The organism is Thalassotalea algicola (assembly GCF_012932965.1).
Lineage (GTDB): Bacteria > Pseudomonadota > Gammaproteobacteria > Enterobacterales > Alteromonadaceae > Thalassotalea_F > Thalassotalea_F algicola.
Window position 1 is genome coordinate 358,462 of sequence record NZ_JABBXH010000002.1, and the last position, 100,111, is coordinate 458,572.

Annotated in this window: 97 protein-coding genes, 5 tRNA genes and 1 other RNA gene (1 of these 103 cut by a window edge); 51 read left to right on the forward strand and 52 right to left on the reverse strand. The window is 38.6% G+C overall.

Annotated features, from left to right (window positions below; genetic code table 11):
* On the forward strand, nt 1–1,300 hold the end of the coding sequence (locus HII17_RS06235) for an efflux RND transporter permease subunit (protein ID WP_169074490.1). Its footprint begins 1,826 nt before the window's first position; only the last 1,300 of its 3,126 coding nucleotides appear in the window; its start codon lies beyond the left edge, outside the window; the stop codon is at nt 1,298–1,300.
* 3 nt (nt 1,301–1,303) lie between these two features.
* On the opposite strand, the gene HII17_RS06240 is transcribed toward HII17_RS06235, so the two are convergent.
* From HII17_RS06240 to HII17_RS06250, 3 genes are all read right to left on the reverse strand, one after another.
* A complete protein-coding gene (locus HII17_RS06240; RefSeq protein ID WP_169074491.1) occupies nt 1,304–2,011 on the reverse strand; it encodes a substrate-binding periplasmic protein in 708 nt (235 codons plus the stop codon).
* Between the two features lie 179 nt (nt 2,012–2,190).
* The gene (locus HII17_RS06245; protein ID WP_169074492.1) at nt 2,191–3,144 is read right to left on the reverse strand and encodes an alpha/beta fold hydrolase; all 954 of its coding nucleotides are present in this window, start codon (nt 3,142–3,144) and stop codon (nt 2,191–2,193) included.
* A 99-nt stretch (nt 3,145–3,243) separates the two neighbouring features.
* Entirely contained in the window at nt 3,244–4,155 is a 912-nt protein-coding gene (locus HII17_RS06250; protein ID WP_169074493.1) for a LysR family transcriptional regulator, read from the reverse strand.
* Nucleotides 4,156–4,285: 130 nt separating this feature from the next.
* On the opposite strand from HII17_RS06250, the gene HII17_RS06255 reads away from it, so the two are divergent.
* Together HII17_RS06255 and HII17_RS06260 are read left to right on the forward strand one after the other, a co-directional pair.
* Complete coding sequence (locus HII17_RS06255) at nt 4,286–5,077, forward strand: SDR family NAD(P)-dependent oxidoreductase (RefSeq protein WP_169074494.1); 792 nt, start codon at nt 4,286–4,288, stop codon at nt 5,075–5,077.
* Nucleotides 5,078–5,323: 246 nt separating this feature from the next.
* Nucleotides 5,324–8,437, forward strand: a complete 3,114-nt coding sequence (locus HII17_RS06260) for a beta-galactosidase (protein WP_169074495.1) — start codon at nt 5,324–5,326, stop codon at nt 8,435–8,437.
* 83 nt (nt 8,438–8,520) lie between these two features.
* On the opposite strand, the gene rssA is transcribed toward HII17_RS06260, so the two are convergent.
* Together rssA and HII17_RS06270 are read right to left on the reverse strand one after the other, a co-directional pair.
* The gene (gene rssA, locus HII17_RS06265) at nt 8,521–9,447 is read right to left on the reverse strand and encodes a patatin-like phospholipase RssA (RefSeq protein ID WP_169074940.1); all 927 of its coding nucleotides are present in this window, start codon (nt 9,445–9,447) and stop codon (nt 8,521–8,523) included.
* Between the two features lie 72 nt (nt 9,448–9,519).
* Nucleotides 9,520–9,969, reverse strand: coding sequence for an Lrp/AsnC family transcriptional regulator (locus tag HII17_RS06270; protein ID WP_169074496.1), 450 nt, complete (start codon nt 9,967–9,969; stop codon nt 9,520–9,522).
* A 107-nt stretch (nt 9,970–10,076) separates the two neighbouring features.
* Between HII17_RS06270 and HII17_RS06275 the strand changes: the two genes are divergently transcribed.
* From HII17_RS06275 to HII17_RS06285, 3 genes are all read left to right on the forward strand, one after another.
* Nucleotides 10,077–10,667 carry a LysE family translocator gene (locus HII17_RS06275; protein WP_169074497.1) on the forward strand — a complete coding sequence of 197 codons (591 nt, stop codon included), beginning with the start codon at nt 10,077–10,079 and terminating at the stop codon, nt 10,665–10,667.
* Between the two features lie 155 nt (nt 10,668–10,822).
* Nucleotides 10,823–11,647, forward strand: coding sequence for an SDR family oxidoreductase (locus tag HII17_RS06280; RefSeq protein WP_169074498.1), 825 nt, complete (start codon nt 10,823–10,825; stop codon nt 11,645–11,647).
* Nucleotides 11,648–11,732: 85 nt separating this feature from the next.
* Complete coding sequence (locus HII17_RS06285; RefSeq protein WP_169074941.1) at nt 11,733–12,260, forward strand: DUF3750 domain-containing protein; 528 nt, start codon at nt 11,733–11,735, stop codon at nt 12,258–12,260.
* Between the two features lie 6 nt (nt 12,261–12,266).
* On the opposite strand, the gene HII17_RS06290 is transcribed toward HII17_RS06285, so the two are convergent.
* Nucleotides 12,267–12,992, reverse strand: coding sequence for a pseudouridine synthase (locus tag HII17_RS06290; RefSeq protein ID WP_169074499.1), 726 nt, complete (start codon nt 12,990–12,992; stop codon nt 12,267–12,269).
* Nucleotides 12,993–13,000: 8 nt separating this feature from the next.
* Nucleotides 13,001–14,212: a serine hydrolase domain-containing protein gene (locus tag HII17_RS06295; RefSeq protein ID WP_169074500.1), complete on the reverse strand. Its 1,212-nt coding sequence runs from the start codon at nt 14,210–14,212 to the stop codon at nt 13,001–13,003.
* A gap of 341 nt (nt 14,213–14,553) precedes the next feature.
* Between HII17_RS06295 and HII17_RS06300 the strand changes: the two genes are divergently transcribed.
* From HII17_RS06300 to HII17_RS06310, 3 genes are all read left to right on the forward strand, one after another.
* A complete protein-coding gene (locus HII17_RS06300) occupies nt 14,554–15,534 on the forward strand; it encodes a helix-turn-helix domain-containing protein (protein WP_169074501.1) in 981 nt (326 codons plus the stop codon).
* A 163-nt stretch (nt 15,535–15,697) separates the two neighbouring features.
* Entirely contained in the window at nt 15,698–16,450 is a 753-nt protein-coding gene (locus tag HII17_RS06305) for a sporulation protein (RefSeq protein ID WP_169074502.1), read from the forward strand.
* 308 nt (nt 16,451–16,758) lie between these two features.
* On the forward strand, nt 16,759–17,292 hold the full coding sequence (locus tag HII17_RS06310) for an SRPBCC family protein (protein WP_169074503.1): 534 nt from the start codon (nt 16,759–16,761) through the stop codon (nt 17,290–17,292).
* A gap of 66 nt (nt 17,293–17,358) precedes the next feature.
* On the opposite strand, the gene HII17_RS06315 is transcribed toward HII17_RS06310, so the two are convergent.
* Complete coding sequence (locus HII17_RS06315; protein ID WP_169074504.1) at nt 17,359–18,417, reverse strand: amidohydrolase family protein; 1,059 nt, start codon at nt 18,415–18,417, stop codon at nt 17,359–17,361.
* 145 nt (nt 18,418–18,562) lie between these two features.
* On the opposite strand from HII17_RS06315, the gene efpL reads away from it, so the two are divergent.
* The 5 genes from efpL (at nt 18,563) to HII17_RS06340 (ending at nt 22,880) form a co-directional block, all read left to right on the forward strand.
* Nucleotides 18,563–19,135, forward strand: coding sequence for an elongation factor P-like protein EfpL (gene efpL, locus HII17_RS06320; protein ID WP_169074505.1), 573 nt, complete (start codon nt 18,563–18,565; stop codon nt 19,133–19,135).
* A 442-nt stretch (nt 19,136–19,577) separates the two neighbouring features.
* Nucleotides 19,578–20,459, forward strand: a complete 882-nt coding sequence (locus HII17_RS06325) for a MipA/OmpV family protein (protein ID WP_169074506.1) — start codon at nt 19,578–19,580, stop codon at nt 20,457–20,459.
* A 10-nt stretch (nt 20,460–20,469) separates the two neighbouring features.
* Nucleotides 20,470–20,871: a DUF3019 domain-containing protein gene (locus HII17_RS06330; protein WP_169074507.1), complete on the forward strand. Its 402-nt coding sequence runs from the start codon at nt 20,470–20,472 to the stop codon at nt 20,869–20,871.
* A gap of 5 nt (nt 20,872–20,876) precedes the next feature.
* Nucleotides 20,877–21,602 (forward strand): response regulator transcription factor, encoded by a 726-nt coding sequence (locus tag HII17_RS06335; RefSeq protein ID WP_169074508.1) that lies wholly within the window; start codon nt 20,877–20,879, stop codon nt 21,600–21,602.
* Nucleotides 21,603–22,880 carry a sensor histidine kinase gene (locus HII17_RS06340; protein ID WP_169074509.1) on the forward strand — a complete coding sequence of 426 codons (1,278 nt, stop codon included), beginning with the start codon at nt 21,603–21,605 and terminating at the stop codon, nt 22,878–22,880.
* 12 nt (nt 22,881–22,892) lie between these two features.
* On the opposite strand, the gene HII17_RS06345 is transcribed toward HII17_RS06340, so the two are convergent.
* Entirely contained in the window at nt 22,893–23,705 is an 813-nt protein-coding gene (locus HII17_RS06345; RefSeq protein ID WP_169074510.1) for a hypothetical protein, read from the reverse strand.
* A gap of 226 nt (nt 23,706–23,931) precedes the next feature.
* Between HII17_RS06345 and HII17_RS06350 the strand changes: the two genes are divergently transcribed.
* Entirely contained in the window at nt 23,932–24,849 is a 918-nt protein-coding gene (locus tag HII17_RS06350) for a M14 family metallopeptidase (protein ID WP_169074511.1), read from the forward strand.
* A gap of 82 nt (nt 24,850–24,931) precedes the next feature.
* On the opposite strand, the gene HII17_RS06355 is transcribed toward HII17_RS06350, so the two are convergent.
* Nucleotides 24,932–25,756 (reverse strand): DUF2306 domain-containing protein, encoded by an 825-nt coding sequence (locus tag HII17_RS06355; RefSeq protein ID WP_169074512.1) that lies wholly within the window; start codon nt 25,754–25,756, stop codon nt 24,932–24,934.
* A gap of 238 nt (nt 25,757–25,994) precedes the next feature.
* Here HII17_RS06355 and HII17_RS06360 point away from each other — a divergent pair, with 238 nt between their 5' ends.
* Nucleotides 25,995–27,152, forward strand: coding sequence for an HDOD domain-containing protein (locus HII17_RS06360; RefSeq protein WP_169074513.1), 1,158 nt, complete (start codon nt 25,995–25,997; stop codon nt 27,150–27,152).
* Nucleotides 27,153–27,190: 38 nt separating this feature from the next.
* Here HII17_RS06360 and HII17_RS06365 read toward each other — a convergent pair whose 3' ends face one another.
* From HII17_RS06365 to HII17_RS06375, 3 genes are all read right to left on the reverse strand, one after another.
* Nucleotides 27,191–28,507, reverse strand: a complete 1,317-nt coding sequence (locus HII17_RS06365) for a DUF2252 family protein (protein ID WP_169074514.1) — start codon at nt 28,505–28,507, stop codon at nt 27,191–27,193.
* Nucleotides 28,508–28,536: 29 nt separating this feature from the next.
* Nucleotides 28,537–29,322 carry an MBL fold metallo-hydrolase gene (locus HII17_RS06370; RefSeq protein ID WP_169074515.1) on the reverse strand — a complete coding sequence of 262 codons (786 nt, stop codon included), beginning with the start codon at nt 29,320–29,322 and terminating at the stop codon, nt 28,537–28,539.
* An 80-nt stretch (nt 29,323–29,402) separates the two neighbouring features.
* Nucleotides 29,403–29,687, reverse strand: coding sequence for a MazG nucleotide pyrophosphohydrolase domain-containing protein (locus tag HII17_RS06375; RefSeq protein ID WP_169074516.1), 285 nt, complete (start codon nt 29,685–29,687; stop codon nt 29,403–29,405).
* A gap of 70 nt (nt 29,688–29,757) precedes the next feature.
* Between HII17_RS06375 and HII17_RS06380 the strand changes: the two genes are divergently transcribed.
* The 5 genes from HII17_RS06380 to HII17_RS06400 all read left to right on the forward strand — a co-directional run bounded on the left by HII17_RS06380 (nt 29,758) and on the right by HII17_RS06400 (nt 32,054).
* Nucleotides 29,758–29,964: a DUF3565 domain-containing protein gene (locus HII17_RS06380; RefSeq protein ID WP_169074517.1), complete on the forward strand. Its 207-nt coding sequence runs from the start codon at nt 29,758–29,760 to the stop codon at nt 29,962–29,964.
* A 26-nt stretch (nt 29,965–29,990) separates the two neighbouring features.
* Nucleotides 29,991–30,251 (forward strand): DUF5062 family protein, encoded by a 261-nt coding sequence (locus tag HII17_RS06385; protein ID WP_169074518.1) that lies wholly within the window; start codon nt 29,991–29,993, stop codon nt 30,249–30,251.
* 6 nt (nt 30,252–30,257) lie between these two features.
* Nucleotides 30,258–30,944, forward strand: coding sequence for a DUF2817 domain-containing protein (locus HII17_RS06390; RefSeq protein ID WP_211185276.1), 687 nt, complete (start codon nt 30,258–30,260; stop codon nt 30,942–30,944).
* A 136-nt stretch (nt 30,945–31,080) separates the two neighbouring features.
* Nucleotides 31,081–31,722: a LiaF domain-containing protein gene (locus HII17_RS06395; protein WP_169074519.1), complete on the forward strand. Its 642-nt coding sequence runs from the start codon at nt 31,081–31,083 to the stop codon at nt 31,720–31,722.
* 125 nt (nt 31,723–31,847) lie between these two features.
* On the forward strand, nt 31,848–32,054 hold the full coding sequence (locus HII17_RS06400; protein WP_169074520.1) for a hypothetical protein: 207 nt from the start codon (nt 31,848–31,850) through the stop codon (nt 32,052–32,054).
* A gap of 1 nt (nt 32,055) precedes the next feature.
* Here the strand turns inward: HII17_RS06400 and HII17_RS06405 are convergent, their stop codons facing one another.
* Nucleotides 32,056–32,955, reverse strand: coding sequence for a LysR family transcriptional regulator ArgP (locus tag HII17_RS06405; RefSeq protein WP_211185277.1), 900 nt, complete (start codon nt 32,953–32,955; stop codon nt 32,056–32,058).
* Nucleotides 32,956–33,075: 120 nt separating this feature from the next.
* Here HII17_RS06405 and HII17_RS06410 point away from each other — a divergent pair, with 120 nt between their 5' ends.
* Nucleotides 33,076–33,690 carry a LysE/ArgO family amino acid transporter gene (locus HII17_RS06410; protein WP_169074521.1) on the forward strand — a complete coding sequence of 205 codons (615 nt, stop codon included), beginning with the start codon at nt 33,076–33,078 and terminating at the stop codon, nt 33,688–33,690.
* Nucleotides 33,691–33,747: 57 nt separating this feature from the next.
* On the opposite strand, the gene HII17_RS06415 is transcribed toward HII17_RS06410, so the two are convergent.
* Nucleotides 33,748–34,203, reverse strand: coding sequence for an Hsp20 family protein (locus HII17_RS06415; RefSeq protein WP_169074522.1), 456 nt, complete (start codon nt 34,201–34,203; stop codon nt 33,748–33,750).
* 299 nt (nt 34,204–34,502) lie between these two features.
* Complete coding sequence (gene tpx / locus HII17_RS06420; protein ID WP_169074523.1) at nt 34,503–35,165, reverse strand: thiol peroxidase; 663 nt, start codon at nt 35,163–35,165, stop codon at nt 34,503–34,505.
* Nucleotides 35,166–35,345: 180 nt separating this feature from the next.
* On the opposite strand from tpx, the gene HII17_RS06425 reads away from it, so the two are divergent.
* Complete coding sequence (locus HII17_RS06425; RefSeq protein WP_169074524.1) at nt 35,346–36,440, forward strand: response regulator; 1,095 nt, start codon at nt 35,346–35,348, stop codon at nt 36,438–36,440.
* A 2-nt stretch (nt 36,441–36,442) separates the two neighbouring features.
* The gene (locus HII17_RS06430) at nt 36,443–37,405 is read left to right on the forward strand and encodes a sensor domain-containing diguanylate cyclase (protein ID WP_169074525.1); all 963 of its coding nucleotides are present in this window, start codon (nt 36,443–36,445) and stop codon (nt 37,403–37,405) included.
* Nucleotides 37,406–37,456: 51 nt separating this feature from the next.
* Here HII17_RS06430 and HII17_RS06435 read toward each other — a convergent pair whose 3' ends face one another.
* From HII17_RS06435 to HII17_RS06470, 8 genes are all read right to left on the reverse strand, one after another.
* Nucleotides 37,457–39,100 carry an amidohydrolase gene (locus HII17_RS06435; protein ID WP_169074526.1) on the reverse strand — a complete coding sequence of 548 codons (1,644 nt, stop codon included), beginning with the start codon at nt 39,098–39,100 and terminating at the stop codon, nt 37,457–37,459.
* Between the two features lie 57 nt (nt 39,101–39,157).
* On the reverse strand, nt 39,158–40,708 hold the full coding sequence (lnt, locus tag HII17_RS06440) for an apolipoprotein N-acyltransferase (protein WP_169074527.1): 1,551 nt from the start codon (nt 40,706–40,708) through the stop codon (nt 39,158–39,160).
* A 5-nt stretch (nt 40,709–40,713) separates the two neighbouring features.
* Nucleotides 40,714–41,592 carry an HlyC/CorC family transporter gene (locus HII17_RS06445; RefSeq protein ID WP_169074528.1) on the reverse strand — a complete coding sequence of 293 codons (879 nt, stop codon included), beginning with the start codon at nt 41,590–41,592 and terminating at the stop codon, nt 40,714–40,716.
* Between the two features lie 19 nt (nt 41,593–41,611).
* Nucleotides 41,612–42,061 carry an rRNA maturation RNase YbeY gene (ybeY, locus tag HII17_RS06450; protein WP_169074529.1) on the reverse strand — a complete coding sequence of 150 codons (450 nt, stop codon included), beginning with the start codon at nt 42,059–42,061 and terminating at the stop codon, nt 41,612–41,614.
* Nucleotides 42,048–43,115 (reverse strand): PhoH family protein, encoded by a 1,068-nt coding sequence (locus HII17_RS06455; protein WP_169074530.1) that lies wholly within the window; start codon nt 43,113–43,115, stop codon nt 42,048–42,050. The genes ybeY and HII17_RS06455 overlap by 14 nt, the downstream gene beginning before the upstream one ends.
* A 24-nt stretch (nt 43,116–43,139) precedes the next feature.
* Nucleotides 43,140–44,594, reverse strand: a complete 1,455-nt coding sequence (miaB, locus tag HII17_RS06460; protein ID WP_169074531.1) for a tRNA (N6-isopentenyl adenosine(37)-C2)-methylthiotransferase MiaB — start codon at nt 44,592–44,594, stop codon at nt 43,140–43,142.
* Between the two features lie 187 nt (nt 44,595–44,781).
* A complete protein-coding gene (locus HII17_RS06465; RefSeq protein WP_169074532.1) occupies nt 44,782–47,517 on the reverse strand; it encodes a ligand-binding sensor domain-containing protein in 2,736 nt (911 codons plus the stop codon).
* A 22-nt stretch (nt 47,518–47,539) separates the two neighbouring features.
* Nucleotides 47,540–47,986: a hypothetical protein gene (locus tag HII17_RS06470; protein ID WP_169074533.1), complete on the reverse strand. Its 447-nt coding sequence runs from the start codon at nt 47,984–47,986 to the stop codon at nt 47,540–47,542.
* 159 nt (nt 47,987–48,145) lie between these two features.
* Between HII17_RS06470 and HII17_RS06475 the strand changes: the two genes are divergently transcribed.
* Complete coding sequence (locus tag HII17_RS06475) at nt 48,146–49,312, forward strand: FAD-dependent oxidoreductase (protein WP_169074534.1); 1,167 nt, start codon at nt 48,146–48,148, stop codon at nt 49,310–49,312.
* Nucleotides 49,313–49,644: 332 nt separating this feature from the next.
* Here HII17_RS06475 and HII17_RS06480 read toward each other — a convergent pair.
* The 10 genes from HII17_RS06480 to HII17_RS06525 form a co-directional block, all read right to left on the reverse strand.
* Nucleotides 49,645–49,729 (reverse strand) — tRNA-Leu (locus HII17_RS06480).
* Nucleotides 49,730–49,957: 228 nt separating this feature from the next.
* Nucleotides 49,958–50,032 (reverse strand) — tRNA-Gln (locus HII17_RS06485).
* A gap of 71 nt (nt 50,033–50,103) precedes the next feature.
* Nucleotides 50,104–50,178: transfer RNA gene (locus HII17_RS06490), tRNA-Gln, on the reverse strand.
* Nucleotides 50,179–50,216: 38 nt separating this feature from the next.
* Nucleotides 50,217–50,301, reverse strand: a tRNA-Leu gene (locus tag HII17_RS06495).
* Nucleotides 50,302–50,309: 8 nt separating this feature from the next.
* Nucleotides 50,310–50,386: transfer RNA gene (locus HII17_RS06500), tRNA-Met, on the reverse strand.
* Between the two features lie 202 nt (nt 50,387–50,588).
* On the reverse strand, nt 50,589–50,942 hold the full coding sequence (locus tag HII17_RS06505; RefSeq protein WP_169074535.1) for a DUF3718 domain-containing protein: 354 nt from the start codon (nt 50,940–50,942) through the stop codon (nt 50,589–50,591).
* Between the two features lie 140 nt (nt 50,943–51,082).
* The gene (ychF, locus tag HII17_RS06510; protein WP_169074536.1) at nt 51,083–52,174 is read right to left on the reverse strand and encodes a redox-regulated ATPase YchF; all 1,092 of its coding nucleotides are present in this window, start codon (nt 52,172–52,174) and stop codon (nt 51,083–51,085) included.
* 46 nt (nt 52,175–52,220) lie between these two features.
* The gene (gene pth, locus HII17_RS06515; RefSeq protein ID WP_169074537.1) at nt 52,221–52,805 is read right to left on the reverse strand and encodes an aminoacyl-tRNA hydrolase; all 585 of its coding nucleotides are present in this window, start codon (nt 52,803–52,805) and stop codon (nt 52,221–52,223) included.
* Nucleotides 52,806–52,823: 18 nt separating this feature from the next.
* Nucleotides 52,824–53,444 carry a 50S ribosomal protein L25/general stress protein Ctc gene (locus HII17_RS06520; protein WP_169074538.1) on the reverse strand — a complete coding sequence of 207 codons (621 nt, stop codon included), beginning with the start codon at nt 53,442–53,444 and terminating at the stop codon, nt 52,824–52,826.
* A 178-nt stretch (nt 53,445–53,622) separates the two neighbouring features.
* Nucleotides 53,623–54,774: an iron-containing alcohol dehydrogenase gene (locus HII17_RS06525; RefSeq protein ID WP_169074539.1), complete on the reverse strand. Its 1,152-nt coding sequence runs from the start codon at nt 54,772–54,774 to the stop codon at nt 53,623–53,625.
* Nucleotides 54,775–54,925: 151 nt separating this feature from the next.
* Between HII17_RS06525 and HII17_RS06530 the strand changes: the two genes are divergently transcribed.
* Nucleotides 54,926–55,186 (forward strand): hypothetical protein, encoded by a 261-nt coding sequence (locus HII17_RS06530; RefSeq protein ID WP_169074540.1) that lies wholly within the window; start codon nt 54,926–54,928, stop codon nt 55,184–55,186.
* An 18-nt stretch (nt 55,187–55,204) separates the two neighbouring features.
* Nucleotides 55,205–56,014 carry a substrate-binding periplasmic protein gene (locus tag HII17_RS06535; RefSeq protein ID WP_169074541.1) on the forward strand — a complete coding sequence of 270 codons (810 nt, stop codon included), beginning with the start codon at nt 55,205–55,207 and terminating at the stop codon, nt 56,012–56,014.
* A 16-nt stretch (nt 56,015–56,030) separates the two neighbouring features.
* Here the strand turns inward: HII17_RS06535 and HII17_RS06540 are convergent, their stop codons facing one another.
* Nucleotides 56,031–57,089, reverse strand: a complete 1,059-nt coding sequence (locus tag HII17_RS06540) for a GGDEF domain-containing protein (protein ID WP_169074542.1) — start codon at nt 57,087–57,089, stop codon at nt 56,031–56,033.
* 150 nt (nt 57,090–57,239) lie between these two features.
* Here HII17_RS06540 and HII17_RS06545 point away from each other — a divergent pair, with 150 nt between their 5' ends.
* The gene (locus HII17_RS06545; RefSeq protein ID WP_169074543.1) at nt 57,240–58,676 is read left to right on the forward strand and encodes a GAF domain-containing sensor histidine kinase; all 1,437 of its coding nucleotides are present in this window, start codon (nt 57,240–57,242) and stop codon (nt 58,674–58,676) included.
* Between the two features lie 98 nt (nt 58,677–58,774).
* On the opposite strand, the gene HII17_RS06550 is transcribed toward HII17_RS06545, so the two are convergent.
* Both HII17_RS06550 and HII17_RS06555 read right to left on the reverse strand, forming a co-directional pair.
* Complete coding sequence (locus HII17_RS06550; RefSeq protein ID WP_169074544.1) at nt 58,775–59,260, reverse strand: hypothetical protein; 486 nt, start codon at nt 59,258–59,260, stop codon at nt 58,775–58,777.
* Nucleotides 59,261–59,339: 79 nt separating this feature from the next.
* Nucleotides 59,340–60,236 carry a choice-of-anchor H family protein gene (locus tag HII17_RS06555; RefSeq protein ID WP_169074545.1) on the reverse strand — a complete coding sequence of 299 codons (897 nt, stop codon included), beginning with the start codon at nt 60,234–60,236 and terminating at the stop codon, nt 59,340–59,342.
* A gap of 186 nt (nt 60,237–60,422) precedes the next feature.
* Here HII17_RS06555 and HII17_RS06560 point away from each other — a divergent pair, with 186 nt between their 5' ends.
* From HII17_RS06560 to HII17_RS06580, 5 genes are all read left to right on the forward strand, one after another.
* On the forward strand, nt 60,423–60,701 hold the full coding sequence (locus tag HII17_RS06560; RefSeq protein WP_169074546.1) for a PepSY domain-containing protein: 279 nt from the start codon (nt 60,423–60,425) through the stop codon (nt 60,699–60,701).
* A 6-nt stretch (nt 60,702–60,707) separates the two neighbouring features.
* Nucleotides 60,708–61,379, forward strand: coding sequence for a response regulator transcription factor (locus HII17_RS06565; protein WP_169074547.1), 672 nt, complete (start codon nt 60,708–60,710; stop codon nt 61,377–61,379).
* Nucleotides 61,372–62,721, forward strand: a complete 1,350-nt coding sequence (locus HII17_RS06570) for an ATP-binding protein (RefSeq protein WP_169074548.1) — start codon at nt 61,372–61,374, stop codon at nt 62,719–62,721. Before HII17_RS06565 ends, HII17_RS06570 begins: the two co-directional genes overlap by 8 nt.
* Before the next feature lie 71 nt (nt 62,722–62,792).
* Nucleotides 62,793–64,226: a DUF3300 domain-containing protein gene (locus HII17_RS06575; RefSeq protein ID WP_169074549.1), complete on the forward strand. Its 1,434-nt coding sequence runs from the start codon at nt 62,793–62,795 to the stop codon at nt 64,224–64,226.
* Between the two features lie 83 nt (nt 64,227–64,309).
* Nucleotides 64,310–65,128 carry a polyphosphate kinase 2 family protein gene (locus tag HII17_RS06580; protein ID WP_169074550.1) on the forward strand — a complete coding sequence of 273 codons (819 nt, stop codon included), beginning with the start codon at nt 64,310–64,312 and terminating at the stop codon, nt 65,126–65,128.
* Here the strand turns inward: HII17_RS06580 and HII17_RS06585 are convergent.
* The 6 genes from HII17_RS06585 to HII17_RS06610 form a co-directional block, all read right to left on the reverse strand.
* The gene (locus HII17_RS06585) at nt 65,120–65,845 is read right to left on the reverse strand and encodes a substrate-binding periplasmic protein (protein WP_169074551.1); all 726 of its coding nucleotides are present in this window, start codon (nt 65,843–65,845) and stop codon (nt 65,120–65,122) included. The genes HII17_RS06580 and HII17_RS06585 overlap by 9 nt on opposite strands.
* 3 nt (nt 65,846–65,848) lie before the next feature.
* Nucleotides 65,849–66,046, reverse strand: coding sequence for a hypothetical protein (locus HII17_RS06590; protein WP_169074552.1), 198 nt, complete (start codon nt 66,044–66,046; stop codon nt 65,849–65,851).
* Between the two features lie 2 nt (nt 66,047–66,048).
* Complete coding sequence (locus HII17_RS06595) at nt 66,049–66,291, reverse strand: hypothetical protein (RefSeq protein ID WP_169074553.1); 243 nt, start codon at nt 66,289–66,291, stop codon at nt 66,049–66,051.
* A gap of 140 nt (nt 66,292–66,431) precedes the next feature.
* The gene (locus tag HII17_RS06600; RefSeq protein ID WP_169074554.1) at nt 66,432–67,037 is read right to left on the reverse strand and encodes an MlaC/ttg2D family ABC transporter substrate-binding protein; all 606 of its coding nucleotides are present in this window, start codon (nt 67,035–67,037) and stop codon (nt 66,432–66,434) included.
* 89 nt (nt 67,038–67,126) lie between these two features.
* Nucleotides 67,127–67,714, reverse strand: a complete 588-nt coding sequence (locus HII17_RS06605; RefSeq protein ID WP_169074555.1) for a TetR/AcrR family transcriptional regulator — start codon at nt 67,712–67,714, stop codon at nt 67,127–67,129.
* Between the two features lie 307 nt (nt 67,715–68,021).
* Nucleotides 68,022–68,285, reverse strand: coding sequence for a hypothetical protein (locus HII17_RS06610; protein WP_169074556.1), 264 nt, complete (start codon nt 68,283–68,285; stop codon nt 68,022–68,024).
* Nucleotides 68,286–68,451: 166 nt separating this feature from the next.
* Between HII17_RS06610 and HII17_RS06615 the strand changes: the two genes are divergently transcribed.
* Both HII17_RS06615 and HII17_RS06620 read left to right on the forward strand, forming a co-directional pair.
* On the forward strand, nt 68,452–69,633 hold the full coding sequence (locus HII17_RS06615) for an efflux RND transporter periplasmic adaptor subunit (RefSeq protein ID WP_169074557.1): 1,182 nt from the start codon (nt 68,452–68,454) through the stop codon (nt 69,631–69,633).
* 9 nt (nt 69,634–69,642) lie between these two features.
* Nucleotides 69,643–72,741, forward strand: coding sequence for an efflux RND transporter permease subunit (locus tag HII17_RS06620; RefSeq protein ID WP_169074558.1), 3,099 nt, complete (start codon nt 69,643–69,645; stop codon nt 72,739–72,741).
* A 36-nt stretch (nt 72,742–72,777) separates the two neighbouring features.
* On the opposite strand, the gene prsT is transcribed toward HII17_RS06620, so the two are convergent.
* From prsT to smpB, 4 genes are all read right to left on the reverse strand, one after another.
* The gene (gene prsT / locus HII17_RS06625) at nt 72,778–75,534 is read right to left on the reverse strand and encodes an XrtA/PEP-CTERM system TPR-repeat protein PrsT (protein WP_169074559.1); all 2,757 of its coding nucleotides are present in this window, start codon (nt 75,532–75,534) and stop codon (nt 72,778–72,780) included.
* Between the two features lie 105 nt (nt 75,535–75,639).
* Nucleotides 75,640–76,524 carry an exosortase-dependent surface protein XDP1 gene (gene xdp1, locus HII17_RS06630; protein ID WP_169074560.1) on the reverse strand — a complete coding sequence of 295 codons (885 nt, stop codon included), beginning with the start codon at nt 76,522–76,524 and terminating at the stop codon, nt 75,640–75,642.
* 236 nt (nt 76,525–76,760) lie between these two features.
* Nucleotides 76,761–77,112: a transfer-messenger RNA gene (gene ssrA / locus HII17_RS06635) on the reverse strand.
* Nucleotides 77,113–77,193: 81 nt separating this feature from the next.
* The gene (gene smpB, locus HII17_RS06640) at nt 77,194–77,682 is read right to left on the reverse strand and encodes an SsrA-binding protein SmpB (protein WP_169074561.1); all 489 of its coding nucleotides are present in this window, start codon (nt 77,680–77,682) and stop codon (nt 77,194–77,196) included.
* Between the two features lie 139 nt (nt 77,683–77,821).
* Here smpB and HII17_RS06645 point away from each other — a divergent pair, with 139 nt between their 5' ends.
* The 3 genes from HII17_RS06645 to HII17_RS06655 are packed head-to-tail and all read left to right on the forward strand — an operon-like array spanning nt 77,822 to nt 79,317.
* Nucleotides 77,822–78,253, forward strand: a complete 432-nt coding sequence (locus tag HII17_RS06645) for a type II toxin-antitoxin system RatA family toxin (RefSeq protein WP_169074562.1) — start codon at nt 77,822–77,824, stop codon at nt 78,251–78,253.
* Entirely contained in the window at nt 78,254–78,604 is a 351-nt protein-coding gene (locus tag HII17_RS06650; RefSeq protein ID WP_169074563.1) for an RnfH family protein, read from the forward strand.
* 59 nt (nt 78,605–78,663) lie between these two features.
* Nucleotides 78,664–79,317 carry a glutathione S-transferase family protein gene (locus tag HII17_RS06655; protein WP_169074564.1) on the forward strand — a complete coding sequence of 218 codons (654 nt, stop codon included), beginning with the start codon at nt 78,664–78,666 and terminating at the stop codon, nt 79,315–79,317.
* Nucleotides 79,318–79,381: 64 nt separating this feature from the next.
* Here HII17_RS06655 and HII17_RS06660 read toward each other — a convergent pair whose 3' ends face one another.
* From HII17_RS06660 to nadK, 3 genes are all read right to left on the reverse strand, one after another.
* Nucleotides 79,382–79,729, reverse strand: a complete 348-nt coding sequence (locus HII17_RS06660; RefSeq protein ID WP_169074565.1) for an outer membrane protein assembly factor BamE — start codon at nt 79,727–79,729, stop codon at nt 79,382–79,384.
* A gap of 90 nt (nt 79,730–79,819) precedes the next feature.
* Nucleotides 79,820–81,484 carry a DNA repair protein RecN gene (recN, locus tag HII17_RS06665; RefSeq protein ID WP_169074944.1) on the reverse strand — a complete coding sequence of 555 codons (1,665 nt, stop codon included), beginning with the start codon at nt 81,482–81,484 and terminating at the stop codon, nt 79,820–79,822.
* 110 nt (nt 81,485–81,594) lie between these two features.
* The gene (nadK, locus tag HII17_RS06670) at nt 81,595–82,476 is read right to left on the reverse strand and encodes an NAD(+) kinase (protein WP_169074566.1); all 882 of its coding nucleotides are present in this window, start codon (nt 82,474–82,476) and stop codon (nt 81,595–81,597) included.
* 154 nt (nt 82,477–82,630) lie between these two features.
* Between nadK and grpE the strand changes: the two genes are divergently transcribed.
* The 5 genes from grpE to HII17_RS06695 all read left to right on the forward strand — a co-directional run bounded on the left by grpE (nt 82,631) and on the right by HII17_RS06695 (nt 88,485).
* Nucleotides 82,631–83,251 carry a nucleotide exchange factor GrpE gene (gene grpE, locus HII17_RS06675; RefSeq protein ID WP_169074567.1) on the forward strand — a complete coding sequence of 207 codons (621 nt, stop codon included), beginning with the start codon at nt 82,631–82,633 and terminating at the stop codon, nt 83,249–83,251.
* A 184-nt stretch (nt 83,252–83,435) separates the two neighbouring features.
* Nucleotides 83,436–85,367, forward strand: a complete 1,932-nt coding sequence (gene dnaK / locus HII17_RS06680) for a molecular chaperone DnaK (RefSeq protein WP_169074568.1) — start codon at nt 83,436–83,438, stop codon at nt 85,365–85,367.
* A gap of 308 nt (nt 85,368–85,675) precedes the next feature.
* Nucleotides 85,676–86,815 (forward strand): molecular chaperone DnaJ, encoded by a 1,140-nt coding sequence (gene dnaJ / locus HII17_RS06685; RefSeq protein ID WP_169074569.1) that lies wholly within the window; start codon nt 85,676–85,678, stop codon nt 86,813–86,815.
* A gap of 207 nt (nt 86,816–87,022) precedes the next feature.
* On the forward strand, nt 87,023–87,739 hold the full coding sequence (locus tag HII17_RS06690; RefSeq protein ID WP_169074570.1) for a hypothetical protein: 717 nt from the start codon (nt 87,023–87,025) through the stop codon (nt 87,737–87,739).
* A gap of 74 nt (nt 87,740–87,813) precedes the next feature.
* Nucleotides 87,814–88,485, forward strand: coding sequence for a hypothetical protein (locus tag HII17_RS06695; RefSeq protein ID WP_169074571.1), 672 nt, complete (start codon nt 87,814–87,816; stop codon nt 88,483–88,485).
* 58 nt (nt 88,486–88,543) lie between these two features.
* Here HII17_RS06695 and HII17_RS19195 read toward each other — a convergent pair whose 3' ends face one another.
* Complete coding sequence (locus tag HII17_RS19195; RefSeq protein WP_169074572.1) at nt 88,544–89,017, reverse strand: Lrp/AsnC family transcriptional regulator; 474 nt, start codon at nt 89,015–89,017, stop codon at nt 88,544–88,546.
* Between the two features lie 216 nt (nt 89,018–89,233).
* Here HII17_RS19195 and nhaA point away from each other — a divergent pair, with 216 nt between their 5' ends.
* From nhaA to HII17_RS06720, 4 genes are all read left to right on the forward strand, one after another.
* A complete protein-coding gene (gene nhaA / locus HII17_RS06705) occupies nt 89,234–90,409 on the forward strand; it encodes a Na+/H+ antiporter NhaA (RefSeq protein WP_169074573.1) in 1,176 nt (391 codons plus the stop codon).
* Nucleotides 90,410–90,512: 103 nt separating this feature from the next.
* Nucleotides 90,513–91,046, forward strand: a complete 534-nt coding sequence (locus tag HII17_RS06710) for an elongation factor P hydroxylase (RefSeq protein WP_169074574.1) — start codon at nt 90,513–90,515, stop codon at nt 91,044–91,046.
* Nucleotides 91,043–92,185: an ATP-NAD kinase family protein gene (locus HII17_RS06715; RefSeq protein WP_169074575.1), complete on the forward strand. Its 1,143-nt coding sequence runs from the start codon at nt 91,043–91,045 to the stop codon at nt 92,183–92,185. The genes HII17_RS06710 and HII17_RS06715 overlap by 4 nt, the downstream gene beginning before the upstream one ends.
* A 25-nt stretch (nt 92,186–92,210) precedes the next feature.
* Nucleotides 92,211–92,483 carry a YfcL family protein gene (locus HII17_RS06720; RefSeq protein ID WP_169074576.1) on the forward strand — a complete coding sequence of 91 codons (273 nt, stop codon included), beginning with the start codon at nt 92,211–92,213 and terminating at the stop codon, nt 92,481–92,483.
* 21 nt (nt 92,484–92,504) lie between these two features.
* Here HII17_RS06720 and mnmC read toward each other — a convergent pair whose 3' ends face one another.
* Nucleotides 92,505–94,499 carry a bifunctional tRNA (5-methylaminomethyl-2-thiouridine)(34)-methyltransferase MnmD/FAD-dependent 5-carboxymethylaminomethyl-2-thiouridine(34) oxidoreductase MnmC gene (mnmC, locus tag HII17_RS06725; protein ID WP_328824485.1) on the reverse strand — a complete coding sequence of 665 codons (1,995 nt, stop codon included), beginning with the start codon at nt 94,497–94,499 and terminating at the stop codon, nt 92,505–92,507.
* A 201-nt stretch (nt 94,500–94,700) separates the two neighbouring features.
* Between mnmC and fabB the strand changes: the two genes are divergently transcribed.
* From fabB to HII17_RS06745, 4 genes are all read left to right on the forward strand, one after another.
* Nucleotides 94,701–95,912, forward strand: coding sequence for a beta-ketoacyl-ACP synthase I (gene fabB / locus HII17_RS06730; protein ID WP_169074577.1), 1,212 nt, complete (start codon nt 94,701–94,703; stop codon nt 95,910–95,912).
* 102 nt (nt 95,913–96,014) lie between these two features.
* Nucleotides 96,015–97,163, forward strand: a complete 1,149-nt coding sequence (locus HII17_RS06735) for a 4-phosphoerythronate dehydrogenase (RefSeq protein ID WP_169074578.1) — start codon at nt 96,015–96,017, stop codon at nt 97,161–97,163.
* Between the two features lies 1 nt (nt 97,164).
* Nucleotides 97,165–98,184, forward strand: coding sequence for an aspartate-semialdehyde dehydrogenase (locus tag HII17_RS06740; RefSeq protein ID WP_169074579.1), 1,020 nt, complete (start codon nt 97,165–97,167; stop codon nt 98,182–98,184).
* A gap of 311 nt (nt 98,185–98,495) precedes the next feature.
* Nucleotides 98,496–100,111, forward strand: a 1,616-nt coding sequence (locus HII17_RS06745; protein ID WP_328824487.1) for a FimV/HubP family polar landmark protein, incomplete at its 3' end; no start/stop codon positions are given.

Genomic DNA, 100,111 nt, shown 5'->3' on the forward strand with positions numbered 1-100,111 from the left:
GTCTGTTTCTGTGGGGCGAATTTGGTTTTTAAGTGCACCTGTAGACCCAGATAACATCAATCAAATGATGAGCGCTATTACGACTAAGTTTAGAAACTACGAAGGAATGAGAGCATTTTCATCTCGAGGTTCCATTATCTCTAGCAATGATGGTGGGACGCGCGCGGTAGCAGTTGATATTGCAGGAAGTAATATTAACGAACTGTATAGTGCGGCGGAAGCAGTTTATCAAAATGCTAATAATTTCTTCAACGAGCCACAGATTAATTCTGAACCTAGATCGCTAACACTTGATCAACCACTGATTGAAATAAAACCGCGCTGGCAGCGTTTATCTGAGTTAGGCATTAACAATAATGATTTTGGCTACGCAGTTGCCGCGATGAGTGATGGTGCTTACGTTGATGAATTTATTTTAAACGATGACAAGATCGATATTTTTATGTTCAGTGGTGCTGGCAACCGTCAAAACCTAGAAGCACTATCAGTTACACCTATCGTCACTCCTGAGGGAAAAATACTGCCTCTTCATGCGTTAGCTGATTTGGTTGAGAGTAAAAACAGTAATTCTGTTCGTCGTGTTGATGGTAACCGCACGGTGACGGTTTATATAATACCGCCACGAGATGTAGCGCTAGAAACTGCAGAACGTATCGTGCGAGAGCAAATGTTACCAAGTCTTTGGCGAGCAGGCGACATTGCTCAAGGGATTAAAGTGAGTATTAGTGGTGCTGCAGATCAATTAGAGGCGACCAAGTCATCACTATCTGGTAATTTTATTATCGCGCTGGTGCTTAGTTATTTATTGTTGGTGGCTATTTTTACCCATTGGCGTTACCCATTATTTATTTTAGCAACAGTGCCGCTTGGTATGGCAGGGGGCTTACTCGGATTGATCACAGTTAACGGTGTAAATACGTTGTTTGCATCTATGGGGATGGCAGCCTTTCATCAACCGTTTGACATGATAACGATGCTAGGATTTTTAATATTACTAGGTACAGTGGTTAACAACCCTATTTTAATTGTTGATCAAACTCGACGCTTTGTATTAGAGCAAGGTTTGCAAGTAAAAGAAGCCGTGTTACAAGCGGTATCAAAACGACTTAAACCTATTCTAATGTCTACCGCTACAACTATTTTTGGTTTGGCGCCATTAGTGTTGATCCCCGGTGAAGGAACGGAGCTTTACCGAGGTGTTGGTATTATTGTATTAAGCGGTATTTTGGTATCGACCTTGTTAAGTTTAACCTTTTTACCGGCATTGCTTGTAGCGGTGATTAACGATAAAAACGACTAGTTGCTAGTTAAAAGATTGCTCGAAGGCGTTGGTGGCAATAGACACTATTTCTTCTTGACTGAGGTTTAGCTTATTTTTCTTACTAAAACCAAAGTGTGTTTTATCTGTATCACTGTTTTGAAGGTTTAATTTAGTGATCTTAAGCTTTGCTTTTTTTATGTCGGTTAGTAAGCTATCAATCACATAAGGTGAAGTGATGATCATGTCGATACGATTTTTCAGCAACAGTTCTAGGCCGGTCCGAATCGTATGAATCGATACTTTATTGAGTGATTTGTCGTTATCAAACTTATTAAAGTAGGTTGTGCCCCGAGGAACACCAATTATCTTGCCTTGAAAGTCACCGTATTCTTCTATAAAAACATCTTTAGTTGAAATGACAATTCGTTCATCAGCAACTTTGAAAGGAGCGTAAAAAGCAAACTTTTCTCGCTCCTTGCTTCTATTTAAACCGGCAATCACATCTACTTCACCTGTTTTCAGGAGTGCTACACAGCGTGCAAAGTTTGGCGATTTAACAAATACAAGTTGCTTATTCAGTGCCGAAGCTAAAGTTTCTAAGGCAGATATATGCGTACCATAAGGCTTATCAGCTAAAATTTGATAGGGAGGGTGATCGTCAATGCATGCAACTAGGTCAGTACTTTTTGAATAAGTGCTGACGGAAAGAAAGCTAAGAGTTACTGCAATAATAAGCGATCTGATGTTCATTGCTACAACATAGCGAAAATGAACCTGCCTGTAAATAAAATGTAAACAATGGTGTAACTTTTAGTATACTCACTATGCATTATTACGGTCATAATTATCAATCGGAATTTATACCCCCTAAATACACATATGTGCTTTTACCGGTAAACCATAATTATTTACAAGTCACTCAATAAACGTCACTTCATAAATGTATCTAGATTGCCATTGACTTGTTTCTTCAATTTTTGAGCAGCCCTTTTTTGCTCTGACTTTAGGACATGTTTGCTTATCCATTTGACCCACTTTTTCATTAGTTCAGGTGGAAAGTCATGTCCTAACCCTTCAACAATTTTTAGTTTCGCTTTTTTTATTTGATGAGCCGTTTCTATACCTGCATTGACTGAAATAACAGGATCGTCAGTGCCATGTATGACCAAGGTCGGTGCTTTGATGTCTCTCATTAGTGCTCGGCGGGAGCCACTTGCTGTAATCGCAACCAGTTGTCGTTTGATGCCAGCTGGATTATATCCGCGCTCGATGCTTTTTTTAGCTAAGCGTCGCAAACGTTGTTCATCATTGGGGAAAGCTGGACTTTCGATTAACCGGTTTAATTTTATAGTGTAATTAATCGCAGCATTAGGAGTGTTTTGATTTGGGCGATGCGCTAATTTTAGCATAATGTTTAGGTTTGACTTTGACAGTTTTGGCATTGAAGTTGTTGACATAATAGAGGTTAAACTTGACACTTTTTTCTTGTATTTAGCTGCCAATATTTGAGCTATCATACCGCCCATTGAGGCACCAACTAAATGTGCTCTCTTTATTTTTAATACGGCCATAATTTCTAGTACATCATTAGCCATATCATCGAGCTTATAAGGAATGTTTGTTTTAAATGGTAGTTGGTTGCTTAGCCAGACTTTAAATATACTAGGAGGGTTAAGGTCGTCTAGTTGGCTAGAACGACCTGCATCTCGGTTATCAAAACGAATAACCCTAAAGCCTTTATCGACTAAACCGTAATAAAGTTCATCTGGCCAAATTGCCATATGAGCACCTAACCCCATAATTAGTATTATGGTCGGGGAAGATTTCTTGCCTTCATCTTGAAAGTTAATTGTAATGCCGTTAGAAAGCGTTACGTGTTGCATTTAATGATAAATAAATTAGTGATTGTTTAAGTATTCTATTACTAGTATTCAGTGCTGAGATGACATTTAAGTTACATCGAGATTAATAAAGCCGACTTTCTAAAACAAATAGCTGGGATCGCTTAAGCTGTTGTTCCAATATGGCCTATCGCCAAACCTTGCTACGCAAAAATCAATAAATGCTCTAACTTTGGGCGCTATTAGTCGTGAACTAGGATAGACGGCCCAAATGGCGGTATGAGAAGACAGTGGATGTGAAGGAAGTATTTGAACAAGCTCGCCACTTTTTAACTGCTTATAACAACACCAAATCGAACTGATGGTAATGCCTAAACCATCAGTAGCTGCTTGTCTTATTGCCTGACCATTATCTGCTTTAAAATGTCCTGATGTCTTTATGCTCTGTCCATCCTTAAATTGCCAATTTTCAAGGCCTACTAAGCTTAAACATTGGTGATTTGTTAAGTCTTGTGGCGTTTTTGGTGTGCCATAGTTTTCAAGGTAAGTAGGCGATGCAACTATGATTCGCTGATCATCTGCAAGTTTACGAGCAACAAAACTCGAGTCATTTAATGCCGCTATTCTTATGGCAACATCAAAGCCACCTTCGACCATATCTACAATAGTGTCGGATAATCTAAAATCGACTTCTAGTTCAGGGTATTGCGTTAAAAAGTCCGACAGTGCGGGTATAAGGTGTAAATGGGCAAATGAAGCTGAGGCTGCTACTCGCAACGTACCTTTAGGGGAGGCTTCTCCAGCGCCAACAGAAGCACGGGCTGCTTCAATGTGTTCTAGCACTTGCTCGGCATGAGGAAGAAATGACAACCCTTCTTCAGTTAGTGACACTTTTCTTGTTGTACGATGAATTAGACGAGCACCTAATGCATCTTCGAGTTTATTGATATGGGCGCTAGCGACGGCAGGTGAAAGACCTAATTCGTTACCGGCCTGACTAATATTATTCGTTATCGCTATGCGGGAGAATAGCTTTAAGTGGTCGATATTCATATTATCAATAAAATCTTAAAAGTGAATGTTTTAAATGGTGCATTATCAATTATAGAGTTGTTTCCTATACTTGCAATATCAAATTTTACCAAGTAATTCACATTGTGAAGCAAAACAAAACGAGGCAACTATGTCGAAAGTAATATTATTAACTGGCGCTACTGATGGCATAGGTTTAGCAACTGCCTACGAGCTTGCTAAGCAAGGACACACCTTGTTGTTACATGGTCGAAATGAGCAAAAGTTATTAAAAGTAATGAATGATATTAAGGCCAATTATAATGCTCAAGTGGAAAGCTATTTAGCCGATCTATCAAAACTTTCAGAAGTGCGCTCTATGGCAACAGCAATATCGAAGCAGCACAGTAAACTTGATGTGCTAATTAATAATGCCGGAATTTTCGCAACTGCTAATCCTATCACGGCAACAGGTTTAGATATTCGCTTTGTGGTTAATACGTTAGCACCGTATGTTTTGACGACTTCGTTATTACCGATAATGGATACATCGTCACGAGTGGTAAATCTTTCTTCTGCTGCTCAAGCACCGGTAAATATTGAAGCTTTGGCGGGTAACGTTGCGTTGTCAGATAATGCCGCATATGCCCAAAGTAAGCTTGCCATTACCATGTGGACTAAATACTTGGCTGAGCAATTAGCTGGTAAAGGCCCAATGTTAGTAGCAGTTAATCCAGCTTCGTTTTTAGGTAGTAAAATGGTAAAAGAAGCTTACGGTGTAGCGGGTAATGATATTGGTATTGGGGTTGATATATTATGTCGAGCGGCATTAAGTGAAGAGTTTGCTGATGCCTCTGGAAAATATTTTGATAACGATAGTGGTCAGTTCACTAACCCTCATGCCGCCGCGTTAAATCCAGAAAATGTCAATGCTGTAGTTAATGCGATAGCACAAATGGTGTAGCGTTCTACATGTTGTTTAAGCGTTAAAAATGACAGACGTTATACTTGCTAATAGTCTGTCGTTAACGTTATTCCTATATTTTCCCATTTATTGATAGCTTTCAGTCACTATAATCGTTAATATTTTATTTATATGATTAGTCATATTAAATATGTTGCTGTGTGAATATTTGGCTTAATTCAACAGCATAGCTTTCTTATGACTTACTGTTATAGTTAGGCTGTTAGTGCAAGGTTAGGAATATAAATGACAGGTTTTCTGGACATTATCAATCGGAGAGATTGGGAAAATCCACACGTAATTCAAGCAAATAAAATTCGAGCTCATAGCCCGTTAAATGGTTATTTAAACCCGCAAGAGGCAATGAAAAAAGGCAAGAGCAGTCGCACTTCTTTAAACGGTGACTGGCACTTCCAATTGTTTGACGCTCCAGAGCAAGTTAACAGTGAATTTACTCAGCAGCTATCAAACGACTGGCCGTTAATTACTGTGCCGAGTAACTGGCAATTACAAGGTTTTGATAAGCCAATTTATTGCAATGTAAAATATCCATTCGAGGTGAACCCGCCTTATGTCCCGAAGGAAAACCCGACAGGGTGCTATCAAACAACGTTTGAAATAACCGCAGAACAATTTAATAGGCAAAATCATATTATTTTTGATGGCGTCAATTCAGCCTTTCACCTTTGGTGTAACGGAAAATGGGTAGGATACGCTCAAGATAGCCGGCTACCAGCAGAGTTTGATTTAACTGAATTTCTTCATATTGGTACTAATCTGATAGCGGTCATGGTGGTCCGTTGGAGTGACGGTAGCTATCTTGAAGATCAAGATATGTGGTGGCTTAGCGGCATATTTCGTGATGTCACAATTCTGTCAAAACCTAAACACCATATCCAAGATGTGTTTATTACTCCAGACTTAGATGCATGTTATCGTGATGGTAGCTTGTCTATTAAGACCCGTATATTGGCGAGCGAAAACTATCAAATTCAAGTACAACTTTTTGAGGGTGAAACAGCCGTTACCGAAGCTGTATTTGCTTCAACAAATAGCAAAATTGTTGATGAAAAAGGCGGTTGGCAAGATGTTTGTTTTAACCAGCTTAATGTTAAAGAACCAAAACAATGGAGCGCTGAAACACCTTATTTATATCGCTGTGTTATCAGCCTTTTGAATAAAGAAGCACAGGTAATAGATGTTGAAGCGTACGACGTTGGTTTTAGAAAAGTTGAGTTTATCGACAACCAACTTTGCTTAAATGGAAAGCCATTATTGATCCGAGGCGTTAACAGACATGAACACCATCCTGAGCTAGGTCATGTTGTTACCGAGCAAGATATGGTGCATGACATTAAGCTAATGAAACAAAATAATTTTAATGCTGTACGCACGGCCCATTACCCGAACCACCCTCGTTGGTACGAGTTATGCGATCACTATGGTCTTTATGTATGTGATGAGGCGAATATCGAAACTCATGGTATGTTTCCAATGAGCCGGCTTGCATCAGACCCTCAATGGACATCAGCTTTTATTAATCGTTATATGCAAATGGTAGAACGAGACAAAAACCATGCCTCTATTATTATTTGGTCACTAGGTAATGAGTCTGGCCATGGTGCTAGCCATGATGCCATGTATGCTTGGTCGAAAGACTTTGATCCGTCTCGCCCTGTGCAATATGAAGGAGGTGGTGCGGATACTAAAGCCACAGATATTATTTGTCCTATGTATGCACGTGTTGATCAAGACCAATTGTTTGACGCGGTGCCTAAATGGTCGATAAAAAAATGGTTGTCACTATCTAATGAAAATAGACCGCTAATTTTATGCGAATATGCTCATGCTATGGGCAATAGCTTAGGCAGCTTTGCTGATTATTGGCAGGCTTTTCGAGATTACCCTAGGTTGCAAGGTGGCTTTATTTGGGATTGGGTCGATCAAGGTTTAACTAAAACGGATGATAAAGGCCAACCATACTGGGCGTATGGTGGGGATTTTGGCGATTTACAAAACGATCGACAGTTTTGTATTAATGGTTTGCTGTTCCCTGATCGCACGCCGCATCCGTCATTATATGAAGCCAAGTATTGTCAGCAGTTTTTGCTGTTTTCATTAGATGAAGCAACACACTTGGCGGAAAGCCAGAATTTTAATGTAACGGTTAGCAGCGAATACTTGTTTAGAGATACTGACAATGAACAGTTGGTTTGGACAATCAAACAAGATGGCGAAGCAATTGAATCAGGGACTATTCCTCTATCGATTGCACCACAAGACAATCAGCTTATTACCATCAATACAAAGTTTAAAGCCAGTGTCGTTTGCCAGTATCATCTCGCAATTGACGTAATGACCATTAAGGATTGTTCGTTTGCTCAAGCAGGCACTGTTTTGGCGACAGAGCAATTTAAATTGCGAAATAGCCAGTCGTTATCGCCAGAACATTGGCTTACCAGTAGTGCGATGCGAACAACAACTGATGTCGGTAATGTAGTGGAAGATGAAAGCTTTATTCAGGTCTCAGTTAAGGACTCAATTTTTACTTGGAAAAAGGCGACAGGCTTATTAAGCCAATGGCAGAGTGGTGGCCGTGAACTGCTCACTTCATCAATTAAAGATAATTTTTATAGAGCACCGCTAGATAACGATATTGGTACTAGCGAAGCTGATAATGTTGATCCAAATTCGTGGATATCCCGCTGGCAAGAGGCTGGTATCGGTGACTGGCAGCAAAGCTGTTTGATAATTAATACAGAGCAGCTTCCAAACGAAATACGGGTTAGTGCAATTTATCAATACCATTTTAATAATCAGTTGCAAGCGCAATCACATTGGCTATTTCGTGTTGACAGAGAGGGAAAACTTACTGTTGACGTTATGGTAGAAATTAGTGATACGGTTCCACCATTGCCTAGAGTAGGCCTTGAGCTTGCCGTCGCTCATCAGCAACAAAAAGTGAATTACCTTGGGCTAGGACCTTTTGAAAATTACCCAGATCGAAAAGCTGCTGCACGATTTGGTAATTATCAGCAAACGCTTTCTGAACTGCATACCAATTATATTTTCCCAACGGAAAATGGTTTGCGCTGTGATACCGAAAAATTAGTCATCGCACCATTTGAATTTAAAGGTCAGTTTCATTTTTCTGTCAGTGAATTTGGTCAGCAACAACTGTCGGATGCAAAGCATACAACTGACTTGACCCGAAACGATAAGCTTTATGTCTATATTGACCACCAGCATATGGGGATAGGTGGCGATGACTCTTGGAGTCCAAGTGTTCATCCTAAATATTTGCTTGATAAAAAGCGCTATTATTATCAGGTAGCGATTAATCAAGTTGTTTTAAATTAAAGCGTCAGGCTGAAAAAGCCAAGGGTTAAATAGCCTTGGCTTTCTAATTCACATCTGACTTTGTTAATACTTATCGAAGGTTATTACTCAAGGTTTAGTTGGTATTTTATTTGTTCGGCAACCCTCATCACACTTGCTCGGCCAATTTCTATTGCTTCTTGTGCACGATGAAACTCCATAATGCCTATATGGCCAAGTTTAGGACTTAGCAAAATATCTGGTGGATCTCCGGCTAAACGTGAGCGAGTGACTCTGTCTTGCATAATGTCTAATGCGTTAGACATGCAGTTAATTAAACTTGGTGGAGTTGGCTTGTCAGGCTTGGCTTGTTTGGGTTCTTTTTCTTCTGACGAGAAGGCTGACTCCCACCATTGACTAAAGCTTTCCATACTTTTATTCATAAACTGATTAAATTTATCTTCATTTTTCTTTTGTTGCTGATTGTGCAATTCTGTTTCTGCGGGATTAAAATCTGAACCCAAATTTACCGCGATAACAATATCTACACCAAGCTGTCGACAAAGGGTTACAGGTACAGGATTGACCACGGCACCATCTAACAGCCAGCGATTTTGAAAACGATGCGGAGGGAAGATGCCTGGAATAGAACAAGAAGCTCTTACCGCGTCTAACGTGCTTCCTTCACTAAAAATTATTTCTTGTCCACGGCGCATATCGGTGGCCACAGCAGAGAAAGGAATAGTTAAGTCTTGAATATTTTCCGTGGCAAAATCATCTGTTAACTTAGCAAATACCTTTTCACCGGACACCAACCCACCTTTTTGCATGCTGACGCCCATTAATTTAGCAACTTGCCATTCTGTTAAATCACTAACCCATGACTTTAGCTCGGACAAGTTGCCTGCGCAGTATGCTGCACCAACATAGGAGCCAATACTGCAACCAGACACGGCACTGACTTTTACCCCTAGCTCTTCAAGTGCTTCAATAATGCCAATGTGAGCCCAACCACGAGCCGCACCACTTCCTAAGGCTAGTCCTATTTTAATAGTCATTCTAATTACCTGATATTTTCCATGAAATTGTTATTTGATAAAGATTTAACTAGTGTTTATCGAATATTAAGCGCGTTCATCTTTTGGAGAATCCATTACCACGTGAGTAGTGATGGTGCTAACCTGAGGAATAGCGCCAAGTACATTAGCATGAAATAGTTTAAACGACTTAATGTCTTTAGTTTCTATACGTAATATATACTCAAATGCGCCGGTGACATTATGGCATTCCTTCACTTCGTTTGCGTTTTCTACGGCTTTTTCAAAAGCCAATTGTGACTCAGTGGAGTGTTCGTTTAAGCCAATACCCACCATCGCGATAAAGTTATTACCAAGTAATTCGGCGTCTAATACCGCGCGATAGCCTTTAATAATGCCACGGGCTTCCAATTCTTGTACACGCCGTAAGCAAGCAGAAGGGGATAAACCAATTTTTTCAGCCAGCTCACTATTAGCAATTCGACCATTATTTTTTAATTCTTGCAATATTTGTTCGTTAAATGTGTCATTTTTCATGATTAGTTGTGCAAAACCCATAAGTTAAGACATTTTTAGCTGAATAATTTCGTGACGTCTAGTTTAAAATTGCTTTATCTGAACCCGTAAGCCTGTGAGAACTAAAAATGAGTTATGAATTATTTGCTGCCTTATCGGTATTTGCCTTTGTGTCTTCAATTACCCCTGGGCCAAATAATATAATGCTGATGAATTCTGGTGCCAATTATGGGGTGCGTAAAACCGTGCCACATGCCCTTGGTGTAGGAATTGGTTTTACCTTAATGATAGTGTTAGTAGGTTTAGGTATTGTTCAAATATTTGATGCTTTTCCTGTTAGCTACCAAGTTTTAAAGTACGTCAGTATCGCTTACCTACTGTATTTGGCGCTCAAAATTGCTATGTCGGGCACTAAGTCTCCATCGGAAGAGAAAAAATCGAGACCCATGACTTTTTTCCAGGCGGTACTGTTTCAATGGGTGAACCCCAAAGCGTGGACAATGGCGTTAACGGCTATCAGTATTTATGCGCCCTCTCAAAGTATTATGGCAGTAATCCTTGTAGCGGCAGTCTTTGGTGCTATTAACTTCCCTTGTATTAGTTCTTGGGTGGTTTTAGGTAAAAAAATGCAAATTGTTTTGAACAATGAAAGGCGACTAAGAATATTTAATGTTTCGATGGCACTAATGCTCATTGGTTCTGTTGTACCAGCCTTGTAAGTTAGCAGTGCGCAATTGATTCTTTTAACACTAGATTCATAGGTAGATCTTTTTATTTAGTTTGTTAAGGTGTTATTTATAAAGCCATTAATTATCTAATGAGCTTGCCAACCCTACAAAATTTAACCAAAGAATAAACTAAACGAAACGACTATATGACTAAATCTATTTTAATTACCGGTTGCTCAAGCGGCATAGGTTTACATGCCGCATTGACACTAAATGCCCGAGGCTACCAGGTATTTGCTACCGCACGTAAGCCTGAAGATGTTGAAATGTTAAAGGCCAAAGGCTTAAATGCGATACCGCTAGATTTAACAGATAGTGAAAGCATTGCTCAGGCTATTTCAATAGTACTAGAACAAACTAGCGGTCAACTCGACTTCTTATTTAATAATGGTGCCTATGGTCAACCAGGTGCATTAGAAGATTTACCTACCAATGCGCTTAAAACACAATTTGAATCGAATGTTTTTGGCTGGCATGAACTTACTAGGCAAATTATTCCTGTAATGCGAACACAGGGACATGGCCGTATAATTCAATGTAGCTCAGTGTTAGGTTTTGTTTCTATGGCATATCGTGGCGCTTATAATGCGTCTAAATACGCACTTGAAGGGCTTACCGACACGCTAAGATTAGAAGTGAAAGACGGTAATATTGACGTGATACTGATTCAACCGGGGCCAATAAACACACAATTTCGGGCGAATGCGTTAAAAGCATTTAATGAGCATATTGATGCTGAGCAAAGTGTGCACAAAGTACAATATCAACAACAAATGGACCGATTGTCATCAGAAACTTCCAATGCAAAATTTACTTTAGAACCCATTGATGTCACCCATGCATTAATTGATGCGTTGGAAAGTAAACGACCAAAATTAAAATACCGTGTTACCGTGCCGACGAAAATGATGGCGATATTGAAGCGTTTATTATCAACCAGACTTTTAGATAAGATTTTAGCTAAAGGATAATTGCAAGAATTCTTTTCAAAGCGTTATTTTAAAGCTGTGCTGGTGTATTATTAGCCTAGGTTTATTGTTGTTAATTTTGTCGTCTATGCGTTTATTACTTTCTCTTTTTACTTGTGTTTTATTGACTGCTTGTAGTAGCCCTGATTGGCGCACAGCGAGCCGAGAGCCGGCCAATATCGCGCCTAACCCTTTGACTAATAAACAAGCGGTTATTGAGGTTTATGCTGCAGATGCATTTAGTTGGCGAGGCTGGTTTGCGGTTCACTCTTGGATTGCGATTAAAGAGGAAGCAGCAGAAGAATATACTGTCTATGAAGTGGTGGGCTGGCGCGTTAACCGTGGCTTACCAGCACTAAAAAGCTATAAAACTAAAACTCCAGACCGTTATTGGTATGGCGCTAAGCCTGAAAAAGTTCTCTCTATTCAAGGCGAGCAAGCAAGTATATTAATCCCGAAAGTTACCGATGCAGTAAATCGTTACCCATGGGCAGATACTTACAGCGTATTTCCAGGGCCCAATAGTAATACATTTCCTGCTTGGATTGGTAAGCAAGTTCCTGAGTTAGAATTAGACTTGCCGTTTAGTGCTATTGGCAGCGGTTATGCTAATTAGTTATTGCTAAGATAATTGAACTGAGTTTACTTCATCTTGTTTAAGTTCTCGCCATTGGCGTGGTGCAAGTTGACTATCCAATACAATATCACCGACTTGGCTGCGATGAAGTCCTACAACAGGGTTTTGAAAGCGACCAAACATACGTTTAATTTGGTGGTACTTTCCTTCTGTTAATACAACGTGAGCGGTTTTTTCCGATTCAATTAAAAGGTGAGCTGGCGCTGTGGTGATACCTTCGTATTCAAAGTACATTCCCTTAGCAAATGCGTCGATATATTTTGGAGTTAACTTATTTTCTAGCGTTACCTGGTAATGCTTTTCTACTTTATGTACTGGTGAGGTAAGTGCTTCAGACCAACGACTATCATTGGTTAGCAGTACTAATCCTGAAGTGTTTAAGTCGAGTCTGCCGACTATATGTAACTCATCTTTTGCAGGGTGTTCGATTAAATCAATTACGGTTTGGTGTTGGCTGTCTTTTGTTGCTGATACTACACCAGTAGGTTTATGCAACATTATGTAAATAGCTGCATTACTTTGTAGCACCTTATCATCAAGCGTAATATGTGAAAATCGATTGATGAGTTGGTCTATATTCTGTGCTTTGTTACCGTCAACCATCACTCGACCTTGTGCTAACATTAGCCGAACATCTCGTCGGCTGATTTTTATGTTGTTGGCGATAAATTTATCAAGTCGATTGGTACTTATTGGACTGTTATTAGCCATATCACGAATTATTCAGTAGCTTGCAATTGATTATGTGATTCAGGAACACCTAATTTGTCAGCTTTTGACCAAAAATCACTGGTTATCTTGTTGATCGCATTCGATTCGGCATTAATTAACATTGCAAAGCCAATGTCTAACTCTGGCGAATAGCCAATGTCAGCGCGGAAGCCTTCCACCCAACCTGAATGGTAAATTATCGGATAATCCTTAAATTGATAGATACGCCAGCCATAGCCATAATGCGCATCTTTAAGATGTTTTCGCCAATATTTTCGACGTAAATCTTTTCGGGTTTTTATGCGCGGCGTAGTTACTTCAGATAGTAATTCAGGTGATAGTACATCCGGTTTATAGCCTAAGTTGGCGATTAACCATTTTGCCATATCTGTAATGCTAGCGTTGATACCGGCAGCAGGCGCTACTTTATAAAAATCGGGCTCAACGTTTACGGTACGCCAGACATATTGCTTTATTATTTTTCCCGCTCCATCTTTTTTACCGGTATTAATACGCTTTCTAAGTACATGAGGTTTAGCGGTATTTTTCTGGTTTTTATAAACATTGATACCAACAGACGCATTTTTCATGTTCAGTGGCTGAAAAACGCGTTCATGAAGAAGCGTTGAGTAGCTTTTATTTTGCGATGCTTCTATTGCCGGTTGTAAAAAACCATAAGCAATATTTTGATAGCCATAACATTTAGCGGGCTTACAAATTGGTGAAACACGATCGAACCGGCTGATAATTTTCTTCATGTTCCAATTTTCATGTAGCAAGTTATCGTAGGCATTGGGCATTAATCCTGAAGAGTGACTCAACACATGTTGAATTTGGATTTTTTCCGCGGCACCTGCTTTTGCCAATTTAAAATTTGGTACGTACTTTGTAATAGGGTCGGATAAGTTAAGCTGATTTTCTTGCGCTAACATTGTCGTTAAAGTCGCCGCAAATGGCTTAGAAACAGATGCCAGCCGGAAAACTGTTTCAGCGTTAATTTTTTGGCTTTGTGCTTTATCAATATGACCAAACGTTTCTATGGCTACTACTTTACCGTTTTTTACGATGGCGTATGCCCCGCCGGGAATATTAAATTTCTTTAGTTCATTGGCAACTTTTTTTGCTAACGAACGATTAAAACTGTGATCGTTAGCAAAAGAATTAATGTGTGTAAGAAGTAGTAGCGTGGAAAATAATAAGCTACTAATGCGCGTTAGCATGAACAGTTCTCAAAGGTAAAAAGCAATAATCAGGCTAATTTTACCGAGAACGTTGTGAAATAAAAAGTTAAATAAAATGAAATGTAGCTAATGTGAAAATAATTACTGATTTTTAAAAAGTACAAGGTATTAAAGGCGTAGTATTTTGAGCAAATATTACGATTACCATACCTTGTGTTTAGTCGTCGGTGTCTGCTTGCTTATGGGAAAAAATATAGTTAAATTTAACTACTTAGCGTAATAGCAACCACCAGTTGACAAATTAACAACCTAACTTGCTAGTTTGCAACTAGCTGATTTTCTAACCTTGCTGTTCAATAACAAACGAAGGATTACATATTATGATATTAGCAGAAAAAATTGTCAGGTTAAGGAAGCAGGTTGGTTGGTCTCAGGAAGAATTAGCCGAAAAAATGAATGTCTCTAGACAGTCAGTTTCAAAATGGGAAAGTACTAATAGTATTCCTGATTTAAATAAAATACTTATGTTGTCAGACTTGTTTGATGTCTCAACTGACTTTCTTTTGAGGGATGAAAATGAAGCTTTCGACGCAAGAGAAGAAAGCAAAGAGCCTAATACGGTTCAAGTTGATTTAGCGCAAGCCACGAAACATATAGAGAGTAAAGTCGAAACATCAGCCTTAATTACAAAAGGCGTTATCTTGTGTATCTGTTCTGTAATTCCACTGCTTTTTTTATTGGCAATGGCAGAAACAAATCGTATGGGATTAACTGGTAATATTGCAGCTGCTGCTGGTGTAGTGTGTCTTTTAGTAATGGTTTCTCTGGCTGTTAGCTTATTCATTAAAACGAATCAATATGAAAGTGGCACGGTTGCTATAGATGATGGAAAATTTGAATTGGCATATGGCGTTCACAGTGTATTTCAAGACAAACTAAAAAAATTCAGACCTACTTATAATCGCAGGTTATCTATCGGTATTTTCTTATTTATTGTTAGTTTTGTACCGTTAATGATGGTCAGTATATTTGGAGGCGGTACAGAGACAATATTGATGATGCTCATTGTGCTGCTGCTAATAATCTCAGTTGGTATTTATATAGTTAGCCCCGTTTCCGCTATTTTTGACGCCTACAACAATATTCTAAAAGATACTTGTGTTGATAAAGTAAAAAGCAAACGCACCAAACGTGCCGAAAAGCTTGCTGCATTTTACTGGCCGTTACTCACTGCGATATTTTTAGGCTGGAGTTTATGGACTATGGCTTGGGGAGTTACTTGGATTATTTGGCCTGTAGGAGCTGTCTTATTTGCAGCGTTAGTAGGCTTAATGGAATTGCTAAATAAAGATGACGATTAAATTGATACTTAGGTTGAAAGTTCGTTGTTAAGTTTGCGTAATTAAACATTTATTTACTAATTGTCTTGCTGAATATTTTGCATTTTGTTTATGCAATTATTAGATTGATGGCTAGTAAACACAAGACACAGATCTAGAAAATACAGTTAAAACGGAAGATTAAATGTTTAAAAAATTACTAGCCAGCGTCGGCATTGGCAAAGCAAAAGTGGATGCAATTCTCCTGAACGAGCACATACGTGCTGGTGAGTCGTTTGATATTGAGGTTGTGATCACTGGCGGTGATGTTGAGCAAGAGCTAAATGGTATTGAGCTTGCGGTAATGGCACAAGCAAAAGCTGAAACAGAAGTTGGCGATGAAGAGGTTGAGTACAATAAAAGTATAGTTTTGCAGCATTGGCAGCAAGCGCTTAATGTTGTTATTCACCCGGGGGAACAAATTACGCGTCAATTTACTTTGCAGCTTCATCCCGAAGTGCCTGCCACTGAACTGTTTGGTCAGTCAATTTCTAAAGTATGGCTGCAAACAGGCTTAGATATTAAAAACGGTATTGATGGTAGCGATAAAGATAGCCTTTATATTATTCCATCGCCGACTCAATTGGCAGTATTAGAAGCTATTGAACAAAGTGGCTATTCGCTTTATAAAATTGATATTGAAGCAGGCCGCGTACGTGGCGATGGTTTTCAATCACATTTGCCTTGTTATCAAGAATATGAGTTTAAGCCTAATTCTCATTCATTTTTTGGCGCGAAAGAACTGGAAGTTACTTTTGTCGATAACGGCGCTGAAACCGGCGTATTGATTGAAATCGATCGTGCATTTCTTGGTGATGGATATCGCAGTATGTCTATACCTAATCAATGTGACAGTGTTGAGACTGTTCGCCCCTATATTGAGCGCTTGCTTGGTTAACAATCTTGCTATTATGCAATGAAAAAGAAGTGCTATATTTTTAGCGCTTCTTTAAAGCGTATCGAATAATAATTGGCAAAATTTATTACATTGCTCATTCCACACTAATCTAGCACTTATTTTTTGCAGGCTTTTACGGTGGTAATGGCGAAAACGGATAAAGGTACTCAAGTACTGTATGCGTTTTAAGGTGATTAACTGTAGAAAAAACCGTCGAAAAAATAAAGCGATAGTAGGTTAGCATTTGCTATCTTTTGACAGCTAAGCCACACTAAAAAAGCATAATAATTATAAAAAGGTCGCAACACATGCTTAAAAAATTCTGTATCGCCGTGGCGGTGATTATTACTCTACCGTTTATCATCGCGCTATTTGTTAAATCCAGTTATGAAGTTGAACGAGAAGTGCTCATTAACCAGCCGAAATCAACGGTGTTTGGTTATGTAAAATATCTGAAAAACCAAGATTACTTTAGCAAATGGGCGCAAATTGACCCTGAGATGACAAAATCATTTCAAGGAACCGATGGTGAAGTTGGTTTTATTTCTGCTTGGCAATCGGAGCACCCTGATGTAGGGCATGGTGAACAAGAGATTATGGCGATGGTCGATGGCGAGCGTATCGATTATCAACTGAGGTTTTTAAAACCTTTTGAGGCAGTTTCACCAGCCTACATGATTACTGAAAATGCTGGCGAAAATCAAACCAAAGTGAAATGGGCTTTTCAAGGGAATATGGACTATCCAATGAATATCATGTTGTTATTTATGGACTTTGAAAAAATCATTGGTGATGACTTACAACTTGGTTTAGATAATTTAAAAGTGATATTAGAAGAGTAATAAGAGCTTTTATAGATTCAAACCAATTTACAAAGCCCAGATTTTGGATATGATCTGGGCTCTTGATTAACGCGGTTCAAACCCTAACCAGTTAATTACATTCTGTCCCATCATAGCCTCACAGTCTGTTTTAGATAACACGCCTGCTTCTATTGCTTGATCAAAAAGAACGCCAGGGTAGCAACCATCAACGGTCGCCATTTCTCCCAGTGGATATGGATCGTCTACGCCCCAAATAATTTGCTTTACGCCATTGCGTTTTATCATAAGCTCTAACGTATGAATATCGTGGACTAAGGTATCGAAAAAGACGTTGGACTGCTTAAGTGTTTCTGTTGGGTGGTGAGCATTAGGAAATAAGTCAGGTCTGCCTTCAATACCTTGAATCGTGCGACCAAAGTTTGCTTGGCTTAACATACTACCGTGAGCAAAACTGGTGCGAACATTTGGGTATTTCTGGGCAAATCCATTGTAAGTAAACATCAGGTGAGTATCGGCAGTTTGTGCCATCATCCATACCAAGTGATAACGCCAGAAATGATCGGTTAAATTAACCATTTTGCCAGCATCGTATGGATGAATCTCAATGGCAAGTTTTAATGTGTCTGCTAGTTGCCAAATTGGTTCAACACTTTTGTCGCATACCGAGAGCCATTCGCCATTGGTAGTTTGGTAATGGGTGCTTAAACAAAGAAATTTCATTCCCATACGATGGCAGCGCTCAATTTCGTTTAGTGCTTGTTCCATATGAGCTGGCTGCACAACAAAGCCGGTCGTAAATAAATGAGGGTGTTGTTCTTGTACTGAGGCATTAAAGTCATTTTGAAAACGAATAATGTCAAAGGTGTCTTGTTCATTTATGCCATTGCAGTATAGCTGCGACAGGCTAAGTATAACTTCATGGTCGATATTATTTGCCTGCATCCAAGCAATTTTTTCTTCTAAAAAGAAACTCGGGTCGGTAATTGGTCTTTTCCAATCGCCTTGGCACATAAAAGCTTTATTCTCGTCTACCCAGAAAAATTTTTTGTCTTTCATAAATGCAGGGATGTCTTGAGGGGACGGCAGTAAATGGCCATGGCCGTTAATTCGATATTGCGAATTATGGTTAGTTTTGTTCGACACGGTGCTTAACACTCATTGTTATTATATCAAGGTCATTATAGGTAGCTAAGCTGACAACGCCAATCAATTATTACATGATTAGTTTTTGGCAAAATTAGTCAGTTATGTTACTTTCTGCGCAGTTTATTTTTTAAGGGATGTAACCATGCCAAAGGCAAGTGAAGTTAAGAAGAATGCTGCAATAGAGCACAACGGCGGCGTGTATATTATAAAAGACATTGAGCGCTCTGTTCCGCAAGGCCGTGCAGGTGGCAGTTTATATCGTATGCGTATGTACAATGTCGTTACTGGTCAAAAAGTTGATGAAACGTTTAAAGACGTAGATATGTTAAATATGGCTGATTTAATTCGTCGTGCTTCGATGTATTCTTACCTAGATGGCGATGAGTATGTCTTTATGGATAACGAAGACTATACGCCGTACAACATTAACAAAGAAAGTATTGCAGATGAGGTGTTGTTCATTGATGAAAGTACACAAGGCTTACAAGTGATCTTAGTTGATGGTAACCCTGTTGGTATTGATTTACCTTCAAGTGTTGAGCTAGATATTGTTGAAACTGACCCATCTATTAAAGGCGCATCTGCAACTTCTCGCACTAAACCTGCTACGTTATCTACTGGGCTTGTTGTGCAAGTACCAGAGCATATCTCTCAAGGCGATCGCATTAAAGTGAATACAGAAGAAAAACGCTTTATGAGCCGAGCTGATAAGTAGTCGATTATAGCATTGAAAAAGCACCGCCTAGTCGGTGCTTTTTTGTAGGCAAACTTGGTCGCCATAGTAGTTATCTCTGTAATTACAGTCGTTTTGATATTGGTTATTTTGAACTGTATCTTGCACCTGTTTTCTTGAAAGTAATTTAATTAAATATTGCATAATAAACCCTGTTTGTTGATGACATGTTCACTATGCTAGAAATAGTGTTATTAATAAAATTCATTAAATAGATTGTTGTAATCTGTAAAAACGATGATGGTGTTTGCTTTTACTATCTCGGAGAACTTTTCATTTAGTATCTTCCGCTATAGAGTACTGGCTAATATGAATGGTTTTTACAATATGGATACACTTTGATACAGCTTGATAATGACCGATACGTCTATTTTTTTCTAACTCTTTAAGATGAACTCAACACGAATAACAATGAAACACAAAGATGAGTAAATTAACTAAAGTTACAATGCTGTTTATTAAGGCGTCAACCTTTGTACTGTCTCTAGGGCTAGTTGCGCCGAGTTTAGCGTCAGACAATAGTGCACAAGACCAATTACAAGCGCAATCACACGAGCAAAGTAATGCGCTTTCTGGCTACTTTAAAGTTGGCTACGGTTATAAATATGAAATTAGCCCGTATGAAGATGAAATTTCCAAGTTATCTTTATTTGTCAATGGGCGTTATCAGTGGCATGGCTTTTTTCTTGAATCATTTTATGGCGCTAATGAACGAAGTGAAGGGGTAAGCGTTGGGTATAACTTTTATAATACCGAAAGTTGGAGCTTTGACGTAAATACGGTACATGCCCATGGAGAGACAAAAGTTTACGTGGTCGATAACCAGCAAAGCTTTAGGCAGCATCGTGATAGCACGAATATGCTTGGTCTTAGAGCAACAGGTAATTTTGACGATATAACCGCACAATTTATGGTCGCGCCATATTCTTTTAATGATGAAAATGATGATGGTTTGTTTGCCTCTGCTTGGTTAGGTAAGGCTTGGTATATAAAGAACTGGGAAATATACACCAGCGTTGGTGTTAAATATTATTCTGAAGACTTTCTAGAGTACTATTTTGAGTTGCGAGAAGAGATAGCGACTGAAAACTTTAGCGCGTATAGCCCTGACGCAGGTGTAGATGTTATTGGTCAAATCTCAGCAAGCTACCCAATTAGTGAACACTGGCTATTTGAAACGTACGGCAAGTTTGTCGATATTTCATCAGAGATTACTGACAACCCTGTAATGGAGTTCGTCAGCGGATTAAAAGAACGTAACGCTAATACTACTGAGTTTGGTATTTTAGTTAGCTACGTATTTTAGGGGGAGACTGATGACTATCTTCCCTAAAATTTTAGCAACAATTTTATTACTAAGTAGCTTACTAATGCCTATGGTTGTTCAAGCAGAACAATATACCGCGACATTGGAAGTTGCGCCTACTCAATGTGTTGCAGTGAGGCAAGGTCAAGCTTGTTATGCTGATGTGAAGATTCATTGGCAATTAAACTTGGCAGGCGAATATTGTTTATATTCATCGCAGCAAAACGTTCCTTTAGAGTGTTGGAAAAACCAGCGTAGTGGACGTTGGGCAAATGAAATAAAGGCCTTTGAAGATGTGAAATTTTATTTATCTTTAAAACAAAGCCAACAGAAGCTAGCAACTGGAAAGTTAGAAGTTGCTTGGGTATATAAGAAAAACATTCGTAAAAATGCTATTTGGCGTATGTTTTAAAAAGGATGGATATGACAACCTCTGGTCACTTATTAATTGTTGAAGATGACGAAGCCTTGGCGCAGTGGATGAAGGACTATTTGCAGAGCAAGGGGTATCAGGTCAGTGTGCTGGGGCGAGGCGACGAAGCTGTTGATTTTATTTTATCAGAGCAGCCAGGTGTGGTTATTTTAGATGGTATGTTGCCAGGGTTAGATGGTAATGATGTATGCAATGCTGTTAGGCCAAAATTTACCAACGCAATTATAATGGTGACCGCTCGTGATGAAGAGTTCGACGAAGTGTTGGGTTTAGAAATGGGGGCCGATGACTATTTGACAAAGCCTGTACGCGCTAGGGCGTTACTGACGCGTATAAAAAAATATTTAACTAAACAACAATGCAATGATGGCGGACAAAAAGGCGATTTAGACAAACAAACACAACGACTGGAGTTTCATAATTTAGTAGTTGATAAGCAAGCCATGGTGGTTTCGTTAGCGGGTGAAAAAGTTAAAGTCTCGTCAAATGAATTTGAAGTGCTTTGGCTGCTTGCTCAACGGGCAGGGCAGCTAGTTACTCGAGAGCAATTGGTTGAAGAGCTTAGAGGCTTTGAATATGACGGCTTTGATCGCTCGATAGATTTACGCATATCTCGTCTTAGAAAGAAACTGGGTGATGACCCAAGTGAACCATACCGGATAAAAACTATCTGGGGTAAAGGTTACTTATTTGCTAAGGATGCATGGTAAATGCGTACGCTTCCAGCATCTCTTGTTATTGTAATTTTGGTTGCCACAATTGGTTTGGGGTGGTTATTTGACAATATCTATCAGGCATACATAGGTGAAGAACTTGAGAGCCGACAGGTGTTAACTGACATTGAAGTTATTGGTCAGTCAATTGCACGTAATATTGATGGTCAACCTTATCAGCAAGGTTTTGTTAGTAATTGGTCATCGCAACAAGGTATTCACTTATCACAACTTGCAATGGCAGATTTGTCATTACCTATAAACTTGCAAAGCTCGCTGGCAAGCGGCCAACCACTGTTACTTGAAAGTGCTAGTGGTGTGTCATATCACTTTTATTTACCAATTAGCGAACAAGTGTTAATTCTTAAACATGCCAATAATATTCAAAAGCAAGTCGAGTCGACAAGCGGATATTGGTTTACTGGTATGTTTTATTTTATTTTACTCCTGCTGACGTTGGCTTGGGTAATGCCGTTAATTAATCGATTAGTTGTGCTACGAAGTTCAACTAAACGTTTAGGTAAAGGTGATTTAACCGAACGCGTCAAGCCGGGCGGTTTTAGCTATATCAAAGACATCGAAATTGAATTTAACCGCATGGCAGAGCGCATTGAATCCTTAGTGGCTGATATGAAGTTGCTTACTAGTGCGGTATCTCACGACCTAAGAACGCCTTTAGCGCGAATTCGCTTTGGTGTCGACACTTTAGCTGAAGAAGATGACGCACAATTGCAGAAAAACTATATCGAGCGCATAGGGAATGACGTTGATGAAATGACTAATTTGGTTGAAGTGCTATTACAATACGCCAGATTAGAGCAAAACCTTGAAGAGCTAGAAAAACAGCCTGTAGATTTAAATAAAACTGTTGAGACCTGCCTGAAACGTAGGTCAAATGAAAAAGCAAATATCGCGTTTGAATCGCAACCGAAGCCTATAGTAGTCAATGGTAATGAGCCATTTCTTTTAATGCTAATTAACAACGTCGTTCAAAATGCTGTTAAGTACGGCAGTGGTGATGTTTTAATAAGCGCTAAGCAATCTGAACAAAAAATCCAACTTTGTATTGAAGATAATGGTTTAGGGATAAGTCCACAGGAAGCTAAACAAATTTTTAAACCATTTATTCGCGGTCAGCAGCAATCAAATAGCAAAGGTTATGGTATTGGCCTTGCTGCTGTTAAGCGAATTGCTGACTGGCATGGCGCGTCTATATCTGTAGAAAGCTCTGAGCATTTAGGCGGTGCCAAGTTTGTATTGAGCTTTTCAGTTTAGTTGCAATCAAGTTTAATATTCACAAACATTATTCTCGGCAATTGTTTGAGCCGCTATTTGCCCTAGGAATTGTTGAGTCTGCTCACTAACATTTAGTGATTCAATATGAGGAACCAGGTCGGCAGAGTAACCTGTGATCACCTGAAAAAGTACTAACGATGTGAGTACTGTCCCTGTTGTTGCCGCGTGGTTTCCGTCTCCTGAATGATATTTAAGACTCGGATCCAATGAAATCGCTTTATCCCAGGCTAGACCCACAGGGCTTACGCAGCTTGCTTCATTCAAAGCGATACTCTCATGAATGTCATGTACGCGCTGTCCTTCTGTTATGTTTCCGGCTTGCGGGTGCTCAGGGAATAATATGGGGGTCACGTTATGATGTTTTGCCATTCTTATCCACGTTTGTGCGGCGGTTGTAGGATAGTCGATAGCGCCGCTTTGCGAATATTTTTGAGCTTGAAGAATTAAATGACTCCAAGATTCGTTTCTCAATAAATTCACCGAGCGAGAATCTCTAATCCGTTCAGCAAGGTAATCGTTGCCGGGCGCAGTCTCAACTTCTATTGTTTTATCAGGCATTGTGGTTTCAACCATTGCCTTTATCTTATTTGGAATGCCGCCAATATGACTGTTTCCAAAAAATAATACTTTAAAATCTGCCACTTGCTGGTTGTTCGGAATTGGCAAGTTAGCGTCGTAGTCACTTAATTTTGGTAGTGAAGAGCTGGTGGATTTATCGGCTTGTTCTTCTGGAGAAACCGAGCCGGAAGAATTACAGCCCGATAGGCCAATAATCAAGGCTAGCGAAAAGCAAAAAGTGTTCAAGTTTGTTTGCATATTATTCTAGTTTTTAATTTACCCAATTCAATAAATAACAAAATTACATAAATAAATCATAATATTGGTGTAAAAGGCCGGATCTTTGGGGTAAGTGGTATTATTTTGTTGATAGAAGAGTCTACACGCTAAATTTACTTCATAGATTTGCTATGTTTTTTTTAGCGGATTATGCTGGGCTACATCTAAAAAGCAGTTAGCAATATGAGTAAATATGTCCCAATATCCAATAGGTACTCCAGGTCAGAAATGGGGAACAAATGAAAAGCTTCAATGGTTGAATCAACAAAAAATTAAACGTTCGTACCGCACTGAGGTTGTTGAAAAAATTGAGGCGTTGTCAACTTGTGCGAAGGTGTCACAGTATGGTGAGTTAAAATACTCGGTAGGTGATTACCCATTGTTGTCTATTAGTGGGCTTGAATGGGATGACAATAAACCGACAATATTAATTACTGGCGGTGTACATGGCTATGAAACAAGTGGTGTTCAAGGGGCTATTCGTTTTGCACAAACTAAGCTGGCACATTACAGTCAATATTTTAATATCGTAATAACGCCATGCATAAGCCCTTGGGGTTATGAAACAATTAATCGTTGGAACCCTGAAGCGATTGACCCGAATCGTAGCTTTTATGCTGATAGTCCAGCACAAGAGTCAGCGGCTGTAATGACTCATGTTGCGCAACTAGCAAAAGTTATATTTGCACATATAGATCTTCATGAAACTACCGATACTGATAATTCAGAGTTTCGACTGGCACTTGCAGCAAGAGAAGGTATAGTGCAAACAAATTGGAATATACCCGATGGTTTTTATTTGGTGGGCGATACAGAAAATCCACAAGCAGAATTTCAAAAAGCTATGATTGATGCGGTTTCAACAGTAACGCACATTGCGCCACCTGATGAAAATGGCCAAATTATCGGTGCACCACTAGAGCAAAAAGGTGTCATTAATTATGCGTATAAAGCACTGGGTTTATGTGCAGGTTTAAGCGATGCAAAATATGCTACGACTACTGAGGTTTATCCAGACAGTCCTAAGTCGGACGATGAAAATTGCATTTTAGCGCAAGTAGCGTCTATCGTTGGTGGCTTAGAATACATAATTGCGAAAGAAGGTTTATAACCGATATTAGTAGACCTGTTTTCAAGTAAAAAAGACTAGCGCAATATCACTGGCTCTAGTCTTTTTTCCGCATTGTTCATGACTACATTCGTGGTAGCCACATACTCATGGTCGCTGCAACAATTCCGCCTATAGTCATAAGTGCAAGTATCGACATTGTTGTTGCCATCATAAATTTAGCGCCGTTAGCCGTTGACTCTGCTGCCTTGAAATATAGCTCAGCAAATATCAGTGGTACAATAAACTGCGCAAACCCTAAGAAAGTTAAAAATGGACCTTCAAATGTTTTAGGATCAAATCCCACTGGTGCTTGATGTATCATCAACCAAAGCATTAACCCAACGCGGAAAAACCACACGCCGCCCATAACTAAAAACAATCTAATTGCCCACTTGAGGTGAACTTTTATATTTCTTGCAATAGCATTTTTTACTGCCATAAAGGCAAAAAGCAGAATGAGCAAGGCATTAATACTAATACTATACTTCCCAATATCAGCGCCCGCCACACCACGTGTCCAAACCATGAATAGACCTCCAATAGCTAAGATAAATGCTGTTAATATATAAACGCGGCCATTGATTCGGTGAAACTTAGGTACTTTGTTACGTATAGTTGGAATTAGCTGAAGCGGTCCGCCAACTAGAACAATAAGCGCAAGAAACAGGTGCACTGCTACGGCTAAATTGCCAATTAAGTCGCCTTCTACATAGCCGTGTGGCATTACTTTATTCCATTGGGCGATATCGCCATTAAATGTCGCACCACCATAAAAAACTAATACGTAGCTAGCAAATATCCACTGACCAACGACAGTAGTAGCGAACCAAAATTTGGTAGATGCAGAAAGCAGGGCTTTGGCAGAAAGCTTTGTTGTAATCTGTGAGTTTAAAATGACTTCAGCCATAGGTATCTTCTTATATATGTTAATATTGAGAGAGATATAGCAGCCCTTGTGCCATTATTTAAGTTGTTGATAAACATAGCGTATATGATTTTTTTAATGTACGTCCCCTGGCGTGTTCACCAAATATTAGCGAAATGCACCAGAGCAATTGGTCACTATGATAAAAAATGATCTAGAGTTTCTAGGTCAACTTAGATATTGTATACACGTTAGTTGTTTACGTATTTAGGGAAGCAGGATGTCATCGGATGTAGTCGTATTATTGATTGTTTTAATTGTATGTTTTGTGATTTTTAGAAAACTAAATAAATCCAAAACTAGGGAAACAACAGTAGTTTCAGCAGGCAAAAATAAAGTAAATTATGCGACTAAACAGGCAATTGAATCTCAACGTAAACAAAGACAAGTTGCATCTGAGGTTACTACTGGCGCAGAACAGGAAGAACTTCCCGTACCCAAAGAATTTTTAGATTTTTCACTCTCGTCATATAAGGCACTAACAAGTGCCCATTCTGCAGAAATTGAAGCTATGTTAGCTGATTTTAGTAAACCTCATCCGTTAATGTTGAAGTTAACCAGTGGCATTTTTGAGCAAAAAGAATTGTCGGAACTTATTAAGTCCGATCCAGATATTACGGCGAAAATATTAACGGTCGTTAATTCTTCACAGTTCTCATTACAACAGCCGATTAAAGATATTAATCATGCAATTATATTTCTGGGTGTGACTCAGGTTAAAAATATAGCGTTGCAATTTGCCATGCAAAATAGTGTTGAATTTAGTCATCCAGCACAAGCTAAAGCTTACCAAAAAATTTGGTCAGCAAGTTATTTGGCGAGTCAACTAGCTTTATTACTTAGTAAAAGTCTAGGCAAAGAAAATGCGTCTGAGCTTTCTACACTATGTTTGCTATTGTATTTAGGTGATCTGGTATTATTGTCTGCTAAGCCGGAATTAGCCGAAAACTATTTAGCAAAAAATAGTTTCTTCAAGCGTTTAGGTAATACTCAAAATATCGCTAAAACTAACGCAGCAGTAGTAGGTTATATGCTAGCAAAAGTTTGGAAATTACCAACAACTATGGCTGAGGATATGCGTTATCAATACCGTCCATTTACAAACAGCTTAGCATCAGCAAAACTTGAAGAAGAGCAGGTTAAAGATTTAATGCTGTGTTACATCGTTTGTCGCTTAAGTGACTTAGTAGTTTTTCAAGGACATGCAGAAGGTATTTCTTTTGAAGCGCTTGATTTTAAAAAGTCTAATAACCTAGAGTTTTATCATTTAGCTAAAAATGTTAGCGCTGATAGACTGTCTGAAATAGCAAAAGAATTACAGGCGAACAATTTCACGGTCAAAGCTAGAGAGCTTATTGCAAGAGCTGTAACTAGTTAAGATATTTTGAACAAGCTATTAATTTATTTGGCCAAAAATTAGTTATTAACTAATAAATTATTGAGAAAGTTAGTATCTTCTATTACTTGCTGTGCGTACGATTTACAGTGCTCAATAAGTATGTTTTTTTGTTCTGGTAAGCAATCAACCGTAGTTTGTTCAAATAAAGTAGAGCGCCTATCACCTCGACAATGTGCTAACGCTAGAGCGACTCCACAAGTTTTTGCGTAGTCGATTAAACCACCTAGCGCTACAGCTTTCTTGCCTAAGCCGATTTGTTCGGGGTTTATCCCTAATTTTGCATGGTGTCTTGAACGAATCAACCAATGACTAGCTTTCCACTCTACCTCATCTAATACTAAGTCGGGACTCCGTTGCATTCTACGCTGACAATTTGCCGTTAAATGGGCGGCATTAAGTTGGTTTACTGGTGAAAGTTCTTCAAAGTAATAAAGTGGTGCAGCTTTTCGTTGTTGTTTTACTTCAACGACATGGCAAAGGTTTAATTGGTTGGAGGGATTTTGTTTAGGCCCAACTAACAAGTAGTATCTCGACATATTCACCGAACCCGTACCTGCATTTATTCTCAACACGATATCGTGAATATGATCATCGACATAAGGTCTAAATGTTGCGTTTATCCCTTCATATTCATCTTTGCTGAGCGCTACAAATTTTTCTGCGTTGTCAATAAATGTTATTCGGTTGCCTGTGATTTTTATTGCTTTAGCTAAAGCACTTTTCGTCAAAAAATCTTTTCCGAAGGCACTGCGTTGCGAAGCTTTCATCAACGGCTTATGCAAAATATGTTCAGTTTGGAAAGTAGATAACGCCTTATATCGGTAAGATTCGTCATCGATACAAGCTTGGCAAGTGGCAATATAGTCATTTAAAAAGGCGGAAGCTGCTTCTTGGGCGTGGGGCTTAGTTGCTAATTGCTTATTACTATAGTCCTTTTTACTTTCAATCTGATTGGCCTTTACTAATTTACAGTGCTCAATCGCTAAGAATAAGCTAGTGATAAATCGAGCGAGATCCCAGGCAGCAGGTGCTATGCAGGCATCGTCGAAATCATTTGGGCTAAATATTACTTTATCACCATGTGAGCCTTCCTCCGTTAAAAATCCAAAATTAGACGTATGGCAATCTCCGATAATGGTTGTGTTGGGAATGCAGTTTAACGCGTCAGGTATAACTAAGTTGCCAGCCTTGATATCCGCGTAAAACAACGGTGCAGAACCACGAAAAAAGATAAAAGGACTTGTTGCCATTTTTTTATGTTTGGCGATTCCTTCATTGATATTCACTTGGTCTACGTTTGATAAACACTGAACGATAAAATTTGCTCTATCCATGTAAACTCCCCGTCTATGAGCACTAAAGTTTAGCGACCAAATATTACCTTCTTCAACTTTATTTTAACCGAGCGCCAATGTGTAAGCGGTATCTTAGGTGCCAAATCAAATATATGTTGGTAATCGCTTTCGTCAGGGTGCACTTCACCGCCGTGAGCGAGAATAACTGAATTAGGAGCTAGCTCTTTTATTCTAGATAAAGATTCTTGATATCTATTTGGATAAAACAAAGGAAACGGTGGAATGTAGCGACCTCTTACGGTAACCATTAAATCAGCAACATATACTTTGTGAGAAGGGGTGTGAAGCAGTGATATATCTCTGTCCGTATGTCCTTGAGTAAAGAGCACTTGCCAATCCTCAAAGTTAGGTAATAGCTCACCGTCATTTAATTTGATATCAGGTGAAAGCTTTGGGTTATACCAAAGGTTGGTTTTCTTTTTTCCTTTGCGTTGTCCAACCCAATTCGCTAAAGCAATATCTGTTAAGTGCATTAACTTTCCATCAATGCCACTATACCAATGGCCTGTAACATTTGCTGAAGCAACTTTACAACCGGTCAGCTTTCTTAATTTGTGTGCAGCTCCCGCATGGTCAGGGTGCATATGTGTAACAACAACTAATTTTAATGCAGATAACGGTAACTTAAGGTCAGCTTGGATATAGTGAGAAATTAGTTTTACATCAGCTCGACAGCAACCGTCGAGTAGCAATAATCGCTCACCTTGCCTAACTAAGTAAATCGATTGAATATAACCAGATAACTCAATTAATTGGGTATCTGGACTAAGTTGTTTAATATGTTCTGCGGACATTGCTATTTATAAATAAAAACTTCTTTAGTCATTATTAACCTAATTAAAATAAGACTTCAATGTCTGGTCGGACTTCTTTGCTATTTTAGACGACCTCTATTACCTCTTTGTTTATTTTTGTCTATCTTTGCCAGCAGCACTTGTTCAATATCGATACCTTGCCAATGCGCTAAGTCGATTACACGCAATACGATATCAGCAAGTTCTTCACCAAAGTGTTCTGTAGGCTTTTCTCCACGACATTCATTTATGGCTTCGCCAACTTCAGATGCGACTAGCGCTAACGCTTCCAATGGTGTTTTGTTATGCCAACCCATCTCTTCCACCCATTCGAAGTGTTGCTGTGCTATGTCATTTAATTGCATGTTGTAATCCCGTCGTTAACTGATAATGTAAACACTATCAGTTATTTAATTGTTGATACAGAGTATCACCTTGAAACAAAAAATAGTTGGCTATCAACAAGATGATGAACAACACTGGGTAGCAAAGCTAGTCTGTGGTCACAATCAGCACGTACGTCATAACCCTCCTTGGACGAAGAGAGATTGGGTTGTCACCGAAAGTGGTCGAGAAAAGATGTTAGGTTTCGAATTAAATTGCGTTAAGTGTGAACAGGGCGCCGTTCGAGACTGGTTTTAAAAGATAAAAAATTTGAGCACAACATAATGAAAAAAATTAAGAATGAAAAAGAATTATTAAAAAAAGCACTTACTATTGGTGAAGGATATGCAACAAAACGTGGCTATAAGACATTTAAATCAACAGATTCACATGATGCCAAAATTGAATGTATTTATCGACTATTGGTCAATGACAAGTTAGTTATTCCGCTGCCAGAACACGAAGAGAACTTACTCAATATAAAGAAGCGTTTGGTTAAGTGGATCATGAATCAACTTCCAGCCAATCACCCGTTACTTCAATAGTCTGTAATGATAAATACACCCATTTGGAATGAGCCTGCTTGGTGTCAGTCAGTACTTGGAAAAAGTATCGAGCTGTATGCAAGTGAAGATCCTGAAAAGTTAGCAGAAAAAAAACCTATAATCTTTATTGGAGGGATGCATGGTGACGAACCAGAAGGTGTATTACTTGCTGAACAATGGCTTAATTGGCTGAAAAATCATGATAGTGATAAATTTAAGCCATGGATATTAGTCACTTGTATAAATCCGGACGGCTACCAATTAAATGAACGAACTAATGGGCGTGGTGTTGATTTAAATAGAAATTTTCCATCAAAATGCTGGATTACCGATTGTGAAGAATCAAGGTATTACCCAGGCGACTCTCCAGCTTCGGAACCTGAAGTTGCAGCACTTGTTGAACTGATTAATAAAACAAGCCCAAGCTTAATTGTTCATTTTCATAGTTGGCAGCCTTCTATTGTTTACTCAAATGAAAAAGGTAAATGGGCGGCTAAACTATTAGCGCAATGCTCAGGTTATGAACTACAGCCTGATATTGGCTACCCAACGCAAGGTAGTTTAGGTGAATATGGTGCCAATGATCTCGATATTCAAGTGATTTGTATTGAAGAGCTGGAAGGCCAAAAGCTAGCGACTATTTTTCCTAGATTTAAACAAGGCTTAATTGAAATAGTTAGCAGTAAAACTTAGTGGATATGACTAATTTACGAGCAAAAATACCAAGTTAATTAAAGGGTTTCGCTTTAAGTTTTTGATTATTAGGCTCTTTATTTTTTGGCGTGGTTATTGCTGAACTCTATGATTATATTAAAAACAAGGAATTGTAATGCCTGTAACAATAGAAGATAGACCAACTCAAGCTGTAAGAGATGAAGTTGTAGATAAGCTTATTATGAATTACAGCCATGGACATTTGTCATACGAAGCGTTTGAGCGCCGTTTAGATATTGCTATGGAAAGCCAAGACAATATAGAAATAGCCAAGCAAGCCGAAGATTTAGATTTAGTCGTCGATAAAGCTTATGTTGAGTCTAAGAAAAAAAGCATGTTCTATACCAGTGAAGGTGCGGACAGCGAAGACAGAGATACGTTAGTACATATATTTAGTGGCAGTGAACGTAAAGGTGTATGGAAAGTTGCTAAAGAAATTAGAGTCTTCAGTATTTTTTCAGGTGCCGAAATCGATTTTTCTGAAGCATTGTTTGGGCATAAAACTACTACGATTAAAGTATTTAGTTTATTTAGCGGTGACGATATTTATGTACCTGAAAATATTAATGTCGTTTCGAAAGTATTTTGTATTTTTGGCGGCGTAGAGAACAAAGCGCCATGTTTAGCTGATCAAAATTCGCCAACATTAGTGATCGAAGGTTTTGCTATCTTCAGCGGGATAGATATAAAAATTAAACAATCGTTAAAAGAGCGATTTGTTGCTTTTGCTGATAATTTGAAGAAGATGTTTAATTAGCGTTTGCTGATTAAACATCATATATTTTGTTACAACTTAACAAAGGCATAATTAGCAAGATCCAATATTTTGTCTAGTATTAAGCATGAAGCTCAAAATGAGCTTAATCTTAAGGACTTAACGAAATGGAATATTCTACTGCTAAGGCGATCCGCCAAATTAAACTTCATAATGATAAAAAAGTAAGCATCAATGGTAAGCATTCATGCCCACTGCAGGCGATGGCTTTTGCATTTCAATATCACACATTAGATATTAATGAATCGACCACGGAAATGAAAGTGACCGGTCGAGATAAAGTGAAAGTTAACGAAGCCTTCCTGATAAAATAGCCTAAGAGGCTAGCAAGCTTTGTGCGTATTGTACGACTTGCATAGAAATTCGCTTGTAAACGCCTTGCTCTAAAATCCAGCTATGCCAGTAAAGCTTTTGTACCAAAGAATTTTCAGGCGAAATATTGACCAAAGTACCTGAGAGTAAATGCTCCTTGGCTTGTGTCATCGGAAGTAGGGTATATGCATTACCAGCGATTGCTAGGTTGACAAAAGCTTCTGAGGATCTCACTCGGTGACAGGGGTATTCGCCTGCGGCTAAGTTGTACTTTTGCCAGATATAAAGGCTGTGCATGTTGTCATTTGCATCAAAGTCTACAGAGGGTGCAACTCTTAACGCATCTTTGGTGAGTCCGTTACTAAAATATTTCTGCTGAAACTCTGGGCTCGCACATAAGATATAATCCAACTCTCCAAGGTATTGGCTTTTACAGCCTGATACCGACTTTTCCTGGCTACTTACGGCACCAAATACTTTTCCTTTTGAAAGTAGTGACTGTGTATCTTGCTCGTTGGCGACATGTAAATCTAATTCAATATTGGTTTTCTTAAGTAATGGAGATATCGCTGGTATAAACCAACTCGCTAATGTGTCGGCATTTAATGCAATAGCAATTTTAATCTTTTGCTGAGCTTGTTCTGGAAAAATATCATTAACTAATTGGTGTTGTAAAAGGCTCACCTCTTTAAAGTGTTTAAGTAATTTTTGACCGACATCAGTTAGTGTTAGTGGCGTGGTGCGAATGATGACCGGTTGAGCAACTAATAACTCTAATTGTTTGATTCGTTGTGAAATTGCTGACTGGGTTATAGCAAGTTTGCTTGCCGCACGTTCAAAACTTTGCTCACTCATTACCGCCTCTAACGCCGTTAGCAATTTGTAGTCTATCGGGTATCTCATTATTTTCACTGTCATTTAATAAGTTTAACTTATGTAATATTAAAATTATTAATTTTACTTATCAATGTTCGACGTTTAATTTATGCGTTAGTAAATATTCAGACAATGTAATTGGAGGCGATGATGATACTGACAATAGCGAAAGGTTTTATTATAGGTGCAGGTATGATTATTCCAATCGGTGCGCAAAACTCCTATATTTTAAGTCGAGCAATTAATAAAAATCATCACTTAATCGCTGCGACAATCTGTATTCTTTGTGATTTCGCTCTTATGTCGTTAGGGGTTTTTGGTGGTGGGGCTTTGGTGGCAAGCAATGAATTCTTATACCAACTAATTACTTGGGCAGGTGTGGTTTTTTTAACTATTTATGGTGGAATGTTTTTCAGAGACTTTTGGCAAGCCCAATTAGGTAGTGTTACAGAGAAACGTCAATTGAGTACACGAAAGGTGGTTATTTTTACGACCCTTGCCGTTACGTTACTTAATCCTCACGTATATCTAGATACGGTAGTGATCATTGGTAGCATTAGCGGGCAATTTCAAGAACAAGAAAAGTGGTTATTTTTATTCGGTACTATGTTGGCGTCATTAAGCTGGTTTTATGCGTTATCATTAGCTGCAGCTAGAATGTCACCTTGGTTAAGCCAAGATAAAGTCCAACGTGGTATAAACCTCATGGTGGCACTGATCATGTGGCTTATTGCAATATCATTAGTTATTTCTTTAGGATAAAAAAAAGCCCAGCGTAAAGCTGGGCAAAAAAACAGGGAAAACATGTATGAGTAGAGCTTATTCAGGTTTTCCTTCTAATAAGCTTTTACCGTTAATAGCAATTTTTCTTGGTTTTAAGGCTTCTGGTATCTCTCTTTCTAAATCAACATGTAGTAATCCATTTTCCATAAAGGCACCAATAACTTTAACATGGTCGCCTAATTGAAATTTACGTTCAAAGTTACGTTCCGCAATACCTTGATGTAAGAATTTTCTTTCACCTTTCTCAGCGTCTGTAGTTTTAGTGCCGGTGATGATCAAATTGTTCTGCTTTGATTCAATATCAAGCTCTGTTTCTGCAAAGCCTGCTACCGCCATAGTTATACGGTACTTATCGTCTGCAATTAACTCGACGTTGTATGGTGGGTAAGATGATTGTTTTTCTGTGCGAGCCGCTTTATCCATAAGACCTGCAAGGTGGTCAAAACCGATAAAAGAACGATAAAGTGGGCTGAAATCTGTAGATGTACGCATAATTCATATCCTATAGCTTATTAGCAATATGTAATGCTTAACGTTAATAAAACTTATTGTATGGCACCGATAAACGCGAACCGTATTTTAAGTTTCATTTTATTAAGCGTGCCTTTCATTTAGAACAGGCGGTTAATGTTATGTAGACCCTTTATGGCGACTACGTAATTAGATATGAGGTGGACTTGAAAAATTTCAAGGAATAAAATTAAATAATTTTTAATTTTTTTGTAAGGTCATGAAAAATAAAGTTAAAAAAAGGAGCTGAAAGCTCCTTTTCAAGGTGAAACAGCTAGTGGTTAACTGTTATTCTCTACTTGTTTACTTTCTTCTAAAGGTGGTTTCTCACTAATTTCACTGGTATTTAATGCTTTAATGGTTGCTAATGCATTTTCATAGTTTGGATGCTGTGAAATGTCTGGTACTAGCTCCTTGTATGCCACCTTTCCTTGCTCATCAATAATAAAGATTGCTCGTGTAAGTAGACCCATATCTTTAATTAACAAGCCGTATTTTGCACCAAAATCGCGCCAAACGGCGTCTGATAATACTTTGATTTTGTCTATATCCTCTACTTTGCAGAAGCGTTTTTGTGCAAACGGCAAATCGTTACTGATGGTGAGCATCACGACATTTTTGGGTAAATTTTCTACCTCTTCATTAAAGCGTTTCGTTTGTAATGAGCAGACACCAGTATCTAAACTAGGTACAACTGAAATTAATACAGTTTTATGCTTAAAGTCGATTAATTGAACGGGAGAAAACGTATCATTAACTACTTTAAAATTTGGTGCAGTTTCACCCTCAGCTACTTGGTTTCCAAGTAAGGTGACATACTTGTTACCTGCCTTAACCAAGTTGTCAGTTTCTGTGAGGGAGCCTTGTTCAAGTGAAATGGCAAAGCTGTTGTAAGCTAAACCTAAATTTAACGCGCTAGCTAATAGTAAAGTTGAAATTTTCATATATAGTGTAATTAAAGAAGGTCATTAATTTAATAAGCTTAACGTTGTCGCATAGAAAATGCTAATAGTAAGCTAATGTTCGTGTTATTTTATTGATTAATTTAGATAAACTTGAATAATTGGCTGATTCTTCAGCTATAATCCAATTGTAGAATTTAGGTCAGAGGTAGTTCACAAATAATGTCAACTCGATTACTCATATGTGATGACTCTAATATGGCGCGAAAGCAAGTCGCCAGATCTTTGCCTGATGACTGGGATGTTGAAATTAGCTTTGCGACTAATGGTCAGGAAGCTATCGAGGCAATTAAAGCAGGTAAGGGTGATGTACTTTTACTTGATTTAAATATGCCTGTAATGGACGGCTATGAAGTATTAGAAAATATAGTTAAACAAGACTTACCCACACTAACCGTGGTTATCTCTGGTGATATTCAGCCGGAAGCTCATCAGCGGGTGACAAGCTTAGGAGCGTTAGACTTTATTAAAAAGCCAGTTAATAAAGAGAACCTAACGGAAATATTACTTAGCTATGGTATTTTTACTAAGGATGACTTGGTCAATGTTGCTTCTTCTGAGGAAGTAATACCAGATGTATCCGAAAAAGTTTCATTACCTAAAGTCGAACAAATAGCACCAAAGGCTGAAGTCGTAAAAGACAAAACTGCTGAACCTATGGTGCTTGAACCTGACATGAGAGATTGCTACCAAGAAATAGCTAATGTTGCTATGGGGAGAGCAGGTGACCTGCTTGCTCGGTTGCTTGATGTTTTTGTTTTGCTTCCTATACCTAACGTTAATTTAATAGAAGTTAGTGAACTTAGTATGGCACTGAGTTCTGTTGCCGCTAATGACACAACTTCAGGTGTATGTCAGGGCTTTATAGGAGCAGGGATTAGTGGCGAAGCATTACTAATATTAAATGATTCAAGCTTTAAAGATATTGCAGCTTTGATGAATTATGATCAAGAGATTGATGAAAGCGCAGAGCTAGAATTATTAATGGACATGGCAAACACCTTAATTGGTGCCTGTTTAAGCGGGGTATCCGAGCAGCTAGATATGACCTTTAGTCAAGGGCACCCCGTAGTTTTAGGGCAGCATAGGAAAATTAAAGACCTTATTGCCACTAACTCCTCCAAGTGGCGTCAAACTTTAGCTATAGAAATTAGTTACAACATCGAAAATTATGCGATTAAGTGTGATCTGTTGTTATTGTTTACTGAAGAGTCTATGCGCACGTTAAACAATAAAATTAGCTATTTACTGGATTAATTATGTCGTTAGAAGCTGCACAAATTAACGAATTACACTGGCTAATGGAGATGTTACATAACATCGATGTTGGCTTAGTCGTACTAGATCGCGATTATAATATTCAAATATGGAATGGTTTTATGGAAAACCATAGCGGTCTACTGCCTCGAGAAGTTAAGGATAAAAACCTTTTCTCTTTATTTGATGAAATACCAGAAGATTGGTTTACACGTAAAGCTGAGTCTGTATTTTTGTTGAAGAACAAAGCGTTCACCATATGGGAGCAACGTCCATTCTTATTCAAATTTCAAAACTATCGTCCAATTACTGGTACCGCGGATTATATGTATCAAAATACGACATTTATTCCGTTAATGGCTGCTAATGGTGAAGTAAGCCATTTATGCTTAATTATTTATGACGTTACTGATAACGCAGTCCATAAGCAGGATTTGGAAACAGCTAATGAAGAGCTAGCGTTATTAAGCCAAACTGATGGTTTGACCAAGTTATTTAATCGCACTCATTGGGAACGTTGCTTACAAGCTGAGTATAAACGATGGGTTCGCAGCCAAAACCCTAGCTGCTTAGTTATGCTTGATATTGACCATTTTAAGAAGGTCAATGATAGTTATGGTCATATGGTAGGTGATGAAGTTATTCGCCATATTTCAGGGCTAATTCGAGAGCATGTTCGAGAAACCGATGTTTCAGGTCGTTATGGTGGTGAAGAATTTGCTATTTTATTAGCCGATACGACATTGGAAAATGCTTACGTATTTGCTGAGCGACTTAGAGCAACGGTGGAAAAATCTATAGTTAAATACAATGACATAGATTTGCAGTACACGATTAGTGTAGGTGTTGCTCAAATTGTTCCGGCAATACAGACGTATGAAGCTTGGATTGAGTGTGCTGATGCTGCGCTTTATCAATCTAAAGAGGGCGGGCGAAATAAAATCACTTTATACCCGAAACAATAAAGGTTTTTAAGTTGTATAAAAAAGCGACTGGTGGCGCTTTTTTATTGTCAGTTACTTTTTATACACTCGCTGGCCATCAACCCAAGTTTCAACTACCGTATTTTGCCAAATAGTACTTGGTGATTGGTTAAATAAGTCTTGTTCGATCAAAATAAAGTCAGCTTTCTTACCAGGCTCTAAACTGCCAAGTAATTTTTCTTGATGACCTGCGAATGCCGCATCTATAGTAAAGCTCTTTAGTGCTTCTGCTGTCGTTAGTTTTTCTGACTCAATCCAGCCGCCAATTGGCTGATTTTCTCTGTCTTGTCGAGTGATAGACGCATGTAAGCCAAAGAATGGGTTAGTTGGCTCTACAGGGAAATCAGAACCATTTGCAATACGTGCGCCGGCATTAAGTAGGCTTCGCCATGCATAAGCCCCTTTGAGTCGCTCGGCGCCAATTCTATCTTCAGCCATATTTTTATCGCTTGTCGCATGGGTTGCTTGAATTGAAGCAATTACGTTCATCTGAGCAAATTTTGGTATGTCTTCTAATCGTAAAACTTGCGCGTGCTCTATACGGTGTCTCATGGTGCTTGATTGGGTTTTGTTAATAAGTGCTGCGTAATGATCAAACGTTAAGGAGTTGGCGTGGTCGCCAATTGCGTGAGTGTTAACTTGAAATCCTTTAGCCATCGCGCTTTCGATATAATGAGCTAGGTCTTTATCTTTATGAAGCAGCAAACCTTTTGTTCCAGGTTTATCTGAGTAGTCTTCGTGTAGCGCAGCACCACGGCTGCCTAATGCACCATCAGCTTGAATTTTTACGCTATTAAATTGAAAGCTATTATCTTTGCTCTGATAAATGCCTTGAGCTAATCCTTTTTCCCAGTCCTTACTTGGCAAGTACAACATGGCATTTACGCGAATAGGCATATTGCTTTCATTCGCCAATTCTTTGTAAATATCAATGTGCTTTTTGGTAACACCTGCATCATGGACACTCGTTAAGCCAACACTCGCTAGTGCATGCATAGCCTTGACCAACACTGTTTTTTGTTCATTTTTAGACAGCGCCGGAATTTTATCAAAAATGAGGTCCATGGCATTATCGATAAATACACCGGAAGGGTTACCATTACTATCCTTGATTATTTCACCACCGACAGGTGACTTTGTTTGTGTAGTGATGCCTGCAATTGACATAGCTTTACTATTGGCCCAGCCAGCATGGCCGTCAACGCGGCTAAGAAAAATAGGGGTATCTGGAAAGTACTTATCCAATGATTTTGCTGTAGGGAAACTATTGCTAGGCCACTGTACCTGGTTCCAGCCTCTACCTTGTATCCAACGTTGATTCGGGTTTTCTTTGCGGTAAGCTTTAACACGCTCAACAGCTTCTTTTTCGCTACTAGCGCCAACTAAGTCAACTCGCATAAGGCTTAGACCATAGTTGAGAACATGGCCATGTGCATCAACCAAACCTGGTAAAAGTGTATTGCCGTTAGCATTCACTAAATTAACATTGTTAGCTATTGATTCAGGTCTTTTTGAAAATATTTCATCAATTTTATCATCTGTGAACTGAATGGCAGAGAATCGCGTAAGTTCTCCATTATTAATGGTATAACCTTTAACGTTGTGGATTAGGGTGGTTGCAGCCTGAATTGAACAACTTGTTGCTAAGGCAATAACAAGTGTAGAAAGTTTTATCATGAAAGACTCTTATTATTATATTCGTTACTCCTATATTATGCTGAAAAGCTAATCCTATCAAAGTTTTACTTGAGTTCTTTTTCTCACAATAATAAGAAGTATGAGCATTATCGCAGCGATAAAAGTAGGGTAACGTTGATAAAGACTAAAAGGGGTTCGACCTTCCACAAGTGGAACATTGGTTGTTAAAACTCCCTGTTCAAATTGTGGAATTTTTTCAATAAACTTTCCGTTATGATCGACAGCAGCTGTAATACCTGTGTTAGTAGAGCGTAGTAGCGGGCGACCAAATTCTAGCGCACGCATTCTTGCAATTTCCATATGCTGATGTGGGCCATGAGATGTGCCAAACCAAGCATCATTACTTACGGTAAGCAATATATCAGTGCTGTCATGAAAATTGGCGTGTAGTTGCTCAGGGAAGGCTATTTCAAAACAAATTAAGGGCGCTAACTGAATACCGTTTGCCATTATATTTGGCTGAACATAATTGCCCCGGGAAAAAGAGGATTTTGGCAAGTTAAACAGAGGGGCTATTGGTCTTAACCATTCTTGAAAAGGCACAAACTCGCCAATAGGTAATAAATGGTGTTTGTAAAAACGATTACTGCTAGGGTAATAATAACTGCCCTCAGTATCTTCCAATTGTTTTTTACCTAAGACAATTAAACCATTGAAGTATTCTTTTGTTTCAAAGTTATAGTTGAGAATACCTGTGACAATTGCAGAATTATTTAAAGCAGCTGCACTATTGGCCAGCTCCAAGAATTCACCGGCCAGCGGTTCTACCGCCGGAACAGCAGATTCAGGCCAAATGAATAAATCAGCCCCGTAATTTTGACGGGTCAAATCTAAGTATTTAAGCATTGTTGGCCACTCATTATCGGGTTGCCACTTTAATTCTTGCGCAATATTGCCCTGGACTAGTGCGACTTTTTTGGTTTCGCCCGTTTCTAGGGTAAAGATAAAGTGACTGCTAATGAAAACAATCAATAGTGAACTAGCGATAACAGATAGTGCAGCTTTCAATTGTTGACGTGAGTACACTAAACAAATACTTACTGCAATTACCATTAAAATAAAGGTAATGCCTACTTCGCCAATAATAGGGGCAAGATACGCAAACGGAGAATCTATTTGACTATACCCTATTGATAACCATGGGAATCCAGTTAAAAACCAGCCTCGTAACCATTCTGTGGCAATCCAAGTACTGGGCAGTAGCCAAATGTTCAATCGATTATCAGATGATAACTTTATTGCAATAAAAGCTGATAAGGCAGGGAATATTGCTAAGTAAGCGCAAAGTAATGCCATTAAAAATAACGAAGCAAATAATGGCATTCCACCAAACTGATCAATACTTACATGGACCCAGCTAATACCAGCACCAAACAAACCTAGACCAAAGAAATAACTGCTTTGAGTGGCTTGTTTCGTGCTATGTCCATTAATTTGAATACACCAAGTTGCTAACGCAATAATCGCAAGCCACCAGAATGAAAATGGGGCGTAAGCAAACACCATAGCAAGGCCAGCTAAGAGGCTAAATAAATTTTGTTTATTAAGAATGGCGTTTTTAAGCCCCTGAAGTATTTTGCGAAGCATGCGAGTTAGTCAGCAATTTTTCCATTTACTTCGTGATCTTTAGGTACTGTGATTTGTAGCATTTGTAAGCGTCTACTGTCAGCCGACACCACTTTAAATTCCCAATCACCAATTGCGACTTCTTCCCCTTTTCGCGGCATATGGCCAAATTGGTGTAATACTATACCACCAATAGTATCGGCATCTGCTTCGTCGAATTCACAATTAAAGTATTCGTCGAAGTCTTCTAAATCGGTCAATGCCTTTACTTGATAAACATTGCCGGCAAGATGCTTAATCTCTTCTTCGATTTCATCGTCAGTTTCATCTTCAATTTCGCCAACAATAAGTTCTAGGATATCTTCAATCGTTACTACGCCTGATACCCCGCCATATTCATCAACTACTACCGCCATGTGATAACGTTTAGAGCGAAACTCTTTAAGCAAAGGTTCAACTTTTTTGCTTTCTGGGATAATCATCGCAGGGCGTATTAAATCTGAAAGCGTAAAACTCTCTTCACCATTTTTAAATGCGTATGCTAAAAGATCTTTCGCGAGGAGGATGCCTTCTACATTATCAATTTCGTCATTTACGACAGGAAATCGTGAGTGAGCAGATTCTAATATAGTGGGAAGAAAATCTTCAAGTGGTTGGTTGATGTCTAGTGTGACTATTTGCGAACGCGGTATCATGATATCGCGTACTCGCATTTCTGAAACTTCCAGTACACCTTCAATCATCTGTTTAGTTTCAGGTTTAATTAACTCGCGATCTTCTGCATCGTTAATTACATTGACTAGTTCATGTTTATTTTTCGGCTCTCCAGTAAATGCTTGAACAATTTTGTCGATAAACGATTTACTTTGAGAGCCGTTGCTAGAGTGAGGATTGTCTTCGCTCATAGAGCTTTTTTATTTCCTATTAAATTTCATAAGGGTTATTAAACCCAAGATTTTTTAAAATGTCTATTTCTAAGGCTTCCATTTCTTCAGCCTCTTCGTCACTTATATGATCAAAGCCAAGCAAATGCAAGCAGCCATGAATAATCATGTGCGCCCAATGCGCTTTTATTGATTTACCTTGATCTTTTGCTTCTTGCTTGACTATATCTGCGCATACGACAAGATCACCAAGCAGTTCAAGTTCAATACCCTCTGGTACTTCAAAAGGAAAAGATAATACGTTAGTTGGCTTATCCTTTTGACGGTATGTGCTGTTTAACGTTTGGCTTTCTTCACAACCTACAATGCGAATCGTAAGTTCAAAAGGTTTGTTGTACTTTGCTAACGCCGCCTCTGCCCAAGTCTGAAAGTCTTCATCATCGGGCAGATGTTCATCAGCTACTATGCGCTGAATATCAAGTGTTATCATTAGGCTTGGATTCTTGCAATGCTTTTTCTTGAGCTTCTTTAGCCTTGCGTTCTGCTTTTACTTTTGCCATTTTTGAGTCGAATGCTTCATAAGCTTCTACTATACGAGCAACAACTGGATGACGAACAACATCTTTAGATTGGAAGAAGTTAAAACTAACACCTGGAATATTTGGCAATACTTCAATAGCATGGCGTAAACCGGACTTTTGTCCGCGAGGTAAATCTACCTGGGTAATATCACCGGTGATTACTGCTCTAGAATTGAAGCCGATTCGGGTTAGGAACATTTTCATTTGCTCGACCGTCGTATTTTGACTTTCATCTAAAATAATAAATGCATCATTTAATGTACGGCCACGCATATAAGCTAGTGGTGCAATTTCAATAACATTGCGCTCAATAAGCTTTTCAACCTTTTCAAAGCCAAGCATTTCAAATAACGCGTCATATAGTGGTCTAAGATAAGGGTCTACTTTTTGCGATAAATCGCCCGGTAAAAAACCAAGCTTTTCTCCAGCTTCTACTGCTGGCCGGGTAAGTAGAATACGTCTAATTTCTTGGCGCTCTAGGGAATCTACAGCACAGGCGACTGCTAAGTACGTTTTACCAGTACCCGCTGGCCCAATGCCAAAAGTAATATCATGCGTAATAACATTTTGCACATAAGCTGATTGATTAAGATTGCGAGGCTTGACTATGCCGCGCTTTGTTTTGATGGTTACCATTTTTTCGTAATCAACATCAACTTTAGTCGGTGCTTGTTCTAATACCCCGGCATTTAAAATACCCAAATGAACCATCTCGGCTGTTATGGTCTTCATACGGCCTTTTACGATTTCGGTTTCGACGTATAAATCTTTTAGTAGCTTGGCTACAGCACTTGAATTTACTGGCTGGCCAACAATTTTAAATTCATTACCACGATAGCTTATTTCCACACCAAGACGGCGTTCAATTGTTTTTAAGTTATCGTCTAATGGCCCACATAAATTAGCCTGCCGTGAATTATCGACAGGCTCTAAAGTGAGGAGGGTTTTGTTATCAGTACTCAAGTAAAATTCCGTTATTTATCATTGTTATGGAGTAAAAGTACCAACACCTAAATCATCGGTGCCATTAGTACTTGCCATCGCGTTATCACCATGATGACTGTTAGCCAAAATATCTGAAGGCGAGTGGGCAATTCGTAAACCCATATCTTTTTCTTCTCGTACTAACTTACCACGTAAAGAGTTTGCGTAGACATCGGTGATTTCAACATCAACAAACTGGCCAATAACGTGATGCGGTGCTTCAAAGTTAACAATTCGGTTATTTTCGGTACGTCCACGCAATTCCATAGGGTTCTTTTTCGACGGACCTTCAACTAGTATACGCTGCTCAGTGCCTAACATTTGGCGAGCAATACGTAATGCTTGTTGGTTGATGCGATCTTGTAATATTTGTAAGCGCTGCTTTTTCGTTTCTTCACTGATGTCGTCTGGTAAGTCGGCGGCAGGAGTACCTGGGCGAGCGCTATAAATAAAACTAAAACTCAAATCAAAATCGATATCTTTGATGAGGTTCATTGTTTGTTCGAAATCATGATCAGTTTCACCGGGGAAACCAATAATGAAATCAGAAGACATACAAATTTCAGGACGCGCTTTTCGAAGCTTACGAATTTGAGATTTATATTCTAATGCAGTATGCGAACGCTTCATTTGCGTTAATATGCGGTCACTTCCCGTCTGAACGGGTAGGTGCAGATGACTAACTAATTCAGGTACGTCTTTATAGACTTCAATAATATCGTCTGTAAATTCAACTGGATGAGAGGTTGTATAACGAATACGGTCAATGCCATCAATGGTTGCTACTAAGCGCAATAACTCTGAAAATCTGCAGATGCCACCGTCATGTGTTTCACCACGGAAAGCATTTACATTTTGACCAAGTAGGTTTACTTCACGAACACCTTGTTCGGCAAGCTGCGCAATTTCATATAAAACGTCATCTAAAGGGCGACTTACTTCTTCACCACGGGTATATGGAACCACACAGAAAGTACAATACTTGCTACAGCCTTCCATAATAGAAACAAATGCAGTTGCTCCTTCAGCTTTCGGTTCTGGTAGTCGGTCAAACTTTTCAATTTCTGGGAATGTAACGTCTACAACTGGAGATTTTTCACCCGTTACCTGCTGAATCATTTCAGGTAAACGGTGAAGGGTTTGTGGACCAAAAACCATGTCTACAAACGGTGCTCGTGCGCGAATTGCATCACCTTCTTGAGAAGCAACGCAGCCACCAACACCGATAATTAGGTCTGGATTTTCATTTTTAAGTGTTTTCCAACGACCAAGCTGATGGAATACTTTTTCTTGAGCTTTTTCACGTATTGAACAGGTATTAAGTAAGATAACATCAGCCTCGTCAGCTTCCTCAGCTAAGGTGAAACCATGTGTTGAGTCGAGTAGTTCTGCCATTTTCTGCGAGTCATACTCGTTCATTTGACAACCCCAAGTTTTGATATAAAGCTTTTTGCTCATTAATACGTGTCCAATAATACAGTTAAATTGATTCTAGTTTTTGCTAGAGAATTTTCATACCAAGCCCTTTAAACGCATTTATATTTCGTTAGCCTTGATATGGGGTCGCGTATTTTACTCTTTCTTGCGGTTTGGCGCTAGTTTGTACTAAAAGTTATTAGCAATTAATGGTAATTAATAACGTTTATTAAGAGATATCCATTAATGGGAAGCTGATAACTATTTGGCTACCTTTATCATCGTTTGGCTCAAAGGTATTAACTGACGCTTTGTATTTGTTAGCTATTTGCCTGATATAGTACATCGACATATTGAAAGTAATTTTGTTGTTAAAGTGTGAAAAACTAGTTTCGTCATCACTAATGGTTAACCAAATTTTTGACTTAAACTCTTGTAAAGTGACATGGAAGTTTCGGCCATCACCATTAGAAATTGCACAAGTTATTGCTTCGTATATGATTTTATAAATATTGCTTTGCAATTCATAGTCGGTTTTATGATCGGGTAGCTCTGATTCGTAGGCCAAATTTACATGATGTTTTTGATGTAAATACTCAGCAAAATATGGAATTGCTACTTCGAGTGACTTCCCAAATAGGCTATCTGGCAGGTCGTGCTTACTATCTTGTTCTATTACCTCTAAGTTTTGCGTTAGAACAGACTTGGCATCTTCAATTTTATTTTCATCTAAAAGCTTTAGCGTAAGATTGATATTTCGATTAGCTGAAAGATCTCGCTTACCTTTTGTTTTTAATTCATTAGCCAACAGTATATGGATATTGCGAATAGATTGCGCTCGCAGATAAAGTAACCAAGCAACTAATGATATAACGCAGATTAGGACTACAGCATAAATTATGCGAATTTTAGATGTCCAATACCAAGGGTAAGCAACTGAAATATTGGCAAAAGCGCGGTTATTACTCCATTGGCCTAGGCTATTGGTTGCCATTACTTCAATATTATACTCACCTGACGCTAAGCCGGTTAATGTCAGCTGGCTGCTACTCAGTTGATTCCAACTGCCGTTATTTACTCTATACCTAAACTGTTTAGCTTGACCTGGGCGATAATCTAAACTCACTAAGTCAAAAGTAACGACTTCACTGGCTGAATTTATGTTTACTGGCTGTTGGACTATTGACTGTTGACCAGAGATAGTTGATTTACCAATAAAGACATTCGCATTAAAAAAATCTGACTTTGTTAATGGGATTTCAATGACACCGCCATAGTGGTTATAGAACACGCGTTCATCTACTATCTGTAGCTCTCCTGAAAAAGAGTATCGCTCAGTATTAGGTAAAAGGTTAAATTGGTGGGATTTTGGATCAATAATATACAAGCCCATAGCAGCACCAACCCATATTTCATCTTGAACTTTCGAGCTATAACTAAATTCTATCCCTTTTGCGATTATTGATAGTAGAGTGCCTTCGCGGTCATAAATTAAAATACCGTCGCCCAATGTAGCGGCAAATACTTTATTGTCGGAAAATGCTAGAGAAATGTATTTTCCAGGTCCTTGGCTAGGCAGGTTTTTAATAGTCTTATTGTTACGATTATAAATGCTGATGCCATGAGTTGTTGCTAGCCATATATCGCCGTCTTCGAAGGCATAGATGTCAATGATTTCGTTAGCAATTAAACCATCTTCTTTCGATACATGATCGACTATACGATTGTTAGCAATATCATATGTATAGAGCCCATCATAGTTTGTTCCTATGTATAAAATGCCATTTAAATAAGACATTTTAAGCAATAACTTATTGTTATTAGGAAAATTAATGCGCTCGAGTGTATTCTGTTTAGCACTTAGTCGCCACACACCATCAAATGTCGCAATATAGAGGTCTTCGTTAATGTTTAATACATCCATTATGCGAAGACCTTTATCGGAAAAGAGTTTATTTATATTCTCTGGTAATACAGTTGAATCTTTTCTGAAATTTTGTAAGCCTTTCCCATAGCTACCAATTATAAGTTCACCTTTAAATATCGCTAAATCGTTTGCATTGCTCGCGACACTAAAAACAATAGGATAGTTTTTTATCGAGCTTTCAACCAATGTTTCGACGCCTAAGTTGCTAGCTAGCCACAATACATTGGAACTATCATGAAAAGCGGCCTTTATTCTGCCTTTTCGGGTATTGCCAAAGCCATGTTCTATTTCTGCTAAGTCATTCGCTCGGTACTTTTTAATTTCGCCCTGGTCGGAAATAGTGAAAAAACTAGTCGAATTATGTGTTTTCGTCAATCCGTGTATAGCACTGGTTATTGGGATTGATTTAATTTCATTATTTTCATCAATTGAATACAATGCATTCTCTGTCGTTGCTATTAAGTAATTATTTACTGCAACGATACTTCTAATTCTCTCTTGGAGTACACTTTCAAAATTATTCTCCTTTAAAACGAAAAGCCCGCCTGTGGTCCTCATATATAAGTTTTGGGCCGTTTTAGCGAAAAATGAAGTCCCCTTTGTATCGAAGATAGCTTTTGTTTCACCAGTATTAATTTTATGTTGGAATACTTGTAACTTAGAGTAAGTATAGAAGTGGCCTTTGAAAGCTATAGTGTGATAGTGGCTTTTGGATTCTGTCTTGATTTTGACTGGCTCAACTCGACCTGTTTTCGGATCGAATATCCAACTACCATTGGTCTCAGAAGAGGCGATAAATTTATTACCGTAATGTTCTAACTCATGAGTCCAAGTGAAAGGAACTTGCCAGTTAGCATCATTAGTAGAAAACGTAATGCTGTTAATACTATCGTAACGAGTTATCCCTTGATGGCCAACTAACCAAATATAGCCGTCATCATCTTGAGTGATATCATTGATTTTAGCCAGGTATTGTATCGATGGTGTGGGGACCGCATGAACTAGTCCAGACAGCAGACAACAAAGCGGTATTAGCAAATTCCGCTTTGTTGTGGGTTTATTAACTAACGCGTTGCGCTTTAATATCTTTGTGATCCCTGTCACCGCATGCAACAAACACATTAGGTAAGTCACTTGGTGTACTAGGTTTTTGAACCAACATGTAAGTAGGCTTTCTCGGGTCATCTATATTCTTTTTGTTATTCCAGGCATTGAGGATTCTATCTGCGTGCTCTTGGCCATGCTTAGCGGCAATTGCTGCGGTAAACATTTCAACACCATAATCGTCCATAATCAGCATAGTGTTGCCATGGTAGCCACTTGTGGTATCGAAATCTATATCTACTGTTAATATTTTGTCAGTAGGTAATACTAAATCTGCTCGAAGTTTGGCAATAACGGCTCTATCCTCGTGAGCTTTTAATTGAGTATGGTTCGGCTTTTCAGTTAAATCATAAATTAATTTAATATCTGAACTTATTATTTTTTCTTCTTTTAACGCAGACATAATCTTTCCTTTATTATTAGATTAATTGGCGAGGGTGCCAAAGGTCAGTATAGATTAAATTTTTCAAATAAAAAGTTAGCATAATAGCTTGAATTTACTCGCTAATAGATAAGGTTCCTTTTAGACTAGAACAGGTGATTGGATTATATTAAATAACGTATGCAACAAAGCGATATTATAGTAGTTGGCGGTGGCATGGTGGGCGCTGCATCAGCGCTTTCTTTAGCGCAATTAGGTTTAAAGGTTACAGTACTTGAGCGTAATGAGCCTAAGGCATTTTCTATGGAGCAGCCTTTTGATTTGCGTGTGTCGGCAATTTCGACCGCATCTGAAAACCTATTGAGGGATTTGGGTGCTTGGCAGCAAATCATGGATTGGCGACTGTGTCCCTATCGTCGGTTAGGTGTATGGGAGTCTGAGTTGGCTTATGCAGAATTTGACGCAGATAGCATTCGTCTGCCGCATTTGGGCCACATTGTAGAAAATAGATTAATCCAGTTAGCACTGTGGCAACAAATTAAACATCATGACAATGTTGAAATTGTGCTTGGCCAAGAAATTAGCAACTTCAATCAAGATGGTGAAGGAGTGACTTTAACTACTTCTTCCAAAACATTTAGCGCCAAAGTGATACTGGCAGCTGATGGTGCTAATTCAATGATCAGAACGTTAGCTGGGATTGGCTGTACTGGCTGGAACTATAGCCAGTCTGCTATGTTGATAAATGTTGAAACACAGCGGCCACAGCAAGATATTACTTGGCAGCAATTCTTCCCAAGTGGACCTGTTGCTATGTTACCAATGCCAGGAAATTCGGCATCATTGGTTTGGTATAACTCTAGGGAAAAAATCAAACAATTAGCACAAATGAACAGTGATGAGCTAACTGATGAAATACATAAAACATTCCCCAAACGACTTGGCGGTGTAAAAGTGATTGATAAGGCATACTTTCCATTGACACGTCAACATGCGAATCAATATCAAAAAGGTCGAGTTTTATTACTTGGTGATGCGGCACATACCATTAACCCATTGGCAGGACAGGGGGTAAATATCGGTTTTAAAGATGTAAAAATGTTGAGTACTATCATAGCTTCAGCTATTGGAGAGGGTAAATGCTGGCATGACTTTTCAATATTGGCCCAATATGAAAAAACAAGGCGCCCAGACAACTTATTGATGATGTCTGCAATGGACGGGTTATATGCGACGTTTTCTAATAACTCAGCTTTGCTAAAAGTTGTGAGAAACATCGGGTTATTTGCTGCTCATCGAGCTCCATTGGTGAAAAGCAAAGTGCTTAAATATGCATGTGGTTTATAACACCTCGATAGACGTTGCATAGCCAAGGTTTAACGTAAACTCTACAAAGTCGACAAAGGTTGCTCTATCACAGGTGAAAAGGTTGAAATCTTTTTATTGAAAGTTATTAGCGTTTACCTAAAACAATATTTCTCAATATGTTCTAAAAATGCATTCTCAAAGTGTTGATGAATAAGGAAGTATGGTCTCTTATACTTGGTGTTACTGGAGCGCTCACACTTTAAGTAATGCCCGCGTGCAGAGCTATTATTCTGTTCAGAAAGAACAACGTGTCAAAAAACGCTCTCGGCGCTTGAAAAGGGTAATAAAGATATAAATAAGGTTTCTCAAAATGGTACGGGAGGAGAGACTTGAACTCTCACACCTCGCGGTACTGGAACCTAAATCCAGCGCGTCTACCAATTCCGCCACTCCCGCATCCTGAGATTTTGTACTTTTAAAGAGTTACCGCTCTCGCGTTACTGGAACGCTTAAACCTAAATAATGCCAGCGCATTTACTGATTCTGCACTATGCATATTAAGGTATCGTATTTTTAAAGAGTTATCACTCTCGCACTAAATAAGTGCTGATATTTAAACAATACCAGAAACTCTATAAATTAGTAATTTCTTAGTTTGAATAAAGAATGTCTATTTTAAGATAGTGGCAGGGGTAAGAGGATTTGAACCTCTGAATGACGGGATCAAAACCCGCTGCCTTACCGCTTGGCTATACCCCTACAGTATCTTAAAGTTGAAACATTGATGGTTTTTACTCCCACTTTCGTTGATTTAGCTTACGCTATGAAAGTGGCAGGGGTAAGAGGATTTGAACCTCTGAATGACGGGATCAAAACCCGCTGCCTTACCGCTTGGCTATACCCCTACAATGTTTCATATTCTCTCAACTAAACGTTGATTGAATGGTACGGGAGGAGAGACTTGAACTCTCACACCTCGCGGTACTGGAACCTAAATCCAGCGCGTCTACCAATTCCGCCACTCCCGCATTGTAAATGGTGGCTACACCGAGATTTGAACTTGGGACCCCATCATTATGAGTGATGTGCTCTAACCAGCTGAGCTATGTAGCCATTTACAATCTTGCCTCTCAGCAAGTGGCGCGTATTATGCAAATCTGATTGCGACACGTCAACCGTTTTTTTTGAAAAAAAACACTCTTTTTGTTTGTTTGACTAAATTGTCAGCAAACTGTCTGCAAACTGTGCGAGTTGATTACCTTTTAGATAAAAATAAAGCGAGCATTTGGCTCGCTTTATTGAATCTATTTATAAACTACTCGATACGCTCTTTAGCATCTTCTGCTAAGTGAGCTGAATGCTTTGCAATTTCTTCTAAGTTTGCTTTAACTATTTTTGCAGGCGTCTTACCAATAACAAACTCTCCTACCTCTAACGCATTGTTTGAAGCAGAGAATACAAGTAAGTTTTGACCGTTACAGTTAATGTCCTTAAAAATTTTACGAATTTTTAATTTACGTTGCTTTAAGAAAGAACGTAAACGGTTTTTATCATTCGCAGCAACATATTCACAAATGCGCAGTGCTGAATCATCGGCATAAGAAACAGAAACTGGTGCGAAAGAAGCGGTTGCAGCAACTAGGCTTGCAATAAGTAGTGTTTTTTTCATAAACAACCTTTTTATTGTATTAGTTAAAAAACATAGCAATATAGCTATGACATCTCCCTAACTAAGTTTGGTAGATTTTCAAAATAAAACAAGGAGCTATTTAGCTCCTTGTTTATATTATCGGATAAATCTTCAAAAACTTAAACGTTAAATCTAAAATGAACGACATCGCCATCTTTGACTAAGTAATCTTTTCCTTCCAAACGCCACTTACCAGCTTCTTTAGCTCCCGACTCACCATTACAAGCGATAAAATCGTCAAAAGCGACAACTTCGGCACGAATAAAGCCCTTTTCAAAATCAGTATGGATAACGCCAGCTGCTTGTGGTGCTGTGGCATTTTGCTTAAATGTCCACGCTCGCACTTCTTTTACACCAGCAGTAAAATAGGTTTGCAAATTTAATAAACCGTAACCTGAATTAATGACACGGTTTAAGCCTGGTTCAGATAATCCCATCTCTTCCATGAAAATTTCACGATCTTCTTCGTCCATTTCAGAAAGCTCACCTTCAATCTCAGCACAAACAGGTACAACAACAGCATCTTCTTTTGCCGCTATTTCACGTACTTGATCTAAGTATGGGTTATTTTCAAAACCATCATCATTTACATTCGCGATGTACATGGTAGGTTTTACTGTTAAAAAGTTTAAATATTTGACCGCAATGAGTTCTTCTTTCGTTAACTCCAGTGAGCGGATCATATTACCGTCTTCAACGTGTTTTAAGATTTTTTCCAATACAGGAACTTCGAATTTAGCATCTTTATCGCCGCCTTTAGCTTTCTTAGCTTGCTTTTGAAGCGCACGCTCAGCAGTGTCCATATCTGCCAAGGCTAATTCAGTATTAATTACATCGATATCTTCAGCAGGGTTTACTTCACCTGCAACGTGAACGATGTTCTCATTTTCAAAACAACGCACTACGTGTCCAATCGCATCTGTTTCACGAATATTCGCTAAGAATTTATTACCTAGGCCTTCGCCTTTTGATGCACCAGCAACTAGACCTGCGATATCAACAAACTCCATGGTTGTTGCGATTACACGTTCTGGATTTACGATTTCGGAAATTTGATCTAATCGTGGGTCGGGCACTGGTACTACACCAGTATTTGGTTCGATAGTACAAAATGGGAAGTTTGCTGCTTCAATTCCTGCTTTAGTTAGTGCATTGAACAATGTTGACTTACCGACATTGGGTAAACCGACAATACCACATTTGAAACCCATGATTATTTCCTATTGCGTTGATGCCGCTATTGCGGATTTTTGTTTGTTACTGTGCTTTGAACGAGTGTAGACGATTCTGTGCTTTCTTTAAGTCGTCTTTTAACCAAATGTCAAAACAACGGCTTGCTTCATCTATAGCTTGATCAATTAAATTTTGTTCACTTGCTGGTGCTTTCCCCAGCACATGTCCGGTTACGCGATCCCTATGACCAGGGTGGTCAATACCGATACGTAAACGGTAAAAATCTTTATTATTTGCCATACGGGCAATTATATCGCGTAGGCCATTGTGACCACCATGACCACCACCTTTCTTAATTTTGCAAATGCCAGGAAGCATATCTAACTCATCGTGCGCGACAAGTATTTCTTCGACAGGTATTTTGAAAAAGTTTGCTAGAGGTGCAACAGCTTGACCACTTCGATTCATAAATGTGGTCGGGATAAGAAAATGTACAATTTGACCAGCAATATTACCTTTGCCGTATAAACCAGAATACTTTTTCTCGGCTCTTAGAGAGATGTTATGCATGCGTGCTAGTTCTTCAACGAACCAAACACCTGCATTATGGCGGGTTTTAGCGTATTCGGGGCCAGGATTACCTAGCCCCACAACTAACTGAATAGTCATTTAAGGATAAATCCTTAATTATTCTTCAGTAGCTTCTTCTTCAGCTGCTTCTGCATCGTCGCTTGCGCCTTTAGGTGCATTTAACGTAACAACAGCTTGGTCGTGGCTTTCACCTTTAGCTAACTCGTCAGAAGTTACACCTTTAGGTAATTTAACGTCTGATAAGTGAAGCGTTTGACCAACTTCTAACTCAGCACAATCTACTTCGATGAACTCTGGTAAGTCACCTGGTAAACATGTTACTGCGATTTCGTTGATGTGGTGAGCAACTGTGCCGCCTTTCTTCGCTGCAGCTTCTTCATTAATGAAGTGAACTGGAACGTTAGTGTGTACAGCATGTGTAGCATCAATACGCATGAAGTCCATGTGCATGATTACTGGCTTGTACGGGTGACGTTGCATGTCTTTAATTAAACATTCAACAGCTTCACCGCCGATGTTTAATGTAAGAACGTGCGAGTAGAATGCTTCTTCTTCTTGAGCACGGAAAACTTTGTTGTGTGCTAAAGTTAATGAAACAGGCTCTTTGCCTTCGCCGTAAAGGATTGCTGGAACTTTGTTCGCGTGACGTAGGCGGCGGCTCGCACCTTTCCCTAGGTCTGTACGTACTTCAGCATCCAAAGTAAATAAATCAGTCATGATAAATTCTCTTTAATAAATTGAGTTAATGGTTGTTTTTTGCGACCAAAAACAACCTTGAATCCCTTCTTATTTGGACTAACCACAATAAAAAGGCGCAGCATAATACCACTTTGAATAGGTAATTGCTAATAAATTAACTGCTAATATAAACGCGTTATTCGGACGTTTAAAATATTTATAAACTGTTAGCGATAATTGTTTTACTCCTTTCTAGAGTAACTGCTTGTGCTTCACCCATCGCCGTTTGACCGTGCCTTTCTAGTTGGGTAATAAGCGTGTCAACAACTTCCTCACCCAATTGATATTCAGAAAATCTTGTTTTCATTTTGACCGCTTGAAAAAATTGTTCCGTTTTCTCTATCGCCAGCTTGATGCGTTCTTCATTTGAGCCTTCGTTGATGTCCCAGACTCGACTAGCGTACTGAATAAGCTTGTCTTGTTTTTCGGTTCTCATTTCCCACATCATGCGTGGTAAAATGATGGCCAATGTTTGTGCATGGTCTAAACCATAAAGCGCAGTGATTTCGTGACCAATTCCATGTGTTGCCCAGTCTTGGGGGACGCCAGAACCAATTAAGCCATTTAAGGCCATGGTGGCACTCCACATAACATTTGCTCTAACGTCGTCATTGACTTCGTTAAAAACTTTTGGTCCTTCTTCAATTAATGTCAGTAACAAACCTTCAGAGAACCTATCTTGCACTTTACCATTTACATTAAAGGTTAAGTATTGTTCCATAACATGGACAAATGCATCAACAATGCCATTGGTTAATTGGCGTTCCGGCAATGTCGACATTACCATGGGGTCTAAAATGGCAAATTCCGGATGAACATAAGGTGAACCAAAGGCGAATTTATCTTTTGTTGCTAACTTAGATACTACTGCATAGCTGTTCGACTCTGAACCTGTTGCTGGCAGCGTCAATACCACACCAATCGGCACTGCTGATTTAACTGGCGCGTTTTTAGCGAGTATATCCCAAGGTTCTCCTTCAAACTTGGCAGCGGCGGCAATAAATTTACAACCATCAATGACTGAACCACCACCTACGGCTAAAATAAAATCCACCCCCTGTTCTTTTACTAACTCAACTGCTTTCATAGTGGTTTCGTAGCTAGGGTTAGGCTCTATGCCTGAAAACTCTACAACATTATGTTCTTTTAGCGCATCACATATTTGTTGGTAAATACCATTGTTTTTAATGCTACCACCGCCGTAGGCAAGCAATACCTTGCGCTTTTTATCTATAGCCTTTGTTAATTTGGCAATTTGCTTGTCGCCAAAATGGATAATAGTTTTGTTAGAGTAGGTAAAATTAAGCATAAATAATTCCTTATTAGGCGACAAAAAAGCGCTATGTTAATCCTTATATGTGTATCAATGTTTTGATAATCAAGAGTATGACGTGTATCAATATTACAAACAGTGAATTTAATATGATAGGTTTATATATATACAAAGCTAGGCGACTGATATGACAGAGCAGCAAACAATTAAAGTATTGAAGATCTGTATTGCAATAGGTATTTGTTTGCTTGTCCTTGGACATTATTTTATTAGTTATGCTAATTTGCCTGAATCTATGGGGATATCGGGTATGATCATTAGTGCAGGTTGTATTGCCTTAGGCTTAATTTTTAGCTTACCAACTAAAATGTATTTAACATTTTTATTAGTGACAAGAGAAAATCGACATGCGGCTTCCAACCGCAATAATAGCAGCAACAAGGAGTAGTTGTTTGGGAGTTTGCTCATGAAACACTTAAATAATTGCTCTAGTAGTAAATTGTTTTGCATTGCCTTATTTTTGTTATTAATAGTGTCTTTAAATGCAAGATCTGAACAGTTAAAGGTAGGCGTTTTTGACGAACATCAGCTGTATTTGAAAACTTCAAAGCCGTACCGAATTGGCTGGGATATTTTAATGCATGCAGCAGCTAAATCTGATATTTCTATAACACCTGTTGAAGATGCTTGGGCTCGCTCTTTAAGCGATTTGAGCAGCGGTAAAATTGATGGTGTATTCGGCGCAATGAAATCACCTGAACGGATACAGTGGGCAAAGTTCTCAAAGCCATTAATGTTAGATTCTGTTCACATATTTACTTATCAAGACTCTCTAGTTAACGAAATTAACTCTATTGATAAAAAACACGCAGCGGTTGGTGTTTCTAAGGGATCAGTGCAGCACAAAATGGCTGAGGAATTAGGTTTTGAAAATATCTACGCAATACTTGATCGAAATGCGCTATATAAAATGCTTATAGCTAAACGGATTGATTATCTTATCTTTTCTGATTCATTTATTAATTTATATTGTTATAAGTACACACAATCTAAAGCACCTAATTGTTTGAAACCTTTGACACCATCATTAACAGAAAACTTTATGTATGTGATGTTTGATAAATCTTCAGCTCATCTTGACGTTAGTATTAACAAGATAAATCGAGCTATTGAGCAAATGGTAACAAATGATGAAGTAAAGGCTATATACCTTGCTAATTACCCTAATGAAAAAGCGTATAACCGTTGGCTAAAGAGTTGGTTACTTGAAAACTAAGTTAGTGAATCGTGGGTCAACAAATGCAATTCCTACCAGACGACTTTGCTTTATAAAGTTGTTTGTCTGCTAATAAAGTACCTTGTTCAAATTGCTGATAGGTTTTAGCTTCAACACAGCCAATGCTTACAGTAATAGGTAATGATCGGTTTTGGATATCAAATTGACTATTTTCAACAGCTTCTCTAACCTTTTCGGCAATAATAAGTCCGGTCTGAATTTCAGCATCAAGAAAAATCATTAAGAATTCTTCTCCACCTGTTCGTGCGACAATATCTGTATCCCTAACACTACTCTTAATAACATCGGCAAGTTGCTTTAATACTAAGTCTCCAGCATCGTGGCCATAATTGTCATTGACTTGTTTAAAGTGATCGACATCTAAGACCGCTATTGTTATTGGAAAGTGATCAAATTGTTCATCTGTCACCATATTCATAAATGCAGTATTTATGAATCGCCTGTTAGGTAGTTTGGTTAAAGGATCTGTATTGGCTTGCCTTTGCCTTTCTACGCTCAACTTGGTTAATTCTGTGTGACTACGTGATCGGTAGTACTCGCCAATTAAGCACAGGATGATATTAACAATATAGGCGGCAAAATAACGAGAAACCTCTGCAATCCGGTAGCTTGCTTCAATTTGTTCTGGAGAAAGCACTAAAAAAGCGATACCAGAAAAAAGTACTATATTAAGCTGCAATCCTCGTAAATAGCCAAATAAAATGAAGAGCGTAATAGGGAAAGGGAACGTCCAATACAAACCTGTATTCAGATGGCCTCCGGTATACACGATTGCCCAAACCATAGGAATAATACTTAGCCCTGTAATGGTAAAAGTTACTTCCAGTTTTTCATGAAAATAAGAGACGAATGCATTTGAAAAAATGATAACAGCAGTAGTCAGCAGTATGACCTTGAGTGCTAAATTACTTTCCGCGGGAGTTTTTATGCCAAAGATAACTAATATCGTTCCCCCGATGTAAGTAAAGGCAAAGAGTACGAGCTTTTTACGTTTAGTATCTATATTCTCACTAGATTTTGTATTTACAAATCGTTGCCACCAGTCCTTTTTCATATGATAGGTAAAGGCTCCTAAAGCTATAAAACATGTATATTTTGATATTAATCACCGTTGACATATCTAAAAGTATTGTGAATTGTCACTAGACAGTCTAGGTTTGTGTTAACTATAAATAGATATTAGTACAAAATTGCAGTTGGTGTTATGACAGCAAATATTTCTACACTAAATCAATTACCTATTGATGAGCAACTAAGCTATTGGCAACGAGCAAGTCAATTAGAAGAAGGGCGTAGTGAAGTGCTGCGCCTAGTAGCTTCTGGAAAAAGCATTGAATATATCTTGAAGACTTTATGCCAAAAAGCGCAATTATATTCCCCTGATATGTTGTGTTCAGTATTGAGTCTTAATCTTGAGAAAAAAACCTTACATCCTATGGCGTCAGTATCTTTACCTGAGTTTTATTGTCAGGCACTAGACGGCGTACAAATCGGGTTAGGCATAGGCTCGTGTGGTACTTCGGCTTTTACCAAAGAGCGGGTTATCGTTGAAGACATTAATACCCACCCTTATTGGGTTCAGTTTAAAGGCTTAGCGCTAGAAGCAGGTTTACAGGCTTGTTGGTCTGAACCTATTGTAGGAAGAGATGGCAGAGTTTTTGGCACGTTTGCCATGTACTATCAATATCCTAATACTCCATCAGATGAAGATTTAAAGTTTATCGAATTGAGTGCCAACTTAGCGGCTGTTGTTTTTGACAATGATTTAAATCGTCAACAATTTCTAGATGCCAACAATAAATTGAATATGACAATTGATCAGCGCACACAGCAATTAGAGCAAGCTAATGCTGAATTAGCGCAATTGATTAAGCAAAAAGAGCAGCTACACATTAATCAAATTAACGCTGAAAAAATGCTTACTACTAATGCATTACTGTGTGGATTTGCTCATGAAGTGAGTACGCCAATAGGTAACGCTTTAGTTGCGGTGAGCACAGTACAAGAAAAACTAGAAAAATTGCAACAAGCATTTGGTAGTGGCAAATTATCGCGACGTTTATTTGAAAAACAGATTGATCAAATTGCGCAACTGGTGTCATTGAATAAGCGTAGCTTAGATAATGCAGGGGCGCTTTTAGGACGTTTTAAAAGTATAGAAGCAGGTCAAGAGCAATACCCTATAGAATCGGTCGACTTAAAAGCATTAATGAAAGATGTGGCAACTAGCGTGAAAGGAGTGTTAGGTCGTCATCTATTAGTCATTGACGTTGATGCTATATCACTTTCCTGCGCCAAAGAAAGCTTATGGCAAATATTCTATCAGCTAATTGAAAATTCGGTGATACATGGCTTTAAGGACGGGCAAACAGGAACAATTCATATCACTGCAGTTAAGAAACATGGCGAGGTTGTCATCAATTATCAGGACGACGGGGTAGGATTAGATGACGAGCATAGTGCCAAAATATTCGAGCCTTTTTACACCACACAACGTAACAAAAATAATATAGGTCTGGGGTTAAGTACTGTAGGTAATTTACTTGCAAGTGTGCTTAATGGTCGAATACAACTAATGCAATCTCCAGTTGGTATTCGTTTTGAAATTGTATTACCGTTAAATCCAAATTCTTTGGAGTGAAGTGATTAAGTGTGTGGAGGAAAGGTAAGTATTAACTAAACTGTCCTAGCCAACTTACCTTGATGTTTGAGTTACTAGTTGTAGAAAGGTTTAACTTGTTATTTTTTACTAATGCCTTTACATGCCTCATTTTTTTCTTTAATTGAAGCTTCATCTTTATTGACAAGCGCTTTAAGTATTAGCTGATTACACTTTTTCTCTTGTGCAGACATTTGCGTACTTTCACCATAAGAAATTGTTGCGACCATTGGTTGAAAATTAACGGCTGCATCACAGTACATTTCTTTATATTTCTGGTGATGCCAATAGCTTGTTGCACGATTAGATAATGCTGAACAAATTTGATTAAACAGAGACTTGGCTTGAATCGTGCAATCTGAGTATGCAGGACTATTGCGATCATGTTGGTAGCAAACCGTGTTATCTAATATGTGCCACTGTTGATGACTAAATAGGATTTGTGCACCGTGAAATTCAATATTTAACGCTGTTTCGTTTAGCGCCAATCTTTGCTGATTTTCGTCTTGAATACTTTCACCCAGCGCTGTTAGGTAGGCTGATAAAGCGATAGCCGCAGCAGACATTTAACAAATCCTTCTTATTTTACTAATAAGTATCATTCTCGAACTCGAATATATAATACTAAGCCCCTGTTATTCAAACTTAATCGGCTATTTTGTAAAAAATTCGTAACTTGCGCGCTAATATGATTAGCCCTAAAAGGCCGATTATAATCATACTTGTACTACCACCGTGGTGATCGTCGTGATGGTGAACAGTGTCATATTCATCACTTTCTAAAGGCAACGCATAAAGGCTATTGTTATCATCACTGCTGTATGTCGCGATTATGCCACTATACCCAACTTCGTAAAGGTCAATTAATACGTCGTAATGAGCAGTATTATACCCGCTAGTTAAATTGCTTAATACTTCATACTCATCATCTGTCGATTCGCCATATATGATAAAATTATCTGTTGTATGAAAATACTCCCATGGACCGCCATTATTACTTAGGTATATTTCAGCATAGACGTTAGCTTGATCGACGCCATTATATGTATAAACATCCGCATCAAACGCAACACTGAAGGTCTGATAAAAACCATCGCCATCGTAATCATCAAACAATTGGCTATAAGCATCAAATATATGAAACTCTTGAATGATTACTTTGGCTAAATTGCGTTTACTTTTTTGGTGATTACCTTTAGGAGTAGATTGTTGTTTTTGTAATAGGTGTTGCTCACGAGACAATGGGGTAATTAGTATCACGTCATCAGCTTCACTCAATGTTGTTTCTTCTTGCTGCTTGGTTGATGGCTGACTTTCTTTTCGGAACCTTTCTACAATTTTATGGCTTTTTACTAAGGCACTTTCATTAACAGTATGCGCATTCTCTGCATCTGTAACTTGGGCATTAGCATTGTTTGTAAAGCAAATAGCAAAGATAAAACACCAAATACAAAGGATAACTTTATACCAAGTTACAAGCGCTAAACGCTGGTTGATTTGTTTGGCTTTTGACGCTTTTAAGGTAGACTTTTGCGTATTCATATTGATGCTCCCACATAGATTTCACTTCATTTAATCAAGTAGGAGCTGAACATAAACTGAATAGCTAGTTCAGTTTATGTTCAGGTTTATAAAAGTAATTTATCACTATTCGTTATTGTCCGTTTCATCTATGTCTGCATTCTTTTACACTAGGGTGTATTCCATTTTTATGTAAATAATATTGTTATGAAAAATTTAGCTTTGGTGTGTGTTGTTATAAGTTTATTGAGTGTGGCAAGTTACTCTGCCAATACTGCTCCTTATGCTGATAAAAAACAAAATAGCCAGAAGCATAAAAAGTCCATAAGCGCAGGCCAAGCCGCTAGCATGGTAAAAGCAAAATTTGGTGGCAAAGTACTTAAGGTGCAATCGTCAGGTAACGGATATCGCGTCAAAATATTAAAGCCAGATGGTCGAATCATTTCAGTTTTTGTCGACGGAGTCAGCGGTCGAATTAGAGGATAATGGATTATGCGCTTATTGCTTATAGAAGATGATATGGCATTACATGAAAATTTAAAGCTGTCGCTTGTTGAACAAGGCTATAGTGTTGATTCAGCTTTTGATGGTGAAGAAGGGCTTTATTTGGGTTCCGAGCATCCTTATGATGCGGCTGTAATCGATGTTGGATTACCAAAACGGGATGGTATTTCTGTGATTACTGAGCTTAGAACGCTCGATATAAAATTTCCTGTTCTTATTCTTACTGCGCGAGATCGTTGGCAGGACAAAGTGCAGGGCCTCGATGCTGGCGCAGATGATTACCTTACTAAGCCGTTTCAGCAAGAAGAATTACATGCTCGATTAAACGCTTTGATCAGAAGAAGTGCTGGGCAGGCCAGCCCTGTAATGACACAAGGTGAATTAAGTATCAATACGGCGAGTCATCAAGTCACAGTGGCGGGTAAAGCGGTTGCTTTAAGTAGTTATGAATATCGCTTAATCGCTTATTTGATGTTGCATTTAGGAGAGGTGGTTTCTAAAACAACCTTAACTGAACACTTATATGATCAAGACTTTGATTTAGATTCAAATGTCATTGAGGTCTTTATAAGGCGTTTAAGAAAAAAGCTTGATCCTGAAAGCAAATATCAGTTTATCGAAACGTTGCGAGGCCAAGGTTACCGCTTAAAACATGATTAAAAACTCACTTAAATTTAGGCTGATTTTTAGTGCAGTTGCGATGCTGCTAGTGCTTCTCCCTGCCATTGGCTTTACGTTAAACAGTGCATTTGAAAAGCATTTAATTGCCGCGATTGAAAATGAGTTAACAGCGCAAAGTTACAGTATTTTAGCAGACACGGAATATTTTGATGGTCAGCTTGTTATGCCTACAGAGCTTCTTGATAGCCAATTTAATGTTATTGACTCTGGTTTATATGCCTTAGTAGAGCGTCAAAATACAGAAGTTACTAATAGCAAAACAATGTTATGGCACTCACCCTCGGCACTCAATCTTTCTCTGATAAATAGAACGGACATCTTTCAGCCACCACCACAAGGTGAACGAAACTTTTATCAAGTACAGACTAATAGTGATTACTTTGTTTCGAGTTTATCAGTAAGTTATTCAGATAAGGGCATAGAAATCCCAATAACATTACATATAGTCAAGAATCAAAATACTTACCTTTCGTCATTGAATGCCTTTAGACAACAACTTTTTGTGTGGCTACTGCTAATTGCTATGGCGTTTGTAGTGATCCAATGGGCATGGCTGAAGTGGACATTAAAGCCGTTAAATCAATTGTCTACTGAATTAAGGCTGGTAGAGCAGGGCGACAAGGAAAATGTGCAAGGTAACTTTCCTGACGAAGTTAAGCCGGTAATAGAACAACTCAACCATTTATTAAAAAATGAGCAAGCACAGCGACTTCGTTATAGAAATGCTATGGCTGATTTAGCCCATAGTTTAAAAACACCGTTAGCGACAATTAAGACCTCAGATAAAGTTAATGTAGAAGTAAATAACGAGGTGGACAGAATAAGCAATATTATCGAACATCAACTTAAAAAAGCCCAAACAGCAGGGGAATCTGCTTGGCGGCTAAGTGTGGATATAGAGCCTATTATAGAAAAACTTGTCTCAGCATTGACTAAAATATATCGAGATAAACAAATAATTGTCACAAAAAATATTGTGAGAAACTGTAAGTTTAGAGGTGATGAAGCTGATTTGATGGAGGTTCTAGGTAATATACTCGATAACGCATTTAAGGCTGCCGATAAAAATATAAGCATACAAGTCACTAATAACAAGAAGCTATTGGAAGTACAAATTGGTGATGATGGCAAAGGTATTAAAGAAGTAGATCGGAAAAAAATTCTGCAACGCGGTGTTAGAGCTGATACATACCAGCAAGGCCATGGCATTGGCTTAGCTATTGTTAGAGATATTGTTGATAGTTATAAAGGTCAGCTTATTATAGAAAGAGACAGCCAACTAAATGGTGCTGCATTTATTATAAAGTTTCCTGCTTCATAGTTTCGGTCGTTAAGTTTCAGTTCAGTTTGCCACTGTTAAATTAAACCCAAGTTCATTTCGATGGGTATTTAATGATGAAATATAAACTGTTAATGGGAGCATTTTTATTTGCTGCTACATCAGCTCAAGCTGATTATTACAGTGAAAGTATTGATACAGGGCAAGTAAACGAGGTTAATCAATATTTCACTCAAGGCGAGCTAGCTCAAATGCTAGCGCCAATAGCTTTATATCCCGATACTTTGCTAACTCACATTCTAATTGCTTCTAGCTATCCGTTAGAGGTGGTTGAGGCATATCGTTGGCAAAAAGATAATCAATCTCTGTCTGAACAAACATTTAACAACAAACTAGATAGACAAAATTGGGACGCCAGTGTCAAAGCCTTGGTGCCGTTTGAACGTGTGCTAAAACAAATGCAGGATGATTTAACTTGGATGAGAAATTTAGGGGATGCGTTTTTAGGTCAAGAACAATCGGTACTTGATACCATTCAAGAGCTTCGTCAACAGGCATACAATTCAGGAAGTTTAGATGACTTAGAGAATGCAAAAGTAGAATATGACAACGAAAAAATTGTAATTGTACCAAGTAGTCCTAAAGTTATTTATGTTCCTTATTACGACACACGTGAAGTCTACGGTTATTGGCGCTGGCACCATTATCCGCCTCGTTACTGGCATTGGGATCGCTATTATTACAACCATCCTGTGGCATGGCATGCTGGTGTTCATATCGGAGTAAGCTTTTTCTTTAGCGCGTTTCACTGGCATCATGGCTACGTAGTCGTTAACCACCACAAAGTGCATCATCACCGCAAACGTCACCATATTATTCGAAGTGGATATTCAAAACGTTGGCATCATAAGCCTACACACCGTAAGAATGTGGCCTATAGAACAGCAACAGTGAAAGAGAAGTATAAATATAAAAGTTCACACTCAGTTCGCTACAATAAACAGCGAAATACAGCTAAATTAGTAAGAAGTAGTAAAGCAGTTACAAAGCAACGAACTTATACAAAGTTGGCTAGTAACAATGCAAAACCTCGCAAAACTAATTCGTATAAGCAACAGTCAAATACGGTAAAAACTGTACGTCCTTATAGCCACAACAAGAAACGAGAAGTGTCATCTGAAAAGCAATTTAGAAAAGCAAATGATAGACAAATTAATACGATTAAACGTAGTAATAGCAAATCGATTCACTCAAATAATAATAGGCACTCGTATAAAGCGGGTAATTACAAAAATCAAGCGAGAGCAATAGGGGATGTAAGAGCTAATAGTAACAATAAGAAGCGAGCATTGCCTTCGGAGAAACATAATCGATATGCAAACAATCAACAAGTTAACGCTAACGCTAAAGAGTATAGCCATGTGAGTAAAAAACGAAGTAACTCGACAAAAACTTCAGTGAGAAAATCAACGTCTAAAACTGGTTCTCGCTCTGCTAGAACTAGCTCAAGCAAGGCAAAGAGCAATCGAAGTGAACGTAAACATTAGTATTTAAATAGTTAATAGTAAAAATGGCTGAAACTACAATATTTACTTATAGTTACCGTAAACCTTTTAATGTTTAATTAACTATGTATAAGCCGACGACAATTGAACTAGCGGCTCCAACGCTATTGGAAGATGTAAATTTGACAGCCAGTTTGGAGGATAAGCAGCGATATGAGCAAAAGCTTAAAAAGTGGCAAAAGCGGATGTTACAAGTTCAACAAGCATACTTTAGACAGGGCCGAAGAACTATTATTGTGCTTGAAGGTTGGGATGCGAGCGGAAAAGGTGGCGCGATTCGTCGTTTGACAGAAAAGCTCGACCCTCGAGGATTTAGGGTATATCCAATCGCAGCTCCCACAGTTGAAGAACAAAGTAAGCATTACTTATATCGCTTCCAAACCAAACTACCAGCTCCCGGTAACATAGCAATATTTGACCGTTCTTATTACGGAAGAGTGTTAGTAGAACGTGTTGAAGGCTTTGCAAACGAAATACAGTGGCAAAGGGCTTATCAAGAAATAAATGAGTTTGAACGGCTTTTAGTTGATGATGGGGTAAGAGTCGTTAAGTTGCTTATTCATATTGATCAAGAAGAACAACTTAAACGATTTATGGAACGTTTAAATAACCCAATTAAGCGTTGGAAATTAACCGAAGAAGACTTACGTAATAGAGATAAATGGCAAGAATATCACCAAGCGCTTAATGACATGTTAACTTATTCTAATACGAACATTTCACAGTGGCATGTTATTTCTGGCAACCATAAGTGGCATGCCCGTATTCAAGTACTCAAAACCGTGGTTAAAGCCATGGAAGAAGGGGTTGATACGACAATACCTCCCTTAGATAAAACGCTTGTTAGCGCTGCTCAAATGTTATTAAAGAAAGAATTAGTTTAACTGTTGGCGCAACTTATTAACTATATCGCAATCGGTAAATTTACTTGCCGCTAAATATACATCGACTTCCTGGTCAGGAATATCAAATACTGACTTCAACTGACTAGCGGCAAAACCTTGAGATATGGCCATAACTTTAAGCAATGGTAAATCTGCTACCATAGCGTCTATTTTTCCCGAATAAAGAAGAGCGATTAGTTGAGACAGTTCACTAGCAAGTTGGAAGTGCTGGCCCTCTTTAAACCCTTGTTTTTCGAATAAAAGATGTGCGTAATCATTACGCATTAAACCAAGTTTTAAGCTTTTGGCTTGCTGCAGGGTTTGTAAATCTTTAGGTTTATCATTGTCTAATTGAATAATTGACATTTTGAAGGTTAACAATCGACCAATCCATTCAAATTGTGATTCACGTTCGGGGGTTCTAACGATTGGATAAATTAGTGTGTTGCTATTGCTTTGGGCATTCTGAAAGGCTCGCGCCCAAGGATATACTTGAAAATTTGCTTCGAGTCCGGCTTTTGCTAACAATTCCCTCACTTGCTTCGTTGTTTGTCCATCAAGCTTATCTCCGTTCATAAATTGAAGAGGAGGCGCTATTTCGGTGACAACGGAAATCGGCTTTGTTAGTAGATTATTGGCGTAACTATTTTCGTGAAATGTACTAAAGATTAATACCCAAAAGTGGCTTAAAAACAATAATAATTTTTGTATTTTCAAATGCTATTCCTCAGTCATATATCGCTCGTAATCGGCAACACCAAAATAACGAATAGATTTTTTGTGTTTTACACGTTTAGCAATGAGTATATCGTCACAATAGATTTTTACTATTTGCTTATCACCATTACTGTCTGTTTCGTAGCTATATTGCTCATTTAACCTTAAGTTATCAAATTCTGAGCGCATTATTAGCTTCATTACTATAAGCCATTTATTTCTTTATTGACGTTATAGCCCTCGTCAGTAACAATTTTCTCGAGAACTTGCATACGTTCTTCAAGTTTTGTCACTTGTGCTTTTAACTCTGAATTTTCTTCGCTTGATTGTTGTTTGTATTTCATTGTTTTTTCTTTGAATTTTAGATGTTTTTGATACATATCGTATAACACACCAAACCCAACTGAAATGAGTACAATCATTACGACCATAGTCGTACCTGACATAGTCTGCTCCTATCTCTAAAGTAAAAAATAACGTTTAATAAAGTTGTTTAAAATTGAGTATAAACAGCAGCAATGAAAATTGATAGCAACGAGGCACAATCTATTAAATAGTAAGCACCTCGCATTTTAATGACGGGAGCTTATTTTGCTATTGATGCTAGCTCAAGTGTAACTTGTGCTAGTCCTTTCTGTTTAATACGGCGGCTTAACTCTGCTTTTTTGCTTTGCAATAACGAAATTCCTTCAATCACCATATCATAGGCCTTCCACTGACCTGTTTTTTTGTTTTTACGCATTTTAAATTGAATATCAATTTCTGGTGCATTGGCATCAATTATCTTTGCCGTAACCGCAACCATTTTTTTATTATCAAATGGCTTTTCGTTTTCATAAATTACCTGTTGATTTTTATATTTTGTTAATGCATTTGCATAGGTGCGAATTAAGTAGTGACGCATTGATTGAACAAACTTCTTGCGTTCAGAGTCAGTAGTCTTTTTTAATTGTTTGCCAAGAATACGGTAAGCCGCATATTTATAATCAACATGTGGCATTAGCTCTTCTTCAACTATCGTGCGCATTAGTTCGGGAAACTTTGTTAGTTCTTGTTGGCTGCTGGCTATGCGACTAAATAAGCCATTACCTGTAGTTTCCAATACTTGGTATGGCGATGATTGTTGTGCATGAGCTACTGATAACATGCTGTTTAACACAAATAGTGCTGTAATTGAGATAACTTTTAACATTGTTATTTCCCTTTGTACATACCGACCGCTCGGTATGTTGATGAGCGATAAAAATTAGTCGTAAACGTTAAGTTGAAACGACTATTTACTTAGTTTTTCTGTAATGATTTGATGTATACGCAAAGTTCAGCCATTACTGTTTGAAACAATGCTTTATTTTGAGTGCTTTTACTTAGGCTTGAAGAGCCATGAAAAGCAGAAACGATAAAGTAAGAAACTTGAGAGTAATCAAGGTCACTGCGTAGCTGCTCACTGACTCGTCTTAAATTTTCAGAAATAAGTGTATTAAGTTTCTGCTGCATAGCTAATATACGCAGCCTAAAGCCTTCGTCTACACATGCCATTTCTTGAGACAAGTTATTAACAGGGCACCCGCATATTACTTCTTCACAGCTCATATCTTTCGCTAATGATTCGAAGAAATCACATAAACCTTGAATCGGATCTTCTTGAGTGACAGCAGGCTCCCACATCGATAAAAACATCGGCGTGTAAATCTCTTCAAATACGGCGTATCCTAACTCCTGTTTATTTGCAAAATGGTGGTAAAGAGCACCTTTTGAGATATTACATTGAGTCAAAATAGTAGATAAACTCGTCGCTTGAAAGCCATTTTTGTGAATTTCTTCACTAGTGACATCTAATATTAATTGACGGGTTTGTTCTGCTTCTCTCATTTTTTCTTACTTTCGCTAAGTTGAGGGCATTATAACCGACCGGTTGGTTTGTTGTAAATGTTAAAATAATATAAGTTATCTATTTAACAGCTAAGCTAACAGGTTAACTACTAGTTTTTGCTTGTCGAATTTAGTTAACTAATTGAATATTATTAACTAATATTTAGTTTAATAGGTGCTGAGTTGGTTGGGTAAATAGGTGCGTTTTGACTAATTGGAACGACTAGAAGTTAAATTGACTTAAAAGAAAGCCGACAAAAGGATGCTAAAAAGTTTGAATATTACCTAGAAAATAGCCCAGAAGAATTTATACGGTAATGGATAATTTACTTGCTCTTCTATCTCGCTTACATCTGGCATCTAAACGCTTAGTTTTTATATTGTTGTTTTTTCTACGCTCATCGCCATTACGGCGATCAATACCGTTCCATAAATTACTCTCTTGGAAAAAGTTTTTATTTATTCGGGCGCGCTTTTGTTTTAGGTAGGCATTAACTGGAGTCTTTCGTTCATTTGTACTTTTAGTATCGACTACTTTGTTGTTAGTCCGTTTAACTGGGCTGTTAATCATGAACTTATAAATCTATTGTTTAATTATGTCTTGGTTATCTATATTTATCGGTAACTTAATGTAAACCTTTAGCCATAAGGGTTAATTTATCGTTAACAAAAAGTTACTCGATTTGGTGCCGTTCAGCTGCCATAATTGTGATAACTCTTAATTCTTAGGGCATTATATGAAACCTTACTTTACTTTATCTTTACCTCAGCGCGGTAAAGCTGCGGTTCTTTTCTTTATTTCGTTCTTGGTATTGACCGGCTGTAGTCAAGAAAATGCTATGCAAACTTCTGCACCAGTGCCGGCTGTATCAGTTTATAGCGTTCAAGCTAAACCTATTGGTTTTGCTCGAGATTTTGTTGCCCGCACTGAATCTTCGAAAGAAGCGGGTATAAAAGCTAGAGTAGAAGGCGAGCTTATTGCTAGGCACTTCGAAGAAGGCCGAGTTGTTGAGAAAGGGCAGTTGTTATTTGAAATCGATCCGGCTAGCTATAAAGCATCACTTAATCAAGCGCAGGCAGAATTAGAAAGTAAACGTTCTGTAGCCGAGCGAGCAAAAAGAAACCTTAAACGAGGCCAAGAGGTTTCGAAAAAGGGGTTTATCTCACAATCTGACTTAGATAAATTAATTGCTGAAGACTTACAGGCAAAAGCTGCAGTAGCGGCAGCTGAGTCTGCCTTGGAAAAAGCCGAACTTAATTTAAGTTACACCAAAATATCAGCACCTTTTAAAGGGCGAATAGGTAAGGTTGCATTTAACGTAGGAAACATTGTTGGGCCAAGCGTAGAAGAGCTAGCACATATTCAGGTAACTGATCCAATGTATGTAAATTTCCAAGTCGAAGAAAGTGAGTTTATTTCATACTTACAAGAGCGTAACGGGTCTGATGAACCAAGAAATGTACCTTTTGATATCACCCTTAAATTACCAAACAATAAATTTTATGATAAACCAGGCCAACTAGTATTTGCCGACACACAAGTTGAATCTGGAACAGGTACTATTGAATTACGAGCGCAGTTTGATAATCCAAAAGGCATTGTGTTGCCAGGATTATTTGTAACCCTTTTTATTGAGTCTAAAGAAAAACAGTCTCTAGCTTTGGTACCTCAATCTGCAGTGCAATCAGGGCAACAAGGTAAGTCCGTATTAATTGTCGATAACGAAAATAAAGTTATACAACGCTTTGTAACCCTTGGCAGAAGAATCGATGCTATGTGGGTAGTGGAAGCTGGATTGGAAGAAAATGAAAGAATTGTAATTGAGGGACTTCAAAAAGTTAGAAGTGGTGTAGAAGTAAAACCAGTAGAAAAGGTCGTAGACCCAGTTACTGGTACCGTTTCTGACTTAGTTAAGTAAGGGCCAGATATGATTAGTAGAGTCTTTATTGAGCGACCCAAGTTTGCCTTTGTCATTTCGATTGTTATTACACTAGCGGGTATCATTGCTTCAAGCGTATTGCCCGTGAATATGTATCCTCAAATTACTCCACAACAAGTAGAAATCACTGCGATTTATCCAGGAGCAAGCGCACAAGTTGTTGAAGAAGCGGTTATTAGACCAATCGAAGAACAAATTAATGGCGTTGAAGATATGATGTATATCGAGTCAACAGCGTCAAATAACGGTACTGCAACCATAAATGTGTTTTTCAAAGTCGGTACTGATGGTGATATTGCTCAAGTAAATGTGCAGAATCGCGTGGCTCTTGCTGAAACATCCTTGCCTCAAGAAGTTACACGTCAGGGTGTAAGTGTAAAGAAAAAATCTTCAAATATGCTAATGGCGATAAACCTTTATGGAGAAAAAGAGGGTATTGATCAGTTATTCCTAAGCAACTACGCAACTAATAAGTTAACTGAACCTCTAGCTCGAATTCCAGGAGTAGCAGCAGCAACGGTTATGGGAGAGATGAGTTATAGTATGCGTGCTTGGCTTAAACCTGATCGAATGGCGTCATTAGGTGTTACCGTTACAGAAATACAACAAGCATTAAAAGAACAAAACTTAATTGTGGCGGCAGGTAAGTTTGGTGCTAGCCCTGCTTTGCCAAGTCAGCAATTCGAATACTCTATTCAAGCTAAAGGTCGATTGAAGACTGCGGAAGAATTTGAACAAACGGTTATTCGCGCAAACCCGAACGGTAATTTTGTAAGATTATCTGATGTTGCTCGTATTGAGCTAGGCTCTCAGGACTATGGTATTCAAGCCAAACTAAATGGGCAAGATACTGCATTTGTTGTGATATATCAGTTACCTGATGCGAATGCTACACAGGTAGCCAAGAATGTAAAAGCAGAGGTAGAAAGACTTTCTCAACGTTTTCCTGATGGTTTAAAGCATGCCATCGTATACGATACGACTGAATTTATTATACGTTCAATTGACGAAGTAAAAGTGACGTTGGTACAAGCTATTGGCTTAGTAATTTTAGTGGTCTTTTTATTTTTACAAAATTGGCGAGCAACTATTATTCCGTCAATTGCGATTCCTGTTTCCTTAATAGGGACATTCGCCTTTATGTTGCTGATGGGCTACTCCATCAATACCATTACTTTATTTGGTTTAGTTTTAGCTATCGGGATTGTGGTTGATGACGCAATTGTTGTTATCGAAAACGTAGAGCGCTTAATTAAAGAAGAAAAGCTTCCTGTAAAAGAAGCCGTAGCAAAGGCAATGGAACAAGTTTCAGGACCAATTATCGCGACTACCTTGGTGTTATTGGCGGTATTTGTTCCAGTTGCGTTTATGCCAGGTATTACTGGTGAATTATATAAGCAATTCTCAGTAACTATTTCGTTTGCTGTTTTAATATCTTCATTAAATGCGCTAACACTAAGTCCGGCGCTATGTACCGTGCTACTTAGTGAAAAAAATATGAAACCTATCGCTTGGCTTCAACCATTTGAACAGGCAATTATAAAGTTAACAGCCGGTTATTCTAATTCCGTTAAATACATACTAAAAAGGGCTGGTCGTATTGGAATTCTTGTGCTCGTTACTTTTATTGCTACAGGTTGGCTAACAAGTAATGTACCTACTTCGTTTGTGCCGCCAGAAGACCAAGGATATGTATTTGTTGATATTCAATTACCTGATGCTGCATCTGGCAATAGAACTCAAGCAGTTATTGATAGAATTACCCCAATTTTGAAAGCGGATCCCGCTGTTAGTGATGTTATTACTGTGTCAGGATTCTCTCTTTTAGGTGGAGCAGGATCAAATCAAGGTTTTGGTATTGTTATGCTTCATGATTGGGAGCAGCGTACAGACCCTGAGCTAGGTCTGAGGCAAGTGATATCTCGATTGATGGGACAACTGTGGACACAGCCTGATGCACAGATCATGATATTTAATCCACCACCTATTCCAGGCTTAGGTAATAGTTCTGGCTTTGAATTTAAGCTGCAAGATAGTGAAGGGCAAAGTGCAATAGAGCTTGCACAAGTCATGAATGGGTTAATATTTGAGGCAAATGCTCGCCCTGAACTCAGTCGTGTATTTAGCACTTACCGCGCAAGTGTTCCACAATACCGGCTAGAAGTAGACAGAAATAAGGCTAAAGCTCAGGGGGTCGCGCTGTCGGATATATTCACGACTTTGCAGGCCCAACTAGGTTCTTTATACATTAATGACTTTAGCCAATTTGGCCGTACCTATCGTGTAACGATTCAAGCTGAAAGTGAATATCGCGCTAAGCCAGAAGATCTCCACTATTACTACGTCCGTAATAGTGATGGTGAAATGGTACCGCTGACTACTTTAGCTAAATTGGAGCCGACATTAGGCCCTACGTCGATAAACCACTTTAATTTGTTTAGAAGTGCAAGTATTACAGGACAGGCTGCTCAAGGTTATTCATCTGGTGAAGCTATTGTTGCGATGGAAGAGTTGGCCAGTAATTTACCAAATGGCTATGTATTTGAATGGGCAGGGCAGACAAAGCAAGAAATCGAAGCTGGCGACTTAGCACCAATGTTGTTTGCGTTAGCTATTTTGTTCGTTTACTTGTTTTTAGTGGCACAATATGAAAGTTGGACTATCCCTTTCTCGGTAATTGCTGCTGTGCCACTAGCCATATTTGGTGCGATGTTGACGCTATACCTAGTAGGGATGGCAAATAATATTTATGCTCAGGTGGGCTTGGTACTATTAATTGGATTATCCACTAAAACAGCCATCTTAATCGTTGAATTTGCTATGGAGCTACATGGGCAAGGAAAGAGTGTATTTGAAGCCGCTTTGGAAGCTGCAAGGTTGCGTTTTAGAGCGGTATTGATGACGGCACTTTCTTTTGTGCTTGGTGTGCTACCTTTAGTGTTTTCTTCTGGTGCTGGTGCTGGTAGTCGTATATCTCTAGGTTTGACGGTACTTGCTGGTATGTTAGCTGCGACGATATTTGGTACTTTGCTTGTACCTTATTTCTATAGCGTTATTCAGCAATTTAGAGATAAAGTTAAATCATAAAATTTAAGCCCCATCGTTCAGGTGGGGCTTTTCATATTAGTTCGAAAGTTTTTCTAGCAGCTTTTCTGTTGCGTTTTTTTCTGGATATTCACGAGCACTTGCTAAGGCATGAGTTAGCGATTGTTTTGCTTCGTCTAATCTTTCTAATTTATAAAGGGCATAACCAAGGTGGTAACTTATCGCTGGGTTACTTGAGTCAAGGGCATATGCATTACGAAGCACATTGAGTGCTGCGTCATATTTACCTTGTAAAGCCAGTATCCAACCATGAGTATCCATAAATGCAGGAGAGTTAGTTCGTAATTCGATTGCTTGTTCTATAAGTTCTTGTGCATGACTTAAATCAATATCAAGGTAAATATTTGCCAAATTATTCAAAATGTTGGCTTTATTTGAATTGCCAGATTTTAGCAATAGTTCGTAATGCTTTTTAGCTTTTTCTTTGTGGCCAGTATTTAGGTAAAAGTCAGCCAATAAATTACGCATTAATGGTGAATGGTTTTTATTAGTTACGACCTTTTCCATAACACTGATAAACCCTTTCGCCCCAACTTTTCGATTGGCAAGGTGATATAACTTAGCGGCGGCTTGTTCAAAACTATTATCTATTGTTAAAGCTTTAGCATAAGCATTACGAGCGTTCTCTAATTGATCTTTTTTCATATACCAATCCCCAAAAAGTAATTTTACATTGGGGTTATTTGGAAAGTTGTTATCAAGGGAACTAATTAATGTTTTACTTTCTTCAAGCGGTTTTAAGTCAATGGATAATTTGGCTTTCGTCAATAAATACAACAAGTTATTAGGAGCCTTTGAAATTGCTTGTTCAATTGTTTTATACGCACTTTCAGGAGATTTTGCCTTTATATAAAGTTGACTCAATTGATAGAATTCATTCCCCGCTTTTGCCAAGCCAAGCAAGACACCTAAAGGTTTTTGTGCGTCTGTATAACGTTCTAACTTAATTAATATATTGGCATGGTAGATGAGGTGACTAGGCTCCATAAATAATAAATTATTTAATTGCTTTACTAACTTCAATGCTTCCTGGAAATTCCCTTGCTGATAGTGCAATGTCATCAACAAGTTAATTGCAGAAATATTAGTCGTATTTGTTTTTACTACTTCTTCAACGATTTCAATTGCTTTTATTTGTTGCTGATTGTCTCTTAAGAGCTTGGCATTAAGTAGAAGTAACTCTACTTGCCCATGGCCGTTTTCTATAAGTGAATTTGTTAATGCGAGTGCTTCTTGTGCCTTATTCAATCGTGCATAAGCATTAGCTAAATTAAAATTCGGTGTATAAGCTTGCGGACTCTCTTCTAGAATGCTTTCAAAAATTGAAGCTGCTTGTTCCCATTCTCCACTCTTAAGGTATATAACGCCCTTAAAATTCCTAAAACTTGTGTTTTTAGGTCCTAGTTTCAATAATTCATCAGCAATGGAAGTAGCATGTTCAAATTCTCCCATTTCTAAGTAAATTAGGCCTTTATTTAAAACGTAACCAGCAGAAATCGTTGGCGGTTTATACTCATTAAGTACTTTAATTGCTTCTTCAAACCGTTTACCTTGAGCCAAGTAATTTGATTGGGCAATAATAATTTGCTCATTATTTGGGTAGGTTTTTGCCAAATCATCAAGTATGTTTTTAGCTTTGTATATTTTGTTGCTTTTTATGTATATGTTAAAAAGTTTTAGTGATAACCCTAAATCTCGTAATACAATTTTTTCATTTCGTTCGAGTAATTCCTGTATTTTACCGACTTGGCCTTGTTGGCTATATATCGCCGATAACATGTTCAGCCCAGATAAATCATTTGGGTTATCATTGACATAAAAAATCAATTCTTTTTGTGCTAACTCTAGGTTTCCTTGCATAAAGGCAGCAGTGCCAGAGACATACGCTAAAGATGAGTTGCTATTTTTTTGAGCGTCCGTTAGTAGTGAAAGCTTTGTACTAATATCTACTAATAACTGTTGTGCCTCTTCAAGTTGGTTACTTTGTGTGAGTAATTGACTTTTCAATAATCGAGCATAGGGGTCGTTAGGCGTCTTTTCTATTATGATATTCACTAAAGCCAGTGCTTTATCATGCATACGCATGTCTGTATATTTGTGTGCAAGTGCTCGAGTTATTACTGGATCATTAGCATCTAATTCATATGCTTTCTCTAAAGAATTTAGTGCATTTTTGTGTTGGCCTTGAGTAGAATGAAAGTTGGAATATAAATTCCAAACTTTACTGTTATCAGGTGCAAGAATTAAAAGTTCTTTAAGATTAACTTCTGCTTTTTTGAAATCTCGAGTATTAATATAAAAATTCGTTAATGAGCTTATTACACTAATATCTTTAGGCGATAACGATTTCGCTTTTAATATAGGCTCTAGTGCTAATTCTTCTTTCTCCATAGCAATATAAGCATTACTTTCAATCAAATGAGTCTTTACTTTAACTTCATCTTTGAGTTTCAAACTTGCAAGAAGGTCAATTAGTTGTTGATATCGACCTATTAATAACATGGCACGAACTTGTTCAAAAATAAACTGATGAGGATCTGCCCCCATAGCTAATGCATCATTAAACTCCTGAATTGCTTCGCTAAATAAGCCTTTATCTAGCAGCACGCGTCCCATCAATACTTTAGCGGGTAAATTGTTTTCGTTTTTTTGAAGTGCATTTCTTAAGTGGATATAGGCGCTTTCAGTGTCGTTTTGTTGATAAGCGCTTACCGCTTTTTCTAAGTCGTTAGAAGCTAAGCTGTCTACTGAAATGAAAAAAGTAAAAATAATCAAATATTTTAGCATGGATAAATAAGAGTAAATGGTGTTAGAGATATATTAACAAGACTAAACGTAAAAAGGTGGCATAAGCCACCTTTTCTTCTATATATTTAAGCCTTACGGTTTTTGTGCACGACTTCTCGACAATGCAAATAATGCGAGAATCATTAAAGCAATTGGAGCTGGCTCAGGAATTTCATTTCCACCGCCGCCGCCACCGCCAGGTGCTGTTGTAAAGTTAATACCCGCTAATTTAAAACCATCATTATTTGCAGAGCCGTTTGTAACTGTGCCAAACATTTCATTATAAGCACTAACAATCCATTTAGACGAATAAACCACGTCGTTTGATGCATCCGTAATTCCAGATACATTTGCATAGTAACTAGCGATATTTTGACCAGCTGTACCAGCTGAACCGGTAAACTTAAAGCTATTAGAACCTTGATCGTTAGATAATAGGTTTGAAAAAGTATTATTTGTTAAATCTGTAGAATGATTTGAATTCAAGGCGGCAATTGACACTTCTTGTCCACTGCCACTATTGGCTAGCCAACTTGAATAAACTTCTGTTAGATGAACTTCTTGTGAACCAAAGTCCAGCAAAAAGAAGTCATAGTCTGTCCAAGCACCATCATTACAGTCGAAATTGTCCGCAGAATGCGAGTAACCACAGTATTTATCTGGATTCTCGTCTTTATTTTCTATTGACCAACCGTTACCGTTTCTATCAAAGTCAGCAATGCGCTCTATAACATCATCTGCATTACCAACATTTAGCGTATCAGACCAACCCGAAACATTAATAGTGATACCCGAACCGGCATCAACTTGAAATTCATCAAAATAGCTACCTGGAGCCGAAGGGATACCATTGCCAGATATATTATCGTAGGTATTACCATCCACTGTAATTGTGCCAAAAGATGTAACACTGGCCATCACAGGCGCTGAGCCCAACAGTAACGCCGCTACAATCCATTTTTTAGGGGTAAAAATCATATACTGCTCCGAAAAACTACGTAAATTTTTTGCTTATACAATGATGTTACGTATATTAGCAAAAACCATTCCACTTTATTTATTTGTTATTTTTCAATAAGATATTGGCATGCCTTTTTAATTTTAACTTAAATTGTATAGAAAGCTGACACTAGTTTATATTAAGCAAAGTTCTAATCAAATTTTGCTATTCAATTATACAAAAAAAAGACGCTAAATAGCGTCTTTTTTGAATGTGGTGGAGCCGGGGGGAGTTGAACCCCCGTCCAAAAAACCTACATCCTCGGTCCTACATGCTTAGTCGATTTTTTATTTAGCCAATTAGACGCCAATCGACAGGCTTCGTCATGGTGAGCTTGATACTATTTCGCGGTTCAGCCTCAAGCGTGCTTCCCTCGCTAGCCTACTTGGGGTGACCATCGGCATCTCTAGACAATAGGCGAGTCTATGAGAGGATGGCTAGCATTAAGCTGCTAGTGCGAACGTTTCGTCGTTTGCAATTATGGTTTTGCGGCTTTTTACCAGGCCAACCGCCCCTGGGCATGCACCTTGGGTTTCGCGAATCTTGTCGAATCCTAAATCGGCCCCAAAGTATTTAAGCAATTAAGCTTACTAAATCGCATTGTACAGCGCTTAGCGTAGTTAAACAACGTGGTATTTTTTAACCAGTTACTTATCTAAGTTTTTATTTTTCATTAAGCGGCCTTTATCTATTTGCCACTCTCTGTCTTTTATATCGGCACGTTTATCGTGTGTTTTCTTACCTTTACCTAAGTAAAACTCCAATTTCACCCAACATTGCTTCCAATACATTGCCGTGGCGATAAGAGAGTAGCCGTCTCGATCTACCGCACCGATTAATCGATCGAGTTCTCGCCTGTTTAAAAGGAGTTTTCGGTCTCTCGTTGGATCACAGACGACATGTGACGAGGCAGCGTTTAAAGGCAGTATCTCACTACCGGTTAAGTACGCTTCACCGTCTTTAAGAAATACATAGCAGTCAGAAATGTTTACCTTACCGCTACGAATACTTTTAATTTCCCAACCTTGTAGACTCATTCCTGCTTCGAATTTGTCAGTCAGCGCGTAGTTGTGTCGAGCTTTTTTGTTGAGTGCAATAGTATTGCTATTTGACTGTTTAGATTTTTTCTTTGCCATGTTACTTCCACGTTTAACGAAGCGCATTATACGTGGAATTTAGCTGATTGAAATCGGAATTCGAAAATTAATTTAGCATTGCGGTGGTGAGCTTTAGTTTTTGTTTTGATATGATCGGTCTATTGAACGGGGGAAATAAATGCCATCTATAAATCGTAGTGCGTTGGTTATGTATAGTACAAAGGATATGTATGATTTAATCAATGATGTGCACTCATATCCGCAATTTTTGCCAGACTGTAGTGATAGCAAAATCATTACCAGTGATACCTTATCCATGACTGCTGCATTAAAAGTATCAAAAGGTGGCATGAATAAATGGTTTACTACCCAAAATACATTGATTGAAAATCAACAAATTCGATTGGATTTAGTTGATGGTCCATTTAGACAACTTAGTGGTTGTTGGGATTTGCATGCTTTATCAGAAGAGGCGTGCAAGGTAACCCTTAACCTAGAGTATGAATTTTCAAGCAAAATGTTAGAGTTAGCATTTGGTAAAGTGTTTAATCATATAACAAATAATATGGTACAAGCGTTTAGTACTCGCGCTAAAAAGGTATATGGCTAAATGACAGAGCAAATTCATATTGAAGTAGTGTACGGTCTTCCTAACAAGCAGGAGTTAATAGCGTTACCTGTTGCCGTAGGTACAACTATAGAACAAGCAATTCAAGAGTCTGGCATATTGTCGTTATTTGATGATATCGATTTATCGAAGAATAAAGTCGGTATATGGAATAAAGCCGCTAAATTAACTGACGAATTAAAAGATTTAGATCGTATTGAGATTTATCGCCCATTAATCGCAGATCCTAAAGAAGTGCGTAAACGTCGCGCGGAAAAAGCAAAAGAAGAAGGTCGAGCCGATAAAGTAACAGGTGGTCGAGTAAACCCATTACGCGGTGAAACGAAAAACTAGTAATTATTATCCTATAATAGTGGTCTATCATCAAAGGCTGACAAAAAAGGATAAAAATAATGGCTACAATTTTAGGTGTTGCACCTTCTCCTTATGTGCGAAAAGTGATTCTTGCACATGAATTTAAACAAATGCCTTATCAGTTAAAAACGGTTTTCCCTGGCAGTGATGACAGTGAGTTTAGAGCTGCCAGCCCGTTAGGCAAAGTGCCGGGTTATATAACGGATGATGGCTTTGCATTTTCTGATTCCTCCGTAATCATTGCCTACTTAGAAAGAACAAATAATCAAAACAATTTATATCCACAAAGTGCTAATGATTATGCCAAAGCGCTCTGGTTAGAAGAGTATTCCGATACGAAAATGACAGAGGTGACGGCAGCACTTTATTTTCAGCGAGTTATTGGGCCACTATTTTTCAATCACACAATCGATGAAACTCGTTGCCAGGAGTTGTGTGATGAACTCATTCCTCCAGTTTTGGACTATTTGGAATCAGAGCTACAAGAAGATTATTTTGTCGGCGAGCAACTGTCTGTTGCAGATGTGTCAATAGGAGGAGGCTTGATTAATTTATTTCATGCTGATTTTCAAATTGATGATATACGCTGGCCAAAACTAAGTCAGTACCAACAGCAGTTTATGTCGCTTGATATCGTTCAAAATTGTATAGCGACGGAAAAAACTATGTTCAATCAAGCGAAGTCGTCTTGAACTCGATATAAATAGATAAAAAAAAGAGCGGCTTATGCCGCTCTTGTAAATTACATAATACAAATTAACTTTCGTAAGGTGTATTAAAGTTTTCTGACAACTCGAAATCACCTTCAGCAGCTACTAATTTGTTATCTTCAAACTTTATAATAAAGTCTTTCCTAGCATTAAAGTCGGCATTTCGACCAGACTTAAATTGATAAACATAGTGCCAAGTGTCGTTTTCAAATGAATCAACAACTACGGGGCTACCTAGAATAAACTTAACTTGCTCTTTAGTCATTCCAACTTGAAGCTTATCAATATCTTTTTGCTCAAGATAATTACCTTGTGGAATATCAATACGATACACCCAGCTTGAACAGGCCGTTGTTGATAACGTTAGTACTAATATAATGCTTCTTAACAACATGAATTTCTTTCGTTCCTACATCATTTGACAGGGATAATACCCAAGCGAGCTAAGAGTTACAAAACAAAATGTGAATTAATTAATTTAAAATTAACTCGCTAATAGCTCTTGAGCGTTTGCTAAACTACTGTCAGTAATTTGATTTCCAGCAAGCAGTCGAGCAATTTCTTGGATACGAGCTTGCTCACTAAGTTCCGTAACTGTTGTTTCGGTGTGCTCTCCATCTGTTAATTTTGCAACAAATAACTGTTGATGGCCCTTACATGCGACTTGTGGAAGGTGGGTAACGCAAATGACTTGTGTATTTTTAGCGAGCTGCCTTAATTTTTCTCCAACCATAGCGGCTGTTGGGCCACTAATACCGACATCAACTTCATCAAAGATCAAGGTTGGTGAGACAACACTATCAGCTAAAATAACTTGCATGGCCAAACTTATACGCGATAGCTCACCACCAGACGCTACTTTATGCATTGCTTCTAGTGACTGGCCTGGATTGATACTAACAACAAAACATATTTCGTCTAAGCCATGTAAAGAAGGTTTAGCGTCTTCAATAGCATTAAAATTAACGTCAAATTCACCATGTGGCATATTAAGTTCTTTTATATTTTGGCTAATTATCTGGCTAAGTTGCTTTCCTGCTTTTTTTCTTGAATCACTTAAACATTTTGCAGCCGCAATATAATTTGCTTTCGTTGCTTCAATTTCCTCAACAAGTGCTTCTAATCGAGATTCATCGCCCGTAATGCTTGCCAATTCTGCCGCCAAATTCTGATGGAACGAAGGTAATTGCTCTGGTTGAATTTGATGTTTTTTAGCCAAAAGAATTGCTTGTGAATAGCGCTCTTCTATTACCGTAAACGCTTCTGGGTCTAATTCTAATTTCTCGTGGTAATGTCTTAAGTCGTTATTAGCTTCTTCTAACTGAATGATTGACTCACTAAGTACTTTCGCAATATCAGCGAGTTGTTCATCATAGTTCGCTAAAGGTGCTAATGAGTCATGACACTTTTGAAGAGTAGATAACGCGTTAAATTGCTCATCTTGTGAAAGTAGATGCAGTGAGTGAAGCGTTTCTTCTAAGATTTGCTGGCTGTGACTGTAACGTTTGTAGTCGGCTTCTAAGCTAGGAAACTCATCAACTTGAAGTGAAAATTCATCAAGCTCAGTTACTTGGTATTGTATTAACTGTTGTTTAGCTTCTCGTTGCTGTTGGCTTTGTCTTAGGTCTTCAAGTTCTGCGACTTGTTTGCGATAGTTTTGATAGTAATGTTTTACGTCATCAACAAGTTCAATATGTCCAGCATACGCATCTAACATCTTACGTTGTTCAACTGGTTTAGTGATTAACTGGTGATCGTGCTGACCATGAATATTAATCAGTAATTGAGCAACTTCTTTTAATTGGGCTAAAGGTACTTGAGCGCCATTAATATAGGCTTTGGAACGGCCTTCAGCTGAAATTACTCTACGTAAAATGCATTCTTCATCACAATCCAAATCGTGTTGAGTAAGCCATTTTGTTGCCTGAGCATTTGTTTTAACATCAAATCTTGCTGTTAAATCTGCTTTAGAAGCTCCAGGCCTTACGACATTGGTTGTAGCTCTGTCACCTAAACAAAGCCCTAGTGCATCAATGGCAATTGATTTACCCGCGCCAGTTTCACCAGTAATCGTACTCATGCCTGACTGCCAGTCAATATCTAAAGATTTAACGATAGCGAAATTTTGAATGGTAAGTTGCAACAACATAGTCATGTATAAATTAACAGTATTTGACTGTTAATTTATACAGTATTTTTATACAGTGCAAGTGGAAAGTTAATTTTTGAACAATTATTAAAGCTAAGCCTTTAATTTCGTTAATAGAGTTTATTACCCCAGCTTAATTTGCTTCTAAGAACATTAAAGTAATTATGATCAAGTGGATGAATTAATCGCAGGGTATAAGGGCTTTTCTTAATAATAACTTGGTCACCAGGCATAACAGCAAGGATGACATGTCCATCACAACTTACTTGTAAGTTCTCGTGATTATCATTTGCCAGTACAAGTTTTATTTCGCTATCACCGTCTACCACTATAGGTCTACTCGTTAATGTATGAGGAAACATAGGTACTAACGAAAGGGCATTTAGGTTTGGCGTTAATATTGGGCCGCCAGCAGACATTGAATAAGCTGTAGATCCTGTTGGTGTTGATACAATTAAACCATCTGAGCGCTGGCTGAACATAAAGCTATCATCAATATAGACTTCAAATTCAATCATGTTGGCAACTTTACCGGCATGCAGAACGGCTTCGTTAACAGCCGCATTAGCACTTTTTAATTTACCGTGGCGATAAACTTCGGCCTCTATAATAAAGCGCTGCTCTGAACGAGAATTCCCCATTAATATGGCCTCAAGCGGAGGAATAACCTCTTGAGGTGGCAGGTCAGTTAAAAAGCCTAAGTTTCCACGGTTAACGCCAATAACACCAATATTGTAGCCAGATAGCACTCTAGCTGCACCTAGCATGTAACCATCACCGCCGACAACAATAGCTAAGTCTGCAAGTTCGCCTATATCTGTTAAAGATTGAATATCTACGTCTTCTACATCGATAGATTTAGCGACAGAACGTTCAACAATGACTTTGTAGCCATTATCTTGCAAATAGTGATACAACGTTGAAATAGTGCTACTTGCACCTTCATGGTTAGGTTTACCAATTAAACCAATTGTTTTATACAACTGACTCATAGAGTTATGTGCCTAATTAACCTCAATGAGGGAAGTTTCGCTCGTAATTTTTGTCTTGTAAAGCAATCAAAATGATAATTCTTGAAATTTCTTGCTTGAAACACAGAAACTAAACCCCATAATTAGCACAATTGTGTTTTATCGGGAGATTTTCATGACAACTGAGTCAAACGAAAATAAATCAGCTGAAGAAATTGCAGCGGAAGAAATTATTGCTCAAGCAGAAGAGCAAGTTGAAGAGAAATTAGATGCTGCAGCTGACGCTATCAGCGAAGACCAACAAAAAATTAATGAATTAGAATTAGCACTTTCTGCAGCGCAGTCTACTGTCGCTGATCAAAAAGATTCAGTAATTCGCGCCAAAGCGGAAGTTGATAACATTCGCCGCCGTAGCGCACAGGATGTCGACAAAGCGCGTAAGTTTGCGTTAGAAAAGTTTGCAGGGGAATTATTACCTGTAGTTGACAACTTAGAGCGTGCAATTGCTGCAGCTGATAAAGAAGATGAAGCGCAAAAGTCAATGCTTGAAGGTATTGAACTTACATTGCAAAGTTTCTTATCAACTTTAGATAAGTTCGACGTAAAAGCGGTTGATCCACAAGATCAACCTTTTAACCCTGAATTACATCAAGCGATGTCAATGCAAGAAGTTCCAGGTGTTGCAGCAAATACAGTTATTGCTGTAATGCAAAAAGGGTATGAATTGAACGGCCGTTTAATTCGCCCAGCAATGGTTATGGTATCAAAAGCACCAAGCGTTGATACAGAAGCATAGCAAAAAACTATTTAATTAGTGGTAAAGCCAGCCCTGTAGCTGGCTTTTGTTTATATAAAATATTAAAAATATTTTACAAAAAGTGATCTTTTTTACATTTTTCTCTTGAAAAGATTTTCACTGCCCCCACTAAGTAAATCATCTAAGCAAAAATTGAATTTAAAGAATTTTGGAGATCCTCACGATGGGCAAAATTATTGGTATTGACCTAGGGACAACTAACTCATGTGTAGCTGTTCTTGATGGTGACAGTGTACGAGTTATTGAAAATGCAGAAGGCGATCGTACGACTCCTTCTATCATTGCATACACAGACGAAGGTGAAACGTTAGTAGGCCAACCAGCCAAGCGCCAAGCGGTAACTAACCCACAAAACACATTATTCGCTATCAAGCGTTTAATTGGTCGTCGTTTTGAAGACAAAGAAGTACAGCGTGACATCGACATTATGCCTTTTGGTATCAAAAAAGCAGACAATGGCGATGCATGGGTAGAAGCAAAAGGCGAAAAAGTAGCGCCACCACAAGTTTCTGCTGAAGTACTGACTAAAATGAAGAAAACAGCTGAAGATTACTTAGGTGAAACAGTAACTGAAGCGGTTATCACTGTACCTGCATACTTTAACGATTCACAACGTCAAGCAACAAAAGATGCTGGCCGTATCGCAGGTTTAGAAGTTAAGCGTATTATCAACGAGCCAACGGCTGCAGCACTTGCTTACGGCATGGACAAGCAAGAAGGTGACCGTGTCGTAGCGGTATATGACCTTGGTGGTGGTACATTCGATATTTCAATCATTGAAATTGATGAAGTTGAAGGCGAGCATACTTTTGAAGTATTAGCGACAAATGGTGACACTCACTTAGGTGGTGAAGATTTTGATAACCGTTTAATCAACTATTTAGTAGATGAGTTCAAAAAAGACCAAGGCATTGACCTTAAAAACGATGCTCTAGCGATGCAACGTGTTAAGGAAGCAGCAGAAAAAGCAAAATGTGAGCTTTCTTCAGCACAGCAAACTGACGTTAATTTACCTTACGTAACGGCAGACGCTTCTGGTCCTAAGCACATGAACATTAAAGTAACACGTGCAAAATTAGAATCATTAGTTGAAGACATGGTAAAAGCAACATTAGAGCCGCTAAAAACAGCGCTAGCTGATGCAGATTTATCAACTTCAGACATTACTGATGTTATCTTGGTTGGTGGTCAAACACGTATGCCATTAGTGCAAAGTGTTGTTACAGACTTCTTTGGTAAAGAGCCTCGTAAAGATGTTAACCCAGATGAAGCAGTAGCTTCAGGTGCTGCGGTTCAAGCAGGTGTACTTGCTGGTGACGTAACTGACGTACTTCTTCTTGATGTTACTCCATTATCTCTAGGTATCGAGACGATGGGCGGCGTGATGACTAAAGTTATCGACAAGAATACGACGATCCCAACTAAGCAATCACAAACGTTCTCAACGGCAGAAGATAACCAAGCTGCGGTAACTGTTCACGTATTACAAGGTGAGCGTAAGCAAGCTGGTGCAAACAAATCACTTGGTCAATTCAACCTTGAAGGTATTGATGCTGCACCACGTGGCATGCCACAAATCGAAGTAACGTTTGATATTGATGCTGATGGTATCTTGCACGTATCTGCTAAAGATAAGAACACGGGTAAAGAACAGAAGATCACAATCAAAGCATCTTCTGGTTTATCAGATGATGAAGTAGAACAAATGGTACGTGACGCAGAAGCTAACGCTGATGCTGATGCTAAGTTCGAAGAGTTAGTGACTGCACGTAACCAAGCTGACGGTATTATTCACGCAACGAAGACTCAAATTACTGAAGCAGGTGATGACTTACCAAGCGACGATAAAGAGAAAATTGAAGCCGCAATTACTGAACTTGAAGAAGCGCTTAAAGGCGATGACAAAGAAGCAATTGATGCTAAGCAAAACGCATTAATGGAAGCTTCAGCTAAGTTAATGGAAATTGCTCAAGCCAAAGCGCAAGCTCAAGGTGGCGCAGCTCCTGAAGGTGCAGCACCAGAAGCTGATGCAGGTCAAGCTGGCGGCGATGATGTTGTTGACGCAGAGTTTGAAGAAGTGAAAGACGACAAGTAATTTAAAGTTTTGTCGTCGCTGTATTGCACTACAACAGCGTCGGACATACTCACGTGGTAAACCACGCACCGTGTGTCCGCCTTGTTCTAGCACGATACAGCATAGACAACCTCTTTAAATGTGTTGTTTGATGATAAAGCGTCGTTACTCGGCGCTTTATCATGTTTAAAGCCACTGAAGAATACTCGTCATTCCGTACATGTTACGGAATCTCCTACTAGGAACGCGAGCCTTAATTTATTTATTATCTCAACCAGTTAATAAACAAATTAATTTTCGAAAATTGAAGTAAAGAAAAGAATATAGCTATGTCAAAACGTGATTATTATGAACTGTTAGGTGTATCAAAAGACGCCGGTGAACGTGACATTAAAAAGGCTTATAAACGCCTTGCAATGAAGTACCATCCAGATCGTACGCAAGGTGATAAAGAAAAAGAAGAAACCTTTAAGCAAATTAAAGAAGCTTACGAAGTCTTAAACGATGATCAAAAGCGTGCCGCTTATGATCAATACGGTCATGCAGCCTTTGAACAAGGTGGCATGGGTGGTGGCGGCTTTGGTGGCGGTCAAGACTTTGGTGATATCTTCGGTGATGTTTTTGGTGACATTTTCGGTGGCGGTCGTCGCGGTGGCGGCGGTGGTGCAAGAGGTCGTCGTGGTAGTGATTTACGTTACAATCTTGAAATGTCTCTTGAAGAAGCAGTGAAGGGTAAGTCGGTAGAAATTAAAGTACCTACTTACGTGAGCTGTGAGCCGTGTAATGGAAGTGGCGCGAAGAAAGGTACTCAGCCTAAAACTTGTTCTACTTGTCATGGTCATGGTCAAGTTCAAATGCGTCAAGGATTATTCGCAGTACAGCAAACTTGTCCTACTTGTGGTGGCAAAGGTAAAGTTATTTCTGAACCTTGTAATTCATGTCATGGACAAGGGCGTACTCAAAAAACTAAGACACTTAACGCTAAAATTCCTGCAGGTGTTGATACTGGCGATCGCATTCGTTTATCTGGTGAAGGTGAAGCGGGTGAGCACGGAGCTCCAGCAGGTGATTTATATGTACAAGTGAATGTTAAAGAGCATCCAATTTTTGTTCGAGACGAAAATCACTTGTATTGTGAAGTGCCAATTAGCTTTGCAACCGCAGCACTTGGCGGTGAAATTGAAGTACCGACACTTGAAGGTAAAGTTAAGCTTAAGATCCCTAAAGAAACGCAGACTGGCAAAATGTTCCGCCTTCGTGGCAAAGGTGTTAAATCAGTACGTAGTAATATGACTGGTGATTTAATGTGTAAAACAGTTGTCGAGACGCCGGTGAATTTAACTGGTGATCAGGTTGATTTACTTCGTCAGCTTGAGTCAAAAATGGAAGCAAGCAGTAAGAAACACAGCCCAAAAGAAACGGGTTTCTTTGATGGTGTTAAAAAATTCTTTGACGACCTTAAAAGTTAATTTATCGTTGTATTTGAAGCTTTTCACTTCATCGGTAATGCTCACGTATGTTTATACGCTGCGCGTTACCTCTTTGAGAAGAGTTCAACTACGTAGATAAATTACCTTTCAACAAACTATGTAAAATCCCGCTTTTTAGCGGGATTTTTTGTTTTTTATATAAAAATCAGTAAAGTAAGGTTAATTAAAATTATATGGGGATTTACATTGTTCAAAGCGATTGGAGTTTTTCTAAGTGGTATTGTCGTGGGAATCATTGTCGTTACTACTTGGCAAAAAATATCAGTGGTCGATAGTGAAAAACTGAATAATAGCGCTGTTATGAGCGAAGTGGAGGCTGCCTCAACCGTTGAAAGTTATACAGGTGGCACCGCAACTATCATTGTAGAGTCATCAAGTGATGAAGAAATGACTCAGCTTCAAGAAGAAATATTTCGTTTGAAAATGGAAATTGTTAAAGCAAAGCAATTAGTTAATTCAACTAAGGCAGAAATGCATGCTATCCAAAATGGCCAATTAAAACGCGTTGCAAAAATGCGTGTAGAGGTTAGCTATGATGAATTATTGACAACAATCCCTGAACCCTTTACTTCTGCGGTTACCGAGATGTCAGGTACGTTTGCTGATCACTTTATGCGCTTTTATAAGGAACCACAAGATACTGCCTGGGCCTATGATACGGAAGATAAGATTACTAATGCGATTTTGTCGAGTCCGTTAGGTACAGATATTCAGCTTCAGCAAGTAACTTGTAAAACTACCATGTGTGAAGTAAGAGGATTTCAATCAACGACATCTTCTTGGATGAAGTTAGCAAACTCACTAAGTAAAGTTGACGGATTGCCGTTTAAGAATTCTCAATCTTCCAATAACTATCACTCAGATTACGGAAGCTATTTTTATGTATTACTAAGCAAAAATTAATCCCATTTAAGGATAAACTTTACGTTAAACCTGTACTAAAATTCATATGTCCGTAATTAAATTAAAGGTTTCAAATGAGTAAATATCTACTTTGTGTGTTGTTGGCGCTAAGTATTAGCTTTAATGTGTTTGCAGAAGAAGAGAAGCAACCTCCACCATTAGATCCTGCTTATGAAGGAATTCACGGCATGGCGTTAATGCAAAAAGGCTCAACGGTATTTGCGTCTCACATGCCTATGTATGCTAAACCACATAATGTTCAGCTAGTTTATAAACTGGAAGTTAAAGATGTTAACTTATTACAAGTTGTTCGAGATAACCCGCTGGTAACGGTAAAACCTGAAAAATTTAATTTGCAGCGCCTTATGCGAGGTGAAGAGTTAGCGGTAAAAGCAGATCTTTATATAGGCCATTTTGAGCGCGACGGCTTGGTAGTTTACGAAGGGATAACTTTGCAGTTCGACAAGCAGTTATTTGTTAGAGAATTAACCGAACCTGAAACTTCAGGGCGAGTACAGGAATATACTGCAGTCTCATATAATAGAAAAAACGACCGGCTTTATATTCACCATATTCAGCAAAAACCAAGTTATGATCATATTTTACATATTGACTTAGACGCTAGCTGCCCAACAAAAATCGCAACATCTTCTGCAGTTCCAAACCAAGACGAAATTCATCGCCGATTTATTAACTGTGGGACGATGAAGCCTTTGTATTACGAAACACAAGACTTCGAAAAGTAGAAGCTTATAATGAATAAAAAGTGAGTAACGTTATTGTTACTCGCTTTTTATTCTCTGTTTATTCAGCGTCAGTAAAATTAGGTAAAACGCCACTTCGGCTGTGTTCAAATATCAAGGATGTTTCTACCGTTTGCACTTCATCGCGAGAAGTGACTGCATCAAATACAAATTTACGTAAATGTTCACTGTCTTTTACCGACATATGAATAAAGTAATCATAACTGCCGCCCATGTGATAAAGACTGACAATTTCTGGCAGCAATAACAGATCATCTCTTAGTTGATTAACGATTTGTTCAGAATAAGGCTGTAGCCTGATTGCGGCAATTGCTTCAATATTTCCACCAATCGTTTTGAAGTTTATATCAACGTATGAACTTTTAATTACACCTGCTTGTTTTAATCTTTTTACTCGCTCTAAACAGGTAGACGGGGCGATGTTAATTTTTGCAGCTAACTCTTTGTTAGTAACATCGGCGTCATTAAATAGTATGGTTAAAATTTTTAAATCGATTGCATCGAGTCTTTTCACATTAAGGCCTATTCTTAAATTGCTTACAACATAATTTATTAATTTTTGTATTTAGAACATAGATTACAGCAATGTACTAGAATAAATATCAAAAATTATTGATTTTTCCGAATATAGCTCAATAAACTCCAGCTGGATAGAAAATTTTTGAAAGAATATTTGGATTTGCCACTCTTTGTGACATAATATGTCTTAAGTTATTTTTTGGAGCATTACATGCCAGTAAAAGCGTTACATGATTTTCTAAAATTAGAAGCAGCCAGTGGAATTATCTTAATGATTGCCGCTGTATTAGCGATTAGTTTGGCGAACTCACCCTTAAATGTTTATTACGACTTATTACTTAATATTCCCGTTGTTGTTGCAATCGGAACTTTTGAAATAGCCAAACCATTATTGCTTTGGATTAACGATGGTTTAATGGCACTTTTTTTCTTTCTGGTTGGTTTAGAGTTAAAAAGAGAATTTTTAGAAGGTGATTTGTCTGAACCTGGGCAAGTTGCTTTACCGGCAATTGGTGCGGTAGGCGGGATGGCGATACCAGCGTTGATATATGCCGCGTTTAACTATCAAGATCCAGCAGCAATTAATGGCTGGGCAATTCCTACTGCAACCGATATTGCTTTTGCTCTTGGAATTTTGGCATTGGTTGGTAGTAAGGTACCAATTCAGTTGAAAATATTCTTAACGTCACTAGCGATATTTGACGACTTAGGCGCGATTATCGTTATTGCATTGTTCTACACTGATCAACTATCAGTCACTTCTTTAGTCGTTTCCGCGATAGTATTAGCTATTTTGTGGGGCCTAAATAAGCGCGGAGTAAAAGATACGGCACCTTACATATTCTTCGGTATAGTGCTGTGGATTGCAGTATTAAAATCAGGAGTACATGCTACGCTCGCTGGTGTAGTTTTAGCGATGTTTATTCCTATTAAGGGTAACGAAGGTGAGCCTTCACCATTAAAGGCGTTAGAACATAATTTGCATTCGATGGTGGCGTTTATCATTTTACCAATTTTTGCCTTTGCCAATGCTGGTGTTAATTTGTCTGATGTTGGTATTGAGCAGATAATGTCGCCAGTACCATTAGGTATTATTCTTGGGTTATTTGTCGGTAAACAAATCGGGGTTTTTGGCTTTTGCTTTGTCGCTATTAAAGCTGGATTGGTTAAATTACCTGAGAACACGAATTGGACGTTACTATATGGCGCAGCCTTGCTATGTGGTGTTGGCTTTACAATGAGCTTGTTCATTGGTTCGCTTGCTTTTGAGCAATCGGGCGAAAACCTTATCTTTCAAGACAGATTAGGAATTATTATTGGCTCGATTGTTTCAGGCACATTGGGTTACTTTGTCATTAAGCGAGGGGTTAAATCCCTTACTGACTAATTTAGATTTCTTTACCAAATGAATAATAAAAACGGCGATGCAACATTCGCCGTTTTTCGTTAGAATAGCGCCAGTTTTTATTTGTATTAATTTCTTAGCTTTCATGCACCGCGTAGAAGATATTATTGCTATTTTTAATGACACGTTTTTTGCTTCTTTCAATACTAAATTAGTTAAAGGTGAAAACGAACCCATTTACTTGCCAGCTAACGGTGATGTTGAACATCACCGTATTATTTTTGCGCATGGCTACTATGCTAGTGCGTTGCATGAAATAGCCCATTGGTGTGTTGCAGGCGCCGAACGAAGATTGCTTGAAGATTTTGGTTATTGGTATGAGCCAGATGGCAGAACCGCAGAGCAACAAGCACTTTTTGAAAAAGTAGAAATAAAACCACAAGCCATTGAATGGGGTCTTTGTGTCGCCGCCGATAAAAAATTTAGGGTGTCGGCAGATAACTTAAATGGAGCAGAGCCCGATTATGAAAGGTTTCAATCATCGGTGTTTGAACAAGTTAAAATTTACCTGTCAGTCGGCTTTCCTTCAAGAGCAGTTAAGCTAATGGAGGCATTATCTGCATTTTACCAAACAAAGACGCCTATGACCGAGCAAGACTTTATAAGAGTAGCTAAATGACATCAAAATTTAAGTTGGGGCTAATTATTAATCCCATTGCAGGCATAGGTGGCAGTGTTGCCTTAAAAGGTAGTGACGGAGAAGGGATCGCAGAAAAAGCGCTTTCTTTGGGCGCGGAAGCTAAGGCCAATAAACGGACCGCAACTGCGCTTGCTGTGTTATTACCCTACAAAGCGCAAATAGAAGTTTTGACGGTAAACGGTGATATGGGCGAACAACGTGCTGTAGAACTTGGCTTCAATACCCAGGTTTGTTACACCGCTCAAAGTCCAACTCAAGCCCAAGATACTGAAAATGCTGTCAACGCGTTATTAGCAAATAACGTTGATATTATTCTCTTTGCTGGCGGTGATGGTACTGCTCGCAATGTTTGTTCGCAAGTTGCTGATAAGTGTCCTGTTCTGGGGGTTCCTGCAGGTTGTAAAATTCATTCTGGTGTTTATGCGGTTACGCCTAAAGCCGCCGGCCGAGTCATTGAAATGATGGTTACACATCAACTTGTCACTCTATCAGAGGCTGATGTGATGGATATTGATGAGTCCTTGTTTCGAGATGGCATTGTGAAAGCCAAGCGCTATGGTGAAATGAAAGTCCCTATTGAACTGCGCTATATGCAGGCCACGAAATCTGGGGGTAAAGAATCAGATGAATTGGTACTTCAAGATATTGCTGCCCACGTTATCGATGAAGTCGACGATAGTTTAACGGTAATTGGCTCTGGCTCAACAACGGCCTTTGTTATGGAAGAGCAAGGTTTGGAAAATACGTTACTGGGTGTTGACCTAATCCAAGACCAATCGGTTATTGCCAATGATCTCACCGAATCGCAATTGTGGGAACTCCTTGAAAAGTTAGGTAAAAATAATGAAAGCCCAATAAGGCTAGTCATTACCTTAATTGGTGGGCAAGGTCATATTTTCGGCCGTGGTAATCAACAATTGAGTCCAAGAGTCATTCGAAAAATAGGCATCGATAACATACTCATTATTGCGACGAAATCTAAATTAAGTGCGCTGGAGTCAAGACCATTAATAGCAGATACCGGTGATGAACTATTAGATAAAGAATTGAGTGGTTTTTTACCGATAATTACAGGGTACAAAGATCAAGTGCTTTATCCTGTTGCTAGTCCAGAATAAGTAAAAGATATACTAAGGAATTCCATTGAACTTTGAAAATTTAACCGCGCTTTACCATTACTTTGATCAATTAGCTGATCATGAAGAAGATGATGATCTATTGTTTGCCTCAAGTTATATAAGAGGTTTCATCGCGTTATCAGCCAGTGAACTAGGTAATGAATCTCAACCACTTTCTGCGCAACTTGCAGGCAATGTAAGCGAACAACTAGCAAGTTCAAAGCATGAATTGACACCTCAAGATCAAGTTTTGGTCAATAATTATTGGCAGCAGTTACTTCCTAGCTTTAAATACTAGGTGTTAGCTGATAAGTGTTAATTACTCTGGCTTAAGTTTTCTTTTGATAATATCTTTAACGATAAAGCGGTTGGCAGATAAGTTAAAGCGCATTTTGTTATCTACAGGGTAAGGTAGATTACACAAATCTGCTACTAAAATGTCAGCAATTAAAGGTGCAGAACAAAGCCCTCGAGCGCCTAGCCCCGACATGACATAAAGGCTTTTGTAATAGGGCGCTGGTGTATGAATTTTCCAGTTTTTATCTTCTGCTAGTTTGCCGTAAATTTCAGTGTGCTCTTTAATAATCGGCACTGGACCGGCGATGGGTAGGTGATCAGGTGTAGTAGCCCTTAATCGTGCTTTACTGCCAATGATATGGCTTAGCTCTATACGCGGTAATTCAGGTAAAGCTTCACTGACCATATTGATATTAAATTGATCATCATCTGCTCTTGAATGCGTATCACGATCATTTTTATTAAAGGTTGCCCCAATACAAAATTTACCCTGATGTACTGGTGTCATATAACCTTTATGACAAATCACTGTTTGCAGTTGCTGTGAATAATGTTCAGTACTAACTTCTGAAACTTGTCCACGCACTGGGGTCAGCGGCAACTGGTTGATAGGTCTTAGTAAGTTGCTTTCTGCTCCGCCACATACTATCAATACCGATGCTTCAAGTAGACCTTTGTTTGTTGTTAACTGCCAACGATTGTCTGCTTTTTGCGATATTTCACTCACATCAATATTATGCTTTATTTTGACTTGCCCAATATCACTAGCAGCTTTAAATAATACTTTAACCAGTTCACTAGGAGCTATCCAACCTGCTTGAGGCATGAACATACCGCCGTTATTTAACGTAACACCGGCAAGTGCGCTCGCTTTAGCTGCCGAAACTCCTAGAATGATGTTTTCTGGCCACACAGGCTTTTGCTCAAATTTATGTTGGCGTTTTTGAAGAGGTTCTTTAAAAGACAATTCAAGTAATCCACACCACTGATGTGCAAAGGTATATCCGGCTGCTAAAAGCTCATCATAAACTTCTCTAGCTCTTAATAATGCCGAAACATAAAACTCACTAATTTCATCTTGCTTTAGGTGAATAAGTGGGTAAAGGGCACCAATTGCGTTACTGGACGCACCTTGCGCAATTTCTTCATCCTTGCATATTAAGGTGACTTTGACACCTTGTTTTACCAAAAGATAAGTTAAGCAAGCAGAAGCGATCCCGCCACCAATTATCGTTACGTGCTGTGCTTTATTTACGCTTGGCCTCAGCATATAGCCTTTCCCTGAACTAGATGCTTGTTGGAATTTTGCCACTAAAGTTTGTTTCTTTTTCCCTGGCGTTAGCTTTTTCATCACCCTAAAGCCAACGTTTGTTAAATGCCGTCTAACAAAACCTGCGACGGTAAAGGTCGCTAAAGTTGCATCGTCTGCTGATAATCGTGCTATTTGTTCAAATAATCCTTCGCTCCACATTTCCATATTTTGAGCAGGTGAGAAACCATCGAGATACCAAGCATTGATTTTGCCGTTTTTAGCCAAATTAAGTGTTGATAATGCGCTTGTAGCATCGTCAAATAATATTGTTAGCTTCAGCTTGCCATTGAGTAAGCTTATTTCACATTTTTCTTTTGGGGTGTCTGGGTAGTGTGCAAGCGTTTGGTTAATAATGGGTTGCAAGTCAGGCCACATTTTAAGGCTTTGTGCTATTTGAGCCTTACTTAAAGGATATTTTTCAACGCTGATAAAGTGAATGTTAGTAACGTCAGCTTCATCTTTGTTTGTTATGGCTTGTAGTAATTTATATGCGGTAAGAAAAAAGTTAAGTCCTGTGCCGAATCCTGTTTCGCCAATAATTAACGGTTGTTTTGAGTTATAAATACGCGCGTTAATTTGATTGCCTTCGATAAAAACCTGTTCGCTTTGCTGACAGCCAGATTCTGTATCGAAATAAATATCATCAAATTGTAAAGAGTATGGTGCACCATTATCTTGAAAAGAAATTTGCGAATTATAGGACACGGTTAATTTTATTGCATTGAAACAATTTGACCGCTATTTTATCGTGAATTCATTCGTAAAGTCATGAAATAACGACCTATAGCAATCACTATTCTTTGCGCTAGAGCAAAACCAGCGTACAAGTGTACACTGGATAGACCAGTATTGTCGGTAAAAGTCGTTATTATATGCCGGTTTTTTTAGTCAAAGATGGTTTAGATAATGAAACGTGTCGTGATCACAGGTTTAGGAATTGTTTCTAGTATTGGTAACAATGCCAAGGAAGTATTAGGTTCATTAAAAGAAGGCAAATCAGGCATCTCACGCTCTGAAAGCTTTGAAGAAGTAGGTTTACGTAGTCAAGTTTGGGGTAAACCTGAAATTGAATTAAAAGAGCATATTGATCGTAAAGCGATGCGTTTTATGGGAGACGCTTCAGCATATGCTTATATAGCGATGAATCAAGCCATTGAAGATTCAAAATTAACTCCTGAGCAAGTCTCAAATATACGTACAGGTATTGTTGCTGGCTCTGGTGGAGCATCTTCTGCAAATGTTGTGGCTTCAGCAGATACTTTACGTGCAAAAGGCGTTAAACGTGTAGGGCCATATGCGGTTCCAAAAACTATGTCGAGTACGATTTCTGCATGTTTAGCGACACCATTTAAAATTTTAGGTGTTAACTACTCAATTAGCTCTGCATGTGCAACCTCTGCTCATTGTATTGGCCATGCAATGGAATTGATTCAGTTAGGCAAACAAGATGTTGTGTTTGCTGGTGGTGGTGAAGAAGTTGATTGGTCACTAGCCATGATGTTTGATGGTATGGGCGCTTTATCTACTAAATATAATGACACACCTGAACAAGCTTCTCGTACTTATGATGCAGACCGCGACGGTTTCGTTATCTCTGGCGGTGGCGGTATGGTAGTTGTTGAAGAGCTTGAGCATGCACTTGCTCGAGGTGCACATATTTATGCTGAGCTAGTGGGCTACGGTGCTACATCTGATGGCTTTGACATGGTTGCACCAAGTGGTGAAGGTGCTGTTCGTTGTATGCAAATGGCAATGGACGGGGTTGAAGGTAAAGTAGATTACTTAAACACTCATGGTACGTCAACGCCTGTTGGCGATGTGAAAGAGTTGGGCGCAATCCAAGAAGTGTTTGGCAACGACTCTCCTGCGATTAGTGCAACTAAAGCAATGACAGGTCACGCTCTAGGTGCTGCTGGCGTGCATGAAGCTATATACTCAATACTAATGATGGAAAACAACTTTGTTGCTCCATCAATCAATGTGAATACTTTAGATGAAAAAGCTGAAGGTTTAGACATTGTTAAAGAAACTAGAGAGGCAGAACTTGATTTAGTTATGTCGAACAGCTTTGGTTTCGGTGGTACGAACTCGACGTTGGTGTTCAAAAAGTACCAGTAATACATTAAGTTTTACTTAATAAAAGCCAATCATTAAAGATTGGCTTTTTTGTTTCTGCTTCCCTGTTAGAATACCGCTAAATTTTTAGTTTAATTATCATTTATGAAGATTCTTTTTGATGAAAATATGCCATTTGCCCGAGAATTCTTTGAGAACTTTGGTGCAAAGGAAAATGAGCTTGTTTCGTTTAAAGGACGTGAATTAACCGCCGAGCAACTTATTGATGCTGATGTGTTACTTGTTCGTTCAATTACGCAAGTAAATGAACAGCTATTAAATGATGCACGTAAGCTTAAGTTTGTTGGTACAGCAACAATCGGTGTTGATCATATCGATCGAGCATATCTAGCTAGTCGAAATATAGCATTTTCTTCATCTCCTGGCTGCAATGCCATTTCCGTGGCGGAGTACGTTGTATCAGCTTTAGTGGTATTAGCAGAAAAATACCTCTTTGCATTAACAGACAAAACAATTGGAATTATTGGCGCAGGAAATACCGGAACGCGTTTAAGTGAAAAGCTAGAAGCACTAGGGGTAAACTACAAGCTGTGTGACCCTCTATTGAATGATGCGGGTGATAACCGAGCTTTTTCGACGCTAGAAGAAGCACTTGCCTGTGATGTAATTTCACTGCATGTACCTTTAACTCGAGAAGGGAGTAATCCTACATATCATTTACTTAATGATGAGCGTATTACAGCGTTAAGTGATGAGCAGATAGTAATCAATGCTTGTCGCGGGGAAGTTATTGATAATAAAGCGCTGCTTAGCTTTAAGCGGCAAGGGGCGGCCACTCGTTTAGTGTTAGATGTTTGGGAAAACGAACCGAATATTTTATCCGAGCTGATTCCTTTTACTGAACTATCGACAGCCCATATTGCAGGCTACAGTTTGGAAGGTAAGGCGCGTGGTACAGAAATGCTTTATCAAGCACTAGCTAAAGTATTTGATTTTAAAGTAGAAAAATCGCTTAGTCAGTTTTTGCCTAAGCCTTCAATAAATCGAATAAAAATAAATCAAGATTTTGACGAAATTTTGCTAAACCAAGTGGTAAAAATGGTATACGATGTCAGACGTGACGATGCCATCTTTCGTCAACAATTATCACGCTTTGGCTTTGACCATATTAGAAAAACCTACCCAGCTCGCAGGGAATTTTCTTCTGTGGCTATAGCAAGCGAAAATACTGAGTTGAACTCGCTGTTTCAGCTTGGCTTTGAACGACTGTGCAAAATAGAGGAAGAACAATAGCATGGCACAAAAATTTGATGTATGTGTCCTAGGGGCAACAGGCCTTGTAGGTAAAACAATTCTTGAAATTCTTGAACAGAGAGATTTCCCAGTAAATAAAGTCTACCCATTAGCTAGCGCGCGCTCAGCGGGGCAGTTTATTGAGTTTAATGGTGAAAGTATTGAAGTACTTGATGCAGATAACTTTGATTGGAGCTTAGCTCAAATCGGTTTTTTCTCTGCAGGTGGTGCGACTTCTGCAAAGTATGCACCAATGGCGGGTGACGCGGGCTGTATCGTAATTGATAACACGTCTGAATATAGATACGAAGCAGACATTCCGCTAGTTGTTCCTGAAGTAAACCCTGATGCATTAGCAGATTATCGTAATCGTAATATTATTGCTAATCCTAACTGTTCTACGATTCAAATGATGGTGGCGTTAAAGCCAATTCAAGAAGCGGTAGGAATTGATCGCATTAATGTATGCACATATCAATCAGTATCTGGTGCTGGTAAAGAAGCAATGGATGAGCTGGCGAAACAATGTGCTGACTTATTAAGTGGTAAGCCAATAGAGCCTAAGAGTTTTTCACGTCAAATCGCATTTAACGTAATTCCTCAAATTGATGTATTCCAAGACAATGGTTACACCAAAGAAGAAATGAAAATGGTGTGGGAGACTAAAAAAATATTGGGTGATGACAGTATTTTGGTAAACCCGACTGCTGTTCGTGTACCCGTATTCTTCGGCCATGCTGAAGCGATTCATATTGAAACACGTACTCAAACTTCAGCTGAAGAAGTTAAAGAGTTATTGAAAAATGCCCCTGGTTTGGTTGTTTGTGAAGCTGACGAAGACTTCCCTACGCAAATTGGTGATGCTAGCGGTAAAGATGAAACATATGTTGGCCGTATTCGAGAAGATATTAGCCATCCAAATGGTATTAACTTATGGGTTGTGGCTGATAATGTACGTAAAGGAGCGGCAACAAATAGCATTCAAATTGCCGAATTATTGATAGAACAGTACCTTTCATAACTAAAAATTAATTTTTTAGTAAAGATATTGAGGAGTTAGCCGTTAAAAGTAATGGTTAGCTCCTTTTTTATTTTTATAAAGTTGCTAAGTTTTGATAAGTTTAAACGTGATAAGAATAGGGCCTTATCGCCAACTATTTAATTGAATAGCATGGTATTTATATAAGAGTTGGAATAAACTTTGCTTTTAATTTTTCGTGCGTAACTGCCAATTTTTTGGCAATAAAGATAATAACTAGGAAAGAATTAATGCTGCGATTGTTAAGCCTGTGCCTCTGGCAGGTGCTAATTGTTGGAATTTTGTGGACCTCTATGCCGGTGGTATCAGCACAAGAAGCCGGAATTCGTATTCGTGGACCAAAAAGTACAGACGTCTTTCCTCATGAGCGCTACGGGCCAATTACATCAAGCGATACCTTGTGGAAAATCGCATTAACTATACGCCCAGAACCATCAGTAACTGTATATCAAGTAATGCAGGCACTGTATGAAATGAACCCCAATGCCTTTGCAAATAACAACAGAAATCATTTAGTTAATGGCCAATATTTGCAGATCCCTTCGATAGAAAAAATTCGTTTAATTGACCCATATGTGGCTAAGCGTAGCTCAGAAAGTGACGATCGAAGTTGGAAAAAGAAAGATACAGCCACAACGACTGTTGCTCAGCAGCCAATCAAACCTGAAGAACTTTCCGTTAAGAAAAAAGATTTAGATAAAGCGAAAGTTGAAATTAATGAAAAATTAGACACTTTCGATACCGAACAAAAACAAAAGTTAGATACAATTCAGCAAGATGTGCTGGACTCTATCGATGGCTTGCAAGCTATTTTGAAAGAGAATGAGTCATTAAAACAAAGTCAGTCCAAACTCAATGAGCAGATAGATATTGTAAAACAAGAAGCTGCTAAAGATACTCAAGAGCTTCAAGAGTACCTAGAACAGTTGCTTGCCATTCAAAAAGACTTGGCTGCGAAAGAAGAAGAACGTCAACGTCAAGAACTGTTGAAAGCACAGCAAGCCGAGCTTGAACAGCAAAACTGGATGAATAGTTTGTGGTTCAAAGTGCTGATGGGAACAATTCCGGCGCTATTTATTGCTGGTATCGTCGCATTTATTATTGCTCGCAAGAAAAAGTCTCAACCAGAAGAACAAACACCAGTCGTTGAGAAAGCAGTACAGCCGCCTGAGATTGAATCAGCACCTGAAGTTGAAGAAGCAGCCGAAGAAGATTTATCGTTAGATGGTGAGCTGTCACTTGATGACGAATTGTCTATTGATTTAACTGAGTCGGATGATGAGTCAGATGATTTATTCTCAGACGGCATGGATGATTTAGGTGACTTAGATGATGAACTAGATGCAGCGTTAACTGATGACGTTATTCACCTTGATGATGATTTAGATGAGCTTGATGATTTAGAGGATATCTCACTAGATGATGACCTTGATGAACTTAGTGAAGAAGGTGAACCTCTAGGTGGTGACGAATTAGACCAAGGTGATCTAGATGATCTGTTATCAGGTATTGATGATGACGTTGAAGAAGAGTCTGAACCACTTGATGGTGGAGAGCTAGACCAAGGTGATTTAGATGACTTGCTTTCAGGGTTAGATGACTCTGGAGATGATTCAGAGCCTTTAGAAGGTGGTGAATTAGGTCAAGATGCATTGGATGACTTGTTATCTGAAAACGCAAATGAACCTGCGGCTGATGAGATTGCAACGGAAGAAGATGAAGTAGATATTGACGCAATTATTGACGAATCGAGCGCAGAGAGCTCAGTCGATGAGATAGAAGATGGCGCCGATGTCACTGACCCAGATGATATCGATGCATTACTCGCTAGTGCTGGTGACAGCGCAGCAGAGCCAGAAGTAGACAGTGCGGTTGATGCTATTGAAGATGGCGCGGATGTCACTGACCC

Coding starts and splice junctions, on each gene's coding strand:
- HII17_RS06240 (WP_169074491.1), bottom strand. CDS start 2,011: ATGAACATCAGATCGCTTATTATTGCAGTAACTCTTAGCTTTCTTTCC.
- HII17_RS06245 (WP_169074492.1), bottom strand. CDS start 3,144: ATGCAACACGTAACGCTTTCTAACGGCATTACAATTAACTTTCAAGAT.
- HII17_RS06250 (WP_169074493.1), bottom strand. CDS start 4,155: ATGAATATCGACCACTTAAAGCTATTCTCCCGCATAGCGATAACGAAT.
- HII17_RS06255 (WP_169074494.1), top strand. CDS start 4,286: ATGTCGAAAGTAATATTATTAACTGGCGCTACTGATGGCATAGGTTTA.
- HII17_RS06260 (WP_169074495.1), top strand. CDS start 5,324: ATGACAGGTTTTCTGGACATTATCAATCGGAGAGATTGGGAAAATCCA.
- HII17_RS06270 (WP_169074496.1), bottom strand. CDS start 9,969: ATGAAAAATGACACATTTAACGAACAAATATTGCAAGAATTAAAAAAT.
- HII17_RS06275 (WP_169074497.1), top strand. CDS start 10,077: ATGAGTTATGAATTATTTGCTGCCTTATCGGTATTTGCCTTTGTGTCT.
- HII17_RS06280 (WP_169074498.1), top strand. CDS start 10,823: ATGACTAAATCTATTTTAATTACCGGTTGCTCAAGCGGCATAGGTTTA.
- HII17_RS06285 (WP_169074941.1), top strand. CDS start 11,733: ATGCGTTTATTACTTTCTCTTTTTACTTGTGTTTTATTGACTGCTTGT.
- HII17_RS06290 (WP_169074499.1), bottom strand. CDS start 12,992: ATGGCTAATAACAGTCCAATAAGTACCAATCGACTTGATAAATTTATC.
- HII17_RS06295 (WP_169074500.1), bottom strand. CDS start 14,212: ATGCTAACGCGCATTAGTAGCTTATTATTTTCCACGCTACTACTTCTT.
- HII17_RS06300 (WP_169074501.1), top strand. CDS start 14,554: ATGATATTAGCAGAAAAAATTGTCAGGTTAAGGAAGCAGGTTGGTTGG.
- HII17_RS06305 (WP_169074502.1), top strand. CDS start 15,698: ATGTTTAAAAAATTACTAGCCAGCGTCGGCATTGGCAAAGCAAAAGTG.
- HII17_RS06310 (WP_169074503.1), top strand. CDS start 16,759: ATGCTTAAAAAATTCTGTATCGCCGTGGCGGTGATTATTACTCTACCG.
- efpL (WP_169074505.1), top strand. CDS start 18,563: ATGCCAAAGGCAAGTGAAGTTAAGAAGAATGCTGCAATAGAGCACAAC.
- HII17_RS06325 (WP_169074506.1), top strand. CDS start 19,578: ATGAGTAAATTAACTAAAGTTACAATGCTGTTTATTAAGGCGTCAACC.
- HII17_RS06330 (WP_169074507.1), top strand. CDS start 20,470: ATGACTATCTTCCCTAAAATTTTAGCAACAATTTTATTACTAAGTAGC.
- HII17_RS06335 (WP_169074508.1), top strand. CDS start 20,877: ATGGATATGACAACCTCTGGTCACTTATTAATTGTTGAAGATGACGAA.
- HII17_RS06340 (WP_169074509.1), top strand. CDS start 21,603: ATGCGTACGCTTCCAGCATCTCTTGTTATTGTAATTTTGGTTGCCACA.
- HII17_RS06350 (WP_169074511.1), top strand. CDS start 23,932: ATGTCCCAATATCCAATAGGTACTCCAGGTCAGAAATGGGGAACAAAT.
- HII17_RS06355 (WP_169074512.1), bottom strand. CDS start 25,756: ATGGCTGAAGTCATTTTAAACTCACAGATTACAACAAAGCTTTCTGCC.
- HII17_RS06360 (WP_169074513.1), top strand. CDS start 25,995: ATGTCATCGGATGTAGTCGTATTATTGATTGTTTTAATTGTATGTTTT.
- HII17_RS06365 (WP_169074514.1), bottom strand. CDS start 28,507: ATGGATAGAGCAAATTTTATCGTTCAGTGTTTATCAAACGTAGACCAA.
- HII17_RS06370 (WP_169074515.1), bottom strand. CDS start 29,322: ATGTCCGCAGAACATATTAAACAACTTAGTCCAGATACCCAATTAATT.
- HII17_RS06375 (WP_169074516.1), bottom strand. CDS start 29,687: ATGCAATTAAATGACATAGCACAGCAACACTTCGAATGGGTGGAAGAG.
- HII17_RS06385 (WP_169074518.1), top strand. CDS start 29,991: ATGAAAAAAATTAAGAATGAAAAAGAATTATTAAAAAAAGCACTTACT.
- HII17_RS06390 (WP_211185276.1), top strand. CDS start 30,258: ATGATAAATACACCCATTTGGAATGAGCCTGCTTGGTGTCAGTCAGTA.
- HII17_RS06395 (WP_169074519.1), top strand. CDS start 31,081: ATGCCTGTAACAATAGAAGATAGACCAACTCAAGCTGTAAGAGATGAA.
- HII17_RS06400 (WP_169074520.1), top strand. CDS start 31,848: ATGGAATATTCTACTGCTAAGGCGATCCGCCAAATTAAACTTCATAAT.
- HII17_RS06405 (WP_211185277.1), bottom strand. CDS start 32,955: ATGAGATACCCGATAGACTACAAATTGCTAACGGCGTTAGAGGCGGTA.
- HII17_RS06410 (WP_169074521.1), top strand. CDS start 33,076: ATGATGATACTGACAATAGCGAAAGGTTTTATTATAGGTGCAGGTATG.
- HII17_RS06415 (WP_169074522.1), bottom strand. CDS start 34,203: ATGCGTACATCTACAGATTTCAGCCCACTTTATCGTTCTTTTATCGGT.
- tpx (WP_169074523.1), bottom strand. CDS start 35,165: ATGAAAATTTCAACTTTACTATTAGCTAGCGCGTTAAATTTAGGTTTA.
- HII17_RS06425 (WP_169074524.1), top strand. CDS start 35,346: ATGTCAACTCGATTACTCATATGTGATGACTCTAATATGGCGCGAAAG.
- HII17_RS06430 (WP_169074525.1), top strand. CDS start 36,443: ATGTCGTTAGAAGCTGCACAAATTAACGAATTACACTGGCTAATGGAG.
- HII17_RS06435 (WP_169074526.1), bottom strand. CDS start 39,100: ATGATAAAACTTTCTACACTTGTTATTGCCTTAGCAACAAGTTGTTCA.
- lnt (WP_169074527.1), bottom strand. CDS start 40,708: ATGCTTCGCAAAATACTTCAGGGGCTTAAAAACGCCATTCTTAATAAA.
- HII17_RS06445 (WP_169074528.1), bottom strand. CDS start 41,592: ATGAGCGAAGACAATCCTCACTCTAGCAACGGCTCTCAAAGTAAATCG.
- ybeY (WP_169074529.1), bottom strand. CDS start 42,061: ATGATAACACTTGATATTCAGCGCATAGTAGCTGATGAACATCTGCCC.
- miaB (WP_169074531.1), bottom strand. CDS start 44,594: ATGAGCAAAAAGCTTTATATCAAAACTTGGGGTTGTCAAATGAACGAG.
- HII17_RS06470 (WP_169074533.1), bottom strand. CDS start 47,986: ATGTCTGCGTTAAAAGAAGAAAAAATAATAAGTTCAGATATTAAATTA.
- HII17_RS06475 (WP_169074534.1), top strand. CDS start 48,146: ATGCAACAAAGCGATATTATAGTAGTTGGCGGTGGCATGGTGGGCGCT.
- HII17_RS06505 (WP_169074535.1), bottom strand. CDS start 50,942: ATGAAAAAAACACTACTTATTGCAAGCCTAGTTGCTGCAACCGCTTCT.
- ychF (WP_169074536.1), bottom strand. CDS start 52,174: ATGGGTTTCAAATGTGGTATTGTCGGTTTACCCAATGTCGGTAAGTCA.
- pth (WP_169074537.1), bottom strand. CDS start 52,805: ATGACTATTCAGTTAGTTGTGGGGCTAGGTAATCCTGGCCCCGAATAC.
- HII17_RS06520 (WP_169074538.1), bottom strand. CDS start 53,444: ATGACTGATTTATTTACTTTGGATGCTGAAGTACGTACAGACCTAGGG.
- HII17_RS06525 (WP_169074539.1), bottom strand. CDS start 54,774: ATGCTTAATTTTACCTACTCTAACAAAACTATTATCCATTTTGGCGAC.
- HII17_RS06530 (WP_169074540.1), top strand. CDS start 54,926: ATGACAGAGCAGCAAACAATTAAAGTATTGAAGATCTGTATTGCAATA.
- HII17_RS06535 (WP_169074541.1), top strand. CDS start 55,205: ATGAAACACTTAAATAATTGCTCTAGTAGTAAATTGTTTTGCATTGCC.
- HII17_RS06540 (WP_169074542.1), bottom strand. CDS start 57,089: ATGAAAAAGGACTGGTGGCAACGATTTGTAAATACAAAATCTAGTGAG.
- HII17_RS06545 (WP_169074543.1), top strand. CDS start 57,240: ATGACAGCAAATATTTCTACACTAAATCAATTACCTATTGATGAGCAA.
- HII17_RS06550 (WP_169074544.1), bottom strand. CDS start 59,260: ATGTCTGCTGCGGCTATCGCTTTATCAGCCTACCTAACAGCGCTGGGT.
- HII17_RS06555 (WP_169074545.1), bottom strand. CDS start 60,236: ATGAATACGCAAAAGTCTACCTTAAAAGCGTCAAAAGCCAAACAAATC.
- HII17_RS06560 (WP_169074546.1), top strand. CDS start 60,423: ATGAAAAATTTAGCTTTGGTGTGTGTTGTTATAAGTTTATTGAGTGTG.
- HII17_RS06565 (WP_169074547.1), top strand. CDS start 60,708: ATGCGCTTATTGCTTATAGAAGATGATATGGCATTACATGAAAATTTA.
- HII17_RS06570 (WP_169074548.1), top strand. CDS start 61,372: ATGATTAAAAACTCACTTAAATTTAGGCTGATTTTTAGTGCAGTTGCG.
- HII17_RS06575 (WP_169074549.1), top strand. CDS start 62,793: ATGATGAAATATAAACTGTTAATGGGAGCATTTTTATTTGCTGCTACA.
- HII17_RS06580 (WP_169074550.1), top strand. CDS start 64,310: ATGTATAAGCCGACGACAATTGAACTAGCGGCTCCAACGCTATTGGAA.
- HII17_RS06590 (WP_169074552.1), bottom strand. CDS start 66,046: ATGAAGCTAATAATGCGCTCAGAATTTGATAACTTAAGGTTAAATGAG.
- HII17_RS06595 (WP_169074553.1), bottom strand. CDS start 66,291: ATGTCAGGTACGACTATGGTCGTAATGATTGTACTCATTTCAGTTGGG.
- HII17_RS06600 (WP_169074554.1), bottom strand. CDS start 67,037: ATGTTAAAAGTTATCTCAATTACAGCACTATTTGTGTTAAACAGCATG.
- HII17_RS06605 (WP_169074555.1), bottom strand. CDS start 67,714: ATGAGAGAAGCAGAACAAACCCGTCAATTAATATTAGATGTCACTAGT.
- HII17_RS06610 (WP_169074556.1), bottom strand. CDS start 68,285: ATGATTAACAGCCCAGTTAAACGGACTAACAACAAAGTAGTCGATACT.
- HII17_RS06615 (WP_169074557.1), top strand. CDS start 68,452: ATGAAACCTTACTTTACTTTATCTTTACCTCAGCGCGGTAAAGCTGCG.
- HII17_RS06620 (WP_169074558.1), top strand. CDS start 69,643: ATGATTAGTAGAGTCTTTATTGAGCGACCCAAGTTTGCCTTTGTCATT.
- xdp1 (WP_169074560.1), bottom strand. CDS start 76,524: ATGATTTTTACCCCTAAAAAATGGATTGTAGCGGCGTTACTGTTGGGC.
- smpB (WP_169074561.1), bottom strand. CDS start 77,682: ATGGCAAAGAAAAAATCTAAACAGTCAAATAGCAATACTATTGCACTC.
- HII17_RS06645 (WP_169074562.1), top strand. CDS start 77,822: ATGCCATCTATAAATCGTAGTGCGTTGGTTATGTATAGTACAAAGGAT.
- HII17_RS06650 (WP_169074563.1), top strand. CDS start 78,254: ATGACAGAGCAAATTCATATTGAAGTAGTGTACGGTCTTCCTAACAAG.
- HII17_RS06655 (WP_169074564.1), top strand. CDS start 78,664: ATGGCTACAATTTTAGGTGTTGCACCTTCTCCTTATGTGCGAAAAGTG.
- HII17_RS06660 (WP_169074565.1), bottom strand. CDS start 79,729: ATGTTGTTAAGAAGCATTATATTAGTACTAACGTTATCAACAACGGCC.
- recN (WP_169074944.1), bottom strand. CDS start 81,484: ATGTTGTTGCAACTTACCATTCAAAATTTCGCTATCGTTAAATCTTTA.
- nadK (WP_169074566.1), bottom strand. CDS start 82,476: ATGAGTCAGTTGTATAAAACAATTGGTTTAATTGGTAAACCTAACCAT.
- grpE (WP_169074567.1), top strand. CDS start 82,631: ATGACAACTGAGTCAAACGAAAATAAATCAGCTGAAGAAATTGCAGCG.
- dnaK (WP_169074568.1), top strand. CDS start 83,436: ATGGGCAAAATTATTGGTATTGACCTAGGGACAACTAACTCATGTGTA.
- dnaJ (WP_169074569.1), top strand. CDS start 85,676: ATGTCAAAACGTGATTATTATGAACTGTTAGGTGTATCAAAAGACGCC.
- HII17_RS06695 (WP_169074571.1), top strand. CDS start 87,814: ATGAGTAAATATCTACTTTGTGTGTTGTTGGCGCTAAGTATTAGCTTT.
- nhaA (WP_169074573.1), top strand. CDS start 89,234: ATGCCAGTAAAAGCGTTACATGATTTTCTAAAATTAGAAGCAGCCAGT.
- HII17_RS06710 (WP_169074574.1), top strand. CDS start 90,513: ATGCACCGCGTAGAAGATATTATTGCTATTTTTAATGACACGTTTTTT.
- HII17_RS06715 (WP_169074575.1), top strand. CDS start 91,043: ATGACATCAAAATTTAAGTTGGGGCTAATTATTAATCCCATTGCAGGC.
- fabB (WP_169074577.1), top strand. CDS start 94,701: ATGAAACGTGTCGTGATCACAGGTTTAGGAATTGTTTCTAGTATTGGT.
- HII17_RS06735 (WP_169074578.1), top strand. CDS start 96,015: ATGAAGATTCTTTTTGATGAAAATATGCCATTTGCCCGAGAATTCTTT.
- HII17_RS06740 (WP_169074579.1), top strand. CDS start 97,165: ATGGCACAAAAATTTGATGTATGTGTCCTAGGGGCAACAGGCCTTGTA.